Source organism: Chitinophaga rupis (assembly GCF_900109685.1).
Classification (GTDB): Bacteria; Bacteroidota; Bacteroidia; order Chitinophagales; family Chitinophagaceae; genus Chitinophaga; species Chitinophaga rupis.
The window spans coordinates 288357-372387 of the sequence record NZ_FOBB01000008.1 but is presented as its reverse complement, the minus strand read 5'-3'; the positions used below and the strand labels follow the sequence as shown (position 1 = coordinate 372387).

53 protein-coding genes and 2 pseudogenes (1 of these 55 running past the window's edge) are annotated in these 84031 nt (G+C 46.8%); 23 read left to right on the top strand and 32 right to left on the bottom strand.

Annotation, left to right across the window (positions count from 1 at the left end; translation table 11 throughout):
* The 9 genes from BMZ54_RS26000 to nusG form a co-directional block, all read right to left on the bottom strand.
* Positions 1 to 1598, bottom strand: a 1598-nt coding sequence (locus BMZ54_RS26000) for an AMP-binding protein (RefSeq protein ID WP_143081136.1), incomplete at its 3' end; no start/stop codon positions are given.
* A gap of 7 nt (positions 1599 to 1605) precedes the next feature.
* Positions 1606 to 12609 carry a non-ribosomal peptide synthetase gene (locus BMZ54_RS25995; protein ID WP_089918996.1) on the bottom strand — a complete coding sequence of 3668 codons (11004 nt, stop codon included), beginning with the start codon at positions 12607 to 12609 and terminating at the stop codon, positions 1606 to 1608.
* Between the two features lie 29 nt (positions 12610 to 12638).
* Complete coding sequence (locus BMZ54_RS25990; RefSeq protein WP_089918994.1) at positions 12639 to 13721, bottom strand: carboxylesterase family protein; 1083 nt, start codon at positions 13719 to 13721, stop codon at positions 12639 to 12641.
* A 5-nt stretch (positions 13722 to 13726) separates the two neighbouring features.
* Complete coding sequence (locus BMZ54_RS25985) at positions 13727 to 15640, bottom strand: condensation domain-containing protein (RefSeq protein ID WP_089918992.1); 1914 nt, start codon at positions 15638 to 15640, stop codon at positions 13727 to 13729.
* Positions 15641 to 15673: 33 nt separating this feature from the next.
* Positions 15674 to 16177 (bottom strand): hypothetical protein, encoded by a 504-nt coding sequence (locus tag BMZ54_RS25980; RefSeq protein WP_143081135.1) that lies wholly within the window; start codon positions 16175 to 16177, stop codon positions 15674 to 15676.
* 5 nt (positions 16178 to 16182) lie between these two features.
* On the bottom strand, positions 16183 to 18384 hold the full coding sequence (locus BMZ54_RS25975) for a peptidase domain-containing ABC transporter (RefSeq protein WP_202909361.1): 2202 nt from the start codon (positions 18382 to 18384) through the stop codon (positions 16183 to 16185).
* Positions 18385 to 18396: 12 nt separating this feature from the next.
* The gene (locus BMZ54_RS25970) at positions 18397 to 26730 is read right to left on the bottom strand and encodes a GH36-type glycosyl hydrolase domain-containing protein (RefSeq protein ID WP_089918988.1); all 8334 of its coding nucleotides are present in this window, start codon (positions 26728 to 26730) and stop codon (positions 18397 to 18399) included.
* Positions 26723 to 27547: a thioesterase domain-containing protein gene (locus BMZ54_RS25965; protein ID WP_162277673.1), complete on the bottom strand. Its 825-nt coding sequence runs from the start codon at positions 27545 to 27547 to the stop codon at positions 26723 to 26725. The genes BMZ54_RS25970 and BMZ54_RS25965 overlap by 8 nt, the downstream gene beginning before the upstream one ends.
* A 42-nt stretch (positions 27548 to 27589) precedes the next feature.
* Complete coding sequence (gene nusG, locus BMZ54_RS25960; protein WP_089918983.1) at positions 27590 to 28117, bottom strand: transcription termination/antitermination protein NusG; 528 nt, start codon at positions 28115 to 28117, stop codon at positions 27590 to 27592.
* Between the two features lie 1296 nt (positions 28118 to 29413).
* Here nusG and BMZ54_RS25955 point away from each other — a divergent pair.
* Positions 29414 to 30088 carry a response regulator transcription factor gene (locus BMZ54_RS25955; RefSeq protein ID WP_089918982.1) on the top strand — a complete coding sequence of 225 codons (675 nt, stop codon included), beginning with the start codon at positions 29414 to 29416 and terminating at the stop codon, positions 30086 to 30088.
* On the top strand, positions 30085 to 31389 hold the full coding sequence (locus tag BMZ54_RS25950; RefSeq protein ID WP_162277672.1) for a sensor histidine kinase: 1305 nt from the start codon (positions 30085 to 30087) through the stop codon (positions 31387 to 31389). Before BMZ54_RS25955 ends, BMZ54_RS25950 begins: the two co-directional genes overlap by 4 nt.
* Before the next feature lie 527 nt (positions 31390 to 31916).
* Here the strand turns inward: BMZ54_RS25950 and BMZ54_RS25945 are convergent.
* From BMZ54_RS25945 to BMZ54_RS25925, 5 genes are read right to left on the bottom strand one after another with little or no spacing between them, the layout of a single operon-like run.
* Positions 31917 to 32108 carry a cold-shock protein gene (locus BMZ54_RS25945; RefSeq protein WP_089918978.1) on the bottom strand — a complete coding sequence of 64 codons (192 nt, stop codon included), beginning with the start codon at positions 32106 to 32108 and terminating at the stop codon, positions 31917 to 31919.
* A 10-nt stretch (positions 32109 to 32118) separates the two neighbouring features.
* The gene (locus BMZ54_RS25940) at positions 32119 to 32391 is read right to left on the bottom strand and encodes an RNA recognition motif domain-containing protein (RefSeq protein ID WP_089918976.1); all 273 of its coding nucleotides are present in this window, start codon (positions 32389 to 32391) and stop codon (positions 32119 to 32121) included.
* 29 nt (positions 32392 to 32420) lie between these two features.
* Positions 32421 to 32657: an RNA recognition motif domain-containing protein gene (locus BMZ54_RS25935; RefSeq protein WP_089918974.1), complete on the bottom strand. Its 237-nt coding sequence runs from the start codon at positions 32655 to 32657 to the stop codon at positions 32421 to 32423.
* A 46-nt stretch (positions 32658 to 32703) separates the two neighbouring features.
* Complete coding sequence (locus BMZ54_RS25930; RefSeq protein ID WP_089918972.1) at positions 32704 to 33147, bottom strand: cold shock domain-containing protein; 444 nt, start codon at positions 33145 to 33147, stop codon at positions 32704 to 32706.
* Positions 33148 to 33182: 35 nt separating this feature from the next.
* On the bottom strand, positions 33183 to 34313 hold the full coding sequence (locus BMZ54_RS25925) for a DEAD/DEAH box helicase (RefSeq protein WP_089918970.1): 1131 nt from the start codon (positions 34311 to 34313) through the stop codon (positions 33183 to 33185).
* Between the two features lie 1285 nt (positions 34314 to 35598).
* On the opposite strand from BMZ54_RS25925, the gene BMZ54_RS25920 reads away from it, so the two are divergent.
* The 3 genes and pseudogenes from BMZ54_RS25920 to BMZ54_RS25910 all read left to right on the top strand — a co-directional run bounded on the left by BMZ54_RS25920 (position 35599) and on the right by BMZ54_RS25910 (position 38721).
* Positions 35599 to 36366: an SDR family oxidoreductase gene (locus BMZ54_RS25920; protein WP_089918969.1), complete on the top strand. Its 768-nt coding sequence runs from the start codon at positions 35599 to 35601 to the stop codon at positions 36364 to 36366.
* A 36-nt stretch (positions 36367 to 36402) separates the two neighbouring features.
* A pseudogene (locus tag BMZ54_RS25915) lies at positions 36403 to 37820 on the top strand (coniferyl aldehyde dehydrogenase).
* Between the two features lie 16 nt (positions 37821 to 37836).
* Positions 37837 to 38721: a helix-turn-helix domain-containing protein gene (locus BMZ54_RS25910; RefSeq protein WP_089918967.1), complete on the top strand. Its 885-nt coding sequence runs from the start codon at positions 37837 to 37839 to the stop codon at positions 38719 to 38721.
* Positions 38722 to 38776: 55 nt separating this feature from the next.
* Here BMZ54_RS25910 and BMZ54_RS25905 read toward each other — a convergent pair whose 3' ends face one another.
* On the bottom strand, positions 38777 to 39736 hold the full coding sequence (locus tag BMZ54_RS25905) for a helix-turn-helix transcriptional regulator (protein ID WP_089918965.1): 960 nt from the start codon (positions 39734 to 39736) through the stop codon (positions 38777 to 38779).
* Between the two features lie 77 nt (positions 39737 to 39813).
* Here BMZ54_RS25905 and BMZ54_RS25900 point away from each other — a divergent pair, with 77 nt between their 5' ends.
* Entirely contained in the window at positions 39814 to 40977 is a 1164-nt protein-coding gene (locus BMZ54_RS25900) for an FAD-dependent oxidoreductase (protein ID WP_089918963.1), read from the top strand.
* A gap of 79 nt (positions 40978 to 41056) precedes the next feature.
* On the top strand, positions 41057 to 41734 hold the full coding sequence (locus tag BMZ54_RS25895) for a GDSL-type esterase/lipase family protein (RefSeq protein WP_089918961.1): 678 nt from the start codon (positions 41057 to 41059) through the stop codon (positions 41732 to 41734).
* A gap of 98 nt (positions 41735 to 41832) precedes the next feature.
* On the opposite strand, the gene BMZ54_RS25890 is transcribed toward BMZ54_RS25895, so the two are convergent.
* Complete coding sequence (locus tag BMZ54_RS25890) at positions 41833 to 42252, bottom strand: winged helix-turn-helix transcriptional regulator (RefSeq protein WP_089918959.1); 420 nt, start codon at positions 42250 to 42252, stop codon at positions 41833 to 41835.
* A 137-nt stretch (positions 42253 to 42389) separates the two neighbouring features.
* On the opposite strand from BMZ54_RS25890, the gene BMZ54_RS25885 reads away from it, so the two are divergent.
* From BMZ54_RS25885 to BMZ54_RS25850, 8 genes and pseudogenes are all read left to right on the top strand, one after another.
* Entirely contained in the window at positions 42390 to 42908 is a 519-nt protein-coding gene (locus BMZ54_RS25885; RefSeq protein ID WP_089918956.1) for a dihydrofolate reductase family protein, read from the top strand.
* A 13-nt stretch (positions 42909 to 42921) separates the two neighbouring features.
* The gene (locus BMZ54_RS25880) at positions 42922 to 43242 is read left to right on the top strand and encodes a putative quinol monooxygenase (RefSeq protein WP_089918953.1); all 321 of its coding nucleotides are present in this window, start codon (positions 42922 to 42924) and stop codon (positions 43240 to 43242) included.
* A gap of 225 nt (positions 43243 to 43467) precedes the next feature.
* On the top strand, positions 43468 to 44736 hold the full coding sequence (locus BMZ54_RS25875) for an amidohydrolase family protein (protein ID WP_089918952.1): 1269 nt from the start codon (positions 43468 to 43470) through the stop codon (positions 44734 to 44736).
* Positions 44737 to 45109: 373 nt separating this feature from the next.
* Positions 45110 to 45400, top strand: a complete 291-nt coding sequence (locus BMZ54_RS25870) for a hypothetical protein (protein ID WP_089918949.1) — start codon at positions 45110 to 45112, stop codon at positions 45398 to 45400.
* Positions 45401 to 46035: 635 nt separating this feature from the next.
* Positions 46036 to 46581, top strand: a pseudogene (locus BMZ54_RS25865) (YciE/YciF ferroxidase family protein).
* Positions 46582 to 47295: 714 nt separating this feature from the next.
* The gene (locus BMZ54_RS25860; RefSeq protein WP_089918947.1) at positions 47296 to 48213 is read left to right on the top strand and encodes a pirin family protein; all 918 of its coding nucleotides are present in this window, start codon (positions 47296 to 47298) and stop codon (positions 48211 to 48213) included.
* Positions 48214 to 48279: 66 nt separating this feature from the next.
* The gene (locus BMZ54_RS25855) at positions 48280 to 49335 is read left to right on the top strand and encodes an LLM class flavin-dependent oxidoreductase (protein WP_089918945.1); all 1056 of its coding nucleotides are present in this window, start codon (positions 48280 to 48282) and stop codon (positions 49333 to 49335) included.
* A 75-nt stretch (positions 49336 to 49410) separates the two neighbouring features.
* Positions 49411 to 50232, top strand: coding sequence for an alpha/beta fold hydrolase (locus tag BMZ54_RS25850; RefSeq protein WP_089918942.1), 822 nt, complete (start codon positions 49411 to 49413; stop codon positions 50230 to 50232).
* Between the two features lie 243 nt (positions 50233 to 50475).
* On the opposite strand, the gene BMZ54_RS25845 is transcribed toward BMZ54_RS25850, so the two are convergent.
* Positions 50476 to 51975, bottom strand: a complete 1500-nt coding sequence (locus BMZ54_RS25845) for a phytoene desaturase family protein (protein ID WP_089918940.1) — start codon at positions 51973 to 51975, stop codon at positions 50476 to 50478.
* A 48-nt stretch (positions 51976 to 52023) separates the two neighbouring features.
* Here BMZ54_RS25845 and BMZ54_RS25840 point away from each other — a divergent pair, with 48 nt between their 5' ends.
* The 5 genes from BMZ54_RS25840 (at position 52024) to BMZ54_RS25815 (ending at position 57952) form a co-directional block, all read left to right on the top strand.
* A complete protein-coding gene (locus BMZ54_RS25840; RefSeq protein ID WP_202909358.1) occupies positions 52024 to 52833 on the top strand; it encodes a hypothetical protein in 810 nt (269 codons plus the stop codon).
* Positions 52830 to 53951 carry an Acg family FMN-binding oxidoreductase gene (locus BMZ54_RS25835; protein ID WP_089918937.1) on the top strand — a complete coding sequence of 374 codons (1122 nt, stop codon included), beginning with the start codon at positions 52830 to 52832 and terminating at the stop codon, positions 53949 to 53951. Before BMZ54_RS25840 ends, BMZ54_RS25835 begins: the two co-directional genes overlap by 4 nt.
* Positions 53952 to 53964: 13 nt before the next feature.
* A complete protein-coding gene (locus BMZ54_RS25830) occupies positions 53965 to 54759 on the top strand; it encodes a DUF6544 family protein (RefSeq protein WP_089918936.1) in 795 nt (264 codons plus the stop codon).
* Between the two features lie 631 nt (positions 54760 to 55390).
* Positions 55391 to 56338: a terpene synthase family protein gene (locus BMZ54_RS25820; RefSeq protein WP_089918932.1), complete on the top strand. Its 948-nt coding sequence runs from the start codon at positions 55391 to 55393 to the stop codon at positions 56336 to 56338.
* 597 nt (positions 56339 to 56935) lie between these two features.
* Positions 56936 to 57952 (top strand): serine hydrolase domain-containing protein, encoded by a 1017-nt coding sequence (locus BMZ54_RS25815; RefSeq protein WP_089918931.1) that lies wholly within the window; start codon positions 56936 to 56938, stop codon positions 57950 to 57952.
* Positions 57953 to 58176: 224 nt separating this feature from the next.
* Here BMZ54_RS25815 and BMZ54_RS25810 read toward each other — a convergent pair whose 3' ends face one another.
* The 13 genes from BMZ54_RS25810 to BMZ54_RS25750 all read right to left on the bottom strand — a co-directional run bounded on the left by BMZ54_RS25810 (position 58177) and on the right by BMZ54_RS25750 (position 79907).
* Positions 58177 to 60351, bottom strand: coding sequence for an FN3 associated domain-containing protein (locus BMZ54_RS25810; RefSeq protein WP_089918929.1), 2175 nt, complete (start codon positions 60349 to 60351; stop codon positions 58177 to 58179).
* Positions 60352 to 60385: 34 nt separating this feature from the next.
* On the bottom strand, positions 60386 to 61840 hold the full coding sequence (locus tag BMZ54_RS25805) for a DUF1501 domain-containing protein (RefSeq protein WP_089918926.1): 1455 nt from the start codon (positions 61838 to 61840) through the stop codon (positions 60386 to 60388).
* Between the two features lie 29 nt (positions 61841 to 61869).
* Entirely contained in the window at positions 61870 to 64188 is a 2319-nt protein-coding gene (locus tag BMZ54_RS25800; protein ID WP_089918925.1) for a PSD1 and planctomycete cytochrome C domain-containing protein, read from the bottom strand.
* Positions 64189 to 64479: 291 nt separating this feature from the next.
* Positions 64480 to 65637, bottom strand: coding sequence for a glycoside hydrolase family 130 protein (locus BMZ54_RS25795; RefSeq protein ID WP_089918923.1), 1158 nt, complete (start codon positions 65635 to 65637; stop codon positions 64480 to 64482).
* A 77-nt stretch (positions 65638 to 65714) separates the two neighbouring features.
* Positions 65715 to 67364 carry a RagB/SusD family nutrient uptake outer membrane protein gene (locus tag BMZ54_RS25790; RefSeq protein WP_089918921.1) on the bottom strand — a complete coding sequence of 550 codons (1650 nt, stop codon included), beginning with the start codon at positions 67362 to 67364 and terminating at the stop codon, positions 65715 to 65717.
* An 11-nt stretch (positions 67365 to 67375) separates the two neighbouring features.
* On the bottom strand, positions 67376 to 70708 hold the full coding sequence (locus BMZ54_RS25785) for a TonB-dependent receptor (RefSeq protein WP_089918919.1): 3333 nt from the start codon (positions 70706 to 70708) through the stop codon (positions 67376 to 67378).
* 96 nt (positions 70709 to 70804) lie between these two features.
* The gene (locus tag BMZ54_RS25780) at positions 70805 to 71953 is read right to left on the bottom strand and encodes a FecR family protein (RefSeq protein ID WP_089918916.1); all 1149 of its coding nucleotides are present in this window, start codon (positions 71951 to 71953) and stop codon (positions 70805 to 70807) included.
* Positions 71875 to 72570 (bottom strand): RNA polymerase sigma factor, encoded by a 696-nt coding sequence (locus tag BMZ54_RS25775; RefSeq protein WP_162277671.1) that lies wholly within the window; start codon positions 72568 to 72570, stop codon positions 71875 to 71877. Before BMZ54_RS25775 ends, BMZ54_RS25780 begins: the two co-directional genes overlap by 79 nt.
* 197 nt (positions 72571 to 72767) lie before the next feature.
* Positions 72768 to 73862: an alpha/beta hydrolase gene (locus BMZ54_RS25770; RefSeq protein ID WP_089918911.1), complete on the bottom strand. Its 1095-nt coding sequence runs from the start codon at positions 73860 to 73862 to the stop codon at positions 72768 to 72770.
* A gap of 64 nt (positions 73863 to 73926) precedes the next feature.
* A complete protein-coding gene (locus BMZ54_RS25765; protein WP_089918909.1) occupies positions 73927 to 75165 on the bottom strand; it encodes an MFS transporter in 1239 nt (412 codons plus the stop codon).
* A gap of 79 nt (positions 75166 to 75244) precedes the next feature.
* Complete coding sequence (locus tag BMZ54_RS25760) at positions 75245 to 76123, bottom strand: helix-turn-helix domain-containing protein (RefSeq protein ID WP_089918908.1); 879 nt, start codon at positions 76121 to 76123, stop codon at positions 75245 to 75247.
* Between the two features lie 164 nt (positions 76124 to 76287).
* Entirely contained in the window at positions 76288 to 78675 is a 2388-nt protein-coding gene (locus BMZ54_RS25755) for a T9SS type A sorting domain-containing protein (RefSeq protein WP_089918907.1), read from the bottom strand.
* A 281-nt stretch (positions 78676 to 78956) separates the two neighbouring features.
* Positions 78957 to 79907: a hypothetical protein gene (locus BMZ54_RS25750; protein WP_089918906.1), complete on the bottom strand. Its 951-nt coding sequence runs from the start codon at positions 79905 to 79907 to the stop codon at positions 78957 to 78959.
* Positions 79908 to 80231: 324 nt separating this feature from the next.
* Here BMZ54_RS25750 and modA point away from each other — a divergent pair, with 324 nt between their 5' ends.
* Genes modA through BMZ54_RS25735 form a run of 3 tightly spaced genes read left to right on the top strand, consistent with a single transcriptional unit; the run spans position 80232 to position 82540 of the window.
* The gene (gene modA, locus BMZ54_RS25745; protein WP_089918903.1) at positions 80232 to 80987 is read left to right on the top strand and encodes a molybdate ABC transporter substrate-binding protein; all 756 of its coding nucleotides are present in this window, start codon (positions 80232 to 80234) and stop codon (positions 80985 to 80987) included.
* Positions 80984 to 81658, top strand: a complete 675-nt coding sequence (gene modB / locus BMZ54_RS25740) for a molybdate ABC transporter permease subunit (RefSeq protein WP_089918901.1) — start codon at positions 80984 to 80986, stop codon at positions 81656 to 81658. Before modA ends, modB begins: the two co-directional genes overlap by 4 nt.
* Positions 81659 to 81682: 24 nt before the next feature.
* Complete coding sequence (locus tag BMZ54_RS25735) at positions 81683 to 82540, top strand: ABC transporter ATP-binding protein (protein ID WP_089918899.1); 858 nt, start codon at positions 81683 to 81685, stop codon at positions 82538 to 82540.
* Here BMZ54_RS25735 and BMZ54_RS25730 read toward each other — a convergent pair.
* Positions 82520 to 83485: a zinc-binding dehydrogenase gene (locus BMZ54_RS25730; RefSeq protein WP_089918897.1), complete on the bottom strand. Its 966-nt coding sequence runs from the start codon at positions 83483 to 83485 to the stop codon at positions 82520 to 82522. The two genes, BMZ54_RS25735 and BMZ54_RS25730, sit on opposite strands and share 21 nt — an antisense overlap.
* 66 nt (positions 83486 to 83551) lie before the next feature.
* Positions 83552 to 84031, bottom strand: the 3' portion of a protein-coding gene (locus BMZ54_RS25725) for a Crp/Fnr family transcriptional regulator (protein WP_162277670.1). 24 nt of this gene lie beyond the right edge of the window; the window shows 480 of its 504 coding nt (coding positions 25-504); its start codon lies off the right edge, out of view — the gene reads right to left on this strand; its stop codon occupies positions 83552 to 83554.

Below are 84031 nucleotides of genomic sequence, written 5' to 3'. Positions count from 1 at the left end.
TAGTATTGGCGGATCAGCGTACTGTTAAGCGCTTCCCCGCCCACCAGTGTGTATAATACCGGCAACTGCTCCCCTGCTGCTGTGGCAGCCTGTAACACTGCCTGCAGATAAGAAGGGGTTATATCCAGCACGTCTACCTTATGAGCAATTAAACTACGTATATACGCTGCCGGGTCGCGGCGCTCTTCCTCCTTCAGCAGCACCAGCGTACCGCCGTTAAACAAGGGCGCAAACAGCTGCTGTACAGAGGCATCAAAGTTCAGCGAAGCCGTAAGCATAGCAGTCAAAGGACGGTCGTGCTGCCGGTAAATAGTAGCTGACAGCCAGGCCGCCAGGTGCTGCACATTGCGGTGTGTGATGCGCACGCCTTTAGGCTGGCCGGTAGTACCCGAAGTGTAAAGTATATAAGCCAGGTCTGATGCGCTGTTAATTAAATCCGGCGCTGTAGCCGGTAAGGCTAAATGCGCTGCTGCATCCAATGCCACACGGGTAATACCGTTTGGCAGGTCAGCCACCGCTTCATCTGACAGTAATACCTGCATACCACTGTCTGTTAGCAGGTACTGGCGGCGGGCAGCGGGGTAAGCCGGATCTACCGGCACATAAGCGCCGCCGGCTTTCAGAATGGCCCATAAACCGGCCAGCAAAGCCGGGCTGCGCAAGCCCTGCAAACCTACCGGCATGTTGGGTGTTACCCCATAATCTCTGCGCAGCAGGTGGGCCAGCCGGTTAGCACGGGCTTCCAGCTCAGAATAGGTAATACTTTCATTCCCCTGCACAATGGCTACCCGTTGTGGGTATTGTTGTGCAATAAGGCTCAACTGCTCCTGCAGGCATTGTGCGGCTGCAAAAGGTGCTGCCTGTTCGCCATTGCGTAATAGAGCAGCCTGCTCATCTAACGGCACATAAGAAAAAGCAGCCAACAGTTGCTTCCGTTGCGGATAAAATGCCTGCAGTACAGCGCTGTAATGCTGCAACAGCTGCCGCGCGAATAAGCCGTTCAAAGCAGTATTATAATGCAGGCGCAGTAACATCTCCCCGGATGCGTTTGTTCCAACTTCCAGGGTTAGCTGTGCACGTTCTGCAACGCCATCAGCTGTATGCCATGCAAATCCATAGGCCAGTGAGCTGTTAATATTTATACCCGCTGCTGTTATCCTTTCTGTAAAATCTGCAGCGTTAATATCACGGTGTGTAATGATCTCACTAACCTCTCTGCCTGCCTGCTCCAGCACCTCTTTTAACAACAGGCTGCCGTTAAAGCGGCCGTCAAAAAAGAACAGGCTGCCTGTTTGCTGTGTTATACCCTTCGGATCCACATCACCAACGGCTATACGCAAATGCGGCTGGGGGAAATATTTGTACAGTAATACAGACCAGCAGGAAAGGTAAATAACATATTCAGCCAGCGGGTTATTATTAGCCATTGCCCTTACCTGCTCTGCTACAACCGGATCTATTGCAAGTGCTGTAACAGCACGCTCACCAGCAACCGGCCCATAATAAAGGGCCGGCGCTTCGTAAGCGGGAAACCGGAGCTTTGTGGTCCAGTACGCGGCTATCAGTTCCTGCGTAATTTCTTTATTGGTAGATAACATGTAGCTGTTAGTCGATCTGAAAATTAATAAGGAGGTTAGCGGTATTTTCCTGTAATGCCTGCTCTTCGGGTGTAAGCAGGCTGTAGGCCGACAATACTGTTTCCGGGGCTGTTAACAGCACCTGCAGCAGCTGCAGGTATCTTTGCCCCATCAGCTGTATAGTACCCTTGTTAAAAAGCGCGGTATCATATTCCAGCACCAGCTCCAGGTTATTGTGCTTACGGCTGAAAGTAAAAGTAAGATCACATTTGCTGGCACCGGAGGGTATTTCATATTCACTTACCTGTATATGATGCATGTTATGCAGGGTGCTGCCATGAGGAGGCAGCTCATCCAGCAGCATCATTACATTGAAGAGCGGTATATGCTGCGTTGTACCCAACTCGTCTACCAGGTAATCCAGCGGATATTGCTGATGCTCCAGTCCCGCCAGGGTAACCTTTTTCACCTGCTCAAACAGCTCGTCAAAGATCAGGGTATCACTTAAGCGCGTTCTTAAAGGAAGCGTATTTACAAAACATCCTATGGGCGCCGCCAAACCGGGGTAATTGCGGCCAGCCACCGGGCAGCCTATTACAATATCTTCCTGTGCTGTATAGCGGAACAATAACATTTTTACAGTGGTTAGCAGCACCATAAATAAAGTGCCGCCACGGTCTGCTGCAACCTGTGTTAAGGCATCAAGCGTTGCTGCGCCCATTTGCAGGCGTACCGTGCTGCCCATATGCAGGGATACTGCAGGCGCCGTAACATCAGCCGGCAGCTGTAAGGGCTGCCAGGGGCGGGCAAAAGTGTGCAGCCAATATTGCCGGTGCGCATCAAACAATCCACTGTCCAGCGCCTGCAGCTGCCAGCATGCCACATCACGGTACTGTACCGGCAAGGCCGGTAAAGACGGCTGTAACCCGCTGCTATATTGATTATACAGCGTTACCACCTCCTGCATTAACAGATCGCAGGAATGCCCATCTGAAATAATGTGATGCATGTTGAAAAGTAACAGGTGGCTTTCAGCGCCGGTCTGTAATAACGTCATGCTCACCAAGGGGCCTTTGTCCAGCTGAAAAATGCGTTCCCGTTCTGCCTGCACATGGGTGGTTATCACCGCTTCAATGTCGGGAGCTGCGCTTATATCCTGGTGAATAAAAGTGTCAACAAGTATCTCTTCCAAGATCTGCTGGCGGGGCTGCCCGTCTATCACCGGGAACACGGTGCGCAGGCTATCCTGCCTTTGCAGAACTGTTTCCCATGCGCGGCGGAAAGCATTAACATCCAGCACACCATTTAAGCGGAAACCAGCTGCCATGTTATATACCCTTTTATTTACGGATAACTGGTCCAGCAGCCACAGGCGCTTTTGCGCCGGTGATAAGGGATAATGCTTCTGCACCGGTGCTGCCGGGATCTCTGTTACCTGGCTGCGTAAGCTGGTATCTATTACCCCGGCCATTTCTGCAATGGTGGGATACAAAAAGATGCTCTCAAACGGCAGCTTCACACCAAAAGCAGCTGCTATTGCGGTTAACAGGTGCATAGCTTTTAGTGAATGCCCGCCTTTAATGAAAAAGTTATCTGTTATATGCAGGTCCGTTACTTCCAGCACATTCATCCAAAGCTGCATTAAGGCAGCTGCCGTTGGCGTTAACGGGGCTTGTGCGCCTGCTGTGCCGGACAGTACCGGCAGCGCAGCTACATCCGGCTTGCCATGGCGCGTTAACGGCAAAACATCCAGCACCATGATCACTGCCGGCAACATATAATAAGGCAGCTGTTTACGGAGATAGTTCCTGATACTGCTTTCCTGTAATGTTTCCGCACCGGTTACATATGCATACAAAAGCGCACTTCCCTTTTCCTGTGGTTGGGGTGTTACAATGGCTGTGGTAACGCCGGGATATTGTAATAGCACTTTTTCAATTTCAGCCGGCTCAATACGGTAACCGTTTATTTTCAGCTGCCGGTCCATGCGGCCACAGAACACAATGCTGCCGTCTTCCCGCCAGTATCCTTTATCTCCCGTGCGGTACAATCTTGTTTCTCCCGGAAAGGGATGGTCAATAAAGCGGGCGACGTTGTAATCAGCTGCTGCAAGATATCCCAGCGCCAGGCCATTGCCTGCAATACATATTTCTCCCGGCACACCAATACCCTGTAATTGCAGCCGGCTATCTGTAATGTATATACGCCGGTTAGCAATCGGCCTGCCAATGCTGTTTATATCTGCCGGGCTGCTCACCTGCTGATAGGTGGCACAAACGGTGCTTTCCACCGGCCCGTAAGTATTGTAAAGCTCAAAGCGGCCTGTCAGCTTATCGGCATGGCGCAGCTGCAATACATCGCCGCCGGTAATGATCAGGCGTAAGGTATGCAGCTTGTCTGCCTGTTTATTCAGCGCTTCCAGGATAAGCGGTGTTACGCTTACAATGGTTACCGCATGTTCCCGGATGGCATTTACCATACCTGTTATATCTTTTCCGCCTGCCGGTAATACCAACAGCCTGCCGCCGCTGCACAAAATGGGGAAGATCTCTTCTATGCTGGTATCAAAGGACACGGAAGACTGCTGCAACACAACATCGCCAGCCTGCAGGTTAAAATGGTGACGAAAGGTTTGTACATAATCTATTACAGCTCCATGCGTGATCATTACTCCTTTGGGAAGCCCTGTGGAGCCGGAGGTGTACATGATGTATGCCAGGTCTTCTGCCGCAACTGTCACGGGTGCAAAAACATCTGCATAATCCGGCAGCAGCTTTACCAGCTGTTCCCATTGATACTGCTGCGGGATCTTTTCATAGCGTGCAGCTGTATCATCAGTGATCAGCACTTTTACGCCGCAGCTCTCCAATATCTGCCGCACTCTTTCTTGCGGGTATTCCCGGTCGGCCGGTACATAAGCTGCGCCTGTTTTTAATATTGCCAGAATGCTGATGATAAATTCAATGCCCCGCTCCATAAAAATGCCTACCAGGTCTCCTTTGCGGATCCCCCCGGCAATAAGCAGGTTCGCCAGCCTATTACTTTCCCCTTCCAGGGTATGATAGGTTAATTGCTCAGCACCACAAATAAGGGCAACTTCATTTTGCCTTTCCAGCGCAGCAGCAGCCAGCTGTTGTGGCAGGGTCGTACATCCTTCATAGCTAACAGCCGTATTATTAAACCCATATAGTACCTGCTGCTTTTCCTGCTCATCCAGGTATGTAAGCGCAGTAACAGCTGTTTCAGGACTGGTGGCAGCCGCATGCAGCAAATTGCTGAAATGCAGGCCCATCCGCCGTATACGTTCTTCTGTAAAAAGATGCTCATTGTATTCAATAGACAGTTCCAGCACACCGCTTTTTTCCAGGAAATTGAAAGACAGGTCATATTCAGCATGCAATGCTTCCTGCTGTAACGGCGATACTTGTACAATGCCGGGGTGTAACTGTTCCAGCTGCAGCTTATTATCATCCACACTGCGCCAGTTCACCAATATGTTAAATAAGGGATGACGGCCTGCAGCACGCGCTGGATTTACATCCTCCACTATCTGCTCAAACGGTACCCATTGGTAACGGTATGCCTCCTGTAAACGATCATTTACATGCGCCAGTAATTGATTGAACGAATGCTGCGGCTCAATACCGGTGCGCAGCGGCAGCAGGTTAATAAAACAGCCGGGCATAGCTTCCAGGCTGTCGTGCACCCTTCCATTAACAGGTATCCCTGTAATAATATCTTCCAGGCCGCTGTATTTATGCAAAAGCAGCTGCGTTACTGCAAGCAGCCCGGTAAATAAGCTTGTATGATTATTGTAACAGGTTGTTTTAAAACGTTGTACCGTTTCCGTTTGTAATACAGACGGCCACCTGGCGCCTTTCTTATCATTAACCAGGTACCGCGGTGTGCCGGCCTGCAGGTTTAATTCAGGCAGCTCGCCTGCTAATAGCTGCTTCCAGTATCCGCGTCCGGCGGTCATTTCCATGGAGCTGCCAAAACGGTTTATCCAGTCTGCATAATCTTTATACTGTAACGCCGGCATGGTGGTCTCCGGTGTATCACCTGCTGCAAAAATGCGGTAGTATTTCACCAGCTCGTCCTGTATCAGCTCCATAGACCATGCATCTGTTATAATGTGATGCACGGTTAATATAAAAATGAACGTTTCGCCATGTTTGGCCAGCACCATTCTTAACAGGGGGCCTTTTTCCAGGTCGAAGGGAAGGTTACGCTCCTCATCCAGCAGGGATCTTACTGCCACTGCTTCCTGCACTGCCGCCGGTATATCCTTAAGCGTTGCGTATGCCGGTATTACCGGCAGTACTACCTGTTGCAGCATACCATCCTGCATGCGAAAAACCGTTCTTAATATCTCATAACGTGCAATAATATGCTGCAGCGCTTTTTGCAGCACATCCGGCCGCAGGCCGCCTTCCAGGCGGTAGGCCCAGCAAAGGTTATTTACCAGCGCATGACCCTCCTGCCGGCTGGTGAGCCACAGCCGCCGCTGTACCGGCGCGGCTACATAAAATGCGGCAGCACTGACGGACACCAAAGGCGTTACAATGTTCACTGGCGCCTGCGCTGCCAGGGTTGCCAGCAAGGCTATATGCTGGCAGGTAAAAATATCTTTAAGGGTTATTTCCAGCTGCAGCTGCTGCCGTATGCGGGATATGATCTGCGTGGCGCGGATGGACTGTCCGCCCAGCTGAAAGAAATTATCGTATATACCAATATTACCGGTCTGTAATACCTGCTCCCAGATGGCCACCAGCGTCTTTTCCATATCCGTACGGGGCGCGGCATAATCAGCAGCCGGGCTAAGCGGCGTATCCATCAGCTGCTGCCGGTTCACCTTACCATTGGGCAGCATGGGAAATACATCCAGCTGAATAATATTGGCAGGGATCATGTAAAACGGCAGTGCGGCTCCCAGGTGCAGCCTGATCCGGGTTATATCCAGCCCGGGTGTTCCTGTTACAAATGCATTCAGCCAATTTTCATTTTCCGCCCTATGCTCCACAACCTCCGCTTCTTTTATGCCGGGGTACTGTAACAGCGCCGCAATTATCTCGGCGGTCTCTACCCGGTAACCTCTTATTTTAAGCTGTTCATCTTTGCGGCCTGTAAACACCACACTGCCTTCCGGTGTACAATAGCCCAGATCACCGGTTAAGTACAGGCGCCGGCCGGGTCTAAAGGGATGGAATATAAATTTCCCCTCCTCATTTTCAGCGTGCAGGTAACCTGCTGCCAGGCCTGCACCGGCTATACCTATTTCACCGCTGATGCCCGGTGCCTGCTGCCGCCCCTGTGCATTCAGAATATATACTTCACTGTTAGGTACAGGTTTGCCGATCAGCGCTGTTTCCCAGCCCTGAGTAATAAGCTGGTAGGTGGCGCAAACAGTAGTTTCCGTAGGGCCGTAGGTGTTATATACCGGTACCTGCCCTAAAAGCCGGTTAATATGCGCAGGCCGCAGCACGTCCCCGCCACTGATCACCAGGCGCAGGTTTCCGAAAGACTGTGATCCTGCGTTTATTTCGCTGATCACATGCGGGGTACTGCTTAATACCGTTACCCCGCCGGACTGTATATGCTGCAACATTTCCTCAATGCCATGGCCGCCCTGTGGTATAATACGTATGGTTGCTCCCGTGCAAAGCGCCGGGAAGATCTCTTCCACCGCAGTATCAAATGCCAGGGAAGCCTGCTGTATCACTATATCCACAGCCGTTATATTAAAATAGCCGGCAAAACCTGCTACATAGCTGTTAAGCGCCTCCCGGCCTATCATTACTCCCTTGGGTACGCCTGTGGACCCGGACGTGTACATTATATAAGCCAGCTCCCCTGCCTGCACGGCATGCTCCGGTAAAGCTGCAGGCTCCCACTCCCTGTTTAACAGCTGCTCTACTTCCAGGTGGGGCACAGCCGTTACCACGTTCATTGCTGCGACTGCATCACAGCAGATCAGGGATAAAGCAGCATCTTCTATCACATAAGCCTTGCGCGCAGCAGGCCAGGCCGGATCAACGGGTACATAAACTGCTCCTGTACGCAGTATAGCCATTAATGTTACAATGGCCCATTGGCTGCGCTCCATAAGAATGCCCACCCGTGCGCCTGGTGTTATGTTATAACTGTTCTGCAGTATGATTGCCAGGCGGCAGCTGTTTTGCTCCAGCCATTCGTAAGAAAATGCATTTCCCCCGCAAAGGATAGCTGTTTTCTGTGGATGTACGGCGCACTGCTGCAGGAAAAGCGCCTGAATATACCGGCTACCTACCGGCGCCGTTACAAGGCCACAGGCATTTTGCATATACTGCGCAGCTGCGCCTGTCTGCAAAAGATCCAGCTCAGATATTGGTGTGGCAGGTGCGGCGGCAATAGCTGTCAGCAGCACCTCAAAGTGTTCATGGATACCAGCCATTTGCCAGGCTTCATAACGGGCAGCGTTATAACGCAGCTTCATCTGCAGCCCGTTTGCCTGCGGTACAAACTCTATCAGCAGATCTATGTAGCTGTTATCTGCCGGTATATTAACCGGCGTGGCTGTAATATGCGGGGCCAGGGAAAAACTGCTTTCCTCAAACGGCTGCATCAGCACCAGTATGTCAAACAAACCGTTATGGCGTACATCCCTGGCCGTTGTAAGCTCGTTCAACAGCTGATCAAACGGATAAAGCTGATGTGCAAACGCAGCTACCATGTTCTCCCGCACCTGCTCCAGGATCTGAAGAAAATGATCTGCTGCGGAAAAAGTATTGCGGATACACAAGGTGTTGGTGAAGCAACCTATGCTGCCAGCCAGCTGCGGGTGTTCTCTGCCGGCTATATCTGTACCCAGCACCTGGTCTGTTTGGCCGGTGTATTTATAGAACAGGATATTTAATACGGCCATCAGCCCCATGAACAGGGAGCTTTCCTGTTGCCTGCATAAATCAGACAAACTACTCACCAGCGCAGGATCAATATCAAAATACAAGCTGCAATCAATAGCTGCGTTATTATCTGTGATATGCGTGGCCTGTAATTTCAGCACGGGCGGCAGGTTTGCCAGCTGCGCATGCCAGTACGCCTTCAGGCGCGCTGCTTCCAGCTGCCACTGCTGCTGTTGCCAGGTAACAAAGTCTTCATATTGCACCGCCGGCGCAGGCAATAATGATGCTTTGCCTTCCAGACCTGCTGTATAAAAGGCCTTTATTTCCTGTAGCAGCAGGTTAAATGACCAGCCATCTGCAATAATATGATGTAACACTATGTACAGTGCAAAGTGCGCCTCGCCGGTTTGCACCAGCACCACCTTCATCAGCGGGCCATGCTGCAGGTCAAATACCATGGCGGCCAGCTCTTTCCCGAAATCAGCTATCTGCTGCGCATCCCATGCGGCGGAGCGGCGGTCTGTTACTTCCAGGGGTACCTGCATAGCCTTTACCTGCTGGTAAACATGCTCACCTTCCGTATTAAAAACCATTTGCAAAGCATGGTGCCTTTGCACCACGTTATTAACCGCTGCTGCCAGCACCTCTGCCTGAACATCACCCTGCAGGAGATAAGCGCCGCAAATATTATATGCCGTACGGTTATAACCATATTGATCATACATCCAGAACCGGTGCTGTGCAGGCGAAAGCGGATGCCTGCCGCCCCTAGCTGCGGGAATAACAGGCAGCTCCTGCTGTGGCATGCCGTTGATGAACTGCAACAGATCGGCTATAATGGCGTGCGAAAAAATATCATGTACCTGTATGTTCGTATAAAGCGTGCTGTTTATGATGGCTGCCAGCTGTGTAAGCTGCAGGCTGCCGGCGCCATACTGCATAAGGTTTGTATGCAGCTCAATCGTACCATCTGCAAACACCTGCCTGCAGCAGTCCAGCAAAAGCGCTGCCCGGTTCTCTTTTACTGCTGCTGCCTGCTGCAGCTGCAGTTGCCGCAGCGCGTTTAGCTGCTCATTAAACTCCCCGGTATTATACTGTTCCAGCAGCTTAAAATGCTGCACTTTACCACTGGTGGTCTTCGGTATTTTCCTTACAGGTATTACCTGGTCCGGTACAATGCCCAGCGCATCCAGCAGCTGTTTTTTTACAGCCGTTGCCAGTGACGCAAACTTTGTCATTTCCTCTTTGGAAAGTATAAATAACAGCAGCTGCTCCTCCCCGTCATTGCTACCGGCGCAGGCCACTACCTTGCCTTGCTCAATGCCGGCCACCGTGTGTGCTATACGCTCTATATCCTGCGGGTAATAGTTTTGCCCGCGGATAATGATCATTTGTTTAAAACGGCCGGTAACATATAGCCGTCCCTGTTTCATAAGCCCCAGGTCGCCTGTGCGCAGCCAGCCGTCTTTAGTAAAAAGCTTTTTGCCGGCAGCAGGATTATTATAGTAACCACTTGTTACATTACCTCCTTTGATCTGTATATGCCCTACGTGATCATCTTCCAGCAGCTCATCCTCCCCATTGCAGATACGGATGCTGCAGCGGGGTATGGCATAACCCACTTCCAGGAAAGCAATAGCCTGATCACCGGCCGTATTTACAGCTTCCACTACCTTATCCCCGATACCCAGCCGGTTACGCAACAGGTAACGGCAGCGTACCGCATCGCCCGGGTTTGGAAGCGTTACTGCTACAGAAGCCTCTGCCAGGCCATAACCGGGGAACATAGCGCTGCTGCTTAAGCCAAAAGGCTGCAGGGCTTCCATAAAACGGTTAATAAGGTCAACAGAGATAGGCTCTGCACCATTATAGATGATCCTTACCTTGTTGAGCGCAAGGTTTGCGCCTGCAGGGTTGAATGCGGCCAGGAAATAGTGATACCCGAAATTAGGTGAATATAACAGGCTGGCGCTATGCCGGGTGGCTTTCTCCAGCCATAATGCCGGGCGCCTGATAAACAGCGCAGTGGGCATAATGTACTGTGAGATGCCGGCGTACACACCGGTCAGGTGAAAGCAGATCAGGCCCATATCATGCGATAATGGCATCCAGCTCAACATACGGTCTTCCGCAGTGATGGCCGAACGTGTGCTGATGTCGCCGGTATTGGTCCACAGGTTGCCATGTGTAAGCACCACCCCGTTGGGAGCACCGGTTGAACCGGATGAATACTGTATATAGGCCGTATCCTGTAACGTTACGGCAACCGGCCGGCCACTACCCTCTTCATAAAGCAGCACTTCCGGTAAAATCATGCTGGCGGTTATATCGGCCGCTACTGCAGCAAAAGGACCATCTGCCGCAAACTCCTGCAGGCGCTCCATATGCTGCGCGTCTGTCAGCAAGCGGGCATTGGTCAATTTTTCGTATATACTGAACAGTTTTATCCGGTGATCAGATTGCGAGCCGGTTGCCAGCGGCACAGCAATAATGCCACCCAGCATGCAGGCCCAGAAAGCCACCAGGAAGCATTCATTATCATCTACATGCAGCACCAGCTGGCTGCCCTGGTCCAAACCCCGCTGCTGCAGCTGGTATAACGCATGCAATGCTTTTTTATACAATGTTCTGTAGGAAAGATATACCTCCTGCGCAGCGCCGTTAATGAACGTAACCCCAATATCCTCCCGGTGCGCCAGCTGTTGCAGGCGATGGGCCAGTGTGGTCTGTTCAGTATCTGTAAATGCTGCCGCGGAAGTATTCATTTCGGGTCTCATTGTCTGGGCTATAATGCTGTTGCCCCAATCAAAAATATCAAAGGCTGTTACTGCTGTTTGCAGCCTGACCATACGGTCATGTTGTGTGGCTGCATCCATATTTAATGCTGTATGCAGCGCCCTGCAAATGCTGTTAGTATCAAATGCATCCACCAACAGAGCATCTTTCAGCTGTTGGCTGGCGCCTGCCTGCCGGCTTAATACCAATGTGCCGCTGCCGTTTATGCGGCTGGCTACGTACTCCTTGCTCACCAGGTTCATACCATCCTTTATCGGCACTACCAGGGCCACATCCGCAGCTGCAAAAAATGCGATCAGCTCCGGTATGCTGTACTGTTCAAAATAATATTGTACGGGGCTATAACCCGGCGCTGAAAATTCGTTGCAAATGGCAGCCACCAATTCCTCTATCTCCTGCTTTAAGATGCTGTTCCGCGGCAATCCTTCCCGGGAGGGCACCACCACTAATTGCAGCACCACCTGCTGCCGCCACTGCGGACACTCTTGTAAAAGCCGGCGGAAAGCTATCAGCTGTTGTTTAAGCCCTTTTATAATATCCAGCCGGTTCACGGAAAGTATGATCCTGCATTGCTGTACCGATGCCCGGATGGCAGCAGTATGCTGCTGTACGGATGGCAAACCGGCGGTGTCTTTAAAAACGGCCGTATCAATACCAATAGGGAAAGTAGCGATGGCTGCACTAAAAGGCATATCCCTGTTTAACGACTGCCACTGTTTAAAGTGCTGCGTATATTCCTCTGCGTTAAAACCAATAAGGTCGGCGCCCGATAAACCATTTAAAATAGCCGCCTGTTCTGCCCCGGGCAGCCGGCTCATGCAGCTGTTATCCGGGAAAGGAATGTGCAGAAAAAAACTGATGCGGATGTTATGCCCCTGCTTACGGAGCAATGCGGGTAAACACATGAGGTGGTAGTCATGGATCCATACCAGGTCGCCATCATGGATCACGTTCTTTAACACAGCAGCGTACAGATCATTCACTTCCTCATAAGCAGGCCAGTAATCGCCGCTGCGGGTTACAGCATCATGGAAGCCGTGAAATAATGGCCAGATCACCTCGTTACAATACCCCAGGTAATACTGCCGCACCATTTTATCCGACAGCCATACCGGCACATAAGTGTTCAGATCCATCAATGCATGGGCCTGCGGCTCCTGTGCGGCGCTGATCACCATACCCGGCCAGCCAACCCAGATCACCTCACAACCTGCCATTTGCGGGTTGCGTGCAATATCCAGGAAAGCCCGCATGCCGGATACCAGGCCGCCTGCGCTATTCACTAATTGCAACTTACCTTCATTTTCCTGTAGTGTAAAAGGAAGGCGGTTCGTTACAATAATTATTCTCATGGTTAATTTTTAAGGAAACCAGCAGCTGGCTATTCCTGTGTAATAACTGCCGGCTGTGCGGACCAGTGGCTCCATCCCTCGCCCTTGCGGAATAATTGTACATCATAGGTACCGGGCTCCTTTACATTCAGCTCATTGAAACCTCCGTTGGAGACCACCACTCCGTTCTTTCTCCATTTGTATCCGTCAAAACCGGGGCTTACAGACAATGTTGCCGCTACCTTTTCATCTTTTTTGAAATTGCTTTTCCCTTTTATAACCAAAGGATTTGTTTTATTGGCCGTTAGCAACAGATCCAGCAGGGCATGATCGCGGAATACATTATCCCAGCTTTCATGCATAAAACCTCCATAGAACATGGTTCTTACATGGCCGCCCATATGCTGCAGGGTATCCGCATACTTCCTTGCATCCGCTATACTGAAAAACTCATCCTTTTCTCCCATGGAAAAAATGGAAGGGATAGCCAGTATGCGGGGCATGATCTCAATATCTTCCATTTTGAAACCGCTCAGCGCTACTATCCCGGCAAAAAAGGGAGGGTTAAAAGCAGCCATGCGCCAGGCAACATTGGCGCCCAATGAAACGCCCATCACCACTATCCTGTTCATATCCAGGTTTGCGTAACTATTCATGTACGACATAACCCTGAACAGGGTAATAATGCTGCTCCGGTTCCATCCCGTATCCTTATTCTGTGGAAACAACAGGAAACCGTCATACTGTTTTGTGTCCACCAGCTCTTTCAGGTACAGGGCGCCCCATTTCATCTGTTTCTCGTTATCATAAATATCCCCGGCTTCCATTACGCCGTGAATAAATACCACCATGGGATACTTTTTGCCGGTTTTAATCCCTTCTTTATATGTTGCCGGAAACTTTATCCGGAATGGCATTCCGTCAAAGTAATAAGATTTAAAAGAAGAGCTGTTCACCCAAAAAACAGATGGGGTAACCACCCATTTGGCGCCTTCGCCCTTAGGAGGTATAGCCGGCTTATGCAAGGGATCGTAGATCACCAGGGTATCGTCAGGATTAAGCAACGTGTCGTCCTGTGCTATGGATAAGAAGTAGATTCCACAGCACAACAGGGTTAAAAAAAAATGTTTCATAGTTGTTATGATGAGGGGTGCGGCAGCTGCTGCTGCAACATACCAGGCAGCGCAGCCAGCAGGGTTATTAATTCGAGGGTAATGGCGGTAATGGCCGCTTCAGTGAAACATTCCGGCCGGTAGTCGCATACCAGCTCCATGCCATCCGCATATTCGGTAAAAGTGAAATTAATATCAAAGGTTGGGGTACCGGTAGCCGTATGTGTGGCAGCAAACGGCGGCAGTGACAACGCTGTTGTCTCAAAACTAAGCAGGTGAAGGAATACTTTTCCAATCACATCATACGAAAGATCCAGCTGGTCCATGAGCAGCTCCATGGGATAAAAGCGGTGATCCAGCGCCTGCAGCACATTTTTTGCAACCTGCTGCAACAGTGCCGCTACTGTTACCTGCGGCTGTACTTTTGTACGGATCAGCAAAGTATTTAAAAACCACCCGATAAGCGCATTGGTACCGGCTGATTCACGCAGGGACACCGGCGTGCCGATGATAGTATCCTGCTGCCCGCGGCGAATCAGCAGCAGGTTCAGCGCAGTTAGCAACACAGAGAATGTGCTTACATTTTCCCCGGCTGCCAGGTTACGCACAGCGGCCAGCGTGGCCGGCGGTATATAGCTGCGGTAAGCCCGGCCAACATTAGGTCTTGCTTTGAATATAGTGCCGTAAACGGTTTGCCTTATATCTTCGGACAACGGTTTAAAGAACTGCGCGATCTCTCCGTTCAGGCATTGCCGATAGTGATGTATAACAGCGGTATCAGCGCCGCCGGCCAGTGACGTTAAAGGCAGTGGCTTAGCCAATACGCGGCTCCAGTAATCAAGATGTTTTTTTCCGGCTGCACCGGCCAGCATTTGCTGCTGCGTTGCAACATAATCGCTGAACTTTACAACAAGCGGGTCTAAGTCTATCTGCTTTTCGCTTATGATCTTTCCATACACGTAACCCAGCTCTTTTGTCAACAGCTGTAAAGACCATGCATCTGATAAAATATGATCTATCACCAGCACTACCAGGTAGCTGTCCTCTCTTTTCCGGAAAACACCTACTTTAACCAGCCGCTCATTCTTCAGGTCAAAGGGGTAAGCTTTATAGGCCTGTAATGCCCGCCGGGCCTCTTCTTCCGTTAAAGGCTCCAGGTCTGTGAAGTCTATAGTATAAATATCAGCTTCTTCATCCAGCAAACGGTATTGTAATTCTTCTTCAGCGGATACAAAAACAGTACGCAGGTTTTCATGCCGCTGCAGCAGGTATTTAAAGGTGTCACGCAATACGTCCAGGTCTATATCATTTACCTCAAACACTTTGGTCATGTTGAAAGGTATCAGCTCGCTGGCATAGATCCGCTTTATAAAAAGCCCATGCTGCCCGTGTGATACAGGATAACGGGTAAATTTTGCTTTCAGCCGCTCATAGATCTCCATGTATTCATCTGTAAGCGCAAGCATACTTTCCTGGTCCAGGATAAGGGTATGATAAGTCCAGATGAATTCAGAACAATCCGGATCCAGCTCCACCAGCGTTAACCGCAGCAATGGCCCTGCATGCAGGTCAAAAGGCCGTTCAGCATCTGCCAGCTGTAAGGCGCCCAGCAGCTGCTGTTTTACATTCCCGTGCGCTGTTCTGCGCAGGCTGTGCAGCGTATAATCTATATCCTGCGCTTTCAATACTACCTGCAGCAGGGTGCCCGACGGACGGTAATTAAATACGGTTCTTAACGGATTGTGACGGCTAATAAGCACATTCAGGCTTTGCTCCACGCATGCGCTGTCGAACCTGCCATTAAGCCGGTATGTTAGCTGGCCCGCATAGTCCGGGGTGAGGGGATGCTGCATGCAAGCCTGGTAAATATTTTCCTGCTCAGACGTGGCTTCAGAAATATCCTGGATATTCTGTTTATGTAAACGGGATAAAACAACCATGGGGTTTTAGCATTAAAACAATACTTCCTGGGATCAGTTAAAACGTTTGGCCTGCCGCGAGAACATGCGCTGCAGCAAGGACATATCTTTTACCGGTATAAAGATCTCCGCCTGCATGGTATCCGGCAATGGCATATCAGCAGCGCTGCCTGTAAGCTTGCCCGGCAGCGGCAGCAGCAATGTACGGCCGTACTGCCATTCGGGCAGCTGTACTTTAACGGAGCGGTGCTGCAGGCCGGCCGGTGAAAGCAGGGTGATATTCCCCTGCGTACCGGCGCTTATTGCGCGCAGCTCCTGCTGCGGCGCCCACTCCACCCGGAAGCTGTTGCTGCCCACACCCTGCCGGATCAGTAAAGCTTTGGTGCCTGCCACTTCCGGATAGCGGATATGTGTGGTAATGAACAGCTCAGCCAGCAGCAGGAACAATAATATCAGAAAGGCATTTTTTTCCAGCAGGGAACCGCCCCTGGACATTAACCCGGGCTCACCCCTTAACGGCTGTTTTATTGTATGCCCATTGTATGATGCTCTTTTCATAAAATTCAGACGCCTAGCTCCAGCTGGTTCCTTACCAGCTCAAAATAAGTTCCTCTTAAAGATGACAGCGACTGGTGGCTGCCTTCCTCTATAATACAGCCCTTATGCAGCACAATGATCCTGTCTGCATTCTTCACTGTGCTCAAACGGTGCGCAACAACGATCACCGTCCTGTTCCTGAAAAAGGCCTGCAGGTTATTCATGATGATCTGTTCATTATTTGCATCCAGCGCATTGGTGGATTCGTCAAAGAAAAGATAGGCCGGGTCCTTATAAACGGCCCTTGCGATCAGCAGCCGTTGTTTTTGCCCCTGGCTCATACCCATACCATCCATCCCTAACCTGGTGTCAAAACCATCCGGCAGCGATTCAATGAAAGGAAGCAGGTTAGCGGTTTTGCAGGCGGCTATTAACCGCTCCTGGTCCGGCGTTTCGTATTCCACTGCTATATTCCTGGCAATAGTATCATTAAAAACATATCCGTCCTGCAGTACTGCACCACAATTCTTTCTCCAGAAGGAAGGATTGATCTCTTCAAAAGGCTGTCCGCCAATGGTGATGTTGCCGCTATACCCATCGTAAAACTTAAGCAGTAATTTCAGCAAGGTGGTTTTACCACTGCCGCTCACTCCTACAATGGCAGTGGTTTTACCTTCCGGTATCTCCAGCTGCACATTATGCAGCACCGGTACCTGTGTGTTCCCGGGATAGGAGAATGATACCTGCTGCAGTGTAATGGTGCGGTCTTCCGGCAGCTCATCACGCAACGCCAGCGCGCTATCTTCCTCATCCTTCATGCGGTGCACTTCGTTCAGGCGTTCAATACTGATCTTGGTATCCTGCGCCACCTGCACAAAACCAATAAACTGCTCCACAGGCCCGCTCAGCTGCCCGATAATATATTGTATAGCCAGCATGGCACCCAGCGTAAGCTTGCCTTGTATAACCAAGGTGGCAACCATGAAGGTAACGGCCACATTTTTACCCTGGTTTATAAATACAGCGCCCATTGTTTGCAGCTGCCCGTAAGTAAGATTCTTAAAGTTGAGCCTGAATATTTTTGCCTGCACTGTTTCCCATTCCCAGCGCTTCAATTGCCCTGCATTTTGCAGGCGGATCTCCTGCATGCCCTGCACCATTTGCAGGGTGGCATTATTCTCTGTAGAGGAAGCATGGAACAGCTGGTAATTGATCTTCCGGCGGATGCGCAGGAAAAGCCCCATCCAAAGGAAGTATAATACCATACCTGCACAAAATACCAGGAAAAGCTGCAGGTGATACATCATTAACACTACGGCAAAAACCACGAAGTTCAAAAGGGCAAACAGGGTATTTAGCGCAGGGCCGGTAAAAAAACTTTGTATCTGCCGGTTATCCTGCACCCGTTGCATAATCTCACCCGTGTGCTGCCGGTCAAAATAGGAAAGCGGCAGGCGGGTTAGCTTTATCCAGAAGTCAGACAGTATAGCAATATTAGCTATAGTGGATATATGCAGCAGCAAACGGCTCCTGATAAAGTCCGCCGTTACCAGGCTGAAAATAAGCATGCATTCGGCGGCCAGTATTACTTGTATGTAGCTCATGCTTTGCATAGAGATACCGATATCCACGGTAGCCTGCATCAGGAAGGGGAAAATAAGCTGCAGGAAAGCGGTAAGCAATAAAGCCATGAATACCTGCGCGCCCAGCCAGCGTGATTGACGGAAGTAACCCATTACCAGCCGCCAGCTTAAACGGCTGCTGGTTCCGGTAACCTCCTCCTTTAGCTGCTGGTCAAAATTGAAGGAAGGCTCCAGCATTAATATCGTATCCTCTTCTGTAAAAGTGTTCCATAGTTCTTTTAATGCCCTGGCACTGTAACGGGTAACCGTATTGCTTTCCAGGTCATGCAGCCGGTAGCTGCCGAAGGGCTGCCAGCGCGGGCTGCGCATTAACAGCACATACCTGTTTTGCAGCTTGCCTATGCAGGGAAAAGGTACTTCTTTCTGCAGCTGGCGGAAGGCGGGTTTAATACACCGGGCCCTGAAGCCCAGCTTCTCAGCGGCTTCACTTATGCGCGTAATTTGGGTAACATTACGGTGCAGGCCTGTAAAACGCAGGAATGCCGCCTCCGTATATACCTTACCGTAATAAGCTGTTACCAGGTACAGCGCAGCTACGCCACTGCCGAAAGCCGGTATTTGCGGTGTATTTTGCTTATTTTTCACTGCTGCAGTTGATTATTGTAATACTTGTTGTTGCTTATGAAAGCAGGTATTTACCGTTACCTGGTGCTCACCGGCATCGTCCGTTAATAATATATTACTCCCGTGTATTGGAACGCCATTCAGCAGAATATCCGCATCTTCATAGCCTGCGCGGGTATTGCAAACGGTAATATGATAGGTAGTGGCGCCATAGCGGTAATCCAGCGAAAACTGATCCCAGCTTCCGGGAATACATGGCTGGAAGCTAAGCCGGTCCCCCTCACGCTTTAAACCCAGCAAATATTCCAGCACAAGGCGGTATAACCAGGCAGCGCCTGCACCGCACCAGCTCCAGGCTGCGCTGCCGGCGTAAGGTCCGGCGGTATACAGATGCGCACTAACCAGGTAAGGAGCTCCCCGGTACGTAAGCCGTTGTTCCGGCGTATGATTCTTTAATACCGGGTTTATCATTTCAAGCAGCTTCCATGCGCTTTCACCGTCTTCCAGTTTTGCAAAAGCCATGGCCATCCATATTGCAGCCACGGTATCCTGTCCGCCATTCTCACCCATACCGGGTTGAAGGCTGCAAATATCACCGGTATGTGTTTCCTGTATATCATACGCGGGGTACACGCTGTGTACCAATCCGCGTTTATCATCCACCAGTTTTTCATACGCTGCTTCCAGCGCAGTTTGCGCATACTCCCGGCTTACCAGGGAAGACAGTACCGACCAGCTTTGTGTTATATTATCAATACGGTTCCTGATACCGTCTGCTGCGCCTATAGGCAAGCCGGTATCGGTAAGCGCGCGGAAGAACCACTCATTCCCCCAGCTGTGCTGCATAACCTGCTGCTCCAGCTCTTTGCGCTGTTCCAGGCAATAATCTGCAAAAGCAGGATCTTTATACTTCCTTGACAGCGTTGCAAAATCTTTTAATACCCATCCCAGTAAAAAGGAGGCCCACACACTTTCTCCCTGGCCGCCGGCGCCGGCTTTGTTAAGATTATCGCCCCAATCTCCTGCACCTATTAACCGCAGTCCGTGTCTTCCCCTGCGCAGCCCGTGCTGTACCGCCTTTACACAGTGTAAATAAAGAGAAGCTACTTCGGAAGATGGTTTAAAAACATCATAGCAGGCAGCTTCTTCATCCTGTAAAACGCTGCCGGATAAAAATCTTACCTGTTCGTCCAGTATACCCAGGTCGCCGGTAATGGTGGTATAGTAACAGGTAACCAACGGCAGCCAGAGGAAATCATCGGCGCTTTGAGTTGAAAGGCCTTCTGATCCGGGTGGATGCCAGAAATGCAACACGCCTCCTGCAGAGAACTGTTTGCCGGCAGCCATTAGCAGCTGTTCTTTCGCCAGCACCGGGTTAGCGTGCACCACTCCCATAATATGCTGCAGCAGCTCGCGGAAAGAGATGTCGCCCTTGGCATGCTCATACGCAGTATGGGCCGTTAATCCGCCGGTAATGTTCTGGTATTGCAGCCAGCCGTTGATCAGTGTATTAACCGTGTGATCCGGTGTGCGCACCTGTACGGCGCTCAGGGTACGGTCCCAGTACTGTGTTATCCGCTCTTTTGCGTATTGCGCGGCAGCCGGTCCGCTACAGGCGGCAATGGTAGCTGCTGCCTCTTCCCTGCTTTTGCCGGCGCCCAGCAGAAAGCTCAGGGACTGTTTTTCACCCGGCGCCAGCTCATGCAGGCATTGCAGGGCCGCACAGGCATCCAGGTTAATACCGCTTACGCCGGATAATGTTGCAGCATGCATAGCTGCAGGCGTACGTAAAGTACCGTTCCGGCCTATAAAAGAGGTGCGGTCTGCAGTGTATGCTGCCAGCTGCCCGCTGGTACAAAAAAAGGCGGTGCAACCGGGAAGGTGCAGCAGGGAGGGGTTTACCGCATATATTGCATTACAGCTTTCATCAAAATCAGTTTCAATAAAACGCCCTGCCTGCAGCTTGGTTTGCCCCAGCACCCACTCCACATAACCGGTAACAGCAATGCGGCGCGGCCTGCCGGAACAATTGGTGAGCTTTATTACCGTATAACGCACCGGCGCTTCTATATCCGCATACATCGTTACTTCAGACTGTATGCCATGCTCCTCATGCTCAAATACCGTGTACCCGTATCCGTGCCTTGTAACATACGGCTGCGCAGAAGTAAAGGGCCCCGGCATGGGCGACCAGTAAATGCCATCATCTTCATCACGCAGGTAAAAAGCTTCTCCTGAAAGATCGCTTACCGTATCATCGCTCCATAATGTAAGCCGGCATTTATAAGCGTTCTGATACCAGCTGTAGGCCGGCCCGCTTTCGGTAACCACAGTGCCGAACAATGGATTGGCCAGTATATTTACCCAGGGTTGCGGCGTACGGCGGTTTATGCCGGTGTGTATAATAAATTCCTTACCGCTGTCGTCAAAGCTGCTGTGCGCCAGCCCTGCAGGACCATCTGTATCCGGCAGCCTTATTTCCGGCGGGGCCGTAAGCGCATGCTGTGAAGGGAAATAGTCTGCCAGAGAATCTTTTGCTCCGTCTATGACCATACAGGCAGCTGTTTGCATCAGGGCCATATCGGTATCTGTTACGGCGCCGGTAATATAAATACCTCCGGAGCGCTCCGGCGAATCATGTGCCGCCAGCAGCTGCAGCAGCTGCTCCTGTAAAATATGGAACTGATCACCGCTGCACTCGTTCACGATCATCATATTCACCGGCAGCCCTTTCATACGCCAGTAGTAATGAGCGGAAAACAGCTGTGCTGCAAGGTGTGCTTGCGCAGCGCTGCTTATACGGCATAAGATCAACGGCAGGTTTCCGCTAACATTGTATTTCCATAATACGCTATGCTGCATATGCTGCTGCTCTCCTGCATTTTTAATGCCCCGCAGTGGCGCATGGGAAAAGAGGACTGCACCGGCCAGGCGCCTGAACAAAGGTATTTCTTCCGCCGCCGCACCGCTGTTCTTCAGCACTACGGCGCCATACAGGTCGCCCAGGTTCATTAAGCGCTCCCGCTGTTCGCAGGGGCGATATTTTTGCAGTAACGCCGTGCAGGCGGCCTTGCTCCTGGCAACGCCCTGCATCATGTCAATCACGGCTGTTTCACCAGGTGCCAGCTTAATGCGGTACTTAATAGCAGCAATGGGGTCCAGCACCATACCGCTGCTGTTGCCAAGCGGCGCTGCAAACGCCACGGCCTGTGGGTTAGCAGTACTGCGCGCCCGGCCAATGAACTTTAAACGGTCTGTTTCGTAAGATACCTGTTGAACCCCGCAATGCTGTACATACATGGCATGAAAAAAACAGGGGCCGGGCAGCTGCGTGCTCCGCGGCCTGCGCTGGCAAAGAATAGCATTATGCGCCTGCAGCACCTCCGTAGATACAAACAGGTTGTTAAACGCGGGATGCGAAAGATCCTCTCCTTCTTTGCTTAATACGATCTCTGCGTAGCTGGTTATTTCCAGCATGCGGGCAGCACCGCCCGGGTTATGTAAGGTGGTTCTCCTTATTTCCGCATCTTCATCCGGCAATACCATCACACGGGTTGTAGTGTGTATCCCATGATCCTTCCGGGAAAAGCTGGCGTCTGAAAGGGAAAATGCAACACTATACTCCTCAGCATTACTGCGTGTAGGCTGATACGTGGCTGACCAGTAATGCGGCGCTTCCACATCCTTTATATAACAGTACGTACCGTAATTATCCAGCGTACTGTCTTTCCGCCAACGGGTTATTTCCGTTTGCTTGCGGCGGCTGTACCCCGCGCCTGCAGCGGTGATCATGAGGTGGTAGCTGCCATTGGACAACAGCTGTATTTCCGGCAATGGCGTATGCGGGGATGTTATGATCTCTTTTACAGCAGGTAATGCCGGGCCGGCGATTGCCGAAGCTACCTTCACGTTATTCCGCTGCGGTGTATAGGCTGCGGCAACGTTCAAGCGCTCTTCCAGCAAATGCAGGCTGGTTTTAAAAACCGGCACAGCGGTGAAACGGCGCTGCATAATATTGTTGTGCAACACACTGCTGACCGCTAACAGGCTCATGCCCTGGTGATGTGCCATAAACGTTTGCACAATCTCATGGGCCTGCGTACCCTGGCGCCTTTCCGGCATATAATCAACAGCGTCATAAAAACCGTATTTACCTTCCGCACCTGCTGCAGACAGCCGGCGCAGGTTATTGCAGGCTGCGGCCGGCGCCAGCTGCATGGCCAGGAAAGAAGCATAGGGCGCCACCACCAGCTCATCCCCGCGGTTATATCTTATGCCCAGCTGTGGTACGCCAAAGGGAGCATAATGATAGTGCAGGTGTATATCCATCTCGTAAAAAGCAGATTCCGATATACCCCAGGGTATGTGATGTTTTTGCCCGTATTCTTTTTGCACTGTAAGGGCGGCTTTACAGGCATGATCCAGCAGGGAATCTTCATAAAGCGGCATTACCAGGGAAGGCATCATGTATTCAAACATGGATCCCTGCCATGACAGCAGCCTGTAACCGCCGGTATCGTGCACCAGCGGCCTGCCGGTAGCAAACCAGCTGTCTTCCGGCAGCTTGCCTTGCGCAACGCCTGCAAATACCGCCATGCGGGCTTCTGATGCCAGCAGGTCATAGTACCCGCTGTCTGCCACACCGGTATCTGCATTGTAGCCAATTACCAGCAGCCGGCGCTGCTCATCATACAGGAAACTATAGTCCATATCTGCCATAGCAGCACATTGTGCCACAAGGGTATTGATCAGGGTTATTCTTGCAGCTGCATCGGCAGCAGCCCGCTCCATATCCGGCTTTACCAGCTGTAACCAGGCCTGCACTTCCGTGTTACCTGCATTCACCAGCCAACCGGTGTTTGACGGCAGCAGCGAAATATCCTCCAGCGTAAATGATGCCATACGCCGCAGGCATTCGCGTGGTAAAAATGATGGCGCAGAAAACAACCATGGCTGCAGCTGCAACATTTCTTCGCGCAGGTCCCCGGCCTGCTTCAACAACGCCGCCAGCCAGTAAGCAGTTCTTTCATCCGCATCGGGCGGCAGCTCTTTTACAAGCACGCCTGCCAGCTCACATAACCGCAGTATCACCGGCCCTTTATATGCCGCATGTACTAATTGCGGCAGCTGCCGTTTGAAAGCTGTAAGGGCCGGGTGATGATCTTCTCCCGTTTCCTGCAGCTGTGCAAGCGTATCTTCAAATCCCTGTACCAGCTGCTCCCATGCAATGGCCGGCTGCTGCAGCAATGCATTTATGCCCTGTTGCAGCGTTAACAGGTAACAAAGCAGGTTGCCGCTGTCAACAGTGGATACGTAGTGTGGCTTTACTGCTTTTAAGGAATGTGTATCATACCAGTTAAAAAAATGTCCGCGGCACTTTTCCAGCTTTTCCATTGTATGCATGGACTGCCGGATCCTGTGCAGGAAAGCGCCTGTTGTCAGGTAGCCAAGATCGCAGGCAGAAAGGTTGGACAACAGCATCAACCCCATATTAGTGGGCGATATACGTGGCGACACATTGGTTACGGGTGCTTCCTGGAAATGGTCGGGCGTAAGCCAGCTGTTATTCTTCCCGGTAAAATGTTCAAAGTAGCCCCATGTTTTACGGGCTACCTTACGCAGGTACAGGCGGTCTTCAGGAGTAACGGCATCAACGTTGCTCTTCCGGCGCTGGCTCAGCCTCCAGGCCACTACCGGCGATAATGCCCAGGCGCCCGCATACAAAGCTGCCATAACAAGCTGCGGCTGGCGCTGTGCAAACCACATACCCGCACCTATGCCCAACGCAATACAGGGTGCTATATACATCTGGCGCAACATGGCGTACAGGCTAACAGCGGTGTATGCGCCGGCGCTATCCGTTACATCCCATTCCAGCAGCCTGCGTTTGGTGATCACCATGCGCAGGCCGGCCTTCAGGATGGCATCAGCAAAACGTGCTGCTTCGTAGGGCAGGCATACCAGGTGGTAAGCACCGGCAGGCACTGTTTTACGCAGCATACTCCATAGTGACTGCCAGTATGCGAACGTGAAACACCTGCTGATCCGGCTTATCATCATTATCACCGCCGGTAACAGTGCCTGGCACATAAACACCAGCGCTACAAACAACATCCAGCCCGAAACAGTGGCTGCATTAAAGAATGCGAGCCCCAATAACAGCAGGGCAGCTATTGGCAATATGCTCCGGCGCAGGTTGTCAAATATTTTCCATTTGGATAAAATAGATAATGGATTCTTTTGCAATCCGTTTAAACCTGGTACCAGCGGCAGCAGCCACCTGGCTATCTGCCAGTCGCCGCGTATCCAACGGTGGCGGCGTTTCATATCACGGGTATAATCCACCGGAAACTCTTCCCGTAATACAATATCACTTACCAGGCCGGAACGTACATAACAACCTTCCAGCAGATCATGGCTAAGAATGAGATTATCCGGGAAACGATCCTGCAACACACTCACGGCAACGTCTATATCATAAATCCCCTTTCCTATAAACGATCCTTCTCCAAACAGGTCCTGGTATACGTCAGATACCGTACAGGTATAGGTGTCTATCCCCGGCTCACTGCCATACATATAGATGTAGGGTGAATATTCTGCTACAGGTATGCTCAGGCTGATACGCGGCTGCAGCATGCCATATCCGCTGGTAACACACTTCCTCTCAGCATCCAGCACCGGGTGGTTTAGCGGGTGCGCCATTACCCCTACCAGCTTACGGGCGCTGGCAGGTAACAGCTGCGTGTCCGCATCCAGCGTGATCACATATTTTGCCTGTTGCAAAGGGCTTATATCTCCGCTAACGGGTAAAAAACGGTGCAGACGTTGTCCGCGGAGTAATGCGTTCAGATCTTCCAGCTTACCCCGCTTTCTTTCATGGCCCATCCATTTTTTCTCAGCGGCATTCCATTCCCTTTTTCTGCACAGCAAATAAAACACCGGCTGGCCCGGAGCAGCATATTGCTCATTCAACCGGTTAATGCAGCTTAACGCGTACTCCAGCAGTGAAGCATCTTCCGGCAGCTCTGCCTGCGCTGCATCACAAAAGTCATACAGCAGGCAATAAAACAGCTGTGGATCTTTATTACCGAGATAATATACTTCCAGGTCGTTAGCCAGGGATAAAATGGTGTTTCTCCCGGTAAGCATAGCTGGTACCACTATCAGGGTACGGCTGGCTGCAGGAATACCGTTCTTGAGATCAAGCCGCGGCAGCCTTTGGGGCTGCAGCAGGCAGGAAAGGCAATAGTTCACTGCAGTAATACTCACCTGGCTGATACACAATGCGGCCAGGGCTAATACCGTCCAGCTTAACCAGCCGTTCTCCCAGCCAGCCAGCAGGTATTTTTTGGTTAATACCGTTCCTGCAATAACCAGTACAGTAATGGCAGAAAGATAACATACTGCGGCATGCTGCCGTAACAGCTTAAGCACTTTTTCTGCAGGGGTATACTGCATGCCTGTTTTTGCTTCCAGTAATGAGCGGCCATTACCCAGCAGGTAAAATCCAACATGTTTTGCTGCATCCGGTAGCTGCACACCGGCTGCTTCGGTAAGAGCAAGGGCATGTGCTGCAACCAGGGTTTCCGGCAGCAGGCTGCGTGCTGCAATATTGCTTACCTCCTTCCGGTAGCTGTTACATGTAAGCGCATCCATTTGGGGGTATATGCCTGCAGGTTCGCTCCGGAATGCCTGCTCCACAGCGCAAACGGCTGATACGAACTTTTGCCAGTCCGAATTGCAAAGTATACGCAGACCGTCAATATATTTTTTCAGGGCACCTTTGTCTGCCAGCCGCTGTGCTTCAGTAACAGCAATGTCACCTGCAGAAAGCATATTATTGGTAATGCCGGTAATTCTCTCCAGCAATACTATACGCATAACGGCTTGCATTTCATCCAATTCACGTATATGCAATACCGTTATTTCCTGGTATGCCTGCACATACGCGGTAACCGCATCCATACTTATATTTCCACCGGCATATGCCACAATATTATCCGCTATTTCATATATGCGGGGTACCGGCTGGTGATTTGCGCCTGTTATACATACCAGGTGCCGGTCTGCCTTACGGTAAGCCCATGAAATGGCCACCCGCAGGTGCTCCTCCATTACGTAAAAATGATCCAGCCACCACATCTCCACAGCATCCTGCCGGCCGGCTGCTTCCGTCATTTGCAGACGGGTATAGGCGCGCCTTAGCGTACGCCGGTTATCCAGTAGTTTCTTATAAAGATAGCTTCCCCCCTTCCCCGGCTGTATCACATGGCTTTGCGCCTGCAAATGCGCCAGGTTATACAGCGGCTGTTTTGCTGCAGCCGCCTGCTCCGCCCGCGTATCCTTAAGATCTTTACTACCCATTCAGTCCCGGGGTTGAAGGAGTGATGCTGATATCTTTTAACAGGATCTGTCCTGCAATAATGCGGGCGTTTTCATTTCCCCGCATCCCATGTCCATCCTGCAGCTCAATAGTGTTAACACTTTCCCCATAGGGCGCCCATCCCATAGCCCCTGCCTCATGCTCCTCGTTCTGAGCAGAACGGAATATGATCAGCTCACCCTGTAATTTTACATCGGGGTGATAAGACATATGAGCGTTGTAGATACGCAGATTAATCAGGCTGGTGGTAAAATCAATGTCTTCACTTTTTTCCGGCAAATGTTCTTTGAGCAGCTCCGCAATTTTACCGGCCAGTTGCTTCAATGGCAAATCGTACAGCTCATCTGCCAACCCAACAAACCATTCAGGGAATGGGTGCCGGATAATGTCAAAGTCACGCAGGTAATCGGCCGCCAGCTTTAAGGCATTGATCTGTGCATTCTCGTCAATCAGGCAGTGTAAGGTGGCGTATTCATCCAGTATGGCAGTAAATGCCACCTCATCTCCCTTCTGCTCCAGCTGCCGCGCCATTTCAAAAGCAGGATAGGCGCCGAAAGAATGGCCGATCAAACGGTAAGGACCTTCGGGCTGCACCTCTTTCATCCATTTTATATTAAGCGCAGCAATGTCGCTGATGGTTTCCAGCGGCACCTCACCCGGCACCGTGCCATACATTTCAGGACAATAAACGCAATAATTATTTTGCAGCTCCAAAGCCAGCTCATAGTAATCATTACTTAAGCCACCGGCGCCGGGTATAATAAATACCGGCGGCAGCTCCTTATCCTGGCTTAACATAACCAAATGTTTATTCCCCATGACAAATAACGTTTGTTACAATTATCCCTGTACAGATTGGGAAGACTTAAGTATTGCCGATCCCGATGTAACGGTCACCAGCAGGTTACGGTTTAAAAGGTTTACGCGTATAATAATATTATCCCGGCCGTGATATTGTACAATTTCCCCGGAGATACCGGCCAGCGGGCCCTCACAAACACAAATGGTTTCACCGCGTTTAAAATGGCCGCTCAGCACTTCAAGCTCATTCCCGCTTTCCACGCTTAAACGGATGTTGCGTACAATCTCTTCACTCACCTGTGTCACCTCTTTACCGGATCTTAAATAATAAAGCGCGCTGTCCAGCTCAAGACCGGAATAATAAGAACGGATGTCCTGCAGATAAACAAAAATATAGGACGGAAAAAGGGGTTTCTCCATTAGTTTTTTCCGGTCTCTCCATTGGCTAAGCACTTTGATGGTAGGCAGGTAACAATCAATATTACGCTCATTCAGCTGAGCTGCCAGCTTCTTCTCCTGGTTGACTCGTGTATAGATTATATACCAGCCTTTTGGGAACTTGCTCATAGTTTTAGGTTTCAAATAATGAATAAAGATGTGTATACAAACCAGATCAATGGATCCTGCTAATTAAAAAGCTGCCGCTACAATCTGTCACAAAATGATGATTGCATATAATTTCCATCAAGGGCTATTGGAGTATACCGGGCAGATCATAAGCAGTCGTTACTTCGCCCGGTAATCAAAACAGGCATTCCGGTGCCCTAATTAAATAGCTATCGCTACAATTAGCCACCGCTGACTATTTGCATTTGCTTGTCAATGCAGGACCTTATGGTTAAATGATCATGCCGGACAAAAGTTTAACAAAAAGATCAAAAAAGCTACCGCTACAGTCATGCACAAGGCGTGACTGCAAAAGCCTGTTGATAATTGATTGGACTGATACCCCGATAGTAGTAAAAGCGATAAAACCCGTAGTCTTCTTTTGTGTCTGTAAGGGGCAATCCTAAACGGTGACTCTCTTTAATAGCAGTAATCAGTCATGGTGCGCTGGTGTAATGGTTAATAGTTAAAATGAGGGCCGGCATAGCCATTTATACGCGATACATGCGCATAATAGTTACTCTCTGATAAAGTATTGTTGGCCAGTTCATTCAAAAAAATATGTTTAAACATCAATTCCGGCAGAGCAACAGTTTGGGACAAAGCTGCCGCTACAATCGGTCACATTGTGTTCGATGCAAATAGGCGATCATGGCTGTAAGGATAAGGGACTTTAGTGCAATTCAGCGTTAACAACCGTTAACAATAAAAAATCTGCCACTTCAAATAATAGACGGATAGAATTAAAAACATTGTGTTTTCTCAAATTCCCGTTAAAAAATTGATGTGATTGCTAATTGAATCACCTGGAAGGCAAATCAGCGCAATCGTCTACAATTAAAATCAGAGGAATTGTTAGTCACATATGTTTCCCTATCGTATAGCTTCCTTAAAATTTATAATAGTAACAAATCGGGTTTATAGATTACTCAATAGGTTTATTTGAAAATAAATATAATCATGGAATATACAAACAATAATAGTATTTTTTTTCTGAAAAAGAACAAATAAAAAATTGAGTTTTCTATGAGCGGATCCTATGCCAACTTTCCAGCCAGATACTGTGCGGTAGCCAATTCTGAATTTTTTCTGAAGAGATAAATTCAGAACACCGGCATCAAAAAATAAAAGACATAAAATTAAAGACCCGCATAATGTAAATACGTATTTTCGCTTAACTTTCCCAAACACTACTATGTCAACCACCGTCACAAACTGAGCATAAAATACTTACAGTTCCATCTTATAAACCTCTGTATGAAAATACTAATCATTGAAGACGAAATTCAATTAGTACAAAGTATATCTGAATATCTTCAGACAGAAAATTATACCTGTGAATATGCCCTCACCTATCGCCAGGCCGTGCACAAAGTACTTAAGCATAACTATGATTGTATACTCCTGGACCTGATGCTGCCCGGTGGTGATGGCATGCAGATCCTGGAGGAAATGAAAAGACTAAAAAAAATGGATGGCGTCATTATTATCTCTGCCCGCGGCGCATTTGAGGATAAGATCAGTGGCCTGCAAATAGGGGCAGACGACTATTTATCCAAGCCCTTTCATTTGCCTGAGCTTGCAGCAAGAATATATTCCGTTGTCCGCAGGCGGAATTTTGGCAATAGTAACATCATTGACGAAAATGAGCTGCAAATCAATCTGCTGGCCAAAACAGCCACCATCAACAATGTAGAGCTCAGCCTTACTAAAAAAGAGTTCGACCTTCTCCTCTACTTTATCAGTAACCGCAACTGCGTAATTTCCAAAAATGCGCTTGCAGAACATCTGTCAGGGGACATTGCTGGCATGCTCGACAATTACGATTATATATATGCGCACATTAAAAACCTTAAAAAGAAACTCAATGACGCCGGTTGCCGCAATTATCTCAAAACTATTTACGGATCAGGGTATAAATGGGAAATATGAACAAGCTGCTTGACCTTACTCTGAGAAAATTTATCCGTTACGCCGCGCTGGTATTGCTATGCAGTATCCCTGCCTACTATCTGCTTGTAGATCTCATCTGGCAGCACGAGCTCAAAGAACATAACCGTATTGTGGGAGAAACGGTTAAGCAAAACCTTCAAAAGCTTACGCTCTCCGACCAGGACCTTCACGAAAAAATATCGTTGTGGAACCAACTGCGGCCTGAAACGAAAATTACACCGGCAGATCAATACCGTCCGGACTCAACATATACTATTTACCGCCGGAACAAGTATATTCCAGCTAAAGGGCTGGACCGTTTCCAGGTATTAGTCACCTACTTCCCGGTAAACCGCAAATATTACAGTATAACGGTAGAAAACAATATCGAAGAAAGTTATGAAACGGTGCTGGGAATAGCGGTGGTTACCTTTTTATTTTTCTTCATTATGCTGGGCGGCTTTATTCTAATTAACCGCAGGATCTCCCGCCGCCTCTGGCAGCCATTTTACAACAGCCTGGAGAAGATCCGGAAGTTCGATCTGCATCAGCAACAGCCAGTCTTTTTTGAAGCCACCAATATTGCTGAATTTTACACCCTGAATGTTAACCTGGAAAAGCTGATAGCAGCTAATATAGACACTTACCAGCAGCAAAAGGAATTTACTGAAAATGCTTCCCATGAGCTGCAAACACCACTGGCCATCGTAAAATCGAGGTTAGATATGCTGCTGCAAAGCCATCCGCTAACGCCCGAACAGTCAAAGATCATTGACGACACGCACCGCGCACTCAGCAAGGTAGCGCTCATTAATAAGAATTTACTGCTGCTGGCCAAAATAGATAACCGGCAGTTCAGCGGCAATGAAACCGTTAACCTCTCATCCTTGCTGCAGGATCAAATACTGCTTTTCCGGGACCTTGCCACTGATAAGCACTTCCGCATTAAACAGAAAATTGCCCCGGAGGTGCTGATCGCAGGTAACATTACCCTGGTGGAGATAATGACAACCAATTTATTGATGAATGTAATAAAGCATAGTAAAAATGGCGCCACTGTTTATATTGAGCTTTCTCCTCATCAGCTGCAGATCACTAATTCAGGAACAGTCCGCCTCCGGGAAACCAGGCTATTTAAACGGTTTAGCAGCACCTCGCCCAACGTGCCCGGCACCGGTCTGGGACTAGCCATTATTCAAAAGATCAGCGATCAATATGGATGGATTGTAACGTACAAATTTGAGAACAACAGTCACAGTTTCTGCATCGACTTTAACCCACCCGCGCTTAAACATACTTAAGTGTAGTGAAGGAGCCCACCCGCCATCATTAACAGTGAAAAAAAATTATTAACCTAATAGCAATTTCATTATTTAAGTGAAATGTATATATTTACAATCACACAGCAGCTTAACCAACTGTTTCAATATTATAATCTGCCACGCCCTTCTTAGTATTACGTTATTGTTTGACCTGAATTACCACATCAACCATGCTTGATCATATTGCTATTCCTCAAACCCAGGTAACCAAAAGCAAAAGAGAAATGCTGCTATCCCAGAAAGCCGTGCTCATTTGGAGGGTCGCTAGTTCGAATCCAGTCATCCCGACTTTTACAGTTTTAAAAATGAAACCCGCGCTGAGCGCGGGTTTTTAGTTCGAATCCGGTTATGTTAATTTTGACTGCAAATGCTGTAATTCGCTACAGTAAAGGGTTTGACAGGGTTCGAATCCGGTAGCCAAAATAATGCCGAGTATATACGGCTGGTATTCTATCAATAAAAAAGCTCTGCGCATGCGCAGAGCTGAAAAATAAATTATAATGGTTTTAAAGAACGCGAACGTTCACCGCATTTAATCCTTTTTGGCCGTTTTGTACTTCATAAGATACCCTGTCGTTCTCTCCGACCTCATCACTCAGGCCCGTTATATGAACAAAGATGTCTTTGCTTCCATCAGCAGGCGTAATAAAGCCAAAACCTTTAGTAGCGTTGAAGAATTTTACTGTGCCTTCTTGCATTGTTGTTGATTTATTGATAAAAAAATGTTTTTCCTGTAGTCTTTTCGTTACATAGTGCCTCGCTTACCGACAGATACTGCTGCATAAATTGTTTTTTATTTAGTGTAGCAATGGCATTGTCTCCTGCTGTGGCTGTATGCATATATACATATCCAAAGCCACGCGGATTATTATTTCTGTCTTTGGCAACATCTGCCCACATTACTTTACCAAACTTTGAAAACAGTTGGAAAAGATCCGGCGACGCAATTTCGTTTCCCAAATTGCCTATAAATATCTTCATGATCACTTTAAACTTTTGTATACCTGGCTTTACATGGCTTCACTTACTTCCAGGTACTGATTCATATATTTTAGTCGGTTAAGCGCATGTATCGCTTTTATGCCCGCATCCTGCGAATCCATCTGCACAAATCCAAAACCTCTTGACTGGCCGTTTTGTTTATCCATTATTATATCTGCTGAGCGAACATTGCCAAATGTTTCAAAAAGCCTGGTCAGTTTTGTTTCTGATGCCTTCAGGTGCAGATTACCGATATAGATTTTCATGATAAATGTTTTTATAGCAATCTTGAAGAAAACCGTCTATGTTTATCTACTTTCTGAGTACTTGTACATTTACTGCATTAAAGCCTTTAGGACCTTTTTGCAGTTCGTAACTGACCTTGTTCCCTTTTTTTAATAACTGTGAAGTATTGTTGCTATGTACAAAAATGCTCTCTTTACTCTGGCTGTCGCTGATAAAACCATATCCTTTGGCTTCATCAAATGACAGTACGAAACCGGTGCGTTGTATGTCATGTTCCCTGCCTTGCGGTGCGGCCCCGAGTATAATATTTGCAGGGTCTATTTCTATACGGTTACGCATATCCGGCGGCCTGGAAGTCAGGTTCCCGTTTTCATCCAGGTACACCATCATTTCATCCAGGCTTTTGCCTTTATTGTTGTTGAGCTTGCGCTGCTGCATCTTCTCGACTTTCTCCTTCCGTTCTTTTGCTTTTTTCTTTTCCAGTTCCTTTTTTAAAAATGTTTCGGCCATGTATTGTGATATTCTTTAGAAATGAGTAAACTTTATTATTGCAGGTGAGCAGGTACTTTCAATACAGGTACGAGAAACCCTATCAGCTTCTGAATGCTTTTCAGGTAACCTGCCTCTTCATGATCGCAAAATGATATTGCTTTACCGGTAGCTTCTGCTCCTCTCCCGGTACGGCCAATGCGGTGTACGTATGTTTCTGCAGCTTCCGGCAGATCGTAATTTACTACCCGTGGCAAATGATCTATATCAATGCCTCTTGCCGCTATATCTGTTGCTATAAGTACTTTAACGCGCTCCTGGCGGAAATCATTCAATGCTTTCTGCCTCGCATTTTGCGATTTGTTACCATGAATTGCGGCAGCGTGTACACCGGTTCCCGCCAGTTGCTTTACCAGTTTGTCCGCACCATGTTTAGTACGTGTAAAGATGAGCGACCTTTCTGTTCCTGCACCTTTCAGCAAATGCAACAGCAGGTTGACTTTGCTGTTTTTATTAACATGGTAAACTGATTGGGACACCCGCTCCGCCGTTGAAGATACCGGCGCTGTTTGGATCGTAACGGGTCGTTTTAAAATAGTTTTTGCCAGCGCTGCAATGTTAGCCGGCATCGTAGCTGAGAAAAATAAAGTTTGCCGCTGAACAGGCAATACGGAAACAATTTTTTTTACTTCTTGCACAAAGCCCATATCCAGCATCCTGTCTGCTTCATCCAACACAAATATTTCAATTCTGGACAGGTCAATATAACCCTGTTGCATCAGGTCTGCCAGGCGACCTGGAGTGGCAATCAGTATATCTACCCCTGCTTTTAATGCAGCGACCTGGCGGGCTTGCGGTACTCCTCCAAAAACAGTCGTATGCCTTAATCTCAGTTTTTCACCATAAGACTTGAAATTTTCTGCGATTTGCACTGCTAACTCCCTCGTTGGGGTAAGGATCAGTGATCTTATTTTGTTATCTACTTTTTGACTACCGCCAAGCAGTTGCAGGATAGGCACAGCGAAGGCTGCAGTTTTGCCTGTTCCTGTCTGGGCGATACCCAATACATCCTTACGTAAAAGTATTTCAGGAATTGCCTGTTGTTGTATTGCTGTAGGGGTTTTATATCCCTTGCCATTAAGAGCTTGCAGGATAGGTACTATAATATCTAAATCGTTAAATGTCATTATTACTTATTGATCCGCATTTACATTTTTAGCAGCGGTGTGATTGAATATGTACTAAAAGCACACGGTATTAGTAGGCAACTATATAGTAGATGCTTGTTTGGTATATGATTATGATGAGCAAATATGATTACGGCACCATAACTGCGCATTATGCTCGTTTGTGTCCGGGAAACTTAAAGAATTAAAGAATGGCAGCGCTCATTTCCTATTAAGGAAGCAATCGGCACAACCTTATTGAAAGAAAACTTTCAAAAGATTATCCGTAATTATTCGTCGGAACAAATGGCAACCGGAAAAGCGAAGACTGAGAAGAAAAGATGAACAATGCAAATCAGAGGCAAGGCTTATGCCATAAGCGGCAAAGGTAACAAAATTTTAGGCGAAAAAAAAAATAAAACATGTTAGACGACATAGTTTGAAACCCTTTTTTATTTGCACAAGATTGTTCGAACCAAATGAACGCAGGGTATAAGCAATAAAAAAGCAATAGGCGAATAGGAAAAATATGCGCTAAAAAAAATTGATTTTTCTTGTCTTGTTTCACATTTTTGCAGTATCGAGTATATTTCTAATTGAAAATTCTGCCATATTTAATTAATATAAGTAACAATTTAAAGTAAACTAAAATACTATAAATTCGTGATTTAGGATTAAAGCAATGCTAAGTTGAATTTATTGTCGAGAAATTGACGCCTTTAAACAGCATATAATGCAATAATTTAAAAAAGAGTGGCAATGCCACCCTTTTTTAAATTATTGTGCTGATTATTAAATCTACTCTAAACGTCAATATTTGTATAAAAGCTGTAAATTTTAGCCAAATCTTCTACCAAAAAGTTCGATAAGTGTCCAGTCACCCCGACAGAATGTACAAAAGAGAGTAAAACTGATCAAATCCCGTCATTTACTCTATTTCCGGGAAGCCTGCATTTTTCCAAAAGGTTTGATAAGTGTCCAGTCATTCCTGATTAAGAAAAATGAAACCTTTCAAATTTTTGATTTTGAATGGCTTCTAGTTGAATAATTTTTTATCCATATGCGCTTAAGGTCACGTTGTAATCAATGTGAATGAGTTAGAGGAGTTCGAATCCATTTTGGGAAAAGAACTTCAAACCCTCAATTCTTTCATCCTTACTAATAAATCCGGCCTTATCATTTCATCACGAGCCGTATTCCACGTCTTTTTGTGTTAGACTTCCCTCCTTTTGGGTTATAACCCGGGCATTATGCCAGGCTACCTTTGTCTTGTCAAAATGCAATTAAACATTCAAACAACAAAATCATGGAACTAAAAGGAAAAACAATATTGATAACAGGCGGTACAGCAGGTATCGGCCTGGAAGCAGCAAAGCAATTTTTAAGCAATGGTGCAAAAGTGATCATCACCGGCAGAAACCAGCAGAAACTGGACGAAGCCAGAAAATTATATCCTGCATTAACTGCTATAAAAAGTGATGTAGCCAATGCAGATGATGCCCAGTTACTTTTTAGTAAGATTAAGGATCTTGGAGGAATTGATATCCTTTACAATAATGCTGGCGTTATGAGCGGCCCGCAGAACCTGGGAATAGCCAATGATAAACATTTTGAATTGGCTAAGTATGAAATGGACATCAACTATCTGGGTGTAATCCGCCTGAACAACCTGTTCATCGAGATGCTGAAATCAAGGAAAGAAGGCGCCATTATCAATACCTCCTCCCTCTTAAGTTATGTACCATTAAATCTTGGTCCAACCTATTCTGCCAGCAAAGCGGCCATGCGCTTTTATACAGTGTCACTGAGAGATCATTTAAAAATACTTGGCAGCAAGGTCAAAGTGTTTGAGCTGGTACCACCCGTGGTGGCAACAAGTATGACAGAACATGTTGAGACAAAAGGAATCTCTCCGGAAAAATTAGTAAACGCATTGATTGCCGGCATCAAAAACAACCGGTTTACTATACGTGTCGGCATCACCAAATTGGTTTACCTGGCCAATCGCCTGTTCCCTAAAATAGCATACAGATTAGTGAATCCGGCGGAAAATGCCAGCCAGCTTCAATCATAAACACATTTTCTTTTCACATTATAATATTGAAAGATTATGACAACAAATATTTTAGCACCAGCATCGGACGAGCTCCATACTATTCTCACCAATCAGCGAAATGCCTTTTTGCAGGACGGCCCGCCCACACTTGAACAAAGACGAGCCGATTTGAAAAAATTCAAATCAGCAATGATTGCCAGGAGAAAAGAAATTGAAGAAGCAATAAATAGTGATTTTGGTCATCGCTCCCGGCACGAAACTGCAATCGTAGAAATTATAGGCGTTATAGAAGGCATCAAATACCTGAGCAGTAATCTTAAGAAATTCATGGCTCCGAGTAAGCGAAAAGTTGCATTGCACATGCGTTTTGGAACTGCAAGAGTCGAATACCAACCGCTTGGTGTAGTTGGCATCATAGACCCTGGAATTACCCAATCAATTTATCATTAATGCCCGTTGTTACTGCCATTGCTGCCGGCAACCGGGTAATGCTTAAACCGTCAAAGTTTACACCTGCCACTAATGCGGTAATTGCTGCGATGTTCAGTGACCTTTTTCCAAAAGAGCAGGTAACCCTTGTAAACGGTGATGGGGCGGCATTCAGCAAATTACCTTTTGATCACCTTATTTTTACCGGCAGTACATCCGTAGGACGATCTGTAATGAAAGCGGCAAGCGAAAACCTCGTGCCCGTTACCCTGGAACTGGGAGGTAAATCGCCTGTCATTATTTCCAGAAATTATTCATTCGATAAAGCAGCATCCCGTATTGTATATGGAAAACTGCTAAGTGCCGGGCAAACATGTATTGCACCTGATTATGCATTGGTCCATGAAAGTGAAGTAGATGCTTTTATCCAGGCTTATGATCACCATGTAAAATTGGCTTATCCTGAGGGACCAACCGGAGACGACTATACTTCAATTGTGAACGACCAGCAATTTGCAATCTTAGAGGAACTGCTTAAGGATGCTCAAAGTAAAGGAGCAAAGATAATAGAAGCCGGAGTTCGCCCTGATGATGCATCAAAACGTCCTCATACAATGGCTCCGACTATCGTGTTGGGTGTAACAGACGAAATGCGTATTGCAAAAGAAGAAATTTTCGGACCCATATTACCAATATTGTCTTATCAATCCATTGACGATGCAATTAATTATGTGAATGCCAAGCCAAGACCATTAGCACTTTATTTTTTCACGCATGATGATGAAGATAAAAGAAAAGTTTTGAGCCGAACTACCTCTGGCAATGTAACGATTAATGGAACATTTGCTCACATCGCACAAGATGATCTTTCTTTTGGTGGTGTAGGCGAAAGTGGAATGGGTGCATATCATGGCATAGAAGGTTTCCGGACACTCAGTCATGCCAAAGGAATATACGAACAGGGGAACTGGAATGGAATGGATCTTCTGCATGCTCCCTTCACTAAAAATACGGATAGACTTATTAACGTTTTTCTTCGTTAACTTTAAGGGTAGTAAAATGAAACATTTTAAATCAATCAGTGAAATGGCGATTGCCAACAATCTTCCATTGCCGGAACATCCCATGTTGGGTCTGTTGCGCATCAATCGGCAGATTAAAATAAATAATGAAGCATATACCAGTGACTTTTACATGATTGGATTAAAAAAAGTAAAAGCCGGTTACGTATTATATGGCAGAACCAAATTTGATCATGAAACCGGCTCTATGATATTTATAAAGCCCCGCCAGGTGATGGAAATGCGGAACCTGGAATTTGAAGAGGATGGGTACATTTTACTTATTCATGAAGATTTCCTGACTGGACATTCATTGCATGAAGACATTCAACGGTATTCTTTTTTTGATTATGAAACAAATGAAGCCCTTCACCTGGCGCCAAAAGAAGAAAAAATAATCTGGAATATTTTCCATACGATAGAACAGGAATATAATAATACTGAAGATGAATTCAGCAAAGAGATTATCCTTGCAGGCATCCATTCCATACTCAAATATGCGGAACGGTTTTATAAAAGACAATTCATCAACCGAAAACAATTGTCCGGGAAAACCGTAACAGCGTTCAACAAAATCTTACAGCAGTATATTAAAGATGGTTCACTTAATGAAAATGGTTTGCCCTCAGTTGGGAGTTTGGCAAAGATCTTAAATATTTCTGCCCGGTATCTCACTGATTTACTGAAACAAGAAACGGGCAAAACTGCTATAGAACTTATTCACATCGCTCTTATCAATGAAGCTAAAAACAGGCTGAGAAAAAAAGATAAAACTGTTTCCGAAATAGCGTTCGATTTGGGATTTGAAAATATGTCTTACTTCTCCCGGCTCTTTAAAAAAGAAACAGGAATGCTACCAACATCTTATATGAAGAAGTTGTGATTTAATCTGACGGTTGGGTTAATTTTAAGTAACCCCTAATTAGGGATTGCGAAATTTATGATTGGCTGTATTGTTTCGGTTTTATTCCGTGATACTTTGCAAAAACCCTTGAAAAATGGCTCAGGTTCGTAAAGCCTAACTGGTAACCTACTTCCGATACGGTAAGTTTTTTGTCCTTCAATAGCCTGGCGGCCATTTCCATCCGTAAAAACTGATAGAATTCAAAAACTCCTCTCCCAAAAATTCGCTTAAATAACTTGCGCAATTTCGGTTCACTCATTTTTGCTTGTTTTGCCAAGCCGGCAATATGGGGTGGTTCATTAAGGTGCGCTTGCAAATGTGCTTTGATGGCATAGATTGCTTTAATGTCATCGATGTGGACGCCAATGGCTGGCATTTCTTCCCGTTTTAAAAGCAGGGCGAAGGTGTAGCAAAGCAGTTCCTCGCACTTCAGTTTGTAATAATAACTTTCTAAACTTTCAGGCACGGGTTGCTTCAGCATTTGGTTGGCTGTTACAATAATATCGGACGATACCTCCATTTCAACAACAAAATTTTCCTTCGCTTCTAAAACATTTGCCACGACCGGATGATTTATATGCCCAAACAACTGAAGAAGATACTTGCGTGAAATAGCAATTGTAACGCTTCCAAAACTGGTATTCGATGGCATTTCCATAATGCTAGACACCAAATGCCTGCAAATCATGATTCTGGCTCTTTCAGGTAACAGCTGCTCCTGGCCATTTACCAACGGTGGAAATATCCCGCTCAATAACACCACAACGTCTTCCTGCCCCTCAGCCAATTCGTTCGTCCGCTCTACAAAAACAGCCTCATGCAGATAGTAATTCCGGATCATCATCCGCAGATCACTTCCCCACGAAAAGCCCGTGATATAACCGCTGCCTTTACTTTTGGGAATGTTTATAAATCGCCCGCTCGTCTGTGCACCAATTGCCTGAGCAAATTGCGCTGCTATACCCGATCCTTTGTCAATAACCGAGATTTTCATTTCAGACTATTTTAATACCAAATGTGACTATTTTATCCATAAATGTAACATTAGTTTTGTACTGGAAAACGAATAACATGATCGACCCAAAAAAAATCGCCATTATTGGAGGTGGCCCTGGCGGGCTGACATTAGCACGATTACTTCTACAAAAAGGAATTGACGTAAAGGTCTATGAAAGAGATTTGAACAGAGATGTGCGGAGTCAAGGCGCAACACTCGACCTGCATGAAAATTCGGGCTTAAAAGCCATTAAAGCTGCAGATTTACTCAATGAATTTAAAAGGGCATACCGGCCAGGTGCAGAAAAAGGCCGTGTGGTGGATAAGATGGGCAACATCCTTTTTGATGAACACGAAAAAGGAACGACTGAAATTGATTTTGACAGCCCTAATGCCAGACCAGAAATCGACAGAAGCGATTTGCGTAGCCTTTTATTGAATTCCCTTTTGCCGGATACAGTGGTGTGGAACAGTCAATTCGTGCGTATGACACCAGCCGGTGCCCAATGGGCAATTGAGTTCAGGAACGGCGCAACAGTTTTGGCAGACGTCGTTATTGGGGCCGATGGAGGCAACTCTAAAGTTCGTCCGTTTGTCACGCCAATCCAGCCGTTCTATACAGGCATTACCATTCTGCAAGGAAATGTTGAGAACGCAAAAATGAAGGCGCCCCGTGTACATGAATTGTTGCAAGGCGGTAAAATATATGTACATAACGCAGGAAAATATCTACACATTTCGGCGAAAGGAGATGGAAGCATAGACTTCTACATCAGCATTAAAATTGATGAAGCCTGGGCAAACGACAGCAGAATCAATTTTTCAGACAGCACACAAGTGAGGCAATGGTTCAAAACAGCGTTTGCGGAATGGGGCGGCGTATGGTTTGAGCTTTTCGATAATGCTGATCTGCCGATATTGATACGACCTCAATATTCCATTCCTTTAGACCAAACCTGGGAGGCGAAATCCAACCTAACTTTACTTGGAGATGCGGCTCACATCATGGCGCCTTCCGGTGAAGGGGTAAATTTGGCTATGCTTGATGCGCTTGAATTAAGTGAATGTCTCACTAATGAGCATTTTAAAGACACACAAACTGCCATTGCAGCTTATGAAACAATCATGCGTGAACGTGCCGCACAAGAGGCAGCGACATCATTTGAGATGATAGAATGGATGCACGCCGAAGATGCGCAGGACAGGATAGTTGAGTTTTTCAAAGGGATAACAGCGTAAAAATGAGTCGTTGGGAGCAAACGAACTAAAAAGAAACGGCCACTAACTGAGATAAACCGATTCAACAGGAAAAAATAGTATGTCAGACAAAGCAGCTGAACCCACGAATCTGCATCCGGATATCATTAAATTTCAAAATGATATTTTAGCCAGATATGCTGTGGAAAACCAAATAGCCCAAAAAGGTCAGATCCTTTTTGTTGGTTCGTCATCGATGGAAATCTTCCCAATTGATCAGCGGCAACAAGATCTTAACCTGGATAAAGTAATTTATAACCGGGGAGTGCGGGCGACGACAACTGCAGACCTGCTTAATCATATAGACACGCTGATCTTTGACCTGGCACCAGGCAAAATTTTCATCAATATCGGTTCAAACGATATCGGGTTTAATGTCCCGGAAGATATTTTCCTTGCAAACTATGATAAGATCTTAAATCAGGTCAAAGCGAGACTACCAGACGCCGCTGTCTATGTGATGAAGTATTTTCCGATTAATACGGTGGACAGTTTCGGCGGTGAAGGGAAGCAAGAACATGACCAGTTTTATGCGCACCGCTCGAATGAGCTACTGGAAGCAGCAAATACCAAAGTTGAACAAGTGGCAGAACGGAACGGTTACAAATTCATTGACGTTAATACCGGCCTGGCCGGTGCTGACGGGAATCTGAGAAAAGAGCTCACATTTGATGGGGCCCATTTGCTTCCCGCCGGATATGAAATTGTGCTTGGGAATATGAAAAAATATTTGATATAAAATCAAAGTATAGCTCAGGCACAATGATACTTTACGTGAGTGTTTATTATCTATGAAAAGTTACAGGCCCTCCGCTGGCACGCAAATATCACAACTATTTAAGAGACAGGTTTAGCCACGGCTTTAGCGTTGGCACCCACTCTGTTTTCAGCAGGAACTACGATTTTTTTCCCATCGGCGTACAATTTGCCCCAGCTACATAAACTGTCTAAAATGGGTACCAGGTCAACTCCTTTGTTGGTTAATATATATTTTATACCCGTCGGAACAGTGTTTGGGATTTCCCTTTTTACCAAAATTGCGTGGGTCTCCAATTCTTTTAGCTGTCTTGCTAAGACCGTCTCAGAAATATTGGGCAGTTTTTGTTGTAACAGATGAAATCTATCATTACCCTGGGAGATGTAATAAACTATCTGTCCTTTCCAACGTCCGCTTATCATACTGATAGCTGAATTACGCTCGCAAATCGTAAATAATGACTGTTCATTAGCATAATCGGTAGATTCTTTTTTCCTCATAATTGCAGATTTGATCACTAACAATTTTGTCAGTTATTGCACCGGGTGCAAAATGTCATCAATTTTACCCATTATCAGCTTAACAAAGGGTATCGAAATTTACAACGTCAATTTACTAAACTATAACAATAACAACAATGAAAATTAGCGTTTATATCGCAACTTCTGCCAACGGACTTATTTCAAATTCAAGGAATGTACCGGATTGGCTGTCTCCTGAATACGGTCAGGGTATGTACACTATGAGCCAGAAATTTAAAGCAGTAATTATGGGTAAAACCACCTATAATATTATTGCACCCGATCACTTACCACTTAAAAACGAAGGAACAACCGTTGTTTTAACTACAAATGAAAGTGCAAAGCCGGATAATCCAACCGTAAAATTCACTAAAGAAAGCCCGGTTAAAATCAAACAAATGCTGGAAAGCGAAGGGCATACGGAGGCTGTAATTATCGGTGGAGCAACAACCATTAGTCAGTTTATAAATGCCGGTTTGGTCGATGAAATCTATTTTATCATTGAGCCTGTATTGTTTGATAGTGGATTGCCATTATTAAAAAATGTAACCCGTGAGTTAAAGCTTAACCTGTTGCAAGTATCTAAATTAAACGAGGGTACAGTTCAACTTCATTACCAGGTAGAAAACAATTAAAAACTGAGCCGACATGAGTAACGATTCAAAACCAGTAACGGTTTTAATTACAAGCAGGATAAAGCCCGGCAAAATGGAAACTGCAAAATTTGAGCTTGACACAGTAATTAAAACAGTAATTGAAAGAGAGAGCGCCTGCCAGGGTATTCAGGTATACGATAATCCTGATGATCCACAGCAACTGTTGATCATTGAAAAATGGAACTCAAAAGATATATTTCTAGGCCCACATATGCAAGAGCCACACATGATCGCATTCATGAAGGTAGCGGAATCATTTCTCGATGGTAAAGCAGCATTCACTTTTTGGAATGAAGTGCTGTCCACGACTTAAAAATCACAAGCTGATATTCGAAGTAACCTCCCTGTAAAAGCATGACTGATTTTCAAAACTATTTACAAGGAGCTGAATTGGCGCAGACCGGCTGGTGGTCCCCGATATTCATGCAGCGGTAAATTACCGTTTATTGAGTAGATTGGATCAGGTAATGGCGGATTTAGATTATTTGCTAATTAGCATATTAACAGTATATTTATCCTATCCCAATTTGTTCTTTTTATGACCAGATATTTGTTTCCCCTGCTGTTATTGATTTTTAAAGATAGCCAGGCGCAATACTTACCGCAAGCGATGGCGCTGACAAACGCAACGATCATTGATGCCAACCATCGGACGCCATTGGAACACCAGACAATCATTATTAATAAAGGAAGGATTGCCGAAATCATTCCAACAGGAAGCAAGGGCCTGCCGGATACAGTCATGGTCATCAATCTTGCAGGTAAATATGTGTTGCCGGGCCTTATTGACAGTCATGTCCACCTGGCAACGGATCCGAGCGGTGTTGACGGGCGGGAACACACCCTCGATGTCCTGCAGCGAATGCTTTACAGTGGTGTCACCACGGTCAGGGATATGGCAGGTGATGGCCGTGTGCTGGCAGGTTTGTCAAGGGACGCTAACCTGGGTATCATCGTCAGCCCCAATATCTATTATTCAGCCTTAATGGCGGGCGCCGTGTTTTTCAGTGACCCGCGCACCGCCACCTCCACACAGGGAGGCAGCAACGGGCACATGCCGTATATGCAGGCAATTACAGACAGCACCGATCTTAAGATAGCCGTTGCACAGGCAAAAGGCAGCGGCGCCAGTGGCATAAAACTATACGCAAATCTTTCCGCCAGGCAGGCTGAGGAAATCATCACAGAGGCCAGGCGGCAGCAAATGCCTGTTTGGGCACATGCCTGGTTACAGGATGCCAAACCTTCTGACCTCGTAAAATCCGGTATTCTCTCCCTGTCGCACGCCCCACTCCTGCTTCGCCAAAAGATACCACAGATACCGGCAGAATGGAAAAAAGGTACACACCCATCTTCCTTTTGGGACAATGCCACTCCTGACCTGGACAGTTTGTTTGCCTTAATGAAGCAATACCATACGATACTCGATGCCACCATTTTTACTTATAAGGACTGGGCCGATACTGATTCAACGGTTCGCTGGGACTATGAAACAGGCCGCCGGCTCACAGCCCGTGCCTATAAAGCCGGTGTAATGATTTGCGCCGGTACCGATGTTGACCAGAAGGAATTTGTACAGTCGGAAATGCAGCTATTGATAAAGGATGCAGGATTCACTACCATAGACGCCATTATTGCCGCAACCCGCAACAGTGCCTGCGCTTTGGATCTTGGTGCACGTAAGGGCCTGGTAAAAGTAAATATGGATGCCGATCTATTGATTGTTGATGCCAATCCCATTGAAAATATAGAAAACATCAAAAAGGTTTTCCTGGTGGTGAAAGGCGGAAGGATTTATGGCAAATGAGCAGGTTACAAAAACCAATAATAAGAAACATTTCGAGCTTAACTGAAAGTCAATAGTCAGTTGTTATTTATTTATCAAAGGATAAGAAAATGACATCGTTTGCTCTTCTAAACCCCTGTTGCCTTGTCAGGTAAATTAACCAATATAGGGCACTAAGTAATTACCACATATACAGGGAGTCCCACTAGAATACTGGCACATAGGTGATACAGTGATCCTCTTTTTGAATTGGACAGCTTTATTGCGAGTGAAGAAAATAGTTGCGACATATGCTTCCGTTAAATGAACCGAATGTTAAAGTAATTTTTTTTTCTTAAAACGCGTAACGTATAAAAATCTTCATTAACTTTGAACTACAAAGTACTTTTTAATTATGATCACACAAAACAGAAGGCTTACCGGCATCGTGCTCACCGTCGTGCTGATACTGCTTATACCCCTGATTGCGATGCAGTTCTCCAGTGAATGGGACTGGTCTCCATTTGATTTCCTGGTGATGGGAATCCTATTACTCGGCACTGGTCTTGCCTGTGAGCTTGTATTGAGAAAGGTGAAGAAAACAGCGTACAGAGTGATGATTGTTGCGGGGATACTGGTGGCTTTACTGCTTATATGGGCAGAATTGGCGGTAGGTATTTTCGGGACGCCGTTTGCGGGAAGTTGAACAGCGGTGCCCCACTGTTTTCCAGCCTTACCTATGTCCAGGCCATTGAATACTTCAGAGCTGCCATTGCCTTGCCGATCACATTCTTGATGTGAATGGGCTATTAATCGTAACTCTATACTACTAATGATGATTAATACGGTCTTCCCGCGGGCAGCAATAGCTGCCGGGATTTTCCTGGTACCGATATATGATCAATCTCTCCGACAATAGTCAAACAATGTGATGCTGCCTTTAATTTTGCAATCTTCAAATGGTTGGGCAAGATTGATCTGTCCGGCAGACCGGATAGCTACCATACTGAATAAGATCAGGAATACGGGTTGTTTTATCATAACCATAAAAGATACGAACTGAATTTCTCTTAAACGGTTATGATCGACGAATATTACAATACAGTCCCCAATCTGCCCGATTTAAAACATCAACTCCCAGCTCCCCTATCTCAATAGCTGCAACAGTCGGGGGGCTGTTACCTCAAATCTGTTTCTTTTCATACACACTCCCCGCCGGAAATCACGTCGGGCACATCTGCAGCCAACTTGGAGTCAGGTCAGGAATGTTATTTGTAGCAGCTTCAGTATCTGAAAAAGTCATCTTACTTAATTTCAATTACTCACCTAAACAATCTAAAAATGCAAACTCTAAAAGCGACCGCTAACACCCTAACGGAAACCGCTCCTGATACCAGGCTGGAGGAATTCTTTGTAACAATGTTACGCGAAATTTACTGGGCAGAACAAAACCTGACAACCGTACTTTCTACCATGGCAGCTGCGGCCACCACCCCAGGCCTTAAGCAAGCGTTTGACACGCACCGGATACAAACAGAAAACCATGTGATGATAGTACAACAGGTCTTTGAACTTATGGGAATGGTTGCCCAGGCAGAGCATTGTATAGGATTACAAGGGCTTTTTGATGAAGGCTGGAAGGTAATAGATCAAACAGAAGAAGGTACGGCGCAACGGGATGTAGCGCTGATCATCGCTGCTTAAAAAGTTGAACACTATGAGATTGCCTGTTATGGCAGCCTGGCAACCCTGGCCACCACTATGGGCCAGACAGAGATAGCGAAACTGCTTAAAAAAGTGTTGTCAGAAGAAAAAGAGACCGATGCATTGCTCACCACTATTGCTGAAGGTAGGATCAATGCGCAGGCAAGCAAAGAAGAAGTATAATAATTGCAGGAAAGGGATGACGCAAGCTATCCTGCCGTTAGTCCAATTTAAATTATTAACCGGTAGCCACTATGCTACCGGTTAATCCGATGATACCCGCTTTCCGGTCAAATTCTATAAAGTCTCCGGCGTCGAAATACTCATCATTTAATACACCTGGAAGAACCGGCAAACTAAAAGATGATATATGCCGGGAAAACACGTAGACATTTGTCTACTATTTTACCGATTCCTAAAGCCATGAAGAGCGGGTGCTGACAACAAGATGATCTTTACAAATATCAACTGCCTTGTACTTAGGGATGCCGGAAAAATTTGCATTAATTTTTATATTTGTTCTGCGATCGGCCGTATTTAAATATTTAAAGATATGCGAGGTTAATTATGCATGATGTTTTTAAAGAAAAACACATGATCCTGCTCCCATTAAAGGTGTTTTCAGATGCCATTTGATTTCCCGTCCTGTCCAGGTAACTGTATTGGTTTATGAAATGAAAGAGTCCCCTGCCTGGATACCTGAACAAATCGGCACTTGTCTACGCTTTTTTCCGGCAAATGTTATCTTTCCTGCAATCCCTATTGCAGAAATTTGCGCCGCAGCATATAACAGACTGCGAGGCCATATTCCCTTCTGTAATTAACACAGATATAAATAACTAAATCAATTCTAAAGCACTAAACATTTGCTTAACGCTTAACTTAGAAGAAAAAAACATGCTGGATATCGTTATATCGTCAAGGCAGGCGGAGATCGCTGCCGGATTTGCGGTCAAACGCATTTTGCCATACCAGTTACGACGAATGGTGGGCCCGTTTATATTCATGGATCATGGTGGGCCGATCAGCGTGCCAGCTACTGTTGCCAGCAGCCTGGATGTCCTGCCGCATCCTCATATCGGTTTGTCGACTGTAAGTTACCTGTTCAGCGGCGAGGTTACACATCGTGATTCTCTTGGGGTTGAACAGGTGATCAAACCCGGTGAGGTGAACTGGATGACAGCTGGGAAAGGAATTGCGCACAGCGAACGGCTGGAAGACCCGGCCATAAGGGCAGGCGGCACACTGGAAATGATACAGACCTGGGTAGCGTTGCCTGAAAAGGATGAGGAATCGGATCCGTCCTTCAGAAATTTTACATCGGATCAGTTACCAGTGTTCACCGACACCGGCGTTTGGATGCGCCTGATCGCCGGCGAGGCATTCGGGCTTAAAAGCGAAGTAGAAACTGCTTCACCTTTATTTTATCTGCATGCCGTACTGGATGCGGGCACCCGCTTCGGTATACCGCAAGGCTACAGGGAAAGAGGCGTTTATGTGGCGAATGGTAGCGTCATGGTAAATGGAAGTACCTACCAGGCAGGGCAGCTACTGGTGTTCACTCCCGGTGTTGACCCTGTGATAGTCGCCCAGGAGCATTCGACCCTGATGATGCTAGGTGGGGAACACCTGGGCGACCGGTATATCTGGTGGAATTTTGTATCAAGCAGGAAAGAAAGGATCGAACAGGCTAAGGAAGACTGGAAACAGGGGCGCATACAATTACCTCCTGCGGATAACGAGGAATACATCCCACTACCTGAAACAAAGTCAAAGCCTGCAGGAGGACCGCCGCCGCCTAACGCACTGTCCTAAACCACCGGCCACGGGGCGGTCCGAAGCGGACAGTATTCAAATGACAGGATATAAACAGAAGAATATATGGAAATAGGAATAGACAGTTTTGCCTCAGCGATGTACGGAAGCAATGAGCTGGACAGCGAAACTGCCATGGAACAGCTACTGGACAGGATCGTTGCGGCCGATGAGGCCGGGCTGGACGTTTTCGGGATTGGTGAACATCATAAAAAGGAGTTTTTGGATTCTGTTCCTTCTGTGATCCTGGCAGCTGCAGCAGCCCGGACCAAACGTATCCGGTTAACGAGCGCCGTGACCGTACTGAGCACTTCAGACCCGGTACGGGTATTTCAGAACTTTTCAACGCTGGATATCATCTCAAAAGGCCGGGCAGAGATCGTGGCCGGCCGGGGTTCCGCTATCGAAGCGTACCCATTGTTCGGCTTTGACCTGAATGATTATGACGCCTTATTTGAAGAAAAGCTGAAACTACTGCTACAGATCCGGGATAAGGAATTCGTCACATGGTCCGGAAAATTCAGGCCGGCATTAAAAAACCAGCCCGTGTATCCCCGTCCCGTTCAGGAAAAATTGCCCGTTTGGATAGGTGTCGGCGGAACGCCGCAGTCCTTTGTTCGTGCAGGTAAGCTGGGGCTTCCACTAATGGTCGCTATCATTGGCGGCGAAACCGAGCGTTTCCGGCCGCTGGTCGACCTTTACCGGAAGTCAGGCGCAGATGCCGGTTTCAGCCCTGATCAGCTCAAAGTCGGGTTGCATTCTCCAGGATATGTCGGCGTGGATGACCGGTCAGCTGTCGAGGATTACTATCCCGGGTATGCGGAATTATGGACCAAAGCAGGTAAAGAATGCGGATGGCCGCCGGTAACCAGGAAGCAGTTCGACGTTCAGATCGCACCAAAAGGTGTGCTTGTTGTCGGCGGGCCGGAAACGGTCGCTGAAAAGCTTATCCGGCATAGTGAAGCTTTAGGTGGGGTTGATCGTTTCACCTTTCAGATGGATAACGCAGGATTATCGCACCGGCAATTGTTACACGCCATCGAATTGATCGGCACAAAGGTTATTCCTCTTATAAAACATGCGCAAGATGTCTCAGGAAATTATGGAAATCCTATTGAGTGAATCCTCCATGTGTATAATAAATTGGCATGAAAGATCAAAAGTTGATTAACTTGCAAAGTTCTAAAAACGAAGATTATGAGCACATTAAAGTTAAAAGACGGTACGGAAATTTATTACAAAGACTGGGGAACGGGACAACCTATTATGTTCCATCATGGATGGCCGCTTAGTAGTGATGACTGGGATGCCCAAATGTTTTTCTTCCTTGAAAAAGGATTCAGAGTAATTGCACATGATAGAAGAGGTCATGGGCGTTCTACTCAAACCTTTGAAGGAAACGAAATGGATACCTATGCAGCAGATGTTGCCCAACTGGTTGAGTATCTTAAATTGGAAAAAGTTATACATATAGGGCACTCCACAGGTGGTGGTGAAGTGGTTCGTTATATAAATAAATTCGGTAAAGGGAAAGCCGTAAAAGCCGTATTAGTGAGTGCTGTAACACCTTATATGATTGTAGATGAAAACAATCCGGACGGCGTACCATTAGCTGTTTTTGATGACATCAGAAAGAATACGGCACAGAACAGGCAACAGTTTTATCAAGACCTTACGTTTCCATTTTATGGCTATAACCGTGAAGGTGCAAACGTTAAAAAAGGCATTCAGGACAATTGGTGGAGACAAGGAATGATGGGTGGTATTAAAGCCCATTATGACTGTGTTAAAGTTTTCTCCGAAACTAATTTTACCGAAGACCTGAAAAATATAGACATCCCGGTTTTGATCCTGCATGGCGAAGACGATCAGATCGTTCCGTATAAAACCACGGCTGTAAAAGCAGCAGCATTGCTTAAAAACGGTAAACTGATCACTTATCCCGGGTATCCACATGGAATGCCAACCACAGAAGCAGAAACCATTAACAAAGATATATTGGAATTCATAAAGCAATAGATAATTACTGAAGCGGATTGTAAGTTTCGGAGTATAGATACTCCGGAACTTGCATCTGTACTGCCACCCAATCTACCAACAGGAAAATTCATTACCACCGGGGATCTCGCCCCAATGCCCGGCGATTTTGCCTAAAGTTGTGAGCCGGCGGTCATCATAATTGATGCAGTTGTTTATAGCAGGTTACGGGGCATTGCACGCATTTTTTGCGTTTTATGTTATCATAAGTGCTCATAACTGTCTTTACTTTGTTGATACAAATTTCTTTCCATCGTTGTAGCAAATGATTTGTGCTGTATCGCGCCCGGAAACAAGCACGCCCGGAAGGCCACCGCCAACCTGTGTCCACTGCCCGCACATATAAAAGTTGCGCAAGCCTTCAAGGGTATGGGAACGGTGGCTAAGGCCCGTTTCCGGTGTTAGCAGCCACCCCTCATAACTGCCTTTCCAGTTGCCGGAAAAACGCTGGAAAGAAACGGGGGTGGATATATCTGTCATTTCAACATTTGTTTTAATATTACCGAATCTTTTTTCAAGAATATCTATTATCGTGTCAGCGATCCGTTGTTTTTGTTGCTTATACAATTCCCTGTTTTTTATATACAAATCATTCCAATAGTTGTAGTTGTATGTTTCAAGGCTAAGTGTGAGCAAAGTGCAACCCGGCGGGGCAAGCGTTTGGTCGTAACTGTGATGGTGAACAACCAGGTCATTTAGTTGTGTTTGCGGGTCAAGTGATAGCGGTTCTGTTAGCGGAAGCACGATTATATGTGGTAAACCGGTAAAATCTTTCTTTATGCCAAGGGCTACAAACACAAGGGAAGGAAATGGTTTGGCTGTTTCATAAAACTCAAGTAATTTTTTACCCGCGTATTTCCCCTTCAGCATATCAAATATAGTAGTGTGACCGTCCGCTGCTGAAATAACCAGGTCTGCAAAATACTGTTGCCCGCTTTCCAATTCTATTCCAATTGCGGCATCATCCTTTACGAGTACTTTTTCCACTCTTGCATTAAAGACGATTTTACCTCCAAGTTCCGTGTAACGTTCGCATATTTTTTTGGCAAAATTTAAGGAACCACCAATGGGATAGCCGGCAGTTTTATTATGAAACCAGGTAAGCGTTATCATGCCGAAAATAATGCCCATGCCGGGGCCAGGTAAATTACAAATGACTTTTTTTAGCAACGGATTTTTAAAGTGTTCACTATATTGTAAGCACGTTAATTTTATGTATTTGCCAAAGGTCGGCAGGTAAGGCAGCATTTTCCAGAAAGCAGCCAGGCGGCTCCATATATTCGCTGTTTCCCTTGCTTCGTCCGTGCCCATATCAAATGTTAGAAGCTTTTTGGCATTCCTTATGAATGCGCGTATCTCTTTTTCATCTTCCGGTGCTTTTTCTAAAAATTCCGCTTTAAGCCTGTCGAGGTTTGTAAATACGCTGATGTGGTTTCCCTTCCCATCCTCCACACGAAAAAATTCGTCGTGATTGACAAATCGTATATTCCCTATGTCGATCAACTCATTCCAGCGTTCGTAAAAGCTGCTTGCAGGACCGCTGCCCACCAGCCATTGTACACAAAGATCTACGGTATAATCGCCTCTTTTCCATGAAGTACAGACTCCGCCAGGTGTACTGTTCATTTCATAAATGGTTACATCGTAACCGTTCATCAGCAGGTAGCAACCGGCACAAAGGCCCGCCATACCGCCCCCGATAATGCTTATTGTTTTGTTGGCCATAAAACCATTTTATAGCAGCTAAATTGCGTAAACTGATCTTATTGAGTAATGATATTAGTCAGTTGCCGGTCAAATAATATTTATTCAACCCTGCCTGCTCAATTTCAACTGTTTGCATTGGAGTACTGTTCGGTTTACTTCGTGTCTTTTCGTTCCGGGGTGATAATAATCAGCAGGCCCGCTAACAATTGTCATTCCCCGAATGGCCGGGTCCAGTTAATTTGTACCCAAAACTGGATTGTGAAAAACTCTTTCATCTCTTTATTATTGTTGCTTTCTTTATCGGCCTTCGGACAAACAAAAGAAGGTAGCTTTTTTAGGCCCTTTCCGGCAAATTATGAAGTGAAACAGGCTATAGAGGTGGAAAGCCTCTTTCCAATGTTTTTTACCGGCGGCTATCATATCGGTATAGGTTACCGTTACAGAAAATTCAGAATAAGGGCCAGTGTAATAAATGGAGGTACATATAATGCTGAACCAGCAGGCGTATCCAACAGTTCCAGTGATTTTAAGCGTTTCTATAAAACATCTCCTGGCTTCTTCTTGGGCTACAATGCCTGGAAAAACCTGGAAGTGTATGCCTTTCTGGAACACCATACTTTTCAAATAGAACAGAAATCAACCGGGCAACGGCAGGACCTAACAAGTGTTGATTTTGGCCCCGGCATCGGCTACCAGTTCTTTATTGGCCGCTATCTGTATATCCAGCCCGCATTTCACGTATATATAAGAGCAAACAAATCGGAGACGTTCCCCTCGCAAACGTATAAAATTCCAAATATTGACCTTTCACCCGTAATCCGTATCGGCTGCCGGTTATGGAAGCAGTTTCCTTCACATATAAACACCAGGCAATGAAAAGGAGAAGGTTTTTACAGGTGGCCGGCGGGACGGTGCTGGTTGCCGGGGGGCTTACCTGGTTGTCAACAGATAAGACAAACTTTGTAAGAAAAGATATAAAAGACATTGAACGCAACAGGCAACCGGAGCTTCACCCGGACGAACGGGAGATCTTATATTTGGCCTCCCTTGCACCAAGCGGCCATAATGCGCAACCCTGGCTGGTAAAACGTAAGGAACCTTTTCACTGGGTTATCTGTAACGACAGGACAAAATGGCTTATGGCTGTTGACCCAGGCCAGCGGGAAACGATACTGTCCATTGGGGCATTTATGCAAAACCTGGAGTATGCTGCAGGCCATTATGGCTATCATTGCAAATGGAGCCTGCTTGCATCATCAAACCAGGATGAAGACATTATAGACGTGTCCCTTTTGAAAGCAACAGGCCTATCCGGTTTTGATATTTCAAAAATAAAACAGCGAAGAACTATCCGGTTCAACTATCTCCCCGATAGTTTAAAGAGAGAAGACTTCGCCGGTTTAGCGGCAGGAGAAGAAGAGTATATTTATTATATACCGAAGGAGGCCAGAGAATTTAAATGGTTGAATGAGCAAACGATAGAGGCTAACCGGCAACAAATATACAGGGATGCCGCAGAGGAAGAATTAGGGAAATGGGTGCGCTTCTCCAGCAAGGAAGCAAAGCTGCATTGCGATGGGCTTACGCCTGCCAGCATGGAGATTGAAGGGCTGAGCGGCTGGGTTGTAAGAAACTTTTATAATAGATCCTCAGTGATGAAAAAAAGTTTCCGGGAGCAAGGGCTTGACAATGTAAAAAAACAGGTTGGCCAGTCGGGCGGATGGCTGTTGATAACCAGTAACAACGCAGAAACAAGATCATTGCTGGAAACAGGGATGCGACTGCAGCGGATATTGCTGCGGGTACGTGAAAAAGGCATAGCTATCCATCCTATGACCCAGGTTTTGGAAGAATTACCCTTTGCCCAAAATGTAAACAAGGTTATGGGAGTAACAGCGCCCATACAATTTATTCTGCGCTGCGGTTATGTAAAAAATTACCCCAATCCTGTTTCACTGAGAAGGCCGGTAGATTGGTTTGTAAAAAGCTCTTAATGTAAGGATATACATGTTTACAGAATACAATTTAAAAAAACGCTATTTAACTGAAGTAAAGGCAGAAATAGCTAGCTGCAAAGCAGAAGGCAGAGAGCTTATCACTGAATATGATATTGTTCATTTGCCCCCGCCTGTCCGGAAATTTTTCAGTGTATGCGGCTACATTGGTAAAGAAAAGATGGCTTATTCCTTTACAGAATGGAAAGACGTATACCTCAGAACGGCACCCGGCAAAAAATGGATGAGCCTCGATTGTTACCAGTTTAATGCCGTCCGGGTACCCTCGCGAATTGTATATATGAAGTCACTGCTTGCAGGAATATTCCCTTTTGAAGCCAGGGACAAATATCAAAACGGGCATGGGAACATGCTGATCCGGTTGTTAAAACTGTTTACAGTAGCCAATGCAAAGGGCGAAGAAATGGATATATCGGCATTGGTGACTGTTTTGTCGGAAACCTTTTTGACACCAGCATATGCTTTGCAGCCCTACCTGGAATGGCGGCCTGTGGATGAATATTCGGCCAGTGCTCAAATACAGCACCATGGCAAAACAGCAGAGGGGCAATTTTATTTTAACGACGCCGGTGAATTTGTACGTTTTGAAACAAATGACAGGTATAAGACTGTTGGCAATAAGTATGAAAAATGCAAATGGGTGGTAACCGCCGGCAATTACATCGAGAGAAATGGTGTCAGGTTCCCGACACAGGCAAGTGCAGCCTGGCATGATAAGAACGGGATGTTCGAGTATTTTAAAGGACGCATTGAAAATATTCTATATAATACCCCGGAGGGGGATTAAAACACTATGATGCTTAAAAAATCTTCCAGCAAACTAACTATCATTAAATTAATTCATACGGCAATATGGGGATTTTTTAATGTTGTTATCTTTTACTTACTATATGCGGCGGTGTTTGCTAATAAGATTGATACCAGCATTTGGATATGCATCGGACTGATATTGCTGGAAGGAATTGTATTGCTGATATTTAAGGGGAAGTGCCCCCTTACTGTTATGGCCCGCAGATATTCTTCTTCGGCGAGTGCTAATTTTGATATTTTCCTACCCGTGTGGCTGGCAAAATATAATAAACCAATATACACTATCATTTTTGTTATTAGTATAATTATCATGGTTTACCGGATGGCAATATAAACAAGGGAAACGCTTATATGTTGGGCGCAGAAACTGGAGCCATCTTTCCAGGACCGGGGACTGCAATCGGAGGTTTTGCCGGAGTGATGGGCGACTTGAAAAAAAACAATCTATCAAAAACATTTTAATTCAAAATGTTGTTAAATTTGGAAGAGTGTGAACTAGCCCAAATGTTTTATGCCCAAACCAATTTGTGACACCCGCATCTTAACAGACTAGTGTTATAATACATACACACTGTTTTTAAAATCATAGCCCTTAAAATTTAACCACAATGAAGATCCCCCTATTTGAATCTAACCTGCCAATTATGGTGCATCCTGAACTAAATGTGTTGGTAAGTCATATGAAAGATTTTTTTAAAACGGCAGTCTTTGACACAATGAACGAAAACACACAATTATATGGAGATTATATAGCTGTCGGAGCCCAATACACTGCTTATATTTATCCATTTGGAAATATAGAAAAAGTTAAATCTATTTGCAGATATTATAGTGTGTGGGCTTTGATAGATGATCAGTTTTTTGATAATTCTGTTGATCTGGACAATATTGTTGAGATGATCGAAGGTTTTAAAGCAGCCCTGAACGAAGAGCCCGGGGTTGATCAATTGTTTTATCCGATTGCCAGTTTTTGTTCAGGAACTGGCTGGACAAAGGATGCAAAAAATATTTTCAAGCTTGAATCGGTTAAATATCTGGATAATGTACTGGTGCAGCGTACGATAGAGGTGCAGAAGCAGGAGCCTTCTCTGGAAGAATATCTGGAGTGCAGGGCATATGATGTTGCCATGCCAGTGATGTATGCTCTATTGTGGTATCTCTACGATGATCTGCCAGCATCGTCCTACTACAGTGGCGCATTTGAAAAAGCGCTCAAAATTTCAGGGTATACCATAGGACTGCTTCTTGATTTGTATTCCTACAAGGCCAAAAAGGAGGAAATAAAAGCTTATGCCCATGTTGTAAAGATTATCCAAAGAATTGAAACTTGTGATGAACAGGCCGCAATCGATAGAGCTATCTCTTTATTTTACCAATATGCGGCTGAACTGGAAGAAGAGTTCGACCGGCTGGAAGCACAATATCCCGCTGAAGTTCGTTATTTCAGGTATATTCAATCTGGTTCAATCAGGTACTGTAATGAAAATAGAAAGATCCGATACCTGAAGGAGTATGAGGCAGACGAAAATTTATATAAAGGTCGGTCGATAGTATGATTTCTCATTGCGAAGTAGCTATGAGCTTCCAGTGTGTTAAAATTGAGAATAGGTATTGATAATCAATAGGGATAAATATCGGCAATGCCCATGAATATTCCATAAAGACAGTCTGGGAATAGATGCCACAAACCTTTTTTTCCGGGCCTTTCATTAATTTATTTCAAGACTGTATCTTAAAGAAATTCTAAGGTAGGGGTATGTTTTATTTAGGATTTTTAGGGTGTTAACGTGGATATAACTACAGTACTTGCACCAGGCTTAGAGTTTTTGTATTTGCCAATCGTAGGATTATGTAAATAATCTAAGTAAAACAGGGATCCAATGAGTAAAATGCGAATCTTACCTTAAGTTAGTATTTCTTGCGGCAATTATCAAAAGTTGCGATGCATATCTTTTTTCAGCAACTATACGTTCGGCAGTTTTAAATATTTACCATTTATAAATTAATATTAATACCGTACTTTCTGGATATCCTGCACGCTGCAAATTGCGTATATTAGTTGTTAATTGTTGTGTACCATCACCGATAGGTTAAACGAGAAAGATAAAATTGAAGTCATCTTCTGTGCTACTGATAACCAACAATCAACTTAAATGAAAAAAATAGTCTACCCCCTGCTCTTTATTCTTTTGCCGGCTTGCACCAATAACCCTGGTAAAACCAAAGCGGAGAAAATTGATTACCTCATGCAAGAGAGTTTCAAGGACAACGAATTTACGGGAAACGTATTAGTTGCAGATCACGGGCAAATTATTTACAAAAGATCCTGGGGAAAAGCTGATCAGGCGAATGATCTTCCCAATAGTGACACTGCTAAGTTTCTTATTGGCTCTATTTCCAAGCCTGTCACCGCCATTCTTGCATTACGGCTTGTAGACAAGGGGATTCTCAAATTAGACGCAACCATTAATAGTTATTTCAAAATAGCGGATATGCAAATTGGCAAAATAACTATTCATCAATTGTTAACGCATACTTCCGGCCTTAACGAGCTTCTCAACAAGGAAAAAGAAATGGACATCAAAGCATTGATTGCAAAGGCCACCTTAAGATTTGAACCAGGATCAGACTTTGAATACTCAAACTCGGGCTATGTACTTCTAAAAGAGATTATACAAATTGCAACGGGAAGGAAATATGCTGAATTGATCCAGACCGAGATCTTCGGTCCTGCTAATATGACCTCATCCGGAATAGCAAGAAATTCAGACCTTAATAAGATAGTGAAAGGATATAAGGATGCGGCTCAAACAGCATCTGTTGATATTGATTTTCCGCTGGAAAATATTGATGGCGCGGGAACAGTGTATTCAACCACCGGAGACCTGTATAAATTAGACCGGGCCCTTTATGCAGAAAGCCTCCTTTCTGAAAAGATGAAAGAACAGATGCTCAAACAGCATGTTCCGGGGAAGTATTGCTATGGCTGGTTCGTGAGGGAAAGAGGCGGTGTCTGGGATGTTTATTATCACAAGGGAAGCCTGCCGGGGTTTGCGAGTTTCATCAGCAGAAGAACACAAAAGGATCAGCTTATTGTGCTGCTGTCCAATGCTGAAAATGCAGCGGTATCGGATATTGAAAACAGCATTGCTAAGATCCTGAAAAAATAACTTGTAAGACAGATCTAACCCGTGAATGAGATCAACTGTTGGAACAGCCATTTGATAACAGCCAACTGTTCGGCGCCAGGAAAGACTATCCGTTCCGGCTCAAGGGTACCTGTACCCTATCTCTTCATACTTGTATTGTCTGGCATTGACCAAACAGGAAAGCTTTTTTACGTTATGAGTAAAGAGTTTTGGCGGCATGGTCAAAAGTATTGAAATTCCGATACCTAATTAAATAACACTTCATCTGCAAACACCCATCCCCTGCTTCCCTTGCCGGGATGCCAGCCGGGTATTTTTACCAAAGGATCCATTACCAACTTTACACAGGAAACGCTGGTAACCGGAAAGGCACCTGCTATTTCCATGGCGGCGGCAGGATCGTTCTTCTTCCCTGCTGCGGGAATGATCTTTTTCAGCAGCTTCAGGTGCTTCGCATCTGTACCACCCCATATTTCCAGTTTTGCGGGAGGAAAAATGTACCCGTCAATATTCCGTAAGATACCTACTGAAACTGACTGCAGGGGTACGGGCTGCTTAAATAGCAGCATGGCCACCATAGGCTCTTTTACATAACCCAGCCATTTCTGATTGCCCTGGTCTGCACCCCCTTTCTGCCCGTCGCAAAGCGTTTTGGGACCTGCGCCGGCATAAGTTCCATCGGGTTGCGTAAGCAACACCACACTGTCAGGGGTATACGAAGACTTGTAAAAATTGAACTGCACCGGGTCGCTTGCATACCAGCCCTTTTTGCAGGCAATGGCACGGATAGTAGTATTTGTTTGCAGCAGCAGGCTATCTTTAAACAGCGGAGAGTTCACACTGTCTGGTACCGATCCATCGGTAGTATAGCGGATCTCCACCCCTTTTATGGGATGCTTCAGCAACAGCTGTGTAGTATTGCGGAAAACCGGCGCTGTGTTCACCATCAGCGGCTGATTCAGTTTCAACGGTTGTTTACCATCATCTGTAAATCCCCTGATAATTGCCACCGTTTTAAATGCTGCCGGCAGCTGATCCAGCTCCGCGGCAGTGAGCGCGGTATTCCACAGGTACAGCTCTTTCAATGCAGGCGCCGTCTTCAGCACCTGCAGCTGTTGCAAGGTAACCGGGGTGCCCGACAGTGAAAGGCTTTCCAGGTGTGGCAGCTTTACCAGGGCGGCCAGCGTTTGGCCCTTTATGTTAGTAAAGCTCAGGTTCAGCACCCGCAGCTCGGGAAACTGTGCTATGATGTTCAGATCTGCATCCTGCACCGGCATTTTCTGCAGGTGCATTTCTATGATCTGTTTTTTCAGCGGCAGCAGCTCTTCGATCGATCTGCTCTTAAACTGGTCTTTATTATAGCAGTTCACCACCAATGGCGCTGCATTCAGCGCTACCGGATAAATAACGCGGTAATTATTATTCAGCTTTTGCACCAGCTTTTCATCTGCCGCTGCAAATTGATAAACAGGGGCTGCTGGCGGGGCAGGTTGTAACATAGCGGCAGCCAGTAACCGCAGGCTGTCATGTACTGGCAATGCAGCTACTTTTGTTTTGAAATCAGCGCCGCCTTTGATCCAGTAATAAAGCAGGTCCGCTTCTTCCGGTGTAAGCTGTGGCTTGCCGGCGGGCGGCATATGCTTCTTCGCATCCATTGGTAAATGCAGCCGCTCTATTAACAGGCTTATTTCAGGTTTACCGGCCATAAACAGCTTCCCGCTCTTTCCTCCTTTCAGCAGCTGCGCCGGCAGCTCCATTGCCAGCTCACCTTTTGCCTTAGCTCCGTTATGGCAGTTCATGCATTTCTCCTGTAGTACCGGCTTTACCAGGTGCTCATATATCAGCGCCTGGTCGAAAGGCACCTGCAGTCCTTTTCCTGCAGGGGTTACGGGCGCCAGTACAAAGTTTTCGCCATGCGTGATGTCTGCCCCGAAATGCCCGGTCACTACCAGCAACAGGGCAGTAATAAGCACCCCGCCTTTCTGTATTGCGGGCCGGCTTATACCCGTCCGGCCCAGCCAGTATAATAAAGAAGTAAGCCAGCACACACTTACGCCGCTCCATTTGTGCCATTGTAAAGTACTGCTGCCGTTATATCCTTCTTCACCGGATAAGAACAAGCCCATAATAACGGTAACGACTGCACTGAGTGCGCCAGCCAGTAATAAAACGTTGGCCAGGTGCTGTTTCCATGCTTCAGCAGCCGGCTCACGCAGGCGGATAAACGTTAGAACGCCTGCTACCAGGATCAGCACAATAGGAAAATGCAGCAATAAAGGATGCATCCTGCCCAGCACCTGCAACCAGGGCGGTAATACCACACGGTTGCCAAAGATCAGTAGGAAAAGGATAAAAATGTTGCCGGCAAATAACAGGCTGCTGCCTGCGCTTTGCCATCCGGACGACTGCTTCACTGTCATTATACGCTTCTCAGTTTATATAAATGTTATTTGATCAGGCCATCAATCCGGGGATGACCTTACCTGCTACGTCTGTAAGGCGATAACGGCGCCCCTGGTGTTTAAAAGTTAATTTTTCGTGATCAAGCCCCATCAGGTGTAAAACGGTAGCATGAAAATCATGCACATGCACAGGGTCTTTCACAATGTTATACCCGAACTCGTCTGTTTCCCCGTATACAATACCGGGCTTTACACCACCGCCGGCCATCCAGATGGAGAAGCAGCGCGGATGATGATCACGGCCATAATTATCTGCGGTCATCTTACCCTGGCAGTAGTTCGTTCTTCCGAATTCACCACCCCATATTACCAGTGTTTCATCGAGCAGGCCGCGCTGTTTAAGATCCGTGATCAGCGCTGCGGAAGCACGGTCCACATCCTTAGCCTGGCCGGCCATTTCATTGGGCAGGTTGCCATGCTGGTCCCATCCCTGGTGATACAGCTGAATGAAGCGCACACCGCTTTCAGAAAGCTTCCTGGATAACAGGCAGTTCGCTGCAAATGTGCCGGGCACCAGGCAGTCAGGCCCATACAGCTTGATGATATCATCTGATTCTTTGGAGAGATCAGTAAGTTCCGGCACCGCCGTTTGCATACGGTAAGCCATTTCATACTGCTGGATCTTGGTATTGATCTCAGGGTCGCCGAACTCTTTATACGACTGATCATTCAATGCGGCCAGCTGGTCCAGCATCTGGCGGCGGTTAGCCATATCAATGCCTTCAGGATTATTCAGGTACAATACCGGGCTTTCGCCGCTGCTGAACTGAACGCCCTGGTGAATACTGTCTAAAAATCCATTGGACCACAGCTTGGAGTATACACCCTGCCCGTTTCCTTTACCTCTCGACAGCAGCACACAGAAGGCAGGCAGGTTCTTGTTTTCGCTCCCAAGGCCATAGCTCATCCAGGAGCCAAAGCTGGCGCGGTTGCCCTGCTGCGCCCCTGTCTGGAAAAAGGTGAGCGCGGGATCATGATTAATTGCTTCGGTGAACATGGAACGCACAATGCAGATATCGTCCACTATCTGTGCCGTATTCGGAAACAGGTCGCTGATCCAGGCACGGGCCGCGCCGTACTGTTTGAAATCGAAATGCGAGCCTACCAGCGGAAAAGACGACTGCCCCGATGTCATGCCGGTTAAGCGTTGTCCCATACGGATGGAGGCCGGCAGCTCCTGCCCCATCATTTCGCGCAGCTTTGGCTTATAATCAAAGCTTTCCAGTTGAGACGGCGCCCCGTTCTGAAACAGGTAGATGATCCTTTTGGCCCTGGGCGCGAAATGCGGCATGCCCGGAACAAAAGGCGCCTCTTCCCCGCTGCTATTGCCAAAGAGGCCGGGAACCAGCAATGAACCCAGCGCCAGGCTGCCCACGCCAAGGCTCAGGCGTGACAGGAACTTACGGCGGTTCATGTTCAGTTGATATTCTAAAAATTCGTTTTTCATCGGCCTTTATTATGCGTGACTTACGATCGTTATGTTTTTGAAAGCGTTTCTTCCAGGTTATAAATAGTGGTGATCACCTGCATCATGGCGGCCCATGAGGCATTGTCCAGGTTTGTGGCCATCGGGTACTCACCCTGTTGCAGCAGCTTCACCGCATTTCCGGGCTGCTTTTTATACCATTGCTGCTGCTGCTCATAATATTTCTGCAGCAGGTCTACTTCCTGTTTTTGCGGTGTGCGGCAAACGATCAAACGGAAGGCCTGCGTTATATTCCGGGTTGTATTATTGTCTTTTTGCAACAACCGGGAAGCCAGTACCCGGCTGGCTTCCAGCACAGTAGGATCGTTGAGCATAATGAGCGCCTGCAGGGGCGTATTGGTGCTGGCGCGTTTTACCTCGCACTGATCGCGGTTACTGGCATCAAAGATCATCATAGAAGGTGGCGGCACCGTGCGTTTGATGAAGGTGTACAACCCTCTGCGGTAAAGGCTTTTCCCATGATCCTGCCGGTAGCTGGCCAGAATGCCTCTGCCGGAGGTAGCCATTTCCCACAAGCCCTGGGGCTGATAGGGCTTTACACTGGGACCGCCAATTTCAGGTACCAGCAAACCACTGCTTTTCAGCACCAGGTCGCGCACGCCTTCCGCAGTAAGCCGGAACCGGGGCCCGCGGGAGAGATAAATATTTTCAGGATCTGCTTTCAGCTTGTTTTTGGAAATGATAGCCGACTGCCGGTACGTGGCCGTCATCACCATTTGTTTCATGAGCCGTTTAATATTCCATCCGTGCTGCATAAAATCAACCGCCAGCCAGTCGAGAAGCTGCGGATTGCTGGGCAGGTCTCCCTGCATCCCGAAGTCGCCGCTGCTTTTCACAATGCCTCTGCCAAATACTTCCTGCCATTGCTGGTTTACAAAAACCCTTGCTGTGAGCGGGTTCCGCTTGTCAAACAACCATCCCGCCAGGCCAAGGCGGTTAGCCGGGTATTGCTTTACATCAAAGGGCAATACCGCGTGCGGTGTTTCGGGCTGTACTTCCAGTGTAGGGTTATCATAGTTACCACGGCCAAGAATATACGTTTTTCGCGTAGTATCCTTTTCACCCATTACAGATACGATCAGCTTATTGGTGTCCTGTTTGTTAATGAAACTGAGCACGTCTTTGAGATCTTCTTTGGTGATCTCCATGTAGGGCGTTTTGGCATAGGTTTCAGGACCCCCTACCGTAGATTGCAGCCCTGTTTCCTTTACATTATTAAAGAAGGCAAAGAGCTCATAATATTCTTTTTGTGAGAAAGGATCATATTTGTGATCGTGGCAGTGTGCGCATTCAATGGTGATACCTAGCAGGCTTTTGCCGAATGTGTTGGTACGGTCCGTCACATATTCGATCCGGTATTCCTCATCTATTACTCCGCCTTCTTCAGTGATCTTATGGTTGCGGTTAAAGCCCGTGGCCAGCAATTGTTCGCGGGTGGCGCCGGGGATCATATCTCCTGCCAGCTGCCAGGTTATAAAATCCCGGTAAGAAAGGTTTTCATTGAATGCATGGATCACCCAATCGCGCCAGGGCCACATGGAGCGGTAGTTGTCGTCCTGGTAGCCGTGTGAATCCGCATACCGGGCTACATCCATCCAGTGTACCGCCATTTTCTCGCCATAGGCGCTATCGGCCAGCAGCTCGTCTACCATACGTTCATAACCCGCATCGCTGGTATCTTTGGCAAAACGTTCCATTCTTTCAAGTGAGGGTGGCAGGCCGGTAAGATCCAGGCAAAGACGTTTCAGCAGTCTTTCGTGATCTGCTGCGGGATTGGGTTCCAGCCCATGTTGCTCCATGCGGGCCAATACAAAGTAGTCTATTTCGTTGCGCGCCCATTTCTCTTTTTCTACTTTGGGTAATGCAGGTTTCACCGGCGCTACAAATGCCCAATGCGGCTTATATTTTGCACCCTGTTTAATCCACTTCTCAATCAGCTTTACTTCATAACTACTCAGGGCCATATTGGTGGATGGAGGCGGCATACGCATGGAAGAATCTGTACTGCTGATACGCTGGTATACTACAGAAGCCATAGGATCGCCAGGCACTAAGGCATGCGCACCGGGTGTTTCGCGCAGCGCTTTATAAGCGCTGTCTGCAATATCAAGCCGCAGACCGGCTTCGCGCTTATTGGCGTCAGGGCCATGACAGGCAAAACACTTATCTGATAAAATGGGCCGTATATCAAAATTATAGTCTACAAGTTCCGGTAATTTTCCAGGCTGGTTTTCGGGTGCATCGCTATTATTGCATGCGTACAAAAATGCAAGAGAACAGATGACGAGTCTGACATAACGGTGGAACATACTTTCAGCAATTAATTGAAACAGTCTTGGTACAGGCGAATGATCCGGCGATTGATTGCTATAACATTTATCCGGCTGCTATAGTAAAGATCGGCTATAATCAGGCATAACCTTGATAGTATTTTATCCCATAATAATAGTTTGTTCTCATTATGTATATACATACACACATAATGAGAACAACTACTATTGCACTGTAAAAAACGGCTTATGAAGAAGTTAGCCAGCCGGTTTAGGGTAAGCATTTGGGGTTGCTATTAACAGGGCGGGATGTTAACGTGACAAGATGATCTATCGGGCAATGTCCTCCACCGGATCCGGATCTGCCGGGTGCTGCGGGTCATAAATGGCTACTCCTACCCTGGAATCCGCGCAGCCGTAATAGAGGTACCATTTATGTTTAAACCATGCCATGCCCTCAATAAATACAGTTCCGCTTGCATACTGACCCCGTTTTTCGAAAGCCTCGCGGGGCCTGAAAAACGGCACATCAAGCCGCGCAATCAATTTGGTTGGTTCCGTCTTGTCGAAGAGCATCTGACCTGCACTGTAGGTTCCCCCGGCAAAACGTTTGTCGCCATTGGAAGTACTGTTCCGGCCATTGTATAACAGGATGATGCCTTTATCTGTTAACAAAGCAGGCGGGCCGCATTCCGTCATGTCGCTATCGAAATAGTTTTTCCGGGGAGATGCCAGGATCAGTAATTCACCTTTTTCATCCACTAAAGGGCGCCAATCCGTAAGGTTAGCTGAGGTGGCAGCATACACATGCCGTTCGCCCCAATACATGAAATACTGACCGTTTACTTTGGCTATAACCTGCTTATCGCCCTTAACCCGGGTGAGGATGGATGCCGATTTAGTTGCGATGTTGAAAAACCTGCCATTATATACGTCCTGAAAAATAGGCCCGTGCTTTGTCCAATGAACCAGATCTTTTGATGTAGCTGCTGCCAGGCGCGGCACCTTACGGTTCCATTGCGTATACAGCATTACATAAGTACCATCTTCAGTCATTGCTATCCGCGGATCTTCGCAACCACCGGGCCATTCAAATGCTTTTTGATCATCATCTGCCGGAAAAAGAACGGGCTCGCTTTTTCGTTTAAAATGCAGGCCATCCCTGCCTTCGGCATAGCCAAGGCGCGAGGTACGGGTACCGATCTTTACGCCGCTGTTATCTTCAGACCGGTAGATAACCACTATTTTACCATCTTTAACCGCTGCCGCGGGATTAAAAGTATCATTGATCTCCCACTTTATTTTTGACTTACTCATTGGATCGGTGAACGTGGCAGTAGTATCCGGCAAAATGATGGGATTCTGCCCCGCCGGTCTTAAAAACCCGCCCAAAGCCCAATCCGGCAGCGTGTTGGCAGACTGCGCGAAGGTTATTTGAGTGATGAAAAGTAACAGCAGAAGAACGCTGCTGGAGGATGGTTTGATCATAATGTAGTCTTAATGTCTTTTGAACTAAATGCAACCAATATACGCGGATCTGTAAAATGACCCGCGTATATTTCTAATCAATAACCAGGATTTTGCGGATACTTGTCGCCGGTAATGGTCCTGTCTATCTGGCTTTGAGGAATGGGTCTCAGCACATGCTTGTCTTTAATATTCACTCCCGCATCCGAATTATGTAATTTAACACGTTCTATCAGCTTATTTGTTCTTACCAGGTCGAGCCAACGGGTTTGTTCGCCGGCTAACTCGCGTGCCCGCTCGTCCAGGATATAGTCCAGCGTAACCTCAGCTGGTTCAACAGACATAGTGGCGGCGTTTCCGGTTGGATAGGCTGCCCGCCCGCGTACAACGTTAATATATTTAGCGGCACTGGCATTATCGTTCATATTGAAAGCCGCTTCTGCTGCTAACAGATAGGTTTCGGCCAGACGATAAACAATAACCGGCCTTACCGATGGGTCATTAATACTCGCCCTTTTAGAATCCTGGTATTTAAGCATGGTTGGATATAACTGCAGGGTATAATTCCGCGGCGGCACCAGCAGGTAGCGTATTGAGGCAATATCAGCATCACTAACATCAACCCCGGGCATATAAATAGCCGTATCACCCAATGCATATTTGGGAACGCCATTCACCTTGGGAATTTTGTCGGCAGAGTTGGATAACCAGACCGACTGAAATGTTTTGTAATACCGGGTGTCGTTTGTTTTATCGGCAAAACAGGTGTCGCTCATCCAGCGGGTTAGCTCAACGCGCGCAAACGGGCGGCCATAAGCCATAGAGCGAACCAGGCCCGGAAAATTTTCATAACCCATTACATAGTGAAAATTTAATTCGTTGCTATTATTGTTATAAGTAAGGTTGGGAGTATGTTGTACACTCCACAGCACCTCTTTGCTTGCCTCATTACCTTCCGCATACACCGATGCAAAATCCGGCAGCAGCGCAAGTCCTAAGCCGGCGCTATTATCGATCAGGCCCTTTGCAGTGGTATAGGCATTCTGAAAATCATCCGGTTGTTTCGCTAAAGAGTATGCCCGGGTCAGGTATACTTTTGCCAGCAGGTGCGATGCGGCGGCGCCGGTAGCCTTACCGGGCAATACGCCATTTTGCACCGGGCTTGGTGGTAATCCGGCAATAGCATCTTTTAAGTCCTGGATAATGAAGTTGTAAACATCGCTAATGGGCGCCCTGGTGGCGCTTGTACTGGGTGCTGTAATAAAATGGGTGTTCAGCGTAACAGGCCCCCAGAAACGGACCAGTATAAAGTAATAGTTCGCACGTAAAAATTTAGCTTCGGCAACTTTTTGCTTCACAGTGGCAGCATCAAGACCGGTGACGGTGGGGCCATTGTCAATGATACCATTACAATCATTTATGTAGGTGTAACAGGCATTCCAGATGCCCGATACCCAGCCGCTGCTGGCATCAAAGCTGCTTGAATAAATATTAAAATCATTGTTACCGCCGCCGCCGGATTTGAACTCATCGGTGCCGGGCACGGTCATGGTCATGAAATTCTCGGTACCCCATATACTCCGGTTACCGGCATAGGCAGCATCCAGCCCGGACTGAAAGCCCTGCGCTGTATTAAAATACTGTGGGGTTAGCCCCGAATGTGGTTCTTCTATTAATTGCTTGTTACAGCTCAAACTTAAAAAAGTGATCGCTGCCAGTGGAATAGATCTATATATGCTAACTCTCATGGTAATAGAAATTAAAATGTAACATTTAAACCAAACAGTATCGATTTATTCGGTGGCGTATCTACGCCCAAGGTACCTGCCGACTCGGGATCTATACCATGGAACCGGTTATGCAATGGTGAGAATAAAATGATGGCATCATTGAAGCTGCTATAAACCCGGAGGGACTGTAAGTGCATTTTGCTGATCAGATAAGGCGGCAGCGTATAGCCCAGGTTGATAGTTCTTATTTTAAGGTAAGAAGCATCATAATAGCCCAGCAGATCACCATAGGTGGGCGTGCCTACGTTAAAGTTAGGCTTAGGGTAAGTGTTCTCATGGTTAAAGGGCGTCCAGTAATTAATATCCAGGTTATTCATTTTCCCGTTCAGCGCATTTACATTGCTGCCGGGTTGCAGCCAGTAGGCGATCTGCGTACCTCCTACGCGGTAAGTAGCCACCACCGTAAGGTCAAGTCCACGATAGCTAAAGCGGTTGGTAAAACCACCATAAAACTTTGGCTGACGTGAGCCTACAATGGTGCGGTCGTTTGAGTTGATCACCCCATCGCCATTCAGGTCGGCTACCTTTATGGTACCGATCACAGAACCTGATCCAACCATCGTCAGGCCCAGCTTACGGGCCAGGGCAGAATCGGCTGGGGTATTTTGCCAGATGCCTAATCTTACATAGTTATACAGCGCATTAATAGGCGCCCCAACAAAGCGGTTATTGCCAATGTCCTGCGTTACGCCATTTTGCAGCGCAGTAATTTTATTGCGGTTAAAGGTGATGTTAAAATTGGTTGTCCAGCCAAAATCTTTGCGGTTAACAGCCCTGATATTTGTTGAGGCGATATTGATCTCCAAACCTTTATTTTCTGTTTTACCCACGTTGGCAAGGAACTGTGAGGTATAACCGGTTGTAATAGGCAGGTTTTGCGGGAGTATAAGATTGCTGGTGCGCTGCTGATAAGCATCAACAGAACCGTTAATGCGGTCGTTGAACAAGCTGAAGTCCAGGCCAAAGTTCAACGTTGCAGTATACTCCCAGCCCAGTTTTGGATTGGGAACATTATTGGGATAAGTGCCGGTAACGTTTGTTGAGCCATAATTGTAATTGATGGATGCCAGCCCGCCAAGTGTTTGGTAGGGGCTTACAGCGGCATTTCCTACCGAGCCATAACCGGCGCGCAATTTCAGGCCTGATATCACCCGGATGTTTTTCATGAAATCTTCCTGGGTGATATTCCAGCCAACGGCTGCAGATGGGAAGAGATGATATTTGTTCCCCGGCGCCAGCGTAGAGGAGCCGTCAGATCTCATGGTAAGCGTTAACAGGTATTTGCTCATATAGTCATAGTTAATACGCCCCATGAATGAAACGATGTTAAACTTCGAGTAACTGCCTGAGCCGTTGAGATTGGCGCCTAATGCCGGGTTAAAATATTGAATATAATCTGCCAAAATATTGTTGTAGCTAAAGCTAGTAGAGGCTTTATAGTCATCCTGGAAGCTAAACAAACCGGTAGCTGTTAGGTGATGATCTTTGGCAAAGGTGTTTTCATACACCAGCAGATTTTCCAGCGTATAGTCGTGATAGTCATAGTTCGTGTTCCTGGCAGTGGAAGGGCCGCTCAGGTTCTGATAGGTGGCGCTGCCATAAAACTCGCCGTAGGTTTCCGGCGTAATTTCTATGCCCCCGTTAAACCGGTATTTAAGGTGCGGCGTGATCTGTGCCTCCGCGTAGATTGTTGTAAAGGTGTTATACCTCGACCGGTTTTGAACAACCGCACCCCGCACCAGGTTGGCCAGGGGATTATAGGTTAAAGAGCCACCGCCTGGGAATGGTATTAGATTGCCTTTGTCATCATAAGGCACCGTAAGCGGGCTGGATGTAAGCGCCTGGGCCACCGGGTTAATGCTTTCCCCATTGATCTTACTTACGGTATTCAGCGAGCTTACGCCGATCCTGAAGATCTTGCCCAGCTGCTGGTCAATACTTACTTTAACGGTATAACGCCGGAATGACTGGCCGGGAAACACGCCGGTTTCATTATAATAACCAGCGGAAACCGCATATTTTGTTGACTCTGTACCACCGGAAACACCCAGCTGATGATTGGTTTTAAAGCCGTTCTTAAAGATCAGCTTTTGCCAGTCGGTAGCCGTGCCGTTCTTTATACCAGCTAATTCAGCTGGCAGGAAAGTGATACCATCTGTATAGAACTTGGGATCATCTATTCCATTATACGGATTAGGCGCGCCAATAACGTTCGGATTGTTTGCGTTGTAGTTTCCCCACTTTTTGTAGGTTTCGTAAGCCTGGGTATCCATCACATCATAGTGGCCAAGCGGGCTTACCACGCCGGCATAGCTGCTGTAAGTGACTACAGGTGCGCCTGTTTTGCCCCGCTTAGTAGTAATAAGTATTACGCCGTTTGCGCCCCTTGAACCATAAATAGCAGTTGCGGATGCATCTTTTAATATTTGTACCGCCACTACATCATCCTGGTTAAGGTCATTAATGTAATTGCCGTTGTATGGTATACCATCTACAACATACAGCACATCGTTGGCTGCACCCAAAGAACGCTGCCCCCGGATAGAGATAGATGGCGTGGCGCCCGGATGGCTGTTGCCGCCGGCTTTTTGTATATCAATGCCCGGCGCCTGGCTTTGCAACGCGCTTACCAGGTTACTTGCCGGTACGCTTTTGATAGCATCTTCATTTATTGATGCAATGGAGCCGGTTACATCCGCTTTCTTTTGTGAGCCATAACCCACCATGATCACCTCACTTAACGCCGAGCGCTTTTCAGCTAAGGTTACATTGATCACTGTTTGATCATTTACCACTACTTCCTGGCTGGTAAAGCCAAGGGAGCGGAAGACCAGGATAGCGGATCTATCGGGCACTGAAATACTATACCTGCCATTCGCATCTGTAATGGCGCCGGTAGTGGCGCCTTTAACGGTTACCGATGCGCCGGGAACAGGCTGGCCTTTATTGTCGTTTACCTGACCGGTTACTGTGATGGCCCTGGGAACGGCCGGTGTTTCCCGTTCCGATGTTCTGCGGCTGATGACCACATTATTCTGCGTAATCACATATACTACAGGCTGGTCTTTGAAGCACTGATCCAGCACTGCTTTTAACGATGCATTGGTGGTAGTTATTGAAACTTTCTTTGTATCTTCCAGCGCACTGGGATTATATAAAAAGTTATAGCCGGTTTGGAGTCTTATCTGGGTAAATATTTCTTCGAGGGATGCGTTTTTAACGTTCAGATTAATGGATTGAGCGTACGTTGCCGCTCTTGCCTGCAAAACTGTTGCAAGCAATAGAATGATCGTAAGTTTCATAACCAGGAATATTTAAAGCGCACAGGATCCCCTCCTGCACAGCTATGCATTAGAAATTCACAAATAAAATGTTAGGTTTAATTACTAATTGGCGAGTTAATTTGGCATAATGGTTACCCTCCTTCCATCAATTTTAAATTTTAAGCTTTTGGTTAATTCAATTGTCTTTAACAGATCCTCCAGTTTTTCATAACGGGATACTGTTCCCCCCAGGCGCTGCTTCAGCACATCGCCCTGATAGCTGACATCTATATCATACCAGCGTGCAATAGTTCTCATAACGCTTTCGATGCCCTCATTTTTAAAGAGGAAATAGCCGTTCTTCCAGGCAATGGCATCGTTTGGATCTACCTGGTTAATGTTGAACTCTTTGTTACCTCCTAAAATTGCCTGCTGTCCCGGTTTAAGCAATACGTGGTTTTTGTTGGCAGAGAGTTTAACGGAGCCGTTGAGCAAAGTGGTTTGTATAGTTGGTTCATCGGCATAGGCCTTCACATTAAAGCTTGTTCCCAGCACTTCCACCTCAGCATCCCTGGCCTTTACCCTGAACGGCTGTGCTGCATTGGCTGCTACTTCAAAATAAGCTTCCCCGGCAATCTCCACAAGCCTTTCCGGACCCGTAAAAGCGGTTGGATAACGTAGCGTGGATGCCGCGTTTAACCACACCTGCGTACCATCCGGGAGTGTGATCCGGAACTGGCCGCCTCTTGGAGTGTTTAATATATTATACTGCACAGTAGCTGCTGTGCTCTGCGCATCATACTTTAGCTGGCCCCCCTGTTGACGGATGGCTGTTGCGCCCTGCCGGATCACCTGGCTGCCGGTGCTGTCCAAAGTTATTTTGGAACCATCTGCCAAGGTCAGAATCGCCTTGTTACTGCCGGGCATCGCATTGGTGATAAGCTGTTGCGCCACCGGAGGTTTGGCCGGCTGCTGCAGCCATAAATAGGTTGCGGCCACCAGCACAAGTATTGCGGCAGCTGCCGCCCATTGGTACCATCTCCGGGGCCGGAGGGTATAAACAGGCGCCATTTCCTTGTCGAGCCGCTGTTGGATCAATTGCCTGATGCCTTCATCCGGCGTTCCTTCATAGGCCCGCGCCACCAGCTCATCGTAGATCGCATCGTTCAGCAGCTGCACACACGCCGGGTCTTCCAGCGCAGCTGTTAGCCGCCGGTGTTCGTCCGGCGTAATCCTGTCATCCAGGTATTTTTCCAATAGCTCCTTGAATTCGTCGGTGTGCATATAGTATAAAGACGCGCAAACGTCAAAAGAGGGTTGCTCCCTTTAAAAAAAATTTGGAACAGCAGCCGCAGGGCATGCCGCATAAAGGTTCGCACCTGTGCCAGGGCCTTTACCATATGGCCTTTCACTGTTTCACGGGAAATTCCCAGCCGCGCCGCAATCTCCTCATACTTTAACCCTTCATGCCGGCTCAGCTCAAAAACCGCCCGGCGCTGTGGCGGCATCTGGTTTACCACCGTTTGCGCCAGCTCCAGGAGCTGTTTGGCAGACAGCTGCTCATCGGCCGGGGAATCGGCTGCCGTTTGCAGCTGCTCCATACTATTCGGAATCGGAATCAGCAGCTTCTTTCTAAATTCACTTAATATCCTGTTCCTGGCCATCGTATATAAATAATGCTCCGGCCGTTCTATGTCTGAGAGGGATCTGCGGTTCTTCCAAATGGTCAGAAATACTTCCTGCACCACATCCTGGGCCTTATGAGAGTCTTTCAGGTAAGCAATAGCCTGCCCATACAGGTTATTCCAATACCTATCCACCAACCGGGTAAAGGCATCGTGATCCCCGTTAGCAATCTGTTGGAAAATATCTTTCTCTGTATGTAGGAAACTGTCAGACAATATAGCGCAGACTTTGACCGCGCTAAAAATAGAAAAAAAATTTCTACGGCTAAAAATACCAGCAATCTCCGGAGCGGGAAAGTGGAAACTTTAAATACAATGCTTCCTGCCTGGATATAGTTACACTATTTGCACAAAAGGCCAGCCATTCCCGAAAGAATGGCTAGCCAGGTAATATAAACCAGTGATAAACAGGGTTAATAATTGGCGGCAACACTTTTTGCCGGCGTATTAGCCTTACCTGTTCTCAGATACCTGTTGAAAAATGATGTTAACTTATCAAATGGGATGATGTTTACCCTGTCATACAAATCAACGTGACTGGCATTTGGGATAATCATTAGCTCTTTTGGCTCAGCGGCTGTTTTATAAGCATCTTCACTGAAATACCTGGAGTGTGCATTTTCACCGGCAATCAGCAAAACCGGACGGGGTGAGATCTCTTTAATGTAAGTAAGCAGCGGCATATTCATAAACGACAGCGCATTGGTAGCATTCCATGCACCGTTTGAATTGGGTGAGTTTTTATGAAAGCCCCGTGGGGTCCGGTAGTAATTAAAATAATCCACAACAAACTGAGGCTCGCCGCCTTTCAGCTTCTCAGGTAAAATGCGTGGGCCGGGAGCGGGTGTTCCGTTCTTTGCATCTTCCCAACGTTGCCGGCTCATTTGTTCCAGCATTTGAGTGCGTTGTTCAATGGTAAGCTTATCATAATAACCTTTTGCCATCACCCGCGACATATCATACATACTGGTGGTTGCAACGGCTTTCACGCGTTTGTCCACAGCAGCAGCATTCAGTGCCATGCCTGCAAAACCACAAATACCGATGATGCCAATGCGGTCCCTGTCAACAGCAGGTTGCAGCCCCAGGAAATCTACTGCTGCGCTGAAATCTTCCGTATTAATCTCCGGTGAAGTAACATTGCGGGGTTCACCTCCGCTTTCACCAGTATAGGAAGGGTCAAAGGCAAGGGTAGCAAAACCCCGCTCCGCCATCGTTTGTGCGTACAATCCGGAGGACTGTTCTTTTACTGCTCCAAACGGGCCGCTAATGGCCAGTGCAGCCAAAGGTTCACTACCACGGTTTTCCGGCAGGTAAAGATCAGCCACCAGGGTAATCCCGTAACGGTTTTTAAACGATACTTTTTCACGGGTTACCTTATCACTCAGCGGAAAGGTATAATGGTCTGTTTGTTTCATATCTTTTGTTTTTTCCTTTTGTGAGGTTTGTGTATAAGCCTGCCCTAATACCATTAAGAAGACAAGCACCAGTACTGTTATTTTTTTCATCTTTAGTTTTGAGCTTTTGTTTATAATCCAAACCGTACGGGCATTTTTAGAACAATCAATTCTTTTAAGCAACCAGCTTTGTTGCACATTGTCCCTTATGCGATTGTCCGGCATTGTTCACCCGGTTCGACGACCTCCGGAAAGCAAGCAGGACTACCAGTGCTGCAATAAGGGCAAAAATGCCACTGCTGGTAAATACTCCTTTTGCGCCTGTGTAATCATAGAGTATGCCGCCAAAAGCTGCACCTGCAGTAATAGCCAGCTGGATAACCGCTATTTGAATGCCACCGCCGCTTTCCGCTTCATCGGGGATGGTTTTGGTAAGCCAGGCTGTCCAGCCCACTTGTATTACCCCCAGCGCCATCGCCCACAAGGACACTAATACTGCTGCTACTACTGTAATATTTCCAAAGGTTACCAGGCCGGTTACCATAACGGCCATCATGAAGGGCATAAGCGCCAGTGAGCGGAGCAGGTTCCATTCCAATAGATACCGCGAAAAAGTTGAACCAAGCAGGTTGGCAATGCCAAAGCCTAAAAGGATAGTAGAAAGTGTATTTTCGTTTACACGGGTTACTGTTTCCAGAAAGGGGCGCAGGTAGGTAAAAAAGGTAGCATAAGCAATAAACGCAAACATGGTTGCCAGCATGCCTGCTTTGATGTTCGGGCGCTTCAGCACGCGGAACAGATCGCTGATCTTCCTTGCCTTGTCTGTTGGCATCGAAGGCAGTGTCGCCAATTGCCAGATAAAAGCTATGCCTCCTATTGCGGCTGCAATCAGAAACACACTACGCCAGCCTAAGTGTGTGCCTAAATAGCTGCCCAATGGCGCCGCCAGCACTGTTGCCACAGATACCGCACTAAAAATGATGGAAAGTGCTTTGGATACCCGGTTTGCAGGAACCAACCGTAACGCCGTTGCTGCTGCCATTGACCAGAAACCACCGAGGCCAATACCCAGCAGTACACGTCCGGTTAAGAGCAAGGCGAAATCCGGTGCATTGGCCACTAAGAGATTTGAGATGATCTGCAGCACACAAAAGGCCAATAGAACCAGGCGCCTGTTCATGCGTTGCGTAATTACCGCAATCAGCAGGCTTGATACCATGGCTACAATAGCTGTTACTGAGATGGCCTGTCCGGCTATGCCTTCTGTTATCCTCAGATCTTTTGCCATCGGCGTTAGCAAACTAACCGGTAAAAACTCCGAAACGATTAAGCCGGATACTGCAAGCGCTAAAGCAAATACAGCATTCCAGGCTGGTTTAACCGTTAATTCAACGGTACTGATGTGTTGTTTCATATTTTCATTCATCACAACACAAAGGTACCCCGGGGCTTTGCCCTGGTGCTAATGAATCTCAAACCAATCATTAAGAATTTCAAACTTCAGCAGACCGGATAGCTGTTGGGGTTGATCCAGTCATGCGCTTAAAGAAATTGTTGAAATAGGTGGGATATTCAAACCCCAGCGCAATGGCAATATCTGCAATGTTCCAGTCAGTATGCTGCAAAAGTGCTTTTGCTTCAGAAATAATGCGTTCGGTAATGTGCGTAGTAGTGGATTTGCCGGTAACTTCCTTAATAGCGCGGTTGAGGTAATTGACATGCACGTGTAAATTATTCGCATAATCCTGTGCCGTTTTTAACTGTAAGGGACGGTCGGTAGTTTCAATAGGGAACTGCCTTTCCAGGAGCTCCAGAAATACAGCGGTAAGCCGGGAAGCTGCATTTTTGTGCTGGTCATAATGTTCAGAAGGCTGGAGTTTCAGGGCTTCGTGAATGATCAGGTTAATATAGTTGCGGATAAGCTCATCCTTATAGGTGTAATCAGTTTTCTGTTCCTCAATCATCTTTTTAAAGATGGTATTTAAGAACTCCCGCTGGCCCTCTGTTATTTTTAGAATTGGTGTGCCGCCAATCTTAAACAGGGGAGAATTTTGCAGACTTTCCGAACGATCGGACATCAGGAAGAAATCTTCAGAAAAAAGAACCGTATAGCCTATATAAGTAGTGGTAAGTGTTTCCCAGGAATAAGGGATATGCGGATTGCCGAAAAATAAGATAGTTCCCTCCTGCTCAAAGCTCCTGTCGGCATAATTTATTATGCTCTTTCCTGTGGTCAGGCAAATTTTATAAAAGTCCTTCCGGCTGTAAATGCGTGTTGCATCGCTATCAGCCTCTATCTGGAATACATTGAACCCTTTTAGCTTCAGGTCATTATTGAACTCCGAAATCGAACGCGTGATCTTCTTTGGCATTCTGCAAAGTTAAGAAATTCAAAACCTACCGGCATAGTATTATAATCTTCCCGTTTTAAGCAAAGGGGCAAATGCTGTTTGGTTATCAGGAAGACCTACCCGATGTCATATCACAAAGGAGCCGTTAGCTTTTCACTAACGGCTCCCCAAAAGGTCAGGTTGTTCTAAAACCGCATCAGCTTTAAGCTCTTTATCACCGTCTTGCTGTTATTATCATAGATCTCCAGCACGTACATTCCTTTAATAACCGCATTGCGCCCGGGCAGCAGCACCTTCCGCGACTGGTTAAAGGAGCGGTCTGTAAGCACCAGGCGGCCCTGTGCATCATACAAACGCAGTGTATAACTGCTATTAACATCCAGTCCGCTTACCGTAAGCTGCTCACTAAAGGGGTTGGGCCAAACATTTAATACGTCCCTTTCTACTAACAGGCCCGCTTTTTCTACTCCCACCATCATCGGCGCAAACGGGCTGGTAATAGTAAAGCTTCGCTGTATGCTAATACTGTCCAGCTTATGCTTAAAGGTCACCTTCAGTTGGTGAGTACCCACGCTGTAGGTAGATGGTTCAATTACGAAAGTATGGTTAGCCGCTATAGGCAGCATTCTTGAATTATCCACTACTGCCATCACATCCGTGTGTGCCTGCGGCGCCGGATAGTTGGCTATCAGTATAGTATCTGCCGCACCGGCCTGGCTGTACTGGCTTTCCACGGTCCTTAAAATGGGTGGAGTGTTCAGCACCGGATACACACGCAAAATGGCCGGCGTATCATTTGGCGTATAGCTGGTACCGTTAAAGGCCATCCATTGTAAGGTGTCAACACCTACTATGTTGGGATAGGGTGTATAATACATGCTGTCCAGCTCTGCCAGCGTTACATCGCGGCTTCTTTCATAAAAGAGCTGTTTGCCGCCTATGGTCAGTTTACCGTATGCCGGCAGCCGGTTTACGCGTATGCCGGCCAGCTTACCGGTAAAGTTCTGTTTAAAATTACTGGCCCAGAAGCGGATAGGCGTGCCGGCCAATGTGTTACGCTCAAATGGTTTAATAGTATCCGGCGCCGCCAGTATATTAACATAAATGGTTGTATCCTTTGTCCAGTTAATGCCATCAAAAGCACGCCAGCGTATGGTATCCTTACCCGGAACACTGGGTGCGCTGTATTTGAGCGAGTCCAGCATGGCCCGGGTAAAAATGGCATTACTGGCGGATACCGGCTGGTTATTAGCGCCGGAAAGTGTACCCCGTTTAGGAAAGGTGGTGAACTCTATCTTCTCCAGCTGCCCGATGCCGCTGGCCGGACCTACATAATGCTGCAGAAAATCAACCGACGTAATGGGCACCCGGTTACGGGTATATACCTGTTTGGTAATGGGTGTAATATAATGCTGGGCGGTAGTATCCAGGTTCACGGAGAACAGGATACGGTCGGTAGCAATAAACCAGGTGCTGTCTTCATAATACGCGCGCGTGCTTACATCCGCTACCTTTTTTACAGAGCTGCCATCCTGTTTAATAATATAGGTAGCGTAGTTATTGCCCGATTTGGCTCCAACGGCCACATCGCCCTGCGGCGAAATATTGAGCATATTGGCGATGCCTACCGCAGAATTGGTTTGTATGGGCAGCACATAACGCAGATTGCCCTGCCGGTCGCGCGTGTATACCTGCCCCTGCACATGATAGAAATAAGGTGCAGCCAGATAGATGCCACCCACATAACCATTATTAACCAACGGAACACAATAGTCTGCTATGGGAAAATCTGCATACCCTCCATAATCACCCTGTGTCATCAGGTAGGTAACAGAATCATGGTCGTACAGGTAAACACGGGAGCCTATTTCATCAGGACTCCTTAGATATGCAATGCGCTCGCCATCTGTTTGTATGCCAAAGAACCGGGGAGGATAATCGGGATTGGGCCAATCCGGCACCCACTGGTCTGTTAAGGTGCTTACGCCGTTCTGGTAACGGTAAAGATACGTGGCGGCATTACTGCCGGTAGCATAAGCCACCAGGCCATTAGCCGCCACAGCGGCGCCGGTAATGCTGCTGTCTACCACCACCTGCTGTTGCTGGGTGGCCATATTTCGCAATATTAATCCGTGGCTGGCAGAATCAGGGCTTGACCACAATACATAGCTGCCCGCTGTGCTTACGCTATTGGTAACCTGCGAAAGCTGTGTAACCGTACCCTGGTTATACTCATATAAGGGAGTAGTGTAAGGGTCGATAAAAGTCACCGGCGCCTGAATGAGCGCCCCGTAGGGTGTTACCCATCCGCGGAAAATGTACCCATATGGATTGCCCGGCACAGGAGAGGTATTGGCGGTAAATGGGATAACCACGGTGCTGCCGGTGCCCACATCCGTTAACCGGTAAGTGGCGCTGGCGCCGTTTTGTTTAACAGTTAATACCTTGCCATACCGGAAATCCAGTATCTGTGTACTGTCTGGCGACGCATAAACTGGTGTAAGTGAAAAGTTTTGGGCATAAGCGCTCATCCCCAGCAGGAGGAAGAGCAAAAAGGGGTAGATCTTTAGCATAGTTATATATTTGAAAGATGATCGAATGCTCACTTATATTGGCCGCAAACATCACCGTTTTTCATACCCGGGGGCCGGTAAGAACAGAAAAGTAGTAGCGCTTCTTGTGGTTGTGGAGTAATGGTTATTGTGTACTCAAGTTAGCAATTTCCTGTTACATGGCAAGCACTTAATAAGCCATTCCGTTTTACTATTATGTTATATTAACGTTCTGCCGGAATTATCTAATATATTTCTCAAGATCAGAACCGGGAGCGCTTGTCTCCCGGTTCTTTAATATATTAAAGGGCCTGAGGCACCTTTACAACTTTGGGCTGGCCGGCGGCAATTACATAGGCAGCCATTTTGGGGATCATATGGCTCAGGCTTACGCCTATGTTAAATGCAGCAGTAAAGTTCTGGGCAGCTGTTTTTACATTCCCCTTTCCGTCTTTTCCATCTACATCATCCGCAAAATGCCCTTCCCTGTCCGTAATGCCGGACATGAAAATAAAAGGTGCATCACATAACAGCCGTATTACGCCATGCGTGGTTTCCACGGAGCCCACCGGCTTCTTGTTACCGGTGTTAGCCAAGGCCTGCAGGCCGGCTGTATCAGAGGTGGCATAATCTGCATAGTTTGTAATATTCACCACACTTACGCCGATATAGTCTTTGTCGCTCATCACCTCAATATTGGGAGATGGATTGAGATAGGGCCTCAATAACCCTGACTCTATTGCGCTAACAGTAGCGGTATCTAATAATTTGAAGAAGTCCGGAGCAATAGCTGAGGGCAGCACCTTTTCAAAATGAGCAGGATCATCCCATTTACTTTGCGGGTTTTCACCGTTAGGATGGAAATTATGGATAAAGATGTTACTGCCTACGGTTACGCAGCCATTGTTATTGCTGTCGTTCAATCCCAGCGCAGCGGTTCCCATGGCCACTACCAGGTCAGGCGGCTCCTGCCGGTAAGCCAGCACCTTCGGAAGGCTGGCATGTTTGCCCTGTGAGCTGGATGGATTCCACTGCGGATCCATGATGTCCTGGATACACCATAGTTCTACGGTTGCCTGGGAAAAATTATCCCACACGGCCCTGGGTTTAGGAGTTCCCTGCGGAAAGGTCCAGGGATAGTTTAACTCGCTGGGATTAGGGAGCGTCTGCGGACGGATAGTGCTATTCAGCAGGGCATTCAGGATGGGTTCAACTTCCCATGATTTGTTACCAATTAATACAATACGTTTCATAATAAAGGTTTGAGGGTGAAGAGTGGTTTTTTGAGTGATAGGATATGTTCACAATGACAATAGCAGGTTAATAACAGCCGGGAAAAGTAAAAGGTTTAAAAAATTGGGGGAAATATTGTCAGTGTTAATGGTTGGCTATAACCCGCCCATTCTTTCAAATCACCCGTTAACGGCCCATGTTGAAATTCAAGATCTAAACAAAAGATTAGGCGAAATTGCAGCGTGGTACTATATTTACTTTTTCTGAGGTGCAGCGCTGGCTGTGAGCAAGATCCCCGTTGATGTGGTAATATTGACAACAACGGCCGGTTAAATAGTAAGATCATGAAGAAAATAGCAGTTGTTTTTTTACTGGCATTTATTTCGTGCCAATCATCCAAACAGCCAACACTGACGATAGCCGTTGCTGCAAATATGCAATATACTATAGAGGCCCTGGTAACGGAATTCAACAAAACAGACCCAACAAAAATTGATGTTGTGCTGGGCGCATCCGGTAAGCTTACGCAGCAGATCATGCACGATGCGCCTTTTGATATTTTTGTATCTGCCGATACGAAATTCCCTCAGACATTGGCCGATGCTCATTTCGCACTTGAACCGCCCCGGGTATATGCCCAGGGGGTGCTTGTGCTGTGGAGCGTCCGGCCTGAGATCCAGCCTGCACCCGACCTGGGGCTATTGCAGGATACCGTCATCAAAAGCATTGCTATTGCCAATCCCCAGACGGCCCCTTATGGCAGCGCAGCACAGTTCCTGCTGAAAAAATATGATCTGTACAACCGGGTTTCATCTAAACTGGTAACCGGAGAAAGCATTACCCAAACGAGCCAGTTCATTGCGACACAAAGTGCAGACATAGGTTTCACGGCAAAATCAATTGTGGTTTCAAAAGAGATGAAAGATAAGGGTAAATGGGTGGAGCTTAACGCCGGCGATTATCCACCGATCGAACAGGCGGCTGTACTATTAAAAAATGCTAAGGGGAACCACGAGGCAGCAGCGAGAAAGTTTTACAGCTTTCTTTATTCACCCAAAGCAAAAGCTATTTATAAACAATCAGGATATTTAGTAAAATGATAAAGTTTGACCCGATATGGCTTACCTTAAAACTGGCGTTCGGCACAACGCTTATCCTGTTCATTGTAGCTGTGCCCCTGGCCAACTGGCTTTCCGGGAAAAGGAACATTTTCAAAACAGTCATTGAGGCCATTGTAAGCATGCCCCTGGTTTTGCCCCCCACGGTAATAGGCTTTTATTTGCTGCTGGCATTCAGCCCCGCAAATGGATTTGGTAAATGGCTGGAACAATGGCTAAACCTGCGGCTGGTATTTTCATTTAGCGGGCTATTAATAGCATCGGTTATTTACAGCCTGCCTTTTATGGTACACCCCATCAGGTCCGGGCTGTCCTCATTACCCCCCAGCTTAAAAGAGGCCGCGTATTCACTGGGAAAAACCAAATGGCAAACATTACTCAAAGTGTTGCTGCCGAATATCAAGCCATCGATGCTTACCGCTATTGTATTATCGTTTGCCCATACCGTTGGTGAATTTGGCGTGGTGCTGATGATAGGAGGCAACATGCCAGGGAAAACACGGACCGCTTCTATTGCGATCTACGATGAAGTGGAAACATTCAATTATTATAACGCCAACGTATATGCGGGTATTTTACTTGTCCTGTCGTTTATTACCTTATTGATCCTGTATTCATTTAACCGCAAAACGCAGCAGCAGGGATTTTATTAACCATTGGATAACGACAGAAAAATTATGATCGAGTTCTCTTTACATAAAACGTTACATACCGCCGAAGGTGAAATGCAATTAAACGTAAGCGCGAAGATCGAAAGCGGGAAATTCGTTAGTTTATATGGGGCATCCGGTTCCGGCAAAACCTCCCTCCTGCGGATGCTGGCCGGATTTATGAAACCGGAGAACGGGTATATAAAAGTAAATGACGCTGTATGGTTTGACCGTGCAAAAAAGATCAATACCGAACCCCAGCACCGTAAAATTGGTTTTGTATTCCAGGATTATGCGTTGTTCCCCAATATGAACGTGCGGGAAAACATTTCATTTGCCTTGAAAAAAAATGAATCGAAAGAAATTGTTGACGAATTACTGGAGCTTAGCGGATTATCGAATCTGGCTAACAGAAAGATCCAGGCACTTTCCGGCGGGCAGCAGCAACGGGTTGCACTAGCAAGGGCCATTGTCAAAAAGCCGTCGGTATTACTGCTGGACGAGCCATTGTCTGCTGTGGATAGCGGCATGCGCGCTCAATTGCAGGGTACTTTGGCTGAAATGCACAAACGCTTTGGATTAACGACCATCCTGGTAAGCCATAACAGTGACGAGATCGTAAAGCTTTCTGATACCGTTTTCCATCTGGAAAATGGGAAATTCCAGCAACAGGCAGCACCGGCAACTTTTTTCCTAAACGCATTTACCCCAGGAACTTTAACGGGCACCATTGTCGCCATAGAAGACAATGGCAATGCCGTTGTGCTGATCGATGATCGTATGATAAGAATAGATCCGTCTATAAAAAGGCTTAAGATCAACGATAAGGTTGAAATTATCTGTGATCCTGGAACGGTTTCTATATTAGATCATAGGGATTGTTAAAACAATCTTTCCATTCACCTGTTGTTGTACCAGCAATTCGGCGGCTTCCGCAATACTTGTCCAGGGTAGTTCTTTATCAATGGGCGTGTGCAAACGCTTTTGCACAACCAGCCCGGCTATACGCGTGAACACAGGCATACAATCCGCAGGCACTTCAGGCCCCAGGAATACCAGCTGTTTACGGTGAAATGGCCATTCAGAAGAACGAACGTTGAAGGTTGTGGGCTGACGCGAAGAATTACCAAAGTTAACACAGATACCGTTTGCGGGTAACATACTTAATGCAACAGCCAATACATTACCGCCGACTGAATCGAATATAATATCATATTTTCCCGCGGCTTTTGCCTCTTCTATTGTTGTAAACACAGCATGAGGTATCACACCATCATCTTCCAGCTGCTGTTTCAGGTTAAGCCGCCGGCTTACTGCAAATATTTTTGCCCCGGCCATGGCGGCTAACTGACATAAGATACGCCCAACACCGCCCGCAGCGCCCGTGATCAATACCTGCTGATCAGGCAAGGGACCCACTGCTTCAATACAAGTTACAGCAGTACCGGCGGCAACTGGCAGTGAAGCAGCCTGCGCATCGCTAATACCATCAGGTATAATGGCCATTTGTACACCGGCAGCAATAATATATTCGGCCCAGGCGCCTTGTGCAACAAAACCAAAAACGCGCGTGCCTTCTTTAGGCGAGGTGCCATTTGCAGCTGCTTTTACTATTATACCGGCAAAATCCCAGCCGGGAATATAATTGGTGGTAGCAGTAATAGCAGTGCGTACTTCACCCTGGTTCAGTGAAAAAGCGGTAACCCTGATCAGCGCCTGGTGAGGTGCAGGAACAGGAACAGGGCATTCTGTTATATTAAAACGCGGATCAGATCCCGGGTTAGTAACAATACCCCGCATGCGGCTCTCTTTTGTTGTTAATGCTTGCATACTTTGTTGATTTCAGGCAAAGCTAAGATCAGCGAAGCTGAAAAGCGTTGATCTGAATCAACAAAACTAACGTGCAGCATTTCTCAGCCTGCTTAATGTTTCTTTAGTTATGCCCAGGTAATTGGCAAGCATATGATGAGGTATGCGTAAGAATAATTCAGGAGAGGTACTCATTAATTTAGCGTAACGTTCCTGAGGCGATTCATAATATGATGCTGCCAGCCGCTCCATAAAATAACAGGCAGTATGCTGGGCCAGGTGCCTGCCAATTTTTTGCCATGAATACGTGCTATCGAAAAGCTCCATTAATTTTCCGGCATCCATACAAAGTAAGACAGACTTTTCAACCGCCAGGATATTTACCTGCGACGGCTTTTGCATAACAATGCTATAATAGTTGGTAACAAATTCATGTTCCATCGCAAAATCAAATGTACGGGCTTCTCCGTTTTGATTTTTTACCCAACGAAAACAACCTTCGAGTATAAATCCAACGGTTTTACATATTTTACCTTCTGCCAGAAATAATTCTTTCTTGTCATACGT

Coding starts and splice junctions, on each gene's coding strand:
- BMZ54_RS25995 (WP_089918996.1), bottom strand. CDS start 12,609: ATGAGAATAATTATTGTAACGAACCGCCTTCCTTTTACACTACAGGAA.
- BMZ54_RS25990 (WP_089918994.1), bottom strand. CDS start 13,721: ATGAAACATTTTTTTTTAACCCTGTTGTGCTGTGGAATCTACTTCTTA.
- BMZ54_RS25985 (WP_089918992.1), bottom strand. CDS start 15,640: ATGGTTGTTTTATCCCGTTTACATAAACAGAATATCCAGGATATTTCT.
- BMZ54_RS25980 (WP_143081135.1), bottom strand. CDS start 16,177: ATGAAAAGAGCATCATACAATGGGCATACAATAAAACAGCCGTTAAGG.
- BMZ54_RS25970 (WP_089918988.1), bottom strand. CDS start 26,730: ATGGGTAGTAAAGATCTTAAGGATACGCGGGCGGAGCAGGCGGCTGCA.
- BMZ54_RS25965 (WP_162277673.1), bottom strand. CDS start 27,547: ATGTTAAGCCAGGATAAGGAGCTGCCGCCGGTATTTATTATACCCGGC.
- nusG (WP_089918983.1), bottom strand. CDS start 28,117: ATGAGCAAGTTCCCAAAAGGCTGGTATATAATCTATACACGAGTCAAC.
- BMZ54_RS25955 (WP_089918982.1), top strand. CDS start 29,414: ATGAAAATACTAATCATTGAAGACGAAATTCAATTAGTACAAAGTATA.
- BMZ54_RS25950 (WP_162277672.1), top strand. CDS start 30,085: ATGAACAAGCTGCTTGACCTTACTCTGAGAAAATTTATCCGTTACGCC.
- BMZ54_RS25945 (WP_089918978.1), bottom strand. CDS start 32,108: ATGCAAGAAGGCACAGTAAAATTCTTCAACGCTACTAAAGGTTTTGGC.
- BMZ54_RS25940 (WP_089918976.1), bottom strand. CDS start 32,391: ATGAAGATATTTATAGGCAATTTGGGAAACGAAATTGCGTCGCCGGAT.
- BMZ54_RS25935 (WP_089918974.1), bottom strand. CDS start 32,657: ATGAAAATCTATATCGGTAATCTGCACCTGAAGGCATCAGAAACAAAA.
- BMZ54_RS25930 (WP_089918972.1), bottom strand. CDS start 33,147: ATGGCCGAAACATTTTTAAAAAAGGAACTGGAAAAGAAAAAAGCAAAA.
- BMZ54_RS25925 (WP_089918970.1), bottom strand. CDS start 34,313: ATGACATTTAACGATTTAGATATTATAGTACCTATCCTGCAAGCTCTT.
- BMZ54_RS25920 (WP_089918969.1), top strand. CDS start 35,599: ATGGAACTAAAAGGAAAAACAATATTGATAACAGGCGGTACAGCAGGT.
- BMZ54_RS25910 (WP_089918967.1), top strand. CDS start 37,837: ATGAAACATTTTAAATCAATCAGTGAAATGGCGATTGCCAACAATCTT.
- BMZ54_RS25905 (WP_089918965.1), bottom strand. CDS start 39,736: ATGAAAATCTCGGTTATTGACAAAGGATCGGGTATAGCAGCGCAATTT.
- BMZ54_RS25900 (WP_089918963.1), top strand. CDS start 39,814: ATGATCGACCCAAAAAAAATCGCCATTATTGGAGGTGGCCCTGGCGGG.
- BMZ54_RS25895 (WP_089918961.1), top strand. CDS start 41,057: ATGTCAGACAAAGCAGCTGAACCCACGAATCTGCATCCGGATATCATT.
- BMZ54_RS25890 (WP_089918959.1), bottom strand. CDS start 42,252: ATGAGGAAAAAAGAATCTACCGATTATGCTAATGAACAGTCATTATTT.
- BMZ54_RS25885 (WP_089918956.1), top strand. CDS start 42,390: ATGAAAATTAGCGTTTATATCGCAACTTCTGCCAACGGACTTATTTCA.
- BMZ54_RS25880 (WP_089918953.1), top strand. CDS start 42,922: ATGAGTAACGATTCAAAACCAGTAACGGTTTTAATTACAAGCAGGATA.
- BMZ54_RS25875 (WP_089918952.1), top strand. CDS start 43,468: ATGACCAGATATTTGTTTCCCCTGCTGTTATTGATTTTTAAAGATAGC.
- BMZ54_RS25870 (WP_089918949.1), top strand. CDS start 45,110: ATGATCACACAAAACAGAAGGCTTACCGGCATCGTGCTCACCGTCGTG.
- BMZ54_RS25860 (WP_089918947.1), top strand. CDS start 47,296: ATGCTGGATATCGTTATATCGTCAAGGCAGGCGGAGATCGCTGCCGGA.
- BMZ54_RS25855 (WP_089918945.1), top strand. CDS start 48,280: ATGGAAATAGGAATAGACAGTTTTGCCTCAGCGATGTACGGAAGCAAT.
- BMZ54_RS25850 (WP_089918942.1), top strand. CDS start 49,411: ATGAGCACATTAAAGTTAAAAGACGGTACGGAAATTTATTACAAAGAC.
- BMZ54_RS25845 (WP_089918940.1), bottom strand. CDS start 51,975: ATGGCCAACAAAACAATAAGCATTATCGGGGGCGGTATGGCGGGCCTT.
- BMZ54_RS25840 (WP_202909358.1), top strand. CDS start 52,024: ATGATATTAGTCAGTTGCCGGTCAAATAATATTTATTCAACCCTGCCT.
- BMZ54_RS25835 (WP_089918937.1), top strand. CDS start 52,830: ATGAAAAGGAGAAGGTTTTTACAGGTGGCCGGCGGGACGGTGCTGGTT.
- BMZ54_RS25830 (WP_089918936.1), top strand. CDS start 53,965: ATGTTTACAGAATACAATTTAAAAAAACGCTATTTAACTGAAGTAAAG.
- BMZ54_RS25820 (WP_089918932.1), top strand. CDS start 55,391: ATGAAGATCCCCCTATTTGAATCTAACCTGCCAATTATGGTGCATCCT.
- BMZ54_RS25815 (WP_089918931.1), top strand. CDS start 56,936: ATGAAAAAAATAGTCTACCCCCTGCTCTTTATTCTTTTGCCGGCTTGC.
- BMZ54_RS25810 (WP_089918929.1), bottom strand. CDS start 60,351: ATGACAGTGAAGCAGTCGTCCGGATGGCAAAGCGCAGGCAGCAGCCTG.
- BMZ54_RS25805 (WP_089918926.1), bottom strand. CDS start 61,840: ATGAAAAACGAATTTTTAGAATATCAACTGAACATGAACCGCCGTAAG.
- BMZ54_RS25800 (WP_089918925.1), bottom strand. CDS start 64,188: ATGTTCCACCGTTATGTCAGACTCGTCATCTGTTCTCTTGCATTTTTG.
- BMZ54_RS25795 (WP_089918923.1), bottom strand. CDS start 65,637: ATGATCAAACCATCCTCCAGCAGCGTTCTTCTGCTGTTACTTTTCATC.
- BMZ54_RS25790 (WP_089918921.1), bottom strand. CDS start 67,364: ATGAGAGTTAGCATATATAGATCTATTCCACTGGCAGCGATCACTTTT.
- BMZ54_RS25785 (WP_089918919.1), bottom strand. CDS start 70,708: ATGAAACTTACGATCATTCTATTGCTTGCAACAGTTTTGCAGGCAAGA.
- BMZ54_RS25780 (WP_089918916.1), bottom strand. CDS start 71,953: ATGCACACCGACGAATTCAAGGAGCTATTGGAAAAATACCTGGATGAC.
- BMZ54_RS25770 (WP_089918911.1), bottom strand. CDS start 73,862: ATGAAAAAAATAACAGTACTGGTGCTTGTCTTCTTAATGGTATTAGGG.
- BMZ54_RS25765 (WP_089918909.1), bottom strand. CDS start 75,165: ATGAAACAACACATCAGTACCGTTGAATTAACGGTTAAACCAGCCTGG.
- BMZ54_RS25760 (WP_089918908.1), bottom strand. CDS start 76,123: ATGCCAAAGAAGATCACGCGTTCGATTTCGGAGTTCAATAATGACCTG.
- BMZ54_RS25755 (WP_089918907.1), bottom strand. CDS start 78,675: ATGCTAAAGATCTACCCCTTTTTGCTCTTCCTCCTGCTGGGGATGAGC.
- BMZ54_RS25750 (WP_089918906.1), bottom strand. CDS start 79,907: ATGAAACGTATTGTATTAATTGGTAACAAATCATGGGAAGTTGAACCC.
- modA (WP_089918903.1), top strand. CDS start 80,232: ATGAAGAAAATAGCAGTTGTTTTTTTACTGGCATTTATTTCGTGCCAA.
- modB (WP_089918901.1), top strand. CDS start 80,984: ATGATAAAGTTTGACCCGATATGGCTTACCTTAAAACTGGCGTTCGGC.
- BMZ54_RS25735 (WP_089918899.1), top strand. CDS start 81,683: ATGATCGAGTTCTCTTTACATAAAACGTTACATACCGCCGAAGGTGAA.
- BMZ54_RS25730 (WP_089918897.1), bottom strand. CDS start 83,485: ATGCAAGCATTAACAACAAAAGAGAGCCGCATGCGGGGTATTGTTACT.